Annotated in this window: 103 protein-coding genes and 3 pseudogenes (1 of these 106 only partly in view); 48 read left to right on the top strand and 58 right to left on the bottom strand. The window is 63.8% G+C overall.

What is annotated here, in order from left to right:
• Positions 1–964: the 5' portion of a hypothetical protein gene (locus tag VOM14_RS21810; RefSeq protein WP_327630820.1), read on the bottom strand. It extends 221 nt beyond the left edge of the window; the window shows 964 of its 1,185 coding nt (coding positions 1–964); its start codon is at positions 962–964; the stop codon falls past the left edge of the window.
• Between the two features lie 506 nt (positions 965–1,470).
• Here VOM14_RS21810 and VOM14_RS21805 point away from each other — a divergent pair.
• Positions 1,471–1,851, top strand: coding sequence for a DUF2917 domain-containing protein (locus VOM14_RS21805; protein ID WP_327630819.1), 381 nt, complete (start codon positions 1,471–1,473; stop codon positions 1,849–1,851).
• 88 nt (positions 1,852–1,939) lie between these two features.
• Here the strand turns inward: VOM14_RS21805 and VOM14_RS21800 are convergent, their stop codons facing one another.
• From VOM14_RS21800 to VOM14_RS21765, 8 genes are all read right to left on the bottom strand, one after another.
• A complete protein-coding gene (locus VOM14_RS21800) occupies positions 1,940–2,536 on the bottom strand; it encodes a hypothetical protein (protein WP_327630818.1) in 597 nt (198 codons plus the stop codon).
• Between the two features lie 281 nt (positions 2,537–2,817).
• Entirely contained in the window at positions 2,818–4,020 is a 1,203-nt protein-coding gene (gene pcaF / locus VOM14_RS21795; protein ID WP_327630817.1) for a 3-oxoadipyl-CoA thiolase, read from the bottom strand.
• Between the two features lie 394 nt (positions 4,021–4,414).
• Positions 4,415–5,395 (bottom strand): D-erythronate dehydrogenase, encoded by a 981-nt coding sequence (gene denD, locus VOM14_RS21790; protein ID WP_327630816.1) that lies wholly within the window; start codon positions 5,393–5,395, stop codon positions 4,415–4,417.
• A gap of 37 nt (positions 5,396–5,432) precedes the next feature.
• Positions 5,433–6,218 (bottom strand): 2-oxo-tetronate isomerase, encoded by a 786-nt coding sequence (gene otnI, locus VOM14_RS21785; protein ID WP_327630815.1) that lies wholly within the window; start codon positions 6,216–6,218, stop codon positions 5,433–5,435.
• A 102-nt stretch (positions 6,219–6,320) separates the two neighbouring features.
• Positions 6,321–6,983, bottom strand: coding sequence for a 3-oxo-tetronate 4-phosphate decarboxylase (gene otnC, locus VOM14_RS21780; protein WP_327630814.1), 663 nt, complete (start codon positions 6,981–6,983; stop codon positions 6,321–6,323).
• On the bottom strand, positions 6,980–8,290 hold the full coding sequence (gene otnK, locus VOM14_RS21775; RefSeq protein ID WP_327630813.1) for a 3-oxo-tetronate kinase: 1,311 nt from the start codon (positions 8,288–8,290) through the stop codon (positions 6,980–6,982). The genes otnC and otnK overlap by 4 nt, the downstream gene beginning before the upstream one ends.
• A gap of 14 nt (positions 8,291–8,304) precedes the next feature.
• The gene (gene ltnD / locus VOM14_RS21770; protein WP_327630812.1) at positions 8,305–9,195 is read right to left on the bottom strand and encodes an L-threonate dehydrogenase; all 891 of its coding nucleotides are present in this window, start codon (positions 9,193–9,195) and stop codon (positions 8,305–8,307) included.
• A gap of 53 nt (positions 9,196–9,248) precedes the next feature.
• The gene (locus VOM14_RS21765) at positions 9,249–9,953 is read right to left on the bottom strand and encodes a FadR/GntR family transcriptional regulator (protein WP_327630811.1); all 705 of its coding nucleotides are present in this window, start codon (positions 9,951–9,953) and stop codon (positions 9,249–9,251) included.
• A 206-nt stretch (positions 9,954–10,159) separates the two neighbouring features.
• Here VOM14_RS21765 and VOM14_RS21760 point away from each other — a divergent pair, with 206 nt between their 5' ends.
• Positions 10,160–10,984, top strand: coding sequence for an IclR family transcriptional regulator (locus VOM14_RS21760; RefSeq protein WP_327630810.1), 825 nt, complete (start codon positions 10,160–10,162; stop codon positions 10,982–10,984).
• A 63-nt stretch (positions 10,985–11,047) separates the two neighbouring features.
• Here the strand turns inward: VOM14_RS21760 and VOM14_RS21755 are convergent, their stop codons facing one another.
• From VOM14_RS21755 to VOM14_RS21740, 4 genes are all read right to left on the bottom strand, one after another.
• Positions 11,048–12,238, bottom strand: a complete 1,191-nt coding sequence (locus tag VOM14_RS21755; protein WP_327630809.1) for a M20 aminoacylase family protein — start codon at positions 12,236–12,238, stop codon at positions 11,048–11,050.
• A 67-nt stretch (positions 12,239–12,305) separates the two neighbouring features.
• The gene (gene phnN / locus VOM14_RS21750; RefSeq protein ID WP_327630808.1) at positions 12,306–12,857 is read right to left on the bottom strand and encodes a phosphonate metabolism protein/1,5-bisphosphokinase (PRPP-forming) PhnN; all 552 of its coding nucleotides are present in this window, start codon (positions 12,855–12,857) and stop codon (positions 12,306–12,308) included.
• Between the two features lie 124 nt (positions 12,858–12,981).
• Positions 12,982–14,805: a diguanylate cyclase domain-containing protein gene (locus VOM14_RS21745; protein ID WP_327630807.1), complete on the bottom strand. Its 1,824-nt coding sequence runs from the start codon at positions 14,803–14,805 to the stop codon at positions 12,982–12,984.
• Positions 14,805–15,953, bottom strand: coding sequence for an extracellular solute-binding protein (locus VOM14_RS21740; protein WP_327630806.1), 1,149 nt, complete (start codon positions 15,951–15,953; stop codon positions 14,805–14,807). Before VOM14_RS21740 ends, VOM14_RS21745 begins: the two co-directional genes overlap by 1 nt.
• Positions 15,954–16,574: 621 nt before the next feature.
• Between VOM14_RS21740 and VOM14_RS21735 the strand changes: the two genes are divergently transcribed.
• Complete coding sequence (locus VOM14_RS21735) at positions 16,575–17,357, top strand: ABC transporter substrate-binding protein (protein ID WP_327630805.1); 783 nt, start codon at positions 16,575–16,577, stop codon at positions 17,355–17,357.
• Positions 17,358–17,567: 210 nt separating this feature from the next.
• Positions 17,568–18,683: a succinylglutamate desuccinylase/aspartoacylase family protein gene (locus tag VOM14_RS21730; RefSeq protein WP_327630804.1), complete on the top strand. Its 1,116-nt coding sequence runs from the start codon at positions 17,568–17,570 to the stop codon at positions 18,681–18,683.
• A 38-nt stretch (positions 18,684–18,721) separates the two neighbouring features.
• On the opposite strand, the pseudogene VOM14_RS21725 reads toward VOM14_RS21730, so the two are convergent.
• Positions 18,722–18,910 (bottom strand): annotated as a pseudogene (locus tag VOM14_RS21725) (hypothetical protein); the annotation flags it as partial.
• A 366-nt stretch (positions 18,911–19,276) separates the two neighbouring features.
• On the opposite strand from VOM14_RS21725, the gene VOM14_RS21720 reads away from it, so the two are divergent.
• Positions 19,277–20,440, top strand: coding sequence for a porin (locus VOM14_RS21720; protein WP_327630803.1), 1,164 nt, complete (start codon positions 19,277–19,279; stop codon positions 20,438–20,440).
• A 112-nt stretch (positions 20,441–20,552) separates the two neighbouring features.
• Here VOM14_RS21720 and VOM14_RS21715 read toward each other — a convergent pair whose 3' ends face one another.
• Positions 20,553–21,341: a COG4705 family protein gene (locus tag VOM14_RS21715; RefSeq protein ID WP_327630802.1), complete on the bottom strand. Its 789-nt coding sequence runs from the start codon at positions 21,339–21,341 to the stop codon at positions 20,553–20,555.
• Between the two features lie 187 nt (positions 21,342–21,528).
• On the opposite strand from VOM14_RS21715, the gene VOM14_RS21710 reads away from it, so the two are divergent.
• The 4 genes from VOM14_RS21710 (at position 21,529) to VOM14_RS21695 (ending at position 25,173) form a co-directional block, all read left to right on the top strand.
• Positions 21,529–21,834, top strand: a complete 306-nt coding sequence (locus VOM14_RS21710; protein ID WP_327630801.1) for a DUF4148 domain-containing protein — start codon at positions 21,529–21,531, stop codon at positions 21,832–21,834.
• Positions 21,835–21,930: 96 nt separating this feature from the next.
• Positions 21,931–22,593, top strand: coding sequence for a response regulator (locus tag VOM14_RS21705; RefSeq protein ID WP_327630800.1), 663 nt, complete (start codon positions 21,931–21,933; stop codon positions 22,591–22,593).
• Entirely contained in the window at positions 22,590–23,927 is a 1,338-nt protein-coding gene (locus tag VOM14_RS21700) for an ATP-binding protein (RefSeq protein ID WP_327630799.1), read from the top strand. The genes VOM14_RS21705 and VOM14_RS21700 overlap by 4 nt, the downstream gene beginning before the upstream one ends.
• A gap of 163 nt (positions 23,928–24,090) precedes the next feature.
• Positions 24,091–25,173, top strand: a complete 1,083-nt coding sequence (locus VOM14_RS21695) for a methyltransferase (protein ID WP_327630798.1) — start codon at positions 24,091–24,093, stop codon at positions 25,171–25,173.
• Between the two features lie 39 nt (positions 25,174–25,212).
• On the opposite strand, the gene VOM14_RS21690 is transcribed toward VOM14_RS21695, so the two are convergent.
• Positions 25,213–25,827: a pyridoxamine 5'-phosphate oxidase family protein gene (locus VOM14_RS21690; RefSeq protein ID WP_327630797.1), complete on the bottom strand. Its 615-nt coding sequence runs from the start codon at positions 25,825–25,827 to the stop codon at positions 25,213–25,215.
• Positions 25,828–26,042: 215 nt separating this feature from the next.
• Here VOM14_RS21690 and VOM14_RS21685 point away from each other — a divergent pair, with 215 nt between their 5' ends.
• Complete coding sequence (locus VOM14_RS21685; protein ID WP_327630796.1) at positions 26,043–26,369, top strand: DUF4148 domain-containing protein; 327 nt, start codon at positions 26,043–26,045, stop codon at positions 26,367–26,369.
• Positions 26,370–26,421: 52 nt separating this feature from the next.
• Here the strand turns inward: VOM14_RS21685 and VOM14_RS21680 are convergent.
• A pseudogene (locus tag VOM14_RS21680) lies at positions 26,422–26,618 on the bottom strand (helix-turn-helix domain-containing protein); the annotation flags it as partial.
• Positions 26,619–26,724: 106 nt separating this feature from the next.
• Here VOM14_RS21680 and VOM14_RS21675 point away from each other — a divergent pair.
• The 6 genes from VOM14_RS21675 to VOM14_RS21650 all read left to right on the top strand — a co-directional run bounded on the left by VOM14_RS21675 (position 26,725) and on the right by VOM14_RS21650 (position 32,118).
• A complete protein-coding gene (locus VOM14_RS21675) occupies positions 26,725–27,819 on the top strand; it encodes a tartrate dehydrogenase (RefSeq protein ID WP_327630795.1) in 1,095 nt (364 codons plus the stop codon).
• Between the two features lie 112 nt (positions 27,820–27,931).
• Positions 27,932–29,242: an MFS transporter gene (locus tag VOM14_RS21670; RefSeq protein WP_327630794.1), complete on the top strand. Its 1,311-nt coding sequence runs from the start codon at positions 27,932–27,934 to the stop codon at positions 29,240–29,242.
• 90 nt (positions 29,243–29,332) lie between these two features.
• A complete protein-coding gene (locus tag VOM14_RS21665) occupies positions 29,333–29,866 on the top strand; it encodes a DUF4142 domain-containing protein (protein ID WP_327630793.1) in 534 nt (177 codons plus the stop codon).
• Positions 29,867–29,924: 58 nt separating this feature from the next.
• Complete coding sequence (locus tag VOM14_RS21660; protein WP_327630896.1) at positions 29,925–30,221, top strand: cupredoxin domain-containing protein; 297 nt, start codon at positions 29,925–29,927, stop codon at positions 30,219–30,221.
• A 13-nt stretch (positions 30,222–30,234) separates the two neighbouring features.
• The gene (locus VOM14_RS21655; RefSeq protein WP_327630792.1) at positions 30,235–30,942 is read left to right on the top strand and encodes an RNA polymerase sigma factor; all 708 of its coding nucleotides are present in this window, start codon (positions 30,235–30,237) and stop codon (positions 30,940–30,942) included.
• Between the two features lie 204 nt (positions 30,943–31,146).
• Entirely contained in the window at positions 31,147–32,118 is a 972-nt protein-coding gene (locus VOM14_RS21650; RefSeq protein ID WP_327630791.1) for a LysR substrate-binding domain-containing protein, read from the top strand.
• Positions 32,119–32,121: 3 nt separating this feature from the next.
• On the opposite strand, the gene VOM14_RS21645 is transcribed toward VOM14_RS21650, so the two are convergent.
• Positions 32,122–32,433, bottom strand: a complete 312-nt coding sequence (locus VOM14_RS21645; protein WP_327630790.1) for a hypothetical protein — start codon at positions 32,431–32,433, stop codon at positions 32,122–32,124.
• A 160-nt stretch (positions 32,434–32,593) separates the two neighbouring features.
• On the opposite strand from VOM14_RS21645, the gene VOM14_RS21640 reads away from it, so the two are divergent.
• On the top strand, positions 32,594–32,995 hold the full coding sequence (locus VOM14_RS21640) for a DUF6232 family protein (protein ID WP_327630789.1): 402 nt from the start codon (positions 32,594–32,596) through the stop codon (positions 32,993–32,995).
• A gap of 208 nt (positions 32,996–33,203) precedes the next feature.
• Positions 33,204–34,295, top strand: a complete 1,092-nt coding sequence (locus VOM14_RS21635) for a hypothetical protein (RefSeq protein WP_327630788.1) — start codon at positions 33,204–33,206, stop codon at positions 34,293–34,295.
• A gap of 96 nt (positions 34,296–34,391) precedes the next feature.
• On the opposite strand, the gene VOM14_RS21630 is transcribed toward VOM14_RS21635, so the two are convergent.
• The gene (locus tag VOM14_RS21630) at positions 34,392–36,845 is read right to left on the bottom strand and encodes a glycogen/starch/alpha-glucan phosphorylase (RefSeq protein WP_327630787.1); all 2,454 of its coding nucleotides are present in this window, start codon (positions 36,843–36,845) and stop codon (positions 34,392–34,394) included.
• A 500-nt stretch (positions 36,846–37,345) separates the two neighbouring features.
• Here VOM14_RS21630 and VOM14_RS21625 point away from each other — a divergent pair, with 500 nt between their 5' ends.
• Positions 37,346–38,713 (top strand): MFS transporter, encoded by a 1,368-nt coding sequence (locus tag VOM14_RS21625; RefSeq protein ID WP_327630786.1) that lies wholly within the window; start codon positions 37,346–37,348, stop codon positions 38,711–38,713.
• Between the two features lie 69 nt (positions 38,714–38,782).
• On the opposite strand, the gene ltaE is transcribed toward VOM14_RS21625, so the two are convergent.
• The 3 genes from ltaE to VOM14_RS21610 all read right to left on the bottom strand — a co-directional run bounded on the left by ltaE (position 38,783) and on the right by VOM14_RS21610 (position 41,228).
• Complete coding sequence (ltaE, locus tag VOM14_RS21620; protein ID WP_327630785.1) at positions 38,783–39,790, bottom strand: low-specificity L-threonine aldolase; 1,008 nt, start codon at positions 39,788–39,790, stop codon at positions 38,783–38,785.
• A gap of 182 nt (positions 39,791–39,972) precedes the next feature.
• Complete coding sequence (locus tag VOM14_RS21615) at positions 39,973–40,788, bottom strand: peptidoglycan DD-metalloendopeptidase family protein (protein ID WP_327630784.1); 816 nt, start codon at positions 40,786–40,788, stop codon at positions 39,973–39,975.
• Between the two features lie 128 nt (positions 40,789–40,916).
• Positions 40,917–41,228, bottom strand: coding sequence for a cupin domain-containing protein (locus VOM14_RS21610; RefSeq protein WP_327630783.1), 312 nt, complete (start codon positions 41,226–41,228; stop codon positions 40,917–40,919).
• A gap of 303 nt (positions 41,229–41,531) precedes the next feature.
• Here VOM14_RS21610 and VOM14_RS21605 point away from each other — a divergent pair, with 303 nt between their 5' ends.
• The gene (locus VOM14_RS21605; RefSeq protein WP_327630782.1) at positions 41,532–41,849 is read left to right on the top strand and encodes a hypothetical protein; all 318 of its coding nucleotides are present in this window, start codon (positions 41,532–41,534) and stop codon (positions 41,847–41,849) included.
• Between the two features lie 180 nt (positions 41,850–42,029).
• On the opposite strand, the gene VOM14_RS21600 is transcribed toward VOM14_RS21605, so the two are convergent.
• The 6 genes from VOM14_RS21600 to VOM14_RS21575 all read right to left on the bottom strand — a co-directional run bounded on the left by VOM14_RS21600 (position 42,030) and on the right by VOM14_RS21575 (position 46,884).
• Positions 42,030–42,359: a DUF4148 domain-containing protein gene (locus VOM14_RS21600; protein ID WP_327630781.1), complete on the bottom strand. Its 330-nt coding sequence runs from the start codon at positions 42,357–42,359 to the stop codon at positions 42,030–42,032.
• Between the two features lie 270 nt (positions 42,360–42,629).
• Positions 42,630–44,039: an NADP-dependent phosphogluconate dehydrogenase gene (gene gndA, locus VOM14_RS21595; RefSeq protein ID WP_327630780.1), complete on the bottom strand. Its 1,410-nt coding sequence runs from the start codon at positions 44,037–44,039 to the stop codon at positions 42,630–42,632.
• 144 nt (positions 44,040–44,183) lie between these two features.
• Complete coding sequence (locus VOM14_RS21590; RefSeq protein WP_327630779.1) at positions 44,184–44,813, bottom strand: DUF938 domain-containing protein; 630 nt, start codon at positions 44,811–44,813, stop codon at positions 44,184–44,186.
• Positions 44,814–44,857: 44 nt separating this feature from the next.
• Positions 44,858–45,727, bottom strand: coding sequence for an NAD-dependent protein deacetylase (locus VOM14_RS21585; RefSeq protein WP_327630778.1), 870 nt, complete (start codon positions 45,725–45,727; stop codon positions 44,858–44,860).
• A gap of 55 nt (positions 45,728–45,782) precedes the next feature.
• Positions 45,783–46,040, bottom strand: coding sequence for an oxidoreductase-like domain-containing protein (locus tag VOM14_RS21580; protein WP_327630777.1), 258 nt, complete (start codon positions 46,038–46,040; stop codon positions 45,783–45,785).
• Between the two features lie 79 nt (positions 46,041–46,119).
• A complete protein-coding gene (locus VOM14_RS21575) occupies positions 46,120–46,884 on the bottom strand; it encodes an SDR family oxidoreductase (RefSeq protein ID WP_327630776.1) in 765 nt (254 codons plus the stop codon).
• Between the two features lie 213 nt (positions 46,885–47,097).
• On the opposite strand from VOM14_RS21575, the gene VOM14_RS21570 reads away from it, so the two are divergent.
• Positions 47,098–47,961, top strand: a complete 864-nt coding sequence (locus VOM14_RS21570; protein ID WP_327630775.1) for a polysaccharide deacetylase family protein — start codon at positions 47,098–47,100, stop codon at positions 47,959–47,961.
• 63 nt (positions 47,962–48,024) lie between these two features.
• On the opposite strand, the gene VOM14_RS21565 is transcribed toward VOM14_RS21570, so the two are convergent.
• Positions 48,025–49,437, bottom strand: a complete 1,413-nt coding sequence (locus VOM14_RS21565) for a DUF2252 domain-containing protein (protein WP_327630774.1) — start codon at positions 49,435–49,437, stop codon at positions 48,025–48,027.
• A 304-nt stretch (positions 49,438–49,741) separates the two neighbouring features.
• Between VOM14_RS21565 and motA the strand changes: the two genes are divergently transcribed.
• Together motA and motB are read left to right on the top strand one after the other, a co-directional pair.
• Positions 49,742–50,623 carry a flagellar motor stator protein MotA gene (gene motA, locus VOM14_RS21560; RefSeq protein ID WP_327630773.1) on the top strand — a complete coding sequence of 294 codons (882 nt, stop codon included), beginning with the start codon at positions 49,742–49,744 and terminating at the stop codon, positions 50,621–50,623.
• A complete protein-coding gene (motB, locus tag VOM14_RS21555; protein WP_327630772.1) occupies positions 50,623–51,609 on the top strand; it encodes a flagellar motor protein MotB in 987 nt (328 codons plus the stop codon). Before motA ends, motB begins: the two co-directional genes overlap by 1 nt.
• A 35-nt stretch (positions 51,610–51,644) precedes the next feature.
• On the opposite strand, the gene VOM14_RS21550 is transcribed toward motB, so the two are convergent.
• The 3 genes from VOM14_RS21550 to VOM14_RS21540 all read right to left on the bottom strand — a co-directional run bounded on the left by VOM14_RS21550 (position 51,645) and on the right by VOM14_RS21540 (position 55,075).
• Positions 51,645–52,457, bottom strand: a complete 813-nt coding sequence (locus VOM14_RS21550) for an exodeoxyribonuclease III (RefSeq protein WP_327630771.1) — start codon at positions 52,455–52,457, stop codon at positions 51,645–51,647.
• Between the two features lie 24 nt (positions 52,458–52,481).
• The gene (locus VOM14_RS31460; protein ID WP_442955572.1) at positions 52,482–52,844 is read right to left on the bottom strand and encodes a hypothetical protein; all 363 of its coding nucleotides are present in this window, start codon (positions 52,842–52,844) and stop codon (positions 52,482–52,484) included.
• Positions 52,845–52,978: 134 nt separating this feature from the next.
• Complete coding sequence (locus tag VOM14_RS21540) at positions 52,979–55,075, bottom strand: D-(-)-3-hydroxybutyrate oligomer hydrolase (RefSeq protein WP_327630769.1); 2,097 nt, start codon at positions 55,073–55,075, stop codon at positions 52,979–52,981.
• A gap of 155 nt (positions 55,076–55,230) precedes the next feature.
• On the opposite strand from VOM14_RS21540, the gene VOM14_RS21535 reads away from it, so the two are divergent.
• The 9 genes from VOM14_RS21535 (at position 55,231) to VOM14_RS21495 (ending at position 66,643) form a co-directional block, all read left to right on the top strand.
• Positions 55,231–55,977 (top strand): 2Fe-2S iron-sulfur cluster-binding protein, encoded by a 747-nt coding sequence (locus VOM14_RS21535; protein ID WP_327630768.1) that lies wholly within the window; start codon positions 55,231–55,233, stop codon positions 55,975–55,977.
• 13 nt (positions 55,978–55,990) lie between these two features.
• Entirely contained in the window at positions 55,991–56,992 is a 1,002-nt protein-coding gene (locus tag VOM14_RS21530) for an FAD binding domain-containing protein (protein WP_327630767.1), read from the top strand.
• Complete coding sequence (locus tag VOM14_RS21525) at positions 56,989–59,211, top strand: xanthine dehydrogenase family protein molybdopterin-binding subunit (RefSeq protein WP_327630766.1); 2,223 nt, start codon at positions 56,989–56,991, stop codon at positions 59,209–59,211. The genes VOM14_RS21530 and VOM14_RS21525 overlap by 4 nt, the downstream gene beginning before the upstream one ends.
• A gap of 75 nt (positions 59,212–59,286) precedes the next feature.
• Complete coding sequence (locus VOM14_RS21520; protein WP_327630765.1) at positions 59,287–59,874, top strand: nucleotidyltransferase family protein; 588 nt, start codon at positions 59,287–59,289, stop codon at positions 59,872–59,874.
• 128 nt (positions 59,875–60,002) lie between these two features.
• The gene (locus VOM14_RS21515; protein WP_327630764.1) at positions 60,003–61,484 is read left to right on the top strand and encodes a UdgX family uracil-DNA binding protein; all 1,482 of its coding nucleotides are present in this window, start codon (positions 60,003–60,005) and stop codon (positions 61,482–61,484) included.
• 249 nt (positions 61,485–61,733) lie between these two features.
• On the top strand, positions 61,734–62,438 hold the full coding sequence (locus VOM14_RS21510; protein ID WP_327630763.1) for a PIG-L deacetylase family protein: 705 nt from the start codon (positions 61,734–61,736) through the stop codon (positions 62,436–62,438).
• 102 nt (positions 62,439–62,540) lie between these two features.
• Positions 62,541–62,693, top strand: coding sequence for a hypothetical protein (locus VOM14_RS21505; RefSeq protein ID WP_013591672.1), 153 nt, complete (start codon positions 62,541–62,543; stop codon positions 62,691–62,693).
• 459 nt (positions 62,694–63,152) lie between these two features.
• A complete protein-coding gene (locus VOM14_RS21500; RefSeq protein ID WP_327630762.1) occupies positions 63,153–64,700 on the top strand; it encodes a methyl-accepting chemotaxis protein in 1,548 nt (515 codons plus the stop codon).
• Positions 64,701–64,918: 218 nt separating this feature from the next.
• Entirely contained in the window at positions 64,919–66,643 is a 1,725-nt protein-coding gene (locus VOM14_RS21495; RefSeq protein ID WP_327630761.1) for a peptidoglycan D,D-transpeptidase FtsI family protein, read from the top strand.
• A gap of 146 nt (positions 66,644–66,789) precedes the next feature.
• Here VOM14_RS21495 and VOM14_RS21490 read toward each other — a convergent pair whose 3' ends face one another.
• Complete coding sequence (locus tag VOM14_RS21490; protein ID WP_327630895.1) at positions 66,790–67,935, bottom strand: GGDEF domain-containing protein; 1,146 nt, start codon at positions 67,933–67,935, stop codon at positions 66,790–66,792.
• A gap of 272 nt (positions 67,936–68,207) precedes the next feature.
• Here VOM14_RS21490 and VOM14_RS21485 point away from each other — a divergent pair, with 272 nt between their 5' ends.
• Positions 68,208–68,465, top strand: a complete 258-nt coding sequence (locus tag VOM14_RS21485; protein ID WP_327630760.1) for a DUF2866 domain-containing protein — start codon at positions 68,208–68,210, stop codon at positions 68,463–68,465.
• Here the strand turns inward: VOM14_RS21485 and VOM14_RS21480 are convergent.
• Entirely contained in the window at positions 68,447–69,079 is a 633-nt protein-coding gene (locus VOM14_RS21480) for a 2-hydroxychromene-2-carboxylate isomerase (protein ID WP_327630759.1), read from the bottom strand. The two genes, VOM14_RS21485 and VOM14_RS21480, sit on opposite strands and share 19 nt — an antisense overlap.
• A 61-nt stretch (positions 69,080–69,140) precedes the next feature.
• Complete coding sequence (locus VOM14_RS21475) at positions 69,141–69,767, bottom strand: LysE family translocator (RefSeq protein WP_327630757.1); 627 nt, start codon at positions 69,765–69,767, stop codon at positions 69,141–69,143.
• A 161-nt stretch (positions 69,768–69,928) separates the two neighbouring features.
• On the opposite strand from VOM14_RS21475, the gene VOM14_RS21470 reads away from it, so the two are divergent.
• The 4 genes from VOM14_RS21470 (at position 69,929) to VOM14_RS21455 (ending at position 73,085) form a co-directional block, all read left to right on the top strand.
• Positions 69,929–70,510: an IMPACT family protein gene (locus VOM14_RS21470; RefSeq protein ID WP_327630756.1), complete on the top strand. Its 582-nt coding sequence runs from the start codon at positions 69,929–69,931 to the stop codon at positions 70,508–70,510.
• A 212-nt stretch (positions 70,511–70,722) separates the two neighbouring features.
• Positions 70,723–71,256, top strand: a complete 534-nt coding sequence (locus VOM14_RS21465) for a hypothetical protein (RefSeq protein WP_327630894.1) — start codon at positions 70,723–70,725, stop codon at positions 71,254–71,256.
• Between the two features lie 41 nt (positions 71,257–71,297).
• Complete coding sequence (locus tag VOM14_RS21460) at positions 71,298–71,918, top strand: LysE family translocator (protein WP_327630755.1); 621 nt, start codon at positions 71,298–71,300, stop codon at positions 71,916–71,918.
• 189 nt (positions 71,919–72,107) lie between these two features.
• Positions 72,108–73,085, top strand: a complete 978-nt coding sequence (locus tag VOM14_RS21455) for a 2-dehydropantoate 2-reductase (RefSeq protein ID WP_327630754.1) — start codon at positions 72,108–72,110, stop codon at positions 73,083–73,085.
• A gap of 106 nt (positions 73,086–73,191) precedes the next feature.
• Here VOM14_RS21455 and VOM14_RS21450 read toward each other — a convergent pair whose 3' ends face one another.
• The 3 genes from VOM14_RS21450 to oxlT all read right to left on the bottom strand — a co-directional run bounded on the left by VOM14_RS21450 (position 73,192) and on the right by oxlT (position 77,111).
• Positions 73,192–74,643: an aldehyde dehydrogenase family protein gene (locus tag VOM14_RS21450; RefSeq protein ID WP_327630893.1), complete on the bottom strand. Its 1,452-nt coding sequence runs from the start codon at positions 74,641–74,643 to the stop codon at positions 73,192–73,194.
• A gap of 90 nt (positions 74,644–74,733) precedes the next feature.
• Positions 74,734–75,714, bottom strand: a complete 981-nt coding sequence (locus tag VOM14_RS21445; protein WP_327630753.1) for a LysR family transcriptional regulator — start codon at positions 75,712–75,714, stop codon at positions 74,734–74,736.
• Positions 75,715–75,743: 29 nt separating this feature from the next.
• Entirely contained in the window at positions 75,744–77,111 is a 1,368-nt protein-coding gene (oxlT, locus tag VOM14_RS21440; protein ID WP_327630752.1) for an oxalate/formate MFS antiporter, read from the bottom strand.
• Positions 77,112–77,482: 371 nt separating this feature from the next.
• Here oxlT and VOM14_RS21435 point away from each other — a divergent pair, with 371 nt between their 5' ends.
• Positions 77,483–78,430, top strand: coding sequence for a LysR family transcriptional regulator (locus VOM14_RS21435; RefSeq protein WP_327630751.1), 948 nt, complete (start codon positions 77,483–77,485; stop codon positions 78,428–78,430).
• A 96-nt stretch (positions 78,431–78,526) separates the two neighbouring features.
• Complete coding sequence (locus VOM14_RS21430) at positions 78,527–78,832, top strand: hypothetical protein (RefSeq protein ID WP_327630750.1); 306 nt, start codon at positions 78,527–78,529, stop codon at positions 78,830–78,832.
• Positions 78,833–78,885: 53 nt separating this feature from the next.
• Here VOM14_RS21430 and VOM14_RS21425 read toward each other — a convergent pair whose 3' ends face one another.
• The 7 genes from VOM14_RS21425 to VOM14_RS21395 all read right to left on the bottom strand — a co-directional run bounded on the left by VOM14_RS21425 (position 78,886) and on the right by VOM14_RS21395 (position 87,439).
• The gene (locus tag VOM14_RS21425; protein WP_327630749.1) at positions 78,886–79,740 is read right to left on the bottom strand and encodes an NAD(P)(+) transhydrogenase (Re/Si-specific) subunit beta; all 855 of its coding nucleotides are present in this window, start codon (positions 79,738–79,740) and stop codon (positions 78,886–78,888) included.
• A 62-nt stretch (positions 79,741–79,802) separates the two neighbouring features.
• Positions 79,803–80,624 carry a fumarylacetoacetate hydrolase family protein gene (locus tag VOM14_RS21420; protein WP_327630892.1) on the bottom strand — a complete coding sequence of 274 codons (822 nt, stop codon included), beginning with the start codon at positions 80,622–80,624 and terminating at the stop codon, positions 79,803–79,805.
• 77 nt (positions 80,625–80,701) lie between these two features.
• Positions 80,702–82,897 (bottom strand): acetate--CoA ligase family protein, encoded by a 2,196-nt coding sequence (locus tag VOM14_RS21415; protein WP_327630748.1) that lies wholly within the window; start codon positions 82,895–82,897, stop codon positions 80,702–80,704.
• Between the two features lie 96 nt (positions 82,898–82,993).
• The gene (frc, locus tag VOM14_RS21410; RefSeq protein ID WP_327630747.1) at positions 82,994–84,241 is read right to left on the bottom strand and encodes a formyl-CoA transferase; all 1,248 of its coding nucleotides are present in this window, start codon (positions 84,239–84,241) and stop codon (positions 82,994–82,996) included.
• Positions 84,242–84,265: 24 nt separating this feature from the next.
• Complete coding sequence (locus VOM14_RS21405; RefSeq protein WP_327630746.1) at positions 84,266–86,029, bottom strand: thiamine pyrophosphate-binding protein; 1,764 nt, start codon at positions 86,027–86,029, stop codon at positions 84,266–84,268.
• A gap of 494 nt (positions 86,030–86,523) precedes the next feature.
• The gene (locus VOM14_RS21400) at positions 86,524–87,243 is read right to left on the bottom strand and encodes a GntR family transcriptional regulator (protein ID WP_327630745.1); all 720 of its coding nucleotides are present in this window, start codon (positions 87,241–87,243) and stop codon (positions 86,524–86,526) included.
• Positions 87,221–87,439, bottom strand: coding sequence for a hypothetical protein (locus VOM14_RS21395; protein WP_327630744.1), 219 nt, complete (start codon positions 87,437–87,439; stop codon positions 87,221–87,223). Before VOM14_RS21395 ends, VOM14_RS21400 begins: the two co-directional genes overlap by 23 nt.
• 365 nt (positions 87,440–87,804) lie before the next feature.
• Between VOM14_RS21395 and shiA the strand changes: the two genes are divergently transcribed.
• On the top strand, positions 87,805–89,121 hold the full coding sequence (gene shiA / locus VOM14_RS21390) for a shikimate transporter (protein WP_327630743.1): 1,317 nt from the start codon (positions 87,805–87,807) through the stop codon (positions 89,119–89,121).
• A 5-nt stretch (positions 89,122–89,126) separates the two neighbouring features.
• Here shiA and VOM14_RS21385 read toward each other — a convergent pair whose 3' ends face one another.
• On the bottom strand, positions 89,127–89,309 hold the full coding sequence (locus VOM14_RS21385; protein ID WP_327630742.1) for a hypothetical protein: 183 nt from the start codon (positions 89,307–89,309) through the stop codon (positions 89,127–89,129).
• A 196-nt stretch (positions 89,310–89,505) separates the two neighbouring features.
• Between VOM14_RS21385 and VOM14_RS21380 the strand changes: the two genes are divergently transcribed.
• Together VOM14_RS21380 and VOM14_RS21375 are read left to right on the top strand one after the other, a co-directional pair.
• Complete coding sequence (locus VOM14_RS21380) at positions 89,506–90,909, top strand: L-lactate MFS transporter (protein ID WP_327630741.1); 1,404 nt, start codon at positions 89,506–89,508, stop codon at positions 90,907–90,909.
• A 10-nt stretch (positions 90,910–90,919) separates the two neighbouring features.
• A complete protein-coding gene (locus VOM14_RS21375; RefSeq protein ID WP_327630740.1) occupies positions 90,920–91,048 on the top strand; it encodes an MFS transporter small subunit in 129 nt (42 codons plus the stop codon).
• Positions 91,049–91,091: 43 nt separating this feature from the next.
• Here the strand turns inward: VOM14_RS21375 and VOM14_RS21370 are convergent, their stop codons facing one another.
• The 3 genes and pseudogenes from VOM14_RS21370 to VOM14_RS21360 form a co-directional block, all read right to left on the bottom strand.
• Positions 91,092–93,923, bottom strand: coding sequence for a YadA-like family protein (locus VOM14_RS21370; RefSeq protein WP_327630891.1), 2,832 nt, complete (start codon positions 93,921–93,923; stop codon positions 91,092–91,094).
• Positions 93,924–94,308: 385 nt separating this feature from the next.
• On the bottom strand, positions 94,309–94,734 hold the full coding sequence (locus VOM14_RS21365; RefSeq protein WP_327630739.1) for a DUF3830 family protein: 426 nt from the start codon (positions 94,732–94,734) through the stop codon (positions 94,309–94,311).
• 460 nt (positions 94,735–95,194) lie between these two features.
• Positions 95,195–96,133, bottom strand: a pseudogene (locus tag VOM14_RS21360) (helix-turn-helix domain-containing protein).
• A 176-nt stretch (positions 96,134–96,309) separates the two neighbouring features.
• Here VOM14_RS21360 and VOM14_RS21355 point away from each other — a divergent pair.
• The gene (locus VOM14_RS21355) at positions 96,310–97,305 is read left to right on the top strand and encodes a helix-turn-helix transcriptional regulator (RefSeq protein ID WP_327630738.1); all 996 of its coding nucleotides are present in this window, start codon (positions 96,310–96,312) and stop codon (positions 97,303–97,305) included.
• A gap of 67 nt (positions 97,306–97,372) precedes the next feature.
• On the opposite strand, the gene VOM14_RS21350 is transcribed toward VOM14_RS21355, so the two are convergent.
• Entirely contained in the window at positions 97,373–98,134 is a 762-nt protein-coding gene (locus tag VOM14_RS21350) for an ABC transporter permease (RefSeq protein WP_327630737.1), read from the bottom strand.
• Complete coding sequence (locus VOM14_RS21345; protein WP_327630736.1) at positions 98,131–99,057, bottom strand: ABC transporter ATP-binding protein; 927 nt, start codon at positions 99,055–99,057, stop codon at positions 98,131–98,133. Before VOM14_RS21345 ends, VOM14_RS21350 begins: the two co-directional genes overlap by 4 nt.
• A 398-nt stretch (positions 99,058–99,455) precedes the next feature.
• Between VOM14_RS21345 and VOM14_RS21340 the strand changes: the two genes are divergently transcribed.
• Positions 99,456–99,821, top strand: coding sequence for a hypothetical protein (locus tag VOM14_RS21340; protein WP_327630735.1), 366 nt, complete (start codon positions 99,456–99,458; stop codon positions 99,819–99,821).
• A gap of 192 nt (positions 99,822–100,013) precedes the next feature.
• Here the strand turns inward: VOM14_RS21340 and VOM14_RS21335 are convergent, their stop codons facing one another.
• Entirely contained in the window at positions 100,014–101,711 is a 1,698-nt protein-coding gene (locus tag VOM14_RS21335; RefSeq protein ID WP_327630890.1) for a tannase/feruloyl esterase family alpha/beta hydrolase, read from the bottom strand.
• A 44-nt stretch (positions 101,712–101,755) separates the two neighbouring features.
• Positions 101,756–102,862 (bottom strand): OpgC domain-containing protein, encoded by a 1,107-nt coding sequence (locus tag VOM14_RS21330; protein ID WP_327630734.1) that lies wholly within the window; start codon positions 102,860–102,862, stop codon positions 101,756–101,758.
• 361 nt (positions 102,863–103,223) lie between these two features.
• Between VOM14_RS21330 and VOM14_RS21325 the strand changes: the two genes are divergently transcribed.
• Positions 103,224–103,475 carry a hypothetical protein gene (locus VOM14_RS21325; protein ID WP_442955571.1) on the top strand — a complete coding sequence of 84 codons (252 nt, stop codon included), beginning with the start codon at positions 103,224–103,226 and terminating at the stop codon, positions 103,473–103,475.
• A 63-nt stretch (positions 103,476–103,538) separates the two neighbouring features.
• Here VOM14_RS21325 and VOM14_RS21320 read toward each other — a convergent pair whose 3' ends face one another.
• Positions 103,539–105,443, bottom strand: a complete 1,905-nt coding sequence (locus tag VOM14_RS21320) for an AAA family ATPase (RefSeq protein ID WP_327630733.1) — start codon at positions 105,441–105,443, stop codon at positions 103,539–103,541.
• Positions 105,444–105,944: 501 nt separating this feature from the next.
• Between VOM14_RS21320 and VOM14_RS21315 the strand changes: the two genes are divergently transcribed.
• Positions 105,945–106,568 carry an ABC transporter ATP-binding protein gene (locus tag VOM14_RS21315; protein WP_327630732.1) on the top strand — a complete coding sequence of 208 codons (624 nt, stop codon included), beginning with the start codon at positions 105,945–105,947 and terminating at the stop codon, positions 106,566–106,568.
• 102 nt (positions 106,569–106,670) lie between these two features.
• Here VOM14_RS21315 and VOM14_RS21310 read toward each other — a convergent pair whose 3' ends face one another.
• Entirely contained in the window at positions 106,671–108,224 is a 1,554-nt protein-coding gene (locus tag VOM14_RS21310) for a tetratricopeptide repeat protein (RefSeq protein ID WP_327630731.1), read from the bottom strand.
• Between the two features lie 250 nt (positions 108,225–108,474).
• Here VOM14_RS21310 and VOM14_RS21305 point away from each other — a divergent pair, with 250 nt between their 5' ends.
• Together VOM14_RS21305 and copM are read left to right on the top strand one after the other, a co-directional pair.
• On the top strand, positions 108,475–108,672 hold the full coding sequence (locus tag VOM14_RS21305) for a heavy-metal-associated domain-containing protein (protein WP_327630730.1): 198 nt from the start codon (positions 108,475–108,477) through the stop codon (positions 108,670–108,672).
• Between the two features lie 46 nt (positions 108,673–108,718).
• The gene (copM, locus tag VOM14_RS21300; RefSeq protein ID WP_327630728.1) at positions 108,719–109,117 is read left to right on the top strand and encodes a CopM family metallochaperone; all 399 of its coding nucleotides are present in this window, start codon (positions 108,719–108,721) and stop codon (positions 109,115–109,117) included.
• A 60-nt stretch (positions 109,118–109,177) separates the two neighbouring features.
• Here the strand turns inward: copM and prpF are convergent, their stop codons facing one another.
• The 3 genes from prpF to VOM14_RS21285 form a co-directional block, all read right to left on the bottom strand.
• The gene (gene prpF / locus VOM14_RS21295) at positions 109,178–110,356 is read right to left on the bottom strand and encodes a 2-methylaconitate cis-trans isomerase PrpF (protein ID WP_327630727.1); all 1,179 of its coding nucleotides are present in this window, start codon (positions 110,354–110,356) and stop codon (positions 109,178–109,180) included.
• A 29-nt stretch (positions 110,357–110,385) separates the two neighbouring features.
• Positions 110,386–112,983, bottom strand: coding sequence for a Fe/S-dependent 2-methylisocitrate dehydratase AcnD (gene acnD, locus VOM14_RS21290; protein WP_327630726.1), 2,598 nt, complete (start codon positions 112,981–112,983; stop codon positions 110,386–110,388).
• 193 nt (positions 112,984–113,176) lie between these two features.
• Positions 113,177–113,577: citrate/2-methylcitrate synthase (locus tag VOM14_RS21285; RefSeq protein WP_327630725.1), on the bottom strand; the 401-nt coding region annotated here is incomplete at its 5' end.

Below are 113,577 nucleotides of genomic sequence, written 5' to 3'. Positions count from 1 at the left end.
GAGGTGTCACGGCTACGGTCGCGGTCGTCGTGGGTGTTGTGGGCGCAGGTGCCACGGCCACGGCGGGCGCAGGCGCAGGTGCAGGTGCAGGTGCAGGTGCAGGTGCTACGACCACGGCAGGCGCTGGCGCAGGTGCTACAACCACGGCCGTCGCAGGCGGCGGCACATACACCACCGGCTTCGGCGCCACCACGACGGCCGTGCCGCCAGTCGCCACCACGCCCGTGCTCACTACGGTCCCACTCGAATTCACGGTGTTGCCGTGCGTGCCGGTCACGCTCGTCGATGTCGTCACGACACCCGGCGCGACACGCGTCGCCGTGCCGGCGTGCGTGACGGTGCCGCCCTCCGAGCCGGTCGCCGTGCCCGAGCGCGAGCACGAAGCACCGGCACAGTTCGTCGATGCCGAGTGATTGACCGTGTTGCCGTTCGCGCCCGTCACCGATCCCGACGACGAATACTGTCCCGCGCCGTTCTTCGTGACATCGCCAGAAGTGGTGGCCGTTTTGCCATCCGGTCCGGTGAGCGAGCCGGTGTGCGAGCAGGTGCCGCCCGCGCAATTGGTATCGCCCGCATGCTGCACCGAATTTCCATAGCGGCCGGTCGCGGTGCCCGAGTTCGAAAACTGGCCCGGCGCATTGCGCGTGACCGTGCCGGTGTTGGTCGCGAGGCCGCCATGCGGTCCGACGACGCCGCCCGCATGCGAGCAGCTGCCGCCGCCGCACGAGCCGTAATGCCCTTCGTTGTAGACACCGCGCGAGGTGTACGCGGTGCCGTGCTGCGACCACGCGAATGCCGACGCGCTGCCGAGCGCGAGCATCGCCGCCGTGGCGGTCAGCGCGAATTTGTGTAGCGCGCCGCGAACACAGCCCGAGCCCGCGACAGGAGTCGAAACGGTTGAAGCGCCAGTTGACGCGCCAAGTGAGGCATCGGTGGCCAAGACTGCAAATGATCGGTTTTTCACGGTATGTCCTTCGTGGATTCAGGCCACTTCGTGCGTCTGCTGCTGCGCTGCGTGGCGATGAACGGACTATAAAAGGACGCGCCGTAACAATCAGCAGGGAAGATATGTCATCGGGTTTCACCGCGCGGGCATCCCGCGCAGCATGGCTTTGCGGGCGTTTTTTCGTCGCCGCGACATCGCCCGACATAGTTTGTTGCAGGCGAAAACGCGGGTTGAAGCGCTGTCTGCGCCGCACGTGCCGCCATCGCTTCGTCGCCGAAAAATTGGCCGATTTTCGTTGACAAGGCGTGCGGCACAACGGCACACTCATTCGCATGTTGATGCACACCACCATCGCCCAAGCGAATAAAAACCCAATGCGAGCCATCGTCGGCTGGCCGTTGGGAGTAGGTGCGCGTTAGCAGTCTGAATCTGCAAAACAAGACCCCCAAGGCCCCGCCGGTAACGGAAGGGGCCTTTTGTTTGGTGGGCGCCTCCGTGAGCCGGCTCGATAAGCGGAGAGCAAGATGGATCAGACAAGCCCGCACTGCATGGACGACGACGCATATCGTTATGCGTATCAGCAGGACGAACGTCTGCCCAAGGTGGTGGTGCATTTCTCAGTGATGCCAGGCGCCACGCTGACATGGCGTGTCGAGGCGGATAGCACGCTCGCGGTGAAAGGCGCGCGCGTGTGGCTCACGCGCATCGTGTCCCCGTACGATCACTGGATCGCGCCGGGCCACGCTTTTTGCCTGCAACGCGGCGAACGCATATGGCTGAGCACCGATGGCGAACGTGCAGCACACGTTTCGCTAACCTGCGCGTTGCCCGCGAAGGGCGGCATGTTCAAGCGCTGGCTGACGCGGCTCGCGGGTTTGAGCCTCGGACCGCCCACGCCGCCTTGAAATGTGGCGCGCTTATGTCGCGGGAAACCGCAACGCAAAACCGGCGCGATGATCCGCACAATCATCGCGCCGCGCCAACCTCTTCGTGTCACTGAGCCGCGCCTTGTGGCGTATTTTGCGGCGTGATCTGCACAGCCGCAGCCGACACGAATACCGCGTGCACCGTGTCGCCCACCTTGACGCCGGCGAGATCGACCTGCGGACCGACTTCGAGCGTTTGCGTCTGCGACGCACCGCGCAGCGTGACGAGGCGCCGCTTCTGGTCGATCTTCTGCACGGTGGCGAGCACTTCGATCTGCCGCGCCGATTCGAAACCGCCCGAAGCCGGCGTATAGACCTGCGTATCGACACGCGAGCGCACACCCTTGTCTTTGCCCGTGACCCGGTCGGCCTTCACGAGCAACGCGTTCTTGTAGAGCGCGTCCACGTGATCGCCCACTTTCAGATTCTCGAAACCGGCGACCTGCTGGCTCACGAGCACGATCACGACATGGCCGTTCGGCCCTTTGAGCGTGAGCGTGCGGGTGCCGGGGTCGATGCCGGCAATCGTGGCTTTCATATGCACGGGCTGCACCGCGCTGACGACAGCCTGCGCGTCGCTCGCCATGGTGTCTTGCGCCCACACGGGTTGAACTGCGGCGAGCACCGCTGCCAGGAATGCCGCTCTTATCGTCGATGTCTTCATCTACGCGCTCCTTCATAAATTGCCGGATGTGATTCGTGCCCATTTCGCATCGCGTTGCATGCGTACATAATCAGGACACTTGATTAAATGCACGGTGCAAGAATTGTACATCCGCTGCAGAAAGCGGATACCGCTTCGACATATGCCGACACACTTCGCCTCGGCGCGCATATCGTGCGGCATAAATGAAAACAGCCTCTTCGCGATGGCGAAGAGGCTGTTTCCAGAACGATGCGATGTAAAGCGCAGCGTGCCGCCGCATGCGCGCGACTTCTACCTCATCACACGCGCTCGATCGCGATGGCGATGCCCTGCCCCACGCCGATGCACATCGTGCACAACGCAAAGCGGCCTTGCGTGCGGTGCAGTTGATACATCGCCGTCGTCACGAGCCGCGCGCCGCTCATGCCGAGCGGATGACCCAGCGCGATTGCGCCGCCGTTCGGGTTCACGCGCGCGTCGTCGTCGGCCACGCCCAAGGCGCGCAGCACCGCAATGCCTTGCGAGGCAAACGCCTCGTTCAGCTCGATCACGTCGAACTGGTCGATCGTCATGTTCAGGCGCGCCAGCAGTTTTTGCGTGGCGGGCGCAGGGCCGATGCCCATCACGCGAGGCGCGACGCCGGCCGTGGCGATACCCAGCACGCGGGCGCGCGGCGTGAGGCCGAAGCGCTTCGCGGTTTCTTCATTCGCGAGCAGCAGCGCCGCCGCGCCGTCGTTCACGCCCGACGCGTTGCCCGCCGTCACCGTGCCGTCGGCACGCACCACGCCCTTCAGTTTCGCGAGCGTCTCAAGGCTGGTTTCGCGCGGATGCTCGTCTTGCGACACCGTGATCGGATCGCCCTTCTTCTGCGCGATCGTCACGCCGACGATTTCCTGCGCAAGCGTGCCGTCCTTCTGCGCGCGCGCCGCTTTCTGCTGGCTGCGCAATGCAAACGCGTCCTGATCGGCGCGGCTGATGTTGTAATCGGTCGCGACGTTCTCGCCGGTTTCGGGCATCGAGTCGACGCCGTACATCTGCTTCATCAACGGATTGACGAAGCGCCAGCCGATTGTCGTGTCGTGGATGTCGGCCTGACGCGAGAACGCGCTCGTCGCCTTGCCCATCACGAACGGCGCGCGGCTCATGCTTTCGACGCCGCCGGCCACCATCAGCGCGGCCTCGCCCGACTTGATCGCGCGCGCGGCAATGCCGACCGCGTCCATGCCCGAACCGCACAGACGGTTCACCGTCGAGCCCGGCACGCCTTGCGGCAGACCGGCGAGCAGCAGCGACATGCGTGCGACGTTGCGATTGTCTTCGCCGGCCTGGTTGGCGCAGCCGTAGATCACGTCGTCAATCGCGTTCCAGTCGACGTTCATGTTGCGCTCCATCAGCGCCTTGAGCGGCACCGCGCCCAGGTCGTCAGCGCGAACCGAGGACAGCGAACCCGCATAGCGGCCAATGGGTGTGCGAATCGCGTCGCACAGGAATGCTTCGGTCATGTGATGTCTCCAGTGATGTGCGGTGTGCGCCACGCCGTCAGCATGGTGCGCGTGGATGCCTCGAAGCATCGGCCGGGGCACGCGCGGCCGCGCGGCTGTCAGCGAGCCGCCAGCAAGCCGCCAGCAAGCCGCCGCGTCAGTTCAGCTTAGCGCAGGATGATGAAGAGTGCGTCCAGGAAGGCGAGCCATTTGTTCTTTATGCGAACTTACGGTCACATATCGAACAACCAGGCTCGATAATAGGCGTGCGGCCGAAACGCTGTCAAGCACGCGCCGGTCCGCACCAGGGAATATGTGCGGGTAGCGGCGGCGCGCGGAAAGCGTCTGACGATTGATGCGCCCGCGTCGCCGAACCGTTTTCCGGACAGACACGACGCGAGGCTGGCGAGAAGTTTCAGCGGACCTGAATGCCCTCGTCGGCGATGTAGCCGCGAATCACGTCGGCGAAACTCTGCTCGCCGGCGAGGCCCAGTTGCTCCGCGCGCGACGTGTCCCAACGCCCCGGCCAACTGCCGACAATCTTCTCCACGCGCGCATCCGGCTGCCACACGATCCGCTTCGCGACTTCATCGCCGGCCACCTCGCGCAGCGCCGCGACCATCTCGTCGACGCTCACGCAAATGCCCGGCAGATTCAGCACGCGCTGGTTGCCGAGCCGGGCCGCATCGAGTTCGAGCCCTGCAATCAGGCACTCGATCGCCTTACGCGGCGACAGCAGCCACAGGCGCGTCGAAGCGTCGACTGGACACACCGCCTGTTCGCCGTTCAGCGGTTCGCGAATGATGCCGCTCGCAAACGACGACGCCGCCGCATTGGGCCGCCCCGGCCGCACGCTGATGGTCGGCAGGCGCAGCACGCGTCCGTCGACGAAACCGCGCCGCGAGTAATCGTTGAGCAGCAACTCGGCAATCGCCTTCTGCGCGCCGTACGACGACTGCGGATTGAGCGCCGTATCGTTTTGCACGACGTCGGGCAGGTCGCCGCCGTAGACCGCGACCGAACTCGTGAACACCACGCGAGGTTGGTGCCCGCGTTGGCGGCACACGTCGAGCAACAGTCGCGAGGCGTCGAGATTGATGCGCATGCCCAGCTCGAAGTCCGCTTCGGCCTGACCGCTGACAACCGCCGCCAGATGAAAAATCGCGGCGGTGCCGCCGTCGATCGCGCGTTCGAGCACGCTGCGCTCCGCAATGTCGCCCACTATGGTGCGCACGCGGCTATCGTCGAAATGATTGGCTTGGACGACATCGAGCAGCACCAGTTCGGTGATGGCTTGCGGCACGCCACGCGCGTCCTTCAACGAACCGCGCGAGAGCAGTTCACGCGCGAGGCGCTGGCCGAGAAATCCCGCGCCGCCGGTGATCAGGACTTTCATGATTGGCTGTCTCCTTCCTCTGTGTTTTCGTTGTTGATCAGGCGGCGTTCAGATACGGCTTGAGCCAGCCGAGTCCCGCGGACGTCGCGGCGCGCGGCCGGTATTCGCAACCGATGTAGCCGTCGTAGCCGAGCGAGTCGATCACGTCGAACAGATACGGATAGTTGATCTCGCCCGTATCCGGTTCGTGTCGCTCGGGCACGCCCGCAATCTGAATGTGGCCGATGCCCGCGTAATCGCGCTTGAGCTTCATCGCGAGATCGCCTTCGACAATCTGGCAGTGGTAGCAGTCGAATTGCACCTTGAGATTCGGTGCGCCGACCTCCGCGCAAATGGCCTGCGCTTCGTCCTGCCGGTTCAGGAAAAAGCCCGGCATGTCGCGCGTGTTGATCGGCTCGATCACAATCGTGATGCCTTCGCCTTGCGCCTTTTTCGCGGCATACGCGAGGTTTTTCAAATACACCGCGCGATGCCGCTCGCGCGAATCCTCCGCGCCGATCAGTCCGGCCATCACATGCAGCTTGCGATTGCCGATCACGCGCGCGTAGTCGAGCGCGGTGTCGATGCTGCGGCGGAATTCGTCCTCGCGTCCGGGCAGCGTCGCGATGCCGCGCTCGCCGGCGGCCCAATCGCCGGGCGGCGCGTTGAAGAGCGCTTGCGTCAGATCGTTTGCATCGAGCCGCGCCTTGATCTCCTCGGCGCGGAAATCGTACGGAAACAGAAACTCGACCGCTTTGAAACCGTCTCTTGCCGCAGCGGCGAAACGGTCCAGAAAAGCGTGCTCGTTGTACATCATGGTCAGGTTCGCAGCGAAGCGAGGCATGGCGGCAACTCCTTTGAAGCGCTGTCAAGCAGCAACGAATGTCTCTTTGAATGGAAGCGTGAAGCGTCGCCTTCTGGCGATCTGACTGTTTTCGAGCGGGGACTACCAGCGCGCGCCGAACGCGCTGCGCAATTCTTCGAGCGAGGTTTCGTCGAGCGGCGCGGGCCGTGGCTGCGTCATGAGCCACAGGCGCGCGGTTTCCTCCAGCTCTTCGAGCGCATACGCGGCATGCGCGACCGAACGCTCCCACACCACGGGACCGAGCCGTTCGAGCAGCACTGCACGAACACTGCCGGCAAGCGCGGCGATTTGCGCGGCCACTTGCGGATCGCCGGGCCGCCTGTAACGGATCAGCGGTACGTGTCCCACTTTCATCACGTAGTACGGCGTGATCGGCGGCAGCACGTCGGTCTCGCTGAAGACGCACGCGAGCGTGAGCGCGACGAGATGCGTGGAATGCGTATGGACGATGCCGCGCGCTTCGCCGTTATGCGCATAGATGCCGCGATGCAGCGCGAGCGTTTTCGACGGCTTGCCGCCGGATACCGCGTTGCCGTCGAAATCGACTTTGGCGATGTCGGCGGGATCGAGCCGGCCGAGGCACGCATCGGTCGGCGTGATCAGCCAGCCGTCTTCGAGCCGCGCGCTGATGTTGCCCGCCGTGCCCACCGTGTAGCCGCGCTGATACAGACTCGCGCCGGTCACGCAAATTTCCTCGCGCACGCGCGCTTCGTTCGTCGAGTGGATTGCGCTCGCGTGGCTCATCGCGCGGCTCCGTCCAGATGCCGCAGCGCTTTTTCGAAGAAGTCGGTCGTGCCGAAGTTGCCGGACTTCAAGGCGAGAGCGAGCGGTTGCGCACCCGTGGTGGCAGTCGCCGGCACGCCGGGGTCGATCTGCGCGCCGATGCGAAGCGTGCGCACGTCGAGCGCCTGCACGACCGCCCCCGAGGTTTCGCCGCCGGCCACCACGAATTTGCGCACGCCGCGCTCATGCAAACCACGCGCAATCGCGGCCAGGGTGATTTCGACCAGATGCCCCGCTTTTTCGACGCCCAGTTCGCGTTGCACGGCTTTCACTTCGTCGGGCGTGGCGGTGGCGTAGATCAGCATCGGCTCGGCTTTGTCGAGGTGAGTCTGAGCGAAGGCCAGCGCCTTGTCGACGACCGCTTCGCCGCGCGCCGCCGCGAGCGGATCGATGCGGAACGCGGGCCGCGTTTCGCGCCAGGCCGCGACTTGCGCGTTGGTCGCCTTCGACGCGCTGCCGGCCAGCACCACCGACAATCCTTCGACGCGCGGCAATTGCGCGGCATCGGCGGATTCCGCGAGCAGGCCCGCACGGCGGAAGTTGGCCGGCAAGCCCAACGCAATGCCCGAACCGCCCGTGATCAGCGTGAGGCCTGCGCATGCTTCGCCGAGCACGTAGAGGTCCGCGTCAGACACCGCGTCGGCAATCGCCATGCGCACGCCCTGGTTGCGCAACGCGTCGAACGATTCGCGCACGGCCTGTGCGCCCTTCGCCACCGCGTCGTAACGCACGAGCCCGACTTTCGATGACGTCTGACGTTGCAACACGCGCACGAGGTTCGCGTCGCGCATCGGCGTGAGTGGATGGTTCTCCATGCCGGACTCGTTGAGCAACGTGTCGCCCACGAACAGATGGCCGCGAAAAATCGTGCGGCCGTTCTCGGGAAACGCGGGACATGCAATCGTGAAGGCGCTTGCGCCGCCCTCTGCCGACAGCGCGTCGAGCAACGCGTCCGTGACCGGGCCGAGGTTGCCCGCATCGGTCGAATCGAAGGTCGAACAGTATTTGAAAACGAACTGACGACACCCTTGCGCGCGCAACCATTCGAGCGCGGCCAGGGATTGCGCGACTGCGTCCGCAGCGGGAATCGTGCGCGACTTCAGGGCGACCACCAGCGCATCGGCTTCGATGGTTTCGCCTTGCTCGGGCACGCCGATGGTCTGCACCGTGCGCATGCCGCCGCGCACGAGCATGTTGGCGAGGTCCGTTGCGCCGGTGAAATCGTCGGCGATGCAGCCGAGCAGCGCGTGTTTTCTGGTCGTTGTCATGAGGGGCGCTCCTTTTATCTGGCCGCCGGCACGTCGATGCCGGGGAAAATCTTGATGACTGCGGAATCGTCCTCGCCGCCGTGGCCGGCCGTGGACGCCATCATGAACATCTGATGCGCCGCCGCCGAGAGCGGCAACGGAAACTTCGAGCGGCGCGCGGTATCGAGCACGAGGCCGAGATCCTTGACGAAAATATCGACGGCCGAGAGCGGCGTGTAATCGCCGTTGAGTATGTGCGGCACGCGGTTCTCGAACATCCACGAATTGCCCGCGCTGTGCGTGATCACGTCGTAGAGCGCGTCGGGTTCGACGCCTTCGCGCAGGCCGAGCGCCATTGCCTCGGCCGCCACCGCGATATGCACGCCGGCCAGCAACTGATTGATGATCTTCACTTTCGAGCCCGCGCCATGCGCCAAACCCAGCCGATAAACCTTGCCGGCCATCGCCGCGAGCACGTCCTCGCACGCCGCGTAGGCCGCTGCGGGGCCGGACGTCATCATTGTCATTTCGCCGGATGCGGCGCGCGCCGCGCCGCCCGAAACCGGCGCATCGAGCATCTGCAAGCCGGCCGCTTCAACGCGCTTGCCGAGTTCGGCGGCGACGTCCGGCGCGACCGTCGCGCTGGCGATCACCACACTGCCCGGCTTCATCGACGGGACTGCGCCCGCTTCGCCGAACAACACCGCCTCGGTTTGCGCGGCGTTCACAACCAGCGTGATGACGACTTCGCATTGCGCGCCGAGTTCAGCGGGCGATGCCGCGCCGACGCCGCCTTCCGCGACGAATGCATTGAGAACTTCCTTGCGCAGATCGCAGGCGTGCACGCGAAAGCCCGCGCGCAGCAACGAGCGCGCGACACCCAAACCCATTGCGCCAAGACCGATGACACCGACATTTCTGGACATGCTGACCTCTGTGTAAAGGGTGATGCGCTGGCGCGAATCGCGCGGACGCGGCATCAGCGGATGCCCGCTTCAGCGAGCCGCCGCGCCGCGTTGTACATATGAGTACTCGCGGCATTGCGCGCCGCCATCGGATCGCCGGCACGAATCGCGGCGGCGATCGCCGCGTGTTCTTCGCGCACCTGACGGGAAAAGTCCTCGCGCAATGCCTCGTTGCGGCGAGTGACGACCGTGCCGGCTTCGAGATACTGGTTCAGGAACGCGAGTGTCTTGAGGAAATACGGATTGCCAGTGGCCACCGCGATCGCGCGATGAAACGCCACGTCTTCGGTCACACCGTCTTCGCCTTCCGCCACGGCTTCGTCGATCTTCGCGAGGGCGGCGTCGATGCACATCATGTCCGCGTCGGTGCGGCGCATCGCGGCCTCGGAGGCGACTTCCGCCTCGATCGCCCGCCGCAGCGCGAGAATCTGCACGACCGAGCCCGGCTCGACCGCTTCCGCGTAGTCGATGCGCAGCGGCCGCACCGCGCCGTGCGCCGCGACGAACACGCCGCTGCCCTGACGCGGCTCGACCACGCCTTCGTTCTTCAGCCGCGAAATCGCCTCGCGGATCACCGTGCGGCTCACGCCGAACTGCTGCGCGAGCACCGCCTCGGTCGGCAGCTTGCCGCCGCGCTCGAACGTGCCCTTGTCGATCTGCTTGAGAAGTTGCTGCGCGACAGTGTCGCTCATGGCGCGGGCCGGGATTTTGTCGAACATCCTATGCCTCGCTTGTCATGTCATCGGGTCATCATACAAATTTTTGAGTCGCGGTCGCATCCACGCAAACCCTGGGTTTTCAAAGGACGCGCCCGTGAAGTTGGCGAAACGGAAGGCTTGAGCTATCGTCACGCCTTTGCGCACCCTCGCGGCGGCCAGCTCGCCGCGAGCCGTGTCCGAGCCTTTCGAACGCATTGTCCAGGTCCATGAGCAAAGCCTTGCCGCCGTCTTCCGCCGATTCCGCCAGCGCCGAACCGGCCCCGGACAAACCGGGCGACTCCTATGTGCAATCTTTCGCGCGCGGCCTCGCAGTGATTCGCGCGTTCGACGCGAAGCGCCCCGAACAGACGCTCACCGACGTCGCAGCCGCCACCGGCCTCACGCGCGCCGGCGCACGCCGCATTCTGCTGACCTTGCAGACGCTCGGGTATGTGGAAGCCGAAGGCCGCCTGTTCCGCCTCACACCGAAGATTCTCGACCTCGGCTTCGCGTATCTGACGTCGATGCCGTTCTGGAATCTGGCCGAGCCCGTCATGGAAGAGTTGTCCGCGCAGGTGCACGAAAGCTGCTCGGCGGCCGTGCTCGATCGCACGGAGATCGTGTATGTGTTGCGCGTGCCGACGCACAAGATCATGACGATCAATTTGTCGATCGGCAGCCGCTTGCCGGCGTATTGCACGTCGATGGGCCGCGTGCTGCTGTCCGCACTCGACGACGAAACGCTCGACACCACGCTGAATTCCTCGCCGCTTTACGCGCACACGCCGCGCACGGTGACGGACAAGGAAGAGCTGAAGAAGCTGATCGCGCAGGTGCGCCGCCAGGGCTGGGCGATCGTCGATCAGGAACTCGAAGGCGGTTTGATCTCGCTTTCTGCGCCGATTCGTAACCGCCAGGGGCGCGTGATCGCCGCGATGAACATTAGCGGCAACGCACAGCGCAATTCGGCCAGACAGATGGTGAAAGCGTTTCTGGAGCCGCTGCAACAGGCCGCGCAAACCGTATCGGAGATGGTGGCAAGGCGCGGCTGAAGCGGCCGCCGCCCGCCAATTTCACCGCGCCTTCGAAGCGCGCGGCGCGCGCGACTACTGCGTCTAGCGGCTCAGATACCGCTCCACCAGACGCGTCCAGAATGCCGCGCCGACCGGCAGATTGCGATCGTTGAAGTCGTAATGCGGGTTGTGCACCATGCAGCCATCTTCGCCCACGCCGTTGCCGAGCCGCAGAAACGTGCCCGGCCGCTGTTGCAGCATGAACGCGAAATCTTCGCTGCCCATCAGGATGTCGGTCTGTGCAACCACCTTGTCCTCGCCCACGAGTTCGCGCGCGACCTGCACCGCGAAATCTGTTTCGTCATCCGAATTAATGACGACCGGATAGCCTTCGATATATTCCACGATGGCCTTGCCGCCATAGCTCGCCGCCTGGCTTTCGGCGAGTTCGGTAATGCGTTTTTTCAGCAGCGCGCGCACTTCGGCGCTGAACGAACGCACGCTCAGTTCGAGCGTCGCCTTGCTGGAGATCACATTGTTCGCGGTGCCCGCGTGCATGGAACCCACGGTCACGACCGCCGGCTGCGATGGATCGACGTTGCGCGCGACAATGGTCTGCAACGCCATGACGATGCTCGCCGCCACCACGACAGGATCGACCGTCAGATGCGGACGCGCCGCGTGGCCGCCCACGCCTTCAATCGTGATGATCGCCTTGTCGCCCGCCGACATGAACGGGCCTTTGCGGAACAGCAGCACGCCCGGCTCCGCGCCCGGATGATTGTGCAAACCGAACACGGCGTCGCACGGAAAGCGCTCGAACAGGCCGTCGTCGATCATTTTCTTCGCGCCGCTATCCACGCCGCTTTCCTCGGCCGGCTGAAAGTACAGATGCACTGTGCCCGAAAAATTGCGCGTGGCCGCGAGGCGTTGAGCGGCGCCGAGCAGCATGGTCGTGTGGCCGTCGTGGCCGCATGCGTGCATCTTGCCGTGCGTGCCGCTCGCGTAAGGCAAGCCGGTTTGCTCGATGATCGGCAGCGCGTCCATGTCCGCGCGAATGCCGATGCTGCGCGCGCCGTCGCCCACTTTCAGCGTGCCGACCACGCCGGTCTGGCCGACGCCGCGCGTGACCTGCCAGCCCCATTGCTCGAGTTTCTCCGCGACGAGCGCGCTGGTTTGCAACTCCTCGTAGGCGAGTTCGGGATGGTGATGAATGTGATGGCGAATTTCGCGCAGGCTTTCGGCGGCGGGAATCAGATCGGATACTTCGGTGAAACGCGCGGTTTCGCTCATTTTTTATGGGGCTCCGTGATGTGAGGCGACATGAAGGCAGATATGAAGGCAGACGTCCAGGCTATCACTATAGCCCGGCTTCCGCCTTGAGAAAGGCGATCAGCGCGTGGCCCGCGTCTTCGAGTTCGCCGGAGTTGTCGATGGACTCCCAGCGAACGCCGTCGGGCAGAGAAAAAGGCGCGTGACGGGCGAGCCGCGCCGCCACCTGTTCCGCCGATTCACGCGCCCGCGCGCCGAGACGCGCTTCGAGAATATGCGGCGCGGCGTCGACATGCACGACTTCCGCGCGCGGATAACGCGCCAGAGCATGATGCAAATACTGCCGCGATCCATTGACGACCACCGTGCAGCCGCGCGCGAGCCACGCATCGAGTTCGATACCGATGCCATAACGCAGTGAATGACTCGACCATTCGAGCGCGAAGAGACCCATCAGCGAACGCGCCGCGAATTCTTCGACGGTGAGCGCGATATGCGCCTCGCCGTGACCGCTTGGCCGCGTAATGTAGCGATGCGCAAACAGAACCGGCTCGCCCATCAAACGCTTGCGCGCGAAATCCAGCAACGCGTCTTTACCTGCGCCGGACGGCCCCATCACATAGACCAGGCGACCTGTCATGGGCCCCTCACCTCGTGGCTCTGAAACGGCACACTTTGCCACAAGACGGCAGTCCGCGGGGCGGGCTTAACACGCCGTTACGCGGCGTAACGCGCTGTTCCCGCAAGCATATGCAGTGCCTGCATCAGGCGGTCGGCTCGGCCTCGTGCCCTTCTGTTGCGCCTTCGCCGCCATGCAGATGCGCCGCTTCGGCGGCTTGCGCCTGCTCGCGCCGGCGCGCTTCGAGGACGTCGTGATAACGCAAATACGCACAACGTCCCCCGGATTTCGCGGCGTACATCGCGGCGTCCGCGTTCAATAGCAGCTCTTCCGCCGTGCCGCTGTCGTCCGGAAACTGACTGATGCCGATGCTCGATCCCACCGTCATGCTTTGACTGTCTATCGCAATCTCTTCGTTCAGCGCGTCCATGATGCGCGACGCGATGCCGGGCGCCGCTTCCCCCGAACGCGGCCCTTCGATCAGTACGATGAATTCGTCGCCGCCAAGACGCGCCACGACATCGGCGGAATGCAGCACCTGCTTGAGCCGCCGCGCCACTGCAACGAGCACCTTGTCGCCGACGGAATGGCCGAACTGATCGTTGATCTGCTTGAAGCGGTCGAGGTCGACGAACAGCACCGCGAGCCCTTCGCGACGGCGCGCCGCGTCCTGGATCGCGCGTTCGAGTTTCTCCATGAACAGCATGCGGTTCGGCAATCCGGTGAGCACGTCGTGCGTGGCGAGATGCACGAGTTCGCGCTGCTTGACATGCAGCACATCCATTTGCGATCTGATTTCGCGGCGCAAACGATCGAAGCAATGCGCGAGAATGCCGATCTCGTCGGTGCGTTTGAGCGGCAGCGTTTCCATTGCGTGCTCGGCGAAGAGATGCGTGGCCGCATACGCGAGCATATGCAGCGGCTTGGTGAGCGCGCGGGCAAACAGAATCGCGAGGAACAGCGCCAGCACACTGAAAATCAGCACCATGCGGATGATGCTGCCGCCCAGCAGATGCGCGCCGGAAAGCACATCTTCGAGCGGCTTGCCGAGTCCGAGCACGATGAAGCGGTTGCCCTCCGATGCACCGAACGGCCTGCGCACGAATGCGAGCACCTGTCCCTCTGCCTGGTGCGGCTTCGCGAGTCCGTTCACGAGTATTTCGCTTTCCCTCTGCTCGAAGAGCGGCTTCGTGACCGTGAAGCTGTCCTGCATCAGCACGCGGCGGCCACGGTCGAAACCGAAAGTTTTCGACGCATCGGGATGAACGAGAAAGTCGCCCCATTCGTTCGCGAGGTACACCTCGTAGTCGCTCGGCAAATCGCTTTGCAGGCGCTTGAGCAAACCCGCGAGATCGATGTCGATCACCACGACGCCCACCACGACGCCCTGTGCATTCGCCACGGGCGTGGCGACGCGCAGCGTCGGCTTGCCTTCGGCCGCGTGCGTGCCGTATTCGTGATTGACCGACATCGGCGAGGTGTAGATGCGTCCCGGCGAAAACGCGAGCGGCTCGAACACATACGCAAACTGGCCTTTTTCCTGCAGATTGCTGCCTTCCACGCGCATGAGTCCGTCGGCATCGCGGTCGAAGCGAATGATTTCGAGGCCGTAATGCGAGCGGCTGATGAGGCGGATTTGCAGGTATTCGGGGTGATGCACCATGAAACTCGAGTACACGCGCGCGAGCCATTCGCGCGACGGATTCGCGCCGAATCCGTCATCGGTCGAGACGACTTCGGCCGACGAGGGCAAGCTCGCGAGCACGAGGGCGTCGGCGCCGACGTCGTCGATGGAGACGGAAAAGCGCTGGCCCAGCAACTCCGTCGAGGTCAGCAGACTGTGCCCGGCTTCCCTCACGAGCATCGTGCGGTTCGCGTGATAAGCGTAATAGCCGGTTGCGCCCGAAGCCAGCACGCCAATGCACGCGAATAGAAGCGACAGCTTGAAAGTGAGGCCTGGGCGGATCATCAGAAGCGCTCCGAGCGGTCGCCCGACACGATTCGGGCCCACAGGTCCTCGCGCCGTTGAATATTTTCCACGGGTCCGATCCAGACGATGCGAGCGTTTTGGCTATTGGCCGCCGGCGCGGTCAACGTGTTCGCGAGTCCTTGCCGTTCCGTCAGCAAGCGGCTCACGTCCGGTTCGAGCATGTAGTTGATCCACGCGAGCGCGAGCGCGCGGTCGGTGACCGCGCGCGTCATTGCCCAGCAATCGAGCCATGCGAGCGCGCCTTCGTCGGGAATCACGTAGCCCACGTCGGCGCCCGCGCGACGCAGCATTTCCACTTGCTGCGTGCCGTAATTGCCGAACATCAGCGCAACGTGATGCTGGATGAAAAACGCCGTCGCCTCTTCGGGCAACGTGTAATAGGTCAGCAAATTGCGACGTAAATCGACGAGCTTGTGCGCGATCGCGCGCATCTGCCCGGCGTTGAGATCGAACGGGTGCGGATAACCCAATGCGAGCGCCGTGAACGAGAAATTGTGCTGCGCGCTGTTGAAGTCGAGCACCTTGCCGCGGTAGCGCGGGTTCCAGAGTTCGCGCATCGAGCGCGGCGCAACGGTAATCTGCTTGCGATCGTAGATGAGCCCCATCGACGAATAGGTAAATGGAATCGCGTAGACCGCGCCATTGGCCGTGAGCCCGCCAATCGACGCGCGCGCCTGAAAGCGCGGCAATTGTCGTTGCGTGTTGGGCAGGCTTTGCAGATCGAGCGGAGCAAGCAGATGGGCGCGCGTATAGCGCTGGATTTCCGCGGTGTTGGCCGCGAGCACGTCGAAAGAGGCCGGGTTTTGAGCGTGCAGTTGCGCCCATAAGGCTTCGTCGGAATCGACGAGCGTGACTTCCACCTTCGCGTCGTAACGGGACTCGAAGTTCTTGACGACGTCAGCGTCGGCGTAACCGGGCCACGCCAGCACATGCAGGACTTTCTTCCCGGTTTCAGCGGATGCACTAGAAAGAAGCGCGAAGCAAACCAGCGCGCTCAGGACGAGCCGGAAGTATCTGCCGAAAGAGCTGCGCGCCGCCGACGAAGCTCGCGGCGAAGCCGCTGCAAGTCGCCGCTTGCCGCGCCGTATGCCACGACGCAATTGTTCTGCCATCGAAATCATGTGCATATGCAACACCGTTTAGCAGAAGGCAGTTTCACGAGCAGACGCTGACGTGATCCACTCGCGAATTCAATACTGGGGCATTTCCTCAGACTGAAAAGCGTTTTGCGTTGCAAGGCCAGCGCGAGGAGCAACGATGATAGCGCCAAGCAATATGTTTTTGGCTTCCTTGTCTCCTCAATGCCGATAAATAATCCGGCCTCGGAGGAAGGCACGGATATTCATCACGGGATAACGGCTGACGTCTCACTTCCTTTAATAAATGCAAGAATTAAAAAGGCGATGTCTTTGATAAATATCAAGCAACGATTCGCATTACGGCGTTCGCATGACGGGCTCATTACTGTGGCATTACTGCATTGCGCAAGTAGGGAAACGTCAGTGCGAACATCAAGGCGGCGGCCCTGATCCGCCAGTGCGGTCGCGCGCTTTTCGCCAGTAGGGAACGCTCGCGCGCCATCCGGTATTCCACTAACTACCCAATATTTTTGAACTGATAAGCTTGGCGCGCGCTGCTGGCCGCCCCGGCCGGCGGCTTCAACCCAGGCCCGGTCGTGAGTCGCGCCGGGTTCCCGCGGCGGCACAACCGCATGCGGGAGTATTTGAACTACACCGAGGAGTAAAACAGTGAAAAAACTGCTAGCGGCTTTGACGGTTGCTCTGCTTGCCACCGTCTCGATTGGCGCACACGCTAAAGATTGGTCCACCATCCGTTTCGGCGTCGACGCCAGCTATCCCCCGTTCGAGTCCAAAGGCTCCGACGGCAAGCTCGTTGGCTTCGACGTCGACCTCGGCAATGAAATCTGCGCGCGCCTGAAAGCCAAATGCGTGTGGGTCGAAAACGATTTCGACGGCATGATCCCGGCCCTGAAGGCCAAGAAGTTCGACGGCGTGCTGTCGTCGATGTCCATGACGCCGCAACGCGCCGAACAGATCGCCTTCTCGTCGAAGCTGTTCAACACGCCGACGCGCCTCGTCGCGAAGAAGGGCTCGGGCATCCTGCCGACGGCCGACTCGCTGAAGGGCAAGACGGTCGGCGTCGAACAGGGCACGATCCAGGAAACGTACGCGAAGACCTACTGGGAACCGAAGGGCACGAAGGTCGTGCCGTATCAGAACCAGGACCAGGTTTATGCCGACTTGCTGTCGGGCCGTCTGGATGCGGCGCTGCAAGACGCCGTGCAAGCCGACATCGGCTTCCTGAAGACGCCGCGCGGCGCGGGCTTCGCGTTCGTCGGCAAGGACCTCGACGATCCGAAGATCCTCGGCAACGGCGCGGGCATCGGCATGCGTAAGGAAGACACGGATCTGAAGGCGAAGGTCGACAAGGCGATCGCCGACATCATCAAGGACGGCACGTACAAGAAGCTGGAGAAGAAGTACTTCGACTTCGACGTGTACGGCAGCTAATCCGCCGGCCAGCACCGCCATGCGCCTCTAGCGGCGCCCGGCGGTTCGCTCAACGGGCTCCGCCGCGCGCGGAGCCCGTTTCGTTTTGCGGCGCTGCACAGCACGCGCTGCGACCCGCTCGGCGCGGGATCGGCTAAGATCGTGCAAGCCTTCCTTGTAATCCAGGGGAAACGCGCAGCGCGCCGCGCACTTCCCGCGAATTCGACAACCATGCAAACCCAATCCCATCCGCTGATTGCGCCGACGCTCGGCACCGCCCGCAACCTGACGAGTTTTCATTACGGTCCCGGCGGCGGACAGAAGATCTATATCCAGTCGTCGCTGCATGCCGACGAATTGCCGGGCATGCTCGTCTCGTGGGAACTGCGTCGCAAGCTCGCGGCGCTGGAACAGGCCGGCAAGCTGCGCGGCGAAGTCGTGATCGTGCCGGTGGCCAATCCCATCGGGCTGAACCAGCACTTCCTCGGTCATCTGACGGGGCGCTTCGAAACCAACACCGCGCAGAACTTCAACCGCAATTTCCATGATCTGTCGGCGCTCGTGTCGCCGGTGATCGAAGCGCGCCTGACCGATAACATCGACGCCAATCGCACAGCCATCCGCGCCGCGATGCGCGAGGCGCTCGACGCGCAACAGCCAGCCACGGAACTCGAATCGCAACGTCTCGCGCTGCAAAAGCTCTCCTACGACGCCGACATCGTGCTCGATCTGCATTGCGACTGGGAAGCCGCGATGCATCTGTACACGAACCCGGACCTGTGGCCCGACGTGGAGCCGCTCGCGCGTTATCTGGACGCGAAGGCGTCGTTGCTCGCACTGAATTCGGTGGGCAATCCGTTCGATGAGATCCACAGCTTCTGCTGGTCGGATCTGCGCGGCCGTTTTGGCGAGCGCTTCCCGATTCCGAACGGCTCCATTTCCGTCACGATCGAATTGCGCGGCCAGCGCGAAGTGTCCTACGAGTATGCGGAGCGCGACGCGCAGGCCATCGTCGAATATCTGACCTCGCGCGGCGTGATCGACGGCACGGCCGCGCCGCTGCCGCCGCTCGAATTCGGGGCCACGCCGCTCGCCGGCGCGGAGCCGATCGTCGCGCCGATCAGCGGCGTGCTCGTGTATCGCTGCGAAGTGGGCACGTGGGTCGACGTCGGCCGCGAGATCGCGGACATCGTCGACCCGTTAACCGATCGCGTCGTCACGCTGAAGAGCAGCGTGGCCGGCGTGCTGTACGCGCGGCACCTGACGCGTTTCGCCACGGCAGGCATCGAGTTCGCACGCATTGCCGGCGCCAGGGCGTTTCGAAGCGGCTCCCTGCTGAGCAACTGAGGGAAACTGAGGGCAACTGAGACGCTGCTCAAGCCCGCTCATAGAGGCCCGCCACGCCAACGCGAAGCCTCTTGGAAAGCGGGAATGACGGCGCCTTGAAGCCGCGTGTCGATGTACTTGCACACTTCGTCCGGCTCATCCGCCGCGACCGTTTTTTTCACCCAAGGCTGCTCGCGAACCTGCTCGCGCACGGCGATCAGGTTCGCGTACGGGCCTTTCAGCTCTTCGTGCTCACTCCGTTTTCCCCGACGCCCGGCTTCAATTCGATAAGCGCTTTGATTGACAGGCACGCATCGCCGGACACAATCGCGGCGGCCTTAAATCAATCCTTTTCACACGCTTATCGCCGCGCCCCGGACAAAGCTCATACACGCAATGCATTCGCTAAAGCGCTCAAATCACGGGTAATCCACGTCTGATATCTCGCGGCCCTTAGCGAACAAATGCGAAAACTGTCGCGCAGACGCGACAGTTCTTGAAAAGAATCAACCTGTCACATAGCTTACTCAGCGTTCCCTTAAATTTCAGACCATCGCACGACCTTACCAAAGAGCACGGCGCTGCGATCGCTTAATTTTTAATCGGAGAATGTTTTGAACAAGAAACTATTGACCGCCGCTACTCTCGCTGTTTTCGCAAGCGCCGCTCACGCACAAAGCAGCGTCTCGCTGTACGGCGTTATCGACGCAGGTGTCAGCTACGTCAACAACTCGAAGACGGCCACCGCTCACGACAAACTGTTCAAGTATGACGACGGCGTGGCTCAAGGCAGCCGTTGGGGCCTGCGCGGCACCGAAGATCTGGGTGGCGGCCTGAAGGCGCTGTTCGTGCTGGAAAACGGCTTTAACAGCGGCAACGGCACGGCCGGCCAGGGCGGCGCGATGTTCGGCCGCCAGGCTTATGTGGGTCTGTCGCAGAACAATGTCGGCTCGCTGACGTTCGGCCGCCAGTACTCGTTCTCGACCGACTACCTCGGCGGCAACTACACGACCGGCGGCCAAACCGTCGCGGGTAACTACGCTTACCACATCAACGACGTCGACCAGCTCACGTCGAGCCGCATCAACAACGCCGTCAAATTCAGCAGCGCGAACTTCTCGGGCCTGACGTTCGGCGCGATGTACGGCTTCTCGAACCAGGCTGGCGCATTCGCAGGCGCACCGGCAACGGGCACGACCGCAGCGCCGGTCGCGGGTTCGTCGCGTGCTTATAGCTTCGGCGTGAACTACGCGAACGGTCCGTTCGGCATCGGCGCGGCTTACACGGATATCCGTTATCCGGGCCAGGCAACGCCGGCCTTCACGACGGCCATCTCGAACGTGACGCCGGGCACCATCCGCGATCTGCGCACGTTTGGCGTGGGCGGCCGTTACACGATCGCCGCAGCGACGCTGTGGGCGTTGTACACGAACACGCGTCTCGACCCGATCACGGGCGGCGCGACGACGTTCGCCGCGTATGAAGCGGGCGCGAAGTACGCGTTCACGCCGGCACTGACGGCAGGCGCGGGCTACACGTACATGCACCTGAGCAACGCCAATAGCGGCCACTGGAATCAGGTTGATCTGAGCGTCGACTATGCGCTGAGCAAGCGTACCGATGTCTACGCGCTCGGTATCTACCAGATCGCCGCCGGCCACAACGGCACACAGGATCTGCAAGCGCAGATCGGTTCGGCCACGAGCTACTTCAGCACGTCGGGCACGGGTGCGGACAACCAGCTGGCATTCCGCGTCGGTATCCGTCACAAGTTCTAAAGCGGATTCGCGCCGCGCGAGTACTGACGCGCTCGCCGGTGTGAAATGCAAAACGCCCCTGTTTTCAGGGGCGTTTTGCGTTGAGCGACGAAGTGTGTCGTCTCGCGCGCCGTCACATGGCAGGCTCGCGTCTCGCGGAACGCTGCGGCAACAGCGCGATACACGCGACGATAAACACGAGCAGAATCCCCGACGCATAAAAGCGGCTAACGTGCAGGCCGCCCTGCGCAATCGGCTTGTCCAGCAGATCGCCGAGCGTCGCGCCGAGTGGCCGCGTCAGAATAAACGCTGCCCAGAAAAGCGCCGTGCGCGACACGCGCGACCAGAAATACAGAACCGCCACGACAAGCAGCCCGGCACCGAAAATCATCGCGCCATATTCGTAGCCGACACCGAGTCCGCCGCGATCGTCGCCTGCGACCCAATCGCCGAGCGCCGTGCCGAGCGTTTGCGAAAACAGGATCGTGATCCAGTAAAACCATTCCGCTCTGGCAGTGACGATGCTCTGCACGGAGACCGTGCCTTCCGAGCGATACCAGACCGCGAGACTCGTCGCGAGCAATACGACGATGATGGCGACACCGCCTGGATAGCCAATGCCGAGCGATCTATCCGCGAAGTCGGCCATCGTGGTGCCGAGCGTCGTGGTCGCGATGATGGTCGCCCAATAGAGGAACGGATGAAAATCCCGCGCCTTGATCTGCGCTGAAACAAGCGCGATGAAAAACGCGAGAAAGATCGCTGAACCGATCAGGTAGCCGAGGTTCAGCGACATCGTCACCCAGTCGCCGCCTGTTTCGCCCAGCGTGGTGGCCGCGACCTTGATGATCCAGAAGCCCAACGTCACTTGCGGCACTTTGCTGACAGCCTTCTCAGCGAAGGTCTTCAAGCTCTCGTTCATTACTTTGCTCCTTCCTGGTAGATTCAACGGCACACAATGTAAATGCGCGAGGTTAACAATTGCTTAAACGCAATGCGTTGAGCGCGCGAAATGCAGCTAAGCCTCCGTTAATGTTCGAGACGTAATCTGAACCTGTGCATCGCGAGCTTCGCGATGTCATCGTCCAAACCGAAACGGAGAGATCAACATGAAACGTCTATTCCTCACCAGCATCATCGCCATCGCCGCCATCCTGCCCGCTGCAAGTTTTGCGCAGACGGCAAACGGTCCCCTCACCCGCGCGGACGTGAGGGCGCAAAGCGCTCAAGCGGCTCAGGACCATCGCATGAGCTCCAAGGTGCACTATCCGGATTGGCAGCAAAGCACGCGCCCGGGCGAATCCGTCGACACCGGCGGCTACGGCACGCAAAGCGGCAGCTCATCGGAATCGCGCGTGATGCCGGGCCACACGATGTCGTCGAGCGCAAGGGCGGAGCTTTTCGCGCACCATTGAGGTGTCCGCGGACGCATCGCATGCTTCGCCCCAATTTAAGGAAGCGTTAACCTCGAATGCGCGACAATGCCGGATAACGACAACGCGGGGGATACGATGCGTCTGCTTCTCGTAGAAGACGATGAAATGATTGCGGAGCCGGTGCTCGATTCGATGCGTCGCGAAGGCTATGCAATCGATTGGGCACAGGACGGCCGCGCCGCCGAGCTCTCACTCGACAACGGCGTGTACGACCTCGTGCTGCTCGATCTCGGCTTGCCTCGCAAAGACGGCATCGATCTGCTCAACGCATACCGCAGCCGGGGCGGCGAGGCGCCCGTCATCATCCTCACTGCGCGCGACGCGGTGAACGATCGCATTCGCGGACTCGACGCCGGCGCGGACGATTATCTGGTCAAGCCATTCGATCTGGACGAACTGGCCGCGAGAGCGCGCGCGTTGCTGCGGCGTCGCACAGGGCAGAAGCAGCCCGTCTATACGCATGGCGAACTCACCCTCGATCCCGCCGCTCACGAAGTGACGAAAGAAGGTGCGCCCATCGCGCTCGTGCCGCGCGAATTTGCCTTGCTACATGCGCTAATCGAGTCGCCGACGCGTGTCTTCACGAAGGCGGAACTCGAAGACAAGCTCTATGGCTGGGGCGAGGAAGTCGGCAGCAACACGATTGAAGTGCATGTGCACAGTTTGCGCCGCAAGATCGGCGCGGAGCAAATCGTAACCGTGCGCGGCGTCGGCTATCGCCTGAAGAGGTGTGAATGACGTCGATTCGCCGCTGGCTGCTCGGCTGGCTGATTTGCGGCCTCGCGGCAGCCTCGGCGGTGGCCGCGTTCGGCATCTTTCATACGGCGCGCGAAGAGGCAAGCGAACTCTTCGATTATGAATTGCGCACCGTTGCATTGTCGTTGCCGACGAATCTCGAGACCGCCGAGACCGTCGAGCGGAAAGCCCCCCCATTCGAGGGCATTTCCGACGACCTCATCCTGATCGAGATCTGGGACAAATCGGGCACGCTCGTCTATCACTCGCGGCAGGCGCCGATTCTCACGCGCATGCCCGAAGGTATCCGCACGATTGAAAGAAGCGAAGTTCATTGGCGCGTGCTCGGGCTGCAACAACCCGATCGTTTCGTTCAGGTCGCGCAGCCGGTCTCGGTGCGCGAGGTTCTCGCGCTGCGCCTCGCGCTGCATACGTTATGGCCGCTCGCCGTGCTGATGCCGGTGACAATCGCGCTGGTCCTCTTCGTCGTGGCGCGCGGGCTCGCGCCCATTGGCGGATTGTCGCGCCTTCTGGGCACACGTTCGCTCGAATCGCTTGAACCGCTTCATCTGGACGACAACGTGCCGGTCGAAATCAAACCGCTTGTCGACGCGCTGAACGATCTGTTGCAGCGCCTGAATGTGGCCTCGCGAGCGCAGCGTACGTTCATCGCCGATGCGGCTCATGAGCTTCGTTCGCCACTCGCGGCATTGAAGCTGCAATTGCAGGCGGCGGAAAGAAACGGCACGTTAAGGGGCGACGGGCAAACGCTCGAACGCATCGACACGCGCCTTAACCGGCTCATTCGCCTCGTGCAGCAACTCTTGACGCTCGCTCACGAAGACGCGGAGTCCGCGAGCGCGGGCACCGTGGTCAGCTTGCGAAAAATCGGCGAGCAGGCCGTTGGCGATTTCTCGCTGCTCGCCGACGACAAGCAGATCGACCTCGGCCTGGAATTCAGAGCACCTGTCACAGACGACGACCCGTGCAACGTGCTGTCGGACTCGCACGGCGTGAGCGTGCTGCTCAATAACCTCGTCGATAACGCAATCCGCTATACGCCTGACGGCGGCAAGGTGGATGTCGTGCTGATCCGCACGGGCGATCGCTTCGGCTTCGAAGTCATCGATACAGGCTCCGGCATTCCCGAAGAAGATCTCGAACGCGTGCTCGACCGCTTTTATCGAGGTCAGCACACCAAGGGCACAGGCAGCGGACTGGGGCTCGCCATTGCCGCGCGCATTGCGCAGCGCCAGCAGTTGATCCTGTCGTTGCGCAATAACGCCGATGGCCACGGTTTGATTGCTTCCGTCAGCGGGTTTGTTAAAGCGGGCTAGCGGATCGAACTGCTACGCAAAACTCTGTGCGGTTGCGTACATAGATGCGCAGAAATCCGTATTGACCATGCGTGCCGGGCGCCCTACCTTTTTCAAAACGCCTTCAGTGCTTTACGTTTTGTCTGCGTGACGTTGCATCTTATGTGAACTGAACGGAGGACTTATGGAACGTGAGCCAGGCATTTCTTCCGCTGCTTCCTCAGATCAATCTCCGCGTGGCGGCGAGCGCAGTGCGCAGCTGTCAGCGCCCTCGCCCGAGAGGCTGCTTCAAATGGGCATGGCCTTCTGGGCATCGAAGACGCTGCTTTCCGCCGTCGAACTAGGTGTGTTCACGCAACTCGCCGACGGTCCGCGCAGCGCCGCGGCGCTTTGCGAATCGCTCGAACTGCACCCTCGCGCGGCGCTCGATTTTCTCGATGCGCTCGTCGCGTTGACGGTGCTCGATCGCCGCGACGGCGCGTACAGCAACACGCCCGATGCCGACCTGTTCCTCGACAAGGCGAAACCGTCGTATGTGGGCGGCCTGCTCGAAATGGCGAACACGAGGCTCTACCCGTTCTGGGGCTCGCTCACCGAAGCGTTGCGCACCGGCTTGCCGCAAAACGAAGCGAAGACCGGCGGCAATCTCTTCGACGCGATTTATCGCGACGAGGCGTCGCTACGCGGCTTCCTGCGCGCGATGAGCGGCGTGAGTCTGGGCGCTGCGCGCGCCATCGCGCAGCGCTTTCCGTGGAGCCAGTACAAGACGTTCATCGACATTGGAGCCGCGCAAGGCGCGGTGCCGGTGCAGGTCGCGTTGGCGAATCCTCATTTGAGCGGCGGAGGCTTCGACCTGCCGCCCGTGGGCCCGGTATTCAACGAGTATGTGGCAGCGCATGGACTCGCGGAACGCCTGCGATTTTACCCCGGCGACTTTTTTAACGACCCGTGTCCTTCCGCGGAAGTGCTCATCATGGGTCATATTCTTCACGACTGGCCGCTGCCGCAAAAGCTCGAACTATTGTCAAAGTGCCATGCGGCCTTGCCGCCGGGCGGCGCGCTGATCGTGTATGACGCGATCATCGACGATGAACGCCGCAGCAACGCGTTCGGCCTGTTGATGAGCCTGAACATGCTGATCGAAACGCCGGGCGGGTTCGATTACACCGGCGCGCAGTGTCGTGAATGGATGAAGCAAACGGGCTTTGCGCAAGTGCGGATCGAGCATCTGGTCGGGCCCGATTCGATGGTAGTCGGCATCAAATAGCGACAGCGGGCCGTGTGAAGACCCGCTCGCCCTACCGCTTCAATAAAGCCCCGCCCTCGTCCTCTCGGGCATGTCCCTATCGTATTGCGCACCATCGAAATTACCTCCGCTCAGACGCCGATGCATATCACCCGCGCTTGGCAAACTCGCGCGGTCAACATGCATTGCCGGGTCCCAAAGACTCGAACGCACCAACGCCTTCGAGCAATGAAAATACGCTGTTTCGACATGCACGATGACCACGGTGCGCGGCAGTTTTCCGCGCACCTCGAATTGCCCCAGCACAGCGGGGTCGATGGAAATCTCGGCGCGCCCATTGACGCGCAAAGTTTCGCCGACGCCCGGAACAAGAAACAGCAGCGACACCCGCGGGTCCAGAACGATATTGCGCAAACTGTCGATGCGGTTGTTGCCTGGCCTGTCGGGCAGCGCCAACGTGTGCTCGTCCAGAACCTGCACGAATCCTGCGGCGTCTCCCTTTGGCGAGCAATCCGTTCCATCCTCGCCCACCGAAGACAACACCGCGAAAGGCGAAGCGCGCACAAATGCCTGGTAATCGCTATTCAGGCAATCGATTTCTTTCCACAGCGCGCGCTCGTGCGGCTCGCCGTAGATCTGCTCCAGCTGTTCGATGCTTTTCACCGTGTATGTCATGGCAGACGCTCGTGCATTGAAGCGGTCGATGGAAATAACAACACGCAGTATAGGCACTCAATTCAGATTCAGTCACGCGCGGCGCCTTCGATAATCTTCCGCGAATCCTGCGCGCGGGAATAACAAACCCATCGCGCCGGTTTACCGTGCAGAGCGCGTCAATTCGAACGCAAGCCGCTTTCGAACGATACGCTCGTCCATCGAGGAGCCGTGCCATGAAACCCACCAACGCCACCCGCGCGATCCCGCGCTCGTTCATCACGACCATTGCGAGCATGGCGCTCGTCATTGCAGCGCCGTGGGCGCACGCGCAAGCGTCGCCCGACTCCGGTCATCCACTCACGCGTGCTGAAGTCATGCATGAACTGGAAGAACTCGAAGCCGCCGGATACAACCCGTCACTCGGCGACGACGGCCAGTACCCCTCTGATATTCAGGAAGCCGAACGAAAAGTCGCCGCGATGCACGCAGCCGAAAAAAGCGCGCTCATGCAAACGCAGCCCGACATGCAGGCCATGCCGATGCCGATGCCGATGCAGTGAAAAAAAGCCGAAACCTCACTCACACACGCTACGGAAACCTCGCGGCCCAACCGCCTTCCGGTGTGAGCATCATTTCGGCGTGTCGTGCGGTTGATGAGCGCCACGCCCGCGCGACTCACCATCTGCGCGAGCCGCTCGCTCTGACCGCCGCGGCCGTCAGCCCGAGTTCCCACGCCGCCGCGCTCAGGCTGCCGCACGCCGCGAGCGCCGAAAAAAGCTGAGATCCGCGGGATGGACGGTATCGCGCATGGCTTGCACTTATGAATCGAAGTTAAAGATGCTTTGACTTTAGCCGCGGTTTTTGCGTCCAGATGTCGATAGAGTCACTCCATTCACTACATTTCGGAGACACAGCATGAAAACCTATCGCATCGCGACCATTCCCGGCGACGGCATCGGCAAGGAAGTCGTGCCGGCCGGCGCGCAAGTTCTCGACGCACTCGCGAAGACCACGAAGTCGTTCGCGTTCGAATTCGAAAACTTCGACTGGGGCGGCGACTACTATCGCCAGCATGGCGTGATGATGCCGGCGGACGGACTCGACGCGATCCGCGACAAGGACGCGATTCTGTTCGGCTCGGCCGGCGACCCGGACATCCCCGATCACATCACGCTGTGGGGCCTGCGTCTGAAGATCTGCCAGGGCTTCGACCAGTACGCGAACGTCCGCCCGACGCGCATCCTGCCCGGCATCGACGCGCCGCTCAAGCGCTGCAAGCCCGAAGACCTGAACTGGGTGATCGTGCGCGAAAACTCGGAAGGCGAATATTCCGGCGTGGGCGGCCGCGCGCACCAGGGTCATCCCATTGAAGCCGCGACGGACGTGTCGATCATGACCCGCGCCGGCGTCGAGCGCATCATGCGCTTCGCGTTCCGCCTCGCGCAGTCGCGTCCGCGCAAGCTGCTGACCGTCATCACGAAGAGCAACGCGCAACGTCACGCCATGGTGATGTGGGACGAAATCGCGCTGCAAATCTCGAAGGAATTCCCGGATGTGAAGTGGGACAAGGAACTGGTGGATGCGTCGACCGCGCGCATGATCAACCGTCCCGCAAGCCTCGACACGATCGTCGCCACCAATCTGCACGCCGACATTCTCAGCGATCTCGCCGCCGCGCTCGCCGGCAGCCTCGGCATTGCGCCGACCGGCAACATCGATCCGGAACGCCGCTTTCCGTCGATGTTCGAGCCGATTCACGGCTCCGCATTCGACATCATGGGCAAGGGTCTCGCGAATCCGGTCGGCACGTTCTGGTCGGTCGTCATGCTGCTCGAACATCTGGGCGAAGCCGATGCCGCGAAGCGCGTGATGCAGGCAGTGGAAGCCGTGACCGCGAACCCGTCGCTGCATACCGGCGACCTGGGCGGCACGGCGACGACCGCCCAGGTGACGGCCGCCGTCTGCGCCTTCATCGAGCAAGCCGCCGCGCCCGCTGCGAACGCGGCTTAAGCGCGAGCCGCGTGACGCGCGCCGGCAACAGCCGCATTCGACGGCTGCGGCGCGCGGCAGTCACGCTGCATGTCCCAAGAGAGCACTGCTCACGCCTCGAAAGGAGGAGACAATGATTTCCGATCTCGAAAGCCGGGTTTCCCGCAAGCTGATGCTGCGGATCATCCCGTTTGTCATGCTGCTGTATTTCGTCAGTTTTCTGGACCGCGTCAACGTGGGCTTCGCCGCGCTGACGATGAACAAAGCCATTGGCCTGTCGCCCACCGCGTTCGGCTTTGGCGGCGGCCTGTTCTTTGTCGGCTACTTTCTGTTCGAAGTGCCGTCGAACCTGATTCTTCACAAAGTCGGCGCGCGCCGCTGGATTGCCCGCGTGATGGTGTCGTGGGGCATCGTCTCGCTGGCGTCGGCGTTCGTCGTCGGCCCGAACAGCTTCTACGCGCTGCGCTTTCTGCTGGGCGTCGCCGAAGCCGGCTTCTTTCCCGGCATCATCCTGTATCTGAGCTTGTGGTTTCCGACGCGTCAGCGCGCGGTCGCCGCCGCCTGGTTCATGGCCGCCGCACCGATTTCCACCGCCATCGGCTCGCCGATTTCCGGCGCGATCATGAAGCTTCCGCCGATCGCGGGTCTCGCCGACTGGCAGTTGCTCTATGTCCTCGAAGCGCTGCCGGCGGTCATCCTCGGCTTTTTCGTGCTGAAGTTCCTGACGGACGCGCCGTCGAAAGCGAAATGGCTCCAGCCGGAAGAGCGCGACTGGCTGATCGCGAAGCTGAAGACCGAAGCGGACGCGCGGCAGTCGCACGCGGGCCATACGGCCGGCGCGCTGAGCGCCCTGCGCGATCCGCGCGTGCTCGCGCTGGCGCTGATCTACTTCGGGACGTCGGCGGGTCTTTACACGCTCGGCTTGTGGGCGCCGCTGATCATTCGCCAATATGGCTTCGACGCGTTCCAGACGGGTCTGCTGGCGGGAATTCCGAGCATCGTCGCCGTGGTCGCGATGATTCTGTGGGCCAAGCACTCGGATCGCACTGAGGAACGCACGTGGCACGTCGTCATTCCGTGCGCGCTGGCCTGTCTCGGCTTCGTGTTCGCGGGCAATGCGGTCACGGCTGTGATGATCGTGCTCGCTCTCGTGATCGTGAACGTGGGCATCAGCGCGGCCAAGGCGCCGCTGTGGGCCATGCCGAGCATGTTCCTGTCGGGCGCCGGCGCAGCGGCGGGCATCGCGATGATCAATTCGATCGGCAATCTCGGCGGCTTCGTCGGTCCGTTCGCGATCGGCTGGCTCAAGCATGTGACGGGCAGCTATTCGGCGGGCCTGTACGTGGTCGGCGCAACGCTGGCCGTCTCCGCGGTCGTCACGCTCATGCTGAGCCGTCAATCGAAGCGCGCGCCGGTCGCCGTCGGCGAGCGCCACGGGCACTGAACACAACACGCCAGAAACTGGGAACGGGATTCTTCTTCGCGACATCCAACGCCGTATGCAAGGCAATGTTGGTTAAAAAGGAGAATCCCCATGAAATTGATCCACCCGCGATGGCTCGGCGCACTGGCCTTTGTCAGTCTCACTAGCTGGGCACAAGGCGCCGGGCCCACCGATCCGCAGATCGCGGCCATCGTCGTCACTGCCAATCAGGTCGATATCGACGCCGGCAAGCTCGCCGGATCGCGCTCGAAGTCGAGCGACGTGAAAGCGTTCGCCAAACAGATGGTCACCGACCACACCGCCGTCAACAAGTCGGCCAGCGACCTCGTCCACAAACTGAACGTGACGCCCGAGGACAACGCGACGAGCCAAAGCCTCAAGCAAGGCGGCGATTCGAATCTCGCGGCGCTGAAGAAACTCAAAGGCGCCGCATTCGATCGCGCGTATATCGATCATGAAGTGACCTACCATCAAACTGTGATCGATGCGCTCGACAAGACGCTGATTCCGAGTGCGAAAAACGAAGAACTGAAGGCACTGCTCGTGAAGGTGCGCCCGGCTTTCGTCGCGCATCTCGAACATGCGAAGCATGTGCAGGCATCGCTTGAGAAAAGCAGTGGCTGAGCGGCAGTTTGCGCGTGACGCCCGCCTCGCACTGAAATGGGCCGCGCTGGCGGGCGCGATGCTGGCTTCGGTGGCGTCATGGGGAAATGCGGCGCTCGCGGCGCAGAAGTCCTATACGATCACGATCGAGAACATGCAATTCAGTCCGCCAAACCTGACGGTAAAGCGCGGGGATCGAGTGATATGGATCAACAAGGATCTCTTTCCTCATACCGTGACCGCCGACGCGCATGCTTTCGATTCGCGCAGCATTGCCGCGAACGCTTCATGGTCTTATGCGCCAGCCAGGGCCGGCAACTATCCTTATGGATGCACGTTCCACCCGACCATGCACGGCGCACTGACCGTTCAATGAGAGCCCGCACGCAATGACCCATGCAGCACCGGCGCAAACCCTGCCCGCCGACGACGACCTCAGTATCGTGACGCGCGTCGTCGCGGGAGACCATTCGGCATTCGAGCTGCTGATGCGGCGCCACAACCGGCGGCTTTACCGGCTCGCGCGCGCGACCCTTCGCGACGACGCCGAAGCCGAAGACGCGCTCCAGGATGCGTATCTTCACGCGTATCGTTCGCTCAGCCAGTTTCGCGGCGATGCGGCATTGTCGACATGGCTCTCGCGGCTCGTGCTCAACGAATGCTATGCGCGGCTGCGGCGCCACGCGCGCCGCGAGAATGTGATCCCGATAGTGAGTTCGAATACCGCCGACATCGATATCGAAGCCATGCATCCGTCCGACTCCGAGCCGCCCGACAGTGCAGCAGCGCGTGCGGAAATGCGCGCGCTGATCGAGCGCAAGCTCGACGAACTGCCGGAATCCTTCCGCACGGTGTTCATACTGCGCTCGGTGGAAGAGATGAGCGTGGAGGAAACCGCGCAATGTCTCGACATTGCCGAAGCCACCGTGCGCAGCCGCCACTTCCGCGCGAAGAGCCTGCTGCGCGAGTCGCTGGCGCGCGACATCGATTCCGTCGAACGCGAGCTTTTCGAATTCGCGGGCGCACGTTGCGACCGGATCGTCGCGAACGTGATGGCGCGCATCGACAAGAACGGCGAAGGCCACCATGCGCCGTGAGGTGCGCTAACACGCGCTGATCCGCCGTGATTACGCACAGTCAGGCATAACACGCGCCGCCGCCGGATTGCGGCGAACGCGCTTCCACTCTCCGCACGACACTGCCTGCCCGCACGCGTGAAATACGTGCCCGCAAGCCTGAATACGCAGACGAATTTTTTGGCGACAATTCCCAAATAATTAGATCAGGCATAACATCAAGTCATGCCGAACCTTCGCCGAAAATTGCCGAGCGCGAACGCGCTCTTCGTCTTCGAAGCCGCCGCGCGTTGCGGCAACTTCACGCGCGCCGCCGAGGAACTCGACGTGAGCCAGCCTGCCGTGAGCCGCATGCTCGCGCGCATGGAAGACCACATCGGCGTGCGGCTTTTCGAGCGCGTGCGCGGCGGCATCGAGCTGACCGCGAACGGGCGCATTCTGTACCGCAAGATCGCCGAAGGGTTCGACGGCATCGAAAGCGCGATACGCGAAATCGAGGCACGCGCGACAGACATGGATTCCGTCACGCTGTCGGTGTCCACCGGCTTCACCACGCATTGGCTGATGCCGCGCATGGCTCGTCTGAACGCGGCGTTTCCGTCCATCGATCTGCGATTCCAGCTTATTTCAGCGCGCATTGGCGGCGAACTTGTCGACGTCGATCTCGGCATGCGTTTTCTGCACGCCGGCGAGATCGACGAAAACAGCGTGCCCGTGATGCCCGAAACGCTGATGCCGGTATGCAACCCACGCTATCAGGACACAGCGCGGACCGACGCGGGCCGCGAGCAAGGCGACACGATCATCGTGATGAACGACGAGGAACGCGGCTGGCACCACCGGTTTGGCGCGTTCGAGCGGCATGGGCGGCGCGTCGCGAGCACGCTGAGTTTCAACGACTACGCGATCGTCGTGCAGGCCGCGCTGCTGGGTCAGGGCATCGCGCTCGGCTGGCTCAATGTGGTGTCGCACTGGCTGTCGCAACGCGCGCTGATTCCCGCCGAACAGGAGATCATCGTGACGAACCGGCGCTGCTGTCTGGTTGCGCCGCCGGGCAGGCCGCTCCGGCCGATTGTCGCGAACCTCCGCGACTGGATTGTCGAAGAGATGCGCGCGGACATGCGCGCTGTGGAGCGCGCGTATCCGCAGTTGGGGTTACGCGACGCGTTTCGGGAATGCGGGCTGACGATCGGGTGACGGTCAGAGGCCGCCTTTCATCGTCTGCATCAGGTCGCCGGCGGATTGGTGTGTGTTGATCGCGTTGACGATGTCGGCGAGAAACCACGGAAGAATCAATTGTGTGTCGGGATCGCTGACGCCCACGCTGAGCACGGGCGGCTTGTGCGGCGGTTGTTGTTGCGGCGCTTGTTGCGGCGCTTGCTGATGCGGTCGTTGCGGTGCTTGTTGCGACAACGAGCCGCTCGCCGCTTCGTGAGCGGGCGGCCACGCCGACGAACAGCCGGCAGCCAGCACAGCGGCGCCCATGGCAATGAAAAGACAGAACGGCTTCATGATGTGAACTCCGGCCACATCACTTCGACACGAGCGTCTGCCGACAAGTTCTTCCCCACGCGTCGAGGTTGTTCACGCTCAGCTTCGGCGCGTCGCGCGCTGCTGCTGCGCCGCTTCTTCTGGTACGCTGCGCCCTTTGCAACAGCTTGCATTCGACTCGATGGAAACCCCTTTCAACGATCGCGGCGTGTCGGTCACCCGCAATGCGCTTTCATCCGCCGGCCAGGTCTTTCCGCTGCGCGACATTGCCGGCGTGCAGGTCGTCACCGTGCAGAAAAACAAAGTCTTGCCGATCACCCTCTCGCTGCTGGGCGTGGCCGCCGCGATTGCCGGCGGCGTGCTCCGCGCGCCCGTGGGCATGGTGTGCGGCGTCATGCTCATTGTGGTCGGCTGGCTGACGTGGGCGACGCAGGACGTCACGCATCGCCTGATGGTGCAAACGGCCAATGGCGAACGCGAGGCGCTGTCGAGCGTCGATCGCGACTTCGTCGAGCGCGTCGGCGCGGCCGTGAACGAGGCAAAAGCTGCCGCAACAGCAACCACTGCAGCGCAGAAAGTTTGAGTAAGACGCGGCTCGACGCGCACCGCCGCGCGTCGGGCCGCGTTGCAAACCGTCACACATCTTTGCAAGTGCCCGCCGATGCGCAGGTAGAGTCGCCGCTTCTGTCATCGCGCATTCCTTCGCGGGCCAGCGCCGGCGCCGCGTCTTTTCCGTCTCGCAGCCGCATGCATCGCCAACGCTTGGGAGCGCCTTTTTGCGAGCGTGCCCCATGTCTGTGTCTATCGTTTCCGCCGCGCGTCGGCATCTGCATCATCATGTTTGCCGTTTCACCGCCGCCGCGCTCGTTGCAACGGGCGCGCTCGCCGCGTTGAGCGGCTGTTCCGCCACGTTTCCCACACCCACGCCGCCGGCGCCGGCCGTGTCGCTGATCAACGGCGGCCAGGACGGCGTGCTCATTCCGCTGCACGTCGAACGCGCCGACGAAGACCACGCGCGTCTCGGGCTGCCGGTTCAACTCGACGGCAAGGCCGTGTACGTCGCGCTCGATACCGGCACGCAAGGCGTGCGCGTGTTGAAGTCGGTGCTGCCGGGTTCGGACTACGCGAGCGCCGCGCCGGCGAGCACGCTCCTGCTCGCGAACGGCGCGCAGGTTTCCGGCGCGGCCGTGAAAATGCCGATGAGTCTCGCCGGATCGAAACAGGTGCAGGTCGACGCGCAAGCGGTCGACACGGTGAGTTGCCAGGCCACGTCGAAACGCTGCGTCGCCATCGACGGCTACACCGGCGAATTCGGCTGGGCGTTCTCGGGACTCTTCGGCGTCGGCGCCGCGCAACCGGACGACGCCTGTTGCACGCAGCCGCTGCGCGCGTTGGCGGGCCACATCGGCGAGCGCTATCTGGTGCATTCGAACTTCGCCAAGCCGTATCTGCTGCTGAGTCCGTCGAGCGCAATCACGACAAGCTACACGATGGTGCCCATGACCGTTTCGAAAGAAGGCGCGATTCAATGGCCGCGCGGCTGCGTGAACGTCGGCGACAAGATGACGTTCTGCGCGCCGCTCGTGTTCGCCACGGCCACCACGGGCATGATCCGCATCGAAACGGATACCGCGCCGAACTGGACCGGCGACGACAGCGCCGGCAAGGTGCTCATCCAGGGCAACTACAACGCGGCGATCGGCTCGGGCGGCTGGGTGCACCGCTACGACGACGCGCAGGTGACCATCGTCAAGACGAAGCCGGGCGCGAACCGCATCGTGATCGGGCTCGCGGCCATGCAGAATATCGACGTGCTGTTCGATTTCCCGCACGGCCAGTTAGGCCTGCACGCGAGCGACGCGATCGAAAAGCTGATGCCGTGAACACGCCGCTCACACGATAAAAAGCCCGTGCGCCGTTGGAATGGCGCACGGGCTTCTTCACATTGCGGCACCTCGCGCTGCCGCGCGGCGAGCCGTTCAGCCGAGGCCCAGCGGATTCACACGCCAGATCTCGCGAGCATATTCGCCGATGGTCCGATCCGACGAAAACTGCCCCATGCCCGCCACGTTTTCAATCGCGCTCTCGGCCCACGCGCGCTTATCGACGAAACGCGCATCCACTTCGTTTTGCGCCTTGGCAAACGCGGCGAAATCGGCGAGCACCATGTAGTGATCGCCCCAATCCACCAGCGTGTGAAAAATATCCGAGAAGCGCACCGGATCGTCCGGCGAAAAATAGCCGCTGCGAATCTGGTCGAGCGCCATGCGCAACTCGGCGTTCTCCTCATAGACTTGCCGCGGCCGGTAGCCGCTCGCGCGCAGGTTGTCCACTTCGTCGGCGGTGTGGCCGAAGATGAAGATGTTCTCGCGGCCCACGGCGTCGCAGATCTCGATGTTCGCGCCATCCATTGTGCCGATGGTCAACGCGCCGTTCAGCGCCAGCTTCATGTTGCCGGTGCCGGATGCTTCCGTGCCGGCCATCGAAATCTGCTCGGACAGATCGGCTGCTGGAATGATCAGCTCGGCCACGCTCACGCCGTAGTTCGGCACGAACACCACTTTGAGACGGTCGCCGATCAGCGGATCGTGATTGACCTTCTGACTGACATCGCCGATCAGCTTGATGATCGTCTTCGCCATCCGGTAAGCAGACGCCGCCTTGCCCGCGAACATCACCACACGCGGCACCCAGTCGCGTTCGGGATTCGCGCGAATCTGGTTGTAGCGCACGATCACGTGCAGCACGTTCAGCAATTGCCGCTTGTATTCGTGGATGCGCTTCACCTGCAGATCGAACAGCGCGTCCGGATCGAAATGCAGCTTCGTGTGATGCGCGAGGCGCTGCACGAGCCGCAGCTTGTTCTGCCGCTTCGCTTCACGGAAGGCGTCGATAAAACCGCTGTCGTTGCGCAGTTCGCGCAACTGTTCAAGCTCGAACAGATTGGCGCGCCAATGCGTGCCGATTTTCTGATCGATCAATGACGACAGCGACGGGCTCGCCTGCGAAAGCCAGCGTCTCGGCGTGATGCCGTTGGTCACATTCGTGAAGCGGTCTGGGTAAATGCGCGCGAAATCCGCGAAGATGTCGCGCGTCATGAGTTGCGAATGCAGCTTCGACACGCCGTTCACCTTGTGGCTCGCGACAATCGCCAGATACGCCATGCGCACGCGCCGCTGACCGTATTCGTCGACGAGGGAAATGCGGCGGATCATTTCGGCGTCGTGACCCGATTGCTCGCTCACATGCTTGAGAAAACCGGCATTGATCTCGAAGATGATCTCGAGGTGCCGAGGCAGGAGCCGCGCCAGCATTTCGACGTCCCACGTTTCGAGCGCCTCGGGCATCAGCGTGTGATTCGTGTACGAGAAGATCTGCGTGACGTGTTTCCACGCCTTGTCCCACGGCAGATGGTGCACGTCGACCAGCAAACGCATCAACTCCGGAATCGCCAGCACGGGGTGCGTGTCGTTCAGATGCACCGCGACTTTTTCGGAGAAGCGCCCAAACGTGCTGTGCGTGCGCTGATAGCGGCGAATCAGATCCTGCATGGTCGCCGACACAAAGAAGTACTCCTGACGCAGCCGCAACTCGCGCCCGGCCGGCGTCGAGTCGTCCGGGTACAGAAGCCGCGACACGTTCTCCGACATGTTCTTCGTGTCCACCGCATTGCGATAGTCGCCGCGATTGAAAGCGCCGAGATCGAGTTCGTCGGTGGCGCGCGCGGACCACAGGCGCAGCGTGTTCGTCGCGTCGGTCGCGTAGCCGGGAATCACCGTGTCGTACGCGGTGGCGTTCACATGTTCGGTGTCGATCCATTCGACCTGATCGCCGCGCTGAACCGTGCGGCCGCCGAAATGCACCGTGTACTTGATCTCCGGCCGCGGAAATTCCCACGGATTGCCCGCGCGCAACCAGTAATCCGGCGCCTCGACCTGCTCGCCGTTGACGATCTCCTGACGGAACATGCCGTATTCGTAACGGATGCCGTAGCCGAAGCCGGGAATGCCGAGCGTCGCCATCGAATCGAGAAAACACGCGGCCAGCCGGCCGAGACCGCCATTGCCGAGCGCGGCGTCGGGTTCGATGTCGATCAGCGCGTCCATGTCGACGCCGAGACTCGCCAGCGCTTCCTTCATCTGGTCGTGAATGCCGAGCGCCAGCAAGGCATTCGTAAACGTCCGGCCGATCAGGAATTCCATCGACAGGTAATAGACGCGCTTCACGTCCTGCTCGTATTGCAGGCGCGTGGTTTTCATCCAGCGCGCGACGAGCCGGTCGCGCACGGCAAGCGCGGCGGCGTGCAGCCAGTCATGCGGATGCGCGGTGACGGCGTCCTTGCCGACGCCGTACATCATGCGATTGGAAATGGAGCGCCGTAGCGCGTCGACGGTACTGTTGAGCTGGTCGAATTCCAGATCGACGGCTGTCATCGAAGCCTCCGGGAAAAAACGCTGCGGCAGGCGCGAACCGCACAGATGACGGACGGGAGGCGCGTGCCGGTCAGGCGGGTTAAGGAAACAGAGTAGGTCATTTTACGACTCCCGGATGTCGGCGAGACGCGCGGGCTGCCCACGCACGTGCCATGCCCGCGGGCGCGCGCGGACCACGGGCGGGGATTCGAAGAGGCGTTGCGGGGCTGACAGTTAGTTGCATCTGCACGCGATTCGATGCGCGTCGGATCGCCCGTGTTCGCTGCACGATTGCCACGTCTCTGCAACAATCGCTACATTCGCGGCGCGGCGTGGCGCGAGGGCTTGCCAGACACGCCGCCGCGCCTTCCGATTTGCCGCAGGCTTGCCGCTCACACCGCATCTTCCCGACGATGCGACGCCTCAATCCGTCTTCAATACGCATGTCCAACCCGCCGAGCCACACCTTGCCCGACAAGCCCAGCGCCGTCCCCGCGCCGCCCTTTCCCGCGGATGTTCCGATGTCCGCCGCCAACCGCCGCGCAATGGCCGCGATCATGCTCGCGGTCACGCTGGCCACGCTCGACACCGCGATCGCCAACACCGCGCTGCCCGCCATCGCCGGCGATCTGCACGCGGCACCCGCTGCGTCTGTGTGGATCATCAACGCCTATCAGCTCGCGATGGTCGCCACGCTGCTGCCGCTTGCCGCGCTCGGCGACATCATCGGGCATCGGCGGATTTATATCGGCGGCATCGCGCTCTTCACGCTGGCCTCGCTCGCGTGCGCGATGGCGCCCACGCTGCCGCTGCTCGCCGGCGCGCGCGCGCTGCAAGGCCTCGGCGCGAGCGCGATCATGAGCGTCAACACCGCGCTGATCCGCTTTCTGTATCCGCCGCACCGGCTCGGGCGCGGACTCGGCACCAACGCGCTGATCGTGGGCGTGTCGTTCGCGGTGGGACCGACGGTGGCGTCGCTGATCCTCTCGGTTGCTTCGTGGCCGTGGCTGTTCGCGGTCAATGTGCCGCTCGGCGTGCTCGCGCTGGCTTTCGCGTGGCCCGCGCTGCCGCACACCGAGCGCGGCACGCACCACTTCGATCCGCTTGCCGCGCTGCTCAACCTGGTGACCTTCGCCGCGCTGATCTTTGCGCTCGGCGAAGCGGCGCAGCGCGCCTCGACGCAACTCGTGCTGAGCGCCGCGGCGCTCGCGCTGATATTCGGCTTTCTGCTGATTCGCCGCGAAGCCGGCCACCCGGCGCCCATGCTTCCCGTCGATCTCTTCAAGCGGCCCGTGTTCGCGCTCTCCGCGCTGACTGCCGTGTGTTCGTTCGCCGCGCAAGGTCTCGCGTTCGTCTCGCTGCCTTTCTATTTCGAGGGCGTGCTGCATCGAAGCCAGGTCGAAACGGGTTTTCTGATGACGCCGTGGCCGGTCGTGGTCGCGTTGGCCGCGCCGTTCGCGGGCAGCCTGTCCGACCGTTATCCGCCGGGCCTGCTCGGCGCGATCGGTCTGGCGGTGCTGTCGGCCGGCATGGCCTCGCTCGCCTTATTGCCGGCGCATCCGCAGGTGCTCGACATCGGCATCCGCATGGCGATCTGCGGCGCGGGCTTCGGCTTTTTCCAATCGCCGAATCTGAAAGCGCTGATGGCCAGCGCGCCGCCCGAGCGCAGCGGCGGCGCGAGCGGCATCGTCGCGACGGCGCGGCTGCTCGGCCAGACCACGGGCGCGGCGCTGGTCGCGTTGAGCTTCGGGATTGCAGGCCGTCATGGCCCGACGCTCGCGCTCGGCGCGGGCGCCTTTTTCGCGGGCGCGGCGAGTCTCGCGAGCGGGCTGCGGCTGTTCGCGCCGTCACATCGCTCGGGCGTGCAGGTGAAGGCGTCGATGAAATGAAAACGGGCGCGCAGTGGGACAGCGCGCCCGTTTTTCCGAAGGCTCGATCGCGCCTTCCATACAGCCGGATCAATGCGCGGCGAAATACGCCTTCAGCGCCGCGATAAACGTGTCGATGTCTTCGCGCGACACATCCTTGTGCGTGACGAAACGCGACGCGTACAGCATCTGCGTGAGGATGCCGCGCTCCTTGAGCCACGCTTCGAGCGGCGCGCAATGCTGCTGCGCGAACTGCGCGAACACCATGTTGGTCGCGACCGACTGCACCTTCACCTGATCGATTGCTTCCAGACCCGCCGCGAGATGCGCGGCGTTCGCGTGGTCGTCGGCGAGACGCTCCACGTTGTGATCCAGCGCGTACAGACACGCCGCCGCGAGCACGCCCGCCTGGCGCATGCCGCCGCCGAGCACCTTGCGCCAGCGGTGCGCCACCTCGATCAGCGCCCGGCTGCCGACCAGCACCGAGCCGACCGGCGCGCCGAGACCCTTCGAGAAGCAGATCGACACCGAATCGAACGGCTCGCACAGCGCCGCGACCGGCTTGCCCGACGCGACGGCCGCGTTGTAGACGCGCGCGCCGTCCAGATGCGCGGACAAGCCCCGTTCGCGCGCAAGCTGCACGGCTTCGGCGACATAACCCGCCGGCAGCACTTTTCCGCCGATGGTGTTCTCCAGCGCCAGCAGCCGCGTGCGCGCGAAGTGGTTGTCGATCGGCTTGATCGCGGCCGCGATTTTTTCGAGCGGGATGGAGCCGTCGGCGGCGTTTTCGAGCGGCTGCGGCTGGATGCTGCCGAGCACCGCGGCGCCGCCGCCTTCATATTTGTAGGTGTGCGCCAACTGGCCCACGATGTATTCGTCGCCGCGCGCGCAATGCGCCATGAGCGCCGCGAGGTTGCTTTGCGTGCCGCTCGGGAAGAACAGCCCGGCCTCCTTGCCGGCGCGTTCGGCGAGCGCCGACTGCAAACGCAGCACGGTGGGGTCGTCGCCCCAGACATCGTCGCCGACTTCGGCGGCCGACATGGCCGCGAGCATCGCCGGAGTCGGACGGGTGACGGTATCGCTGCGTAAATCGATCATGGTGTGTCCCTGTGCGTCTTTCGTGTGAGAGGCCAGGCCGGTCGTCCGGCGAGTGATCGCCGCGCATGCGCTTCACGCCGTGGGAACGGCATGAATGGCGCCGGCTCGTGAGCCACACAGTGTATTCAATTCACGCGGCTCTCGCAGTAGCCGCGCCAAAATTGCGCCTTCGGCAGCTTCGTTCAGCCGCCCGACCTCGGCAGCCATGCGAGCGGATCGACCGGCTGGCCGTTCTGGCGAACTTCGAACTGGATCGACGCGACGCCCCGGCTGTCCACGCCCACTTCGCCGATGGTCTGCCCTTGCGCGACGGCATCGCCTTCCTTGACGAGCAGCGTGCTGTTCTGCCCATACGCCGTGATCAGCGAGTCATCGTGCTTGATGATGATGAGCGGGCCATACGCCTCGATGCCCGAACCGGCATACACGACGCGTCCGGTCGCGGCAGCCTTGACCGGATCGCCGGCGCGCCCGCCGATCACGATGCCGTTCGACCTGCCCGCCGCGAACGTCTTCAGGATCGGCCCGCGCAGCGGCCATTGCAGCACGCCTTGTTGCGGCGCTCCGGACACCGTCGGTGCGTTAGGTGCGTTAGGTGCATTAGGTGGCGGATTCGGGCCGCCCTGCGTGACGGCGACGGGCGGCGACACGACACTGCCAGACGCCATCGGCGGGGAAACGCGCAGCACCTGGCCGGGCGCGACGGCCGCGTTGACCGGCAAGCCGTTCCAGTTCGCGACGTCCTGCGGCCTATGCCCATAGGCCGAGGCGATGCTCGCCAGCGAGTCGCCGGGATTGACACGGTAGAAACCGGCCGGCACCGACACGGTGCTGAGCGTGGTGGGCCGCGATTGCGTATTGCCGTAGAACGGCGTGTTCTCCCACGGCATGTTTGTGCAGCCGTTGAGCATCGCGCCGAGCGCGACAACCGCCAGCAGGCGCGGCGCCGAACGGCGCGCAGCACAGGGCGTCCCCGTGAATTGCCATGGTCTCGTCATGTGATTTTCCTCGACATTTTCTGATTCCATCTTTTGATGCGAACGTCTCCAATCGATGCCTGAGCATTTCATGTGCCGCGTCCCGAGCGAATCGCGGCCGCCGTGTGCGGGACCGCTTCCGGCGGCGCTCAGACGCTGCCCTCGGCCTCGACGACGAGAATCCGCGCGGCGCCGACCGGATGCGCGACATGCTCCGTGCCCACCGACGCGTAAAACACGTCGCCGGTTTCGAGCATGGCCGCGTGCTCGACGCCATCTTCCCGATAACGCATCTCGACGCGGCCATCCAGCACGGCGAACACTTCCTCGCCGTCGTTCACGTGCCACTTGTACGGCTGATCGGTCCAATGCAGACGCGTGGTGATGCCGCCCATATTGGCGATGTCGAGCGCGCCCCAGGCGCGCGTCGCGGTGAAGCTTTTGCTGCGAATGATCTTCATGGTTAGTTGCAAAGCCACTCGGTAAAGACGCCGCCGCGCGCAGCGCCGATCGCATTGTCAGCCGGAGATGGCGCGCCGCCGACAAGCGCCCGCGCCCACGTTTGGAACGCCCATTATAAGTCGCGTCCCGCGCCCTTCTCGCGTGGCGCGCCGTGTTCAGCCGCCGTGTTCAGCCGCCGTGTTCAGCCGCCATGTTCAGGCAATGGTGTGAGCATTGAAACCTCGCGGCCCTCGCCTATACTGCCCCTTGCTGCGCCGCGCCGGCGCGAACAACAACGAGCGGAATCCCGAAAGGAGTCGAGGATGAACAAAGCCACCTTTCTGGCGGTGCAACTCAACGTCGACGACGTCGCGGCGTCGCCAGGACTGACCGAGTTGCTGAACACGCACCTCATTTTCGCAGCCGATGTCGCCGAAGCCGCCGACGCGCTCGTGCAGCTCGCGAGCGTCGCGGGACTGACGGGCGGCGTCGAGGCGCGCGTCGAAATTCCGGCGCTCGCGATCGAGCGGCTGCGCGAGGCGCTCGACAATCTCAGCGTCTACGACGAAACGTGGCTGCTCGCGCTGGAACCGAGCCGCGCGCTTTTCGACGACATCGGCCGGCCTCGCATCCTGCATTGAGGCTGCGCGCGCGAGTAGCGGCCGCGCCCTCGTCGATTCGCCGAGCGGGCGACGGGCTGGATCGAACAGGTTCGTCGAGCGCGTAAACAGCAAAACGCCGCCAGGGTCAGAACCTTGGCGGCGTTTTTTTCAGCAGCCGTCCGGCTCAGCCGGGCGGCGCTTTCGTCGAATTCGGCTCGATTAGTTGCCGAAATAAACCGAGTTGCGGTCGTTGCTGCCAATCGGGCGGCCAGCTTGCGACGTGCCGGCGATCGGTGCGCCGTAGCCGCTGTTCGCCACTTGAGCCGCGGCTTGCGCGGTGCCGTTCTGCGAATCGACGCGAGTTTGAGCGGCTTGCAGGTTCGCCGGGTAGTCGACATGGTCGCCGACCGGGTTATAGCCTGCCTTTTCGAGCTGGACCAGCTCGGCACGAACCTGAGCGCGGGTGACGGGCTGGTTCGACTGGGCAAACGAAGCGACCGGAGCGGCCAGAGCAGCGGCGACGACGACAGCAGAGATAAGGGTCTTCATGATGTATAACCTCCAGAACTTGTTGTGATTCGCTTCGGGCTGTGTTGTCCCTAGCGCATGAACAGAAGTTTAGGAGCGCGCACATCTAGGGGAAACCCCTGATTCGACGAAACTCTATTCCGGAAATTGCAATAGTCCGGGTCTGATTTCCGCCCTTACCTATCCCTTTCATAGCTTCGGGCAATAATCGCCCGAAGCATGTCGATTCATCGCGCCGCCGCGCCGCGCACTCGCCGCCGCGCAGACAGCGGGGCATTCACACGAGACGCCTCAGCTCCAGTTCGCGTGGAAGCTGCCCGGCTTGTCGGTGCGCTCGAACGTATGCGCGCCGAAGAAGTCGCGCTGCGCCTGCACGAGATTCGCGGGCAGACGCTCCGAGCGATACGCGTCGAAATACGCGACCGCCGACGCAAAAGCCGGCACCGGCACGCCCGCGTTGATCGCGGCGATCACCACGTCGCGCAAGGCCGACTGATAGTTGCTCGCGATGTCGCGGAAATACGGGTCGAGCAGCAGATTCGCGATGGCCTTGTTGGTCGTGTAGGCGTCGGTGATTTTCTGCAGGAAGCGGGCGCGGATAATGCAGCCGGCGCGGAAAATCTTCGCGATCGTACCGAAATCCAGTTCCCACTTGTACTCTTCCGATGCCGCGCGCAATTGCGCGAAACCTTGTGCGTACGAGATGACCTTGCTGAAGTACAACGCGCGGCGCACCGACTCGATGAACTCGTCGCGCCCGGCGCCGAGCGGCTTCGCCTTCGGGCCGTCCAGCACCTTGCTCGCCGCCACGCGCTGATCCTTCAGCGACGACAGCACGCGCGCGAACACGGCTTCGGTAATGAGCGGCAGCGGCGCGCCGAGGTCGAGCGCGTTCTGGCTGGTCCACTTGCCGGTGCCCTTCTGCGCCGCGCGATCCAGGATCACGTCGACGAGATCCTTGCCGGTTTCGTCGTCTTTCTTGCTGAAAATCTTCGAGGTGATTTCGATCAGATAGCTGTCGAGTTCGCCCTGATTCCACTCGGTGTAGACCTTGCCGAGTTCTTCGTTCGACAGACCGGCCACCTGCTTGAGCACCGCGTAGCTTTCCGCGATCAGCTGCATGTCGCCGTATTCGATGCCGTTATGCACCATCTTCACGAAGTGGCCCGCGCCGTCCGGACCCATGTAGGCGACGCACGGCTCGCCGTCCGGCGCTTTCGCGGCGATCTCGGTGAGGATCGGCGCGACCAGATCGTAGGCGTCGCGCTGTCCGCCCGGCATGATCGACGGACCTTTCAGCGCGCCTTCCTCGCCGCCCGACACGCCCGTGCCGATGAAATGCAGGCCGGCCTTCGCCAGTTCCTGATTGCGGCGGATCGTGTCGGTGAAATGCGTATTGCCGCCGTCGATCAGAATGTCGCCCTTGTCCAGCAGCGGCTTGAGCGACGCGATGGTCGCGTCGGTCGGTTCGCCGGCCTTGACCATGAGCAGAATGCGGCGCGGCTTTTCCAGCGAGTCCACGAATTCTTCCAGCGTGAACGCCGGCACCAGCTTCTTGTCCGGATATTCGGCGATGAGTTCGTCGGTTTTTGCGCGGCTACGGTTGTAGACCGACACCGCGTGGCCGCGGCTTTCGATGTTGAGCGCCAGATTACGGCCCATGACCGCCAGCCCCACCACGCCGATTGCCTGTTTGCCCATGTGAATTCTCCAGTGTCCAAAAGTGTCGTGACGCCGCGCCGGAAAGAAGCTCGGCCGGACGTCGAGGGTGAAAGCATAAAAGAAATGCCGGTTTGCCGCTCGTTATCCGGCAAGCAAAGCGGCGTCGCGCCTCGTTGCGCGCGCTCAGTGCGCCTGCGCCGCCCGCTTGCGGAAGACCAGGCTGAAATTGTTGGCCGGCATCGCGAGCGGCTCGTCGCACGCGAATCCCGCCGATGCGCCGAGCGCCGCGACCGCCTCCATGTCCCGCACGCCCCATGCCGGATCGCGGCTTTGCAATTGCCGGTCGAAGGCTTCGTTGCTCGGCGCCGTGTGCGCGCCGCCGCGTTTGTACGGGCCGTACAGATACAGTACACCGCCGTCCCGCAGATAACGGCTTGCGCCTGCGAACAACGCCTGCGCAGCGCTCCACCGCGCAATGTGAATCATGTTGATGCAGACCACGGCATCGAGCGCGCCCACGCCCCAATCCGCTTGATGGACGTCGAGCGCGAGCGGCGCGCGCAGGTTCGGCGGCGCGTCGTGCGCGCGCCAGGCGGCGATCGACTCGCGCGCCTCGGCGTCGGCATCGCTCGGTTGCCAGTCGAGTCCTGGCATCGCGCTCGCGAACCAGATTGCGTGTTGACCCGTGCCGCTCGCGATTTCCAGCACGCGGCCCGTGGCCGGCAATACCGCGCGCAACACCGCGAGTATCGGTTCGCGATTGCGCTCGGCGGAGGGCGAGTGTTGCCGCATCGACGGAACAGAGTTGGTCATGGTCAGGTTGTGTCCGGATTGATTGAGTTCGTGCGAATCGCGGTTTAATCCACCGCTAGCCAGGCGGCCAGTGCCGTCAGCGTATCGGCGCACGGCGCCGCGACTTTCAGCGACAACAGCGGATCGGCGCGCGTGCGCCCGAGATTGATCGCGGCGATCGGCTTGCGCTGCTTTTGCGCCCACACGCAGAAGCGATAGCCCGAATAGACCATCAGCGAAGAACCGACCACGAGCACCGCGTCGGCGGCGTCGAGCGCCTGCGAGGCCGCTTCGACGCGTTCGCGCGGCACGCTTTCGCCGAAGAACACCACCGCCGGCTTCAGCAAGCCGCCGCAGTTCGTGCACGCGGGCACGCGAAACGCGGCGAGATCGTGCCATTCGAGATGCGCGTCGCCATCGGCGGCGGTTTCGGCGCTCACGTCCAGCAGCGCGGGATTGTCCGCTTCGAGCGTCTGCTGGATCGACGCGCGCGAATGCTGCGTGCCGCAGTCAAGACAGATCACGCCGTCGATGCCGCCATGCAGTTCGATCACGTCGCGCATGCCGGCTCGCTGATGCAAACCGTCCACATTCTGCGTGATGAGCGATGGCACATGTCCCGCGGCCTGAAGGCGCGCGAGCGCCGTATGCGCGGCGTTCGGCTGCGCGCGCGCGACGACCGGCCAGCCGACCATGCTGCGCGCCCAGTAGCGGCGGCGCATGGCGTCGGCGCCGAGAAATTCCTGCAGCGTGATCGGCGGCGAGCGTTTCCACTCGCCGTTGTCGTCGCGATAGCCGGGAATGCCGGAATCCGTGCTGATGCCCGCGCCCGTCAGCACGAAGAGACGCGGATAGCGTTGCACGAAGTCGTGGAGATCGTCGAGCGTGTGCGATTCGCTGAACGGTTCGACGGGCGCGGAGTGAAGGTCGGTCATGACGGAATGATTGAGGGCCGCGGCGCGCGGCATGGAGCACAAAGCACGCGGCGTTCTAGCGGCGCTTGCCGGGCTTGCGTGGCTTGCGTGACTTGTCTGGCTTGCTTGCATTCGCTGAAGCAACAGCATGTTGCGCTTGCCGCTCTTGCCATTGCGCCAGCGCGGTTTCGTAGCGGGTGAGCGCCTCGTCGTACAGATCGAACACGCAGGGAAAACAGCCGCTATGACAACACTCTTCCAGATCGGGCTGGACGGGCGGCACGGGCTTCGGGTCGTCCTTGGAGATGGCGCGCGGCACGGCGGATGACTTCACGTGAACAAGCTGCAAAACGCGGGCTGCAAAGCGCTCAGTATAAGTTGATCTCCCGCGCCGCGCTCCCGGCGGAGCGCGGTCAACCGCGGCCCACGAACGGCATCTTGCTGGCCATGATGGTCATGAACTGCACGTTCGCGGACAACGGCAATTGCGCCATGTGCAGCACGGCATCGGCGACATGCTGGACGTCCATCAGCGGTTCGGCGGCGATCTCGCCGTTCGCCTGCGGCACGCCGCGCGCCATGCGCCCGGCCATCTCCGTGGCCGCGTTGCCGATGTCGATCTGCCCGCACACGATGTCGTATTTACGGCCGTCGAGCGACACGGCTTTCGTGAGGCCGGTGATCGCGTGCTTGGTCGCCGTGTAGGCGGCGCTGTTGGGCCGCGGCGCGTGCGCCGAAATCGAGCCGTTGTTGATGATGCGGCCGCCGCGCGGACTTTGCGTTTTCATCAGACCGAACGCGGCGCGCGTGCACAGAAACACGCCGGTCAAATTGGTATCGACCACGGAGCGCCATTCGTCGATATCGAGTTCGTCGATGTCGACCGGCGAGCCGTTGCGCCCCGCATTGTTGAACAGCACGTCCAGCCGTCCATAGCGCTCGCGGATCGTGTCGAACAGCGCGGCGACGCTGCTCGCGTCCGTCACGTCGCACGAGACCGCCAGCGCTTCGCCGCCATGCGATTGCGCTTCTTCGGCGACTGCATCGAGCGCCGCCTGTCGCCGGCCCGCGAGCACGACGCGATAACCCTGCTGCGCGAGACGCAGCGCGCAGGCGCGGCCAATGCCGCTGCCCGCGCCCGTCACCAATGCCACCTTGCTGATTTCCGTTACGGTCACGACATGTCTCCTCGTTTGCTGGTCCGCTTCGCACCATACCGCAGTGTCCCGCCGACGACAAACGCGGCGAGCGTGACGTTTACGCGGTCAAGCGAACGCGCTTTCGTTGCGGTTGCTCCCGGCGCGCGCGCCGGCTCGTTCATCAATGGTATCGTTCGGCGTTGCGCGCGGCGACTTGCCTGGCGCGCGCAACGATTACCGGAAGCACGCCTGATGACCCAACTCTTTACGCCCCACGACGCCCGCGCGACACCGCTGCGCCGCTGGCCGAAAACCAGCTACCCCGCCATGCTCACCGCCACCGCCGCCTGGCACGTTTTCGTGCTGGCCGCTTGGCTCCTCGCGCCTCGCGCGTGGGCATGGTGGCTCGCGGCCCTCATTGCGAACCACGCTATCTTCACGGTGGCCGGCCTGCTGCCGCGCACGTCGCTGCTCGGACCCAACTGGACGCGCCTGCCCGCCGGCGCGCGCAACGCGGACGCCATCGCCTTGACCATCGACGACGGTCCCGACCCGGTCGTCACGCCTCGAGTTCTCGATCTGCTCGACGCGTCCGGCGTGCGCGCCACGTTCTTCTGCATTGGCGAAAAGGCGCGGCGCTATCCGCAACTCGCACGTGAGATCGTCGCGCGCGGTCATGCGCTCGAAAATCATTCGCAGGTTCACGTGCACACATTTTCCGTGACGTTTCCGCGTGCCCTCACGCGTGAGATCAGCGCTGCACAACGCACGCTCGAAGACGTGAGCGGCGAGCGGCCGCTGTTCTTTCGTGCGCCCGCCGGACTGCGCAACATCTTTCTCGAACCGGTGCTGCGCAAGCTGGACCTGAGGCTCGCGGCGTGGACGCGGCGCGGCTACGACACGCGCGAGCGCGATCCGCAACGCGTGGCGCGACGGCTGCTCGACGGCCTCGCGGCGCGCGACATTCTGCTTCTGCACGACGGCAATGCCGCATTGACCGCCGACGGAACACCGCTGATTCTCGCCGTGCTGCCGCAGGTGTTCGCTGCGGCGCGCCGGCAGCAACTGCGCTTCGTCACGCTGCGCGAAGCGCGAGCCGAGGATTCATCGCGCTGAGTTCATGGGGCTCGCCCCTGAAGTTCGCCCATGAAGTTCGCCCCTGAAGCTCTCCCATCAAGCTCACATGCGGAAATCGGCCGCCATGTCTTCGTCCGAGCGCGCCTCCAGCGCACCGCTACGGCATGCCTTGAGGAACACGTCGTAGTCGCGTTCCACCTGATCCGCGTAGCTCGTGGCGTAGGAGGTCAACGCTTCCGCGAACTGGTCGCCGCGGCCGATATACGCGCTCACCTCGACCGCCTGGCCACTCGCCTTTGCATGAGCACGCGCCATCACCCAGCCGCATAGCTGCGCGTAACCGGTCAGCAGGTCAGTGTCGAACAGTTCGACGTTGGCCGACAGCTTCATGTCGCGCAACTGGCGGAAGTAGTAATGCCGCCCGAGCGGACTCGTCGCCCAGCCGAGAAAGATGTCGCTCGCGGCCTGCAACATGCGCTGTCCCTGCACCACGCGTTCGCCTTCATGCTTGACGGCCGCCGACTTGTAATAGCGGGCGATCACCGAAGGCCGCGCTTCCTTCATCTGCACGAAAAGCGGCTTGTCCTGATGATCGACGAGCAGCATCGCCGTGCAACGCGTGCCGACGCTGCCCACGCCCACCACTTTGAACACCGTGTCCTGCAAGGTGAAATGCGCGAGCAATTCGCGACGGTCGTGCGACAGCGTCTTCATATAGTCGCTCCACACGGCTTCGAGAATTTTGCGCGCGTGCCCGCCTTTGAGTTCGTTGGCCTCTTCGGCGGTGAAGAGCGTGTTCGCGCCGAGCACGTGAAAGAGCGCGGGCGGCGCATCGCGAATCACCCAATGATCGCCGTCGCGCTCGGCCATCTTTTCGAACAGGCTCTCGTGCGTGCGGCTCGCGGCCTTTTCCATGCCGCGACGCACGGCGCGGCGGCGCTCCGGCGTCAACGCGGTCTCGGCCATGCGGTCGAACGTGATGCGCTCGTACCAGAGTTCGAGCGCGCCGGCTTGCGCGTATTGCGCCATGCGGTTGCGATATTCGCCGACCGCGGTCATTACCAGATTTTCCGCGGTGCCGCGACTCAAACGCATATGACGCGCGGCGATCACGAGGCTCGCGGTGAGGCGCTTCAGATCCCACTCGAAGGGACCCACCGACACTTCGTCGAAATCGTTCAGATCGAATACGAGCTGACGCTCCGGCGTGGCGAAGCCGCCGAAATTCATCAGATGCCCGTCTCCGCAGATGGGCATGGTCAAGCCGGTGTCGTGAACCTTGCTCAGGTCGTGAGCCTGCAGAATGGCCGTGCCGCGAAAGAACGTGAACGGCGAGACGGCCATGCGCCCATAGCGCAGCGGCACGAGGTTTTGCACGCGGCCTTCGCTGCTCTGCCTCAGAAGCTCGATCGGATCACGCTCGAACGTGCCCACCGTTTTATGGCTCGATCGCTTCGACTTTTCGCGGGCAGCACGGCCGCGGGCCTCGCGTTCGGCAATGGTGCTGGCTTTCATGCTCATCTCCATTCTTATTGGTGAGGTTAGCCACCGAGGCTCGACTACCGTTGCGCAACGCACGACGTTCTCGCATTGCATGCTAGCAGAGCAATCGGTAAAAAGGTGCGGGCGCTTTTACCGATGCCGTCCCGCCGCATTAACCATCTCGTGAATTTTTTCCGTTTCGTTCGTGCCGCCACCTTCAGCATCTGCTGCCCGCGCCGTTTACCAGTACATGCGGAAATACAGCGACGCACGCAAAAGCCCTTGAATCAGGGCCTGTTCTATTCGCACGTGCGGCGCGCAAGATAACGGAGAGAAAATGTTTGTCGCAATCGGCTGGGTGTTGGTGATCGGCTCCGTGATTGGGAGCTTTGTTGGCGTGGGCGGCCATTTGCCGGCTCTCATTCAACCGTTCGAGTTGCTGTGCATTTTCGGAGCGGCAATCGGCGCATTCGTCGTGAGCAATCCGACGGCCACGCTGAAGAAAACCCTCAAGGCGATTCCGTCGTGTTTCAAGGGCGGCGGCTACACGAAAGACAAGTATCTGGAACTGATCGCGCTGCTTTACGAGCTGCTTCAGAAGGCACGCAAGGAAGGCATGATGTCGCTCGAAGCCGATGTCTTCGCGCCACAGGAAAGCGTGATTTTCCAGAAGTATCCGCACGTGTTGAGCGATCATCATCTGCTCGACTTCATCGTCGATTATTTGCGCATGATGTCCGGCGGAAATGTGAATGTGCTCGAAGTGCAGGACCTGATGGACGAAGAGCTGGCCACGCATCACGCGGAAGCGTCGGTACCCGCCAATGCGATTCAGAAGATGGCCGACGGCCTGCCCGCATTTGGCATCGTCGCCGCCGTGATGGGCGTGGTTCACACGATGGGCTCCATCGGCGCGCCGCCGGCCGTGCTCGGCGAGATGATTGCCGGCGCGCTGGTCGGCACGTTCCTCGGCATTCTTCTCGCGTATGGTTTCGTCGGCCCGCTCGCCGATCTGCTGACCGCGAAGGGCCGCGCCGAAGCAAAGCCGTATCAGTGCGTGAAGGCCGTGCTGCTCGCTTCGTTGTCCGGCTATGCGCCGCCCATCGCCGTGGAGTTCGGCCGCAAGGTGCTGTTCACCGCCGATCGCCCGAGCTTCCAGGAACTCGACGACGCGGTGCGCGCCACCAAGACGCCGAAGGCCGCAAGCGGAGTGGCGTGATGACGCAAAGACGATCACGCTCGCAAGAGCCGGAGCCGCCAGCGCCGATCATCGTGCGCCGCTCGAAGAAGGGCGAAGCGCACGCCGCGCATCATGGCGGCGCATGGAAAATCGCGTACGCCGATTTCGTCACCGCGATGATGGCGTTCTTCCTGCTGATGTGGCTGCTCGGCTCCACGTCGAAGTTCGACAAGCAGGGCATCGAAGATTACTTCAACACGCCGCTGTCGAGCCTGCTCGGCGGCAATGAAGGCACAGCCGCCGCGCGGCCGAGCGTCATTCAAGGCGGTGGCCGCGACATGACCGACACGCGTCCCGGCGACGGCAAGCGCAGCCAGATCGAACCCGCGCCGCCGGTCAATGCCGCGCCGACCGTCGCGCCCGCGGACACCGCGCGTTTGCAGCAGTTCAAGGACAAGCTGATCTCGTTGATCGACCAGACGCCTGCGTTGAAGGCCTTCAAGGATCAGATCCGCATTTCGATCACGAACGAAGGGCTGCGCATCGAGATTGTCGATTCGCAGAACCGCCCGATGTTCGCGTCCGGCAGCTCGAAGCTGCAAACGTATGCGGTCGCGATCCTCACGCAGATCGGCGCGGCGCTGAACGACGTCGACAATCGCATCTCAATTGCAGGTCATACGGACGCCGTTTCGTACACCGGCGGACCGGTCGGCTATTCGAACTGGGAGTTGTCGTCGGAGCGCGCGAACGCCGCGCGCCGCGCGCTGGTTTCGGGCGGCATGCATGGCGAAAAACTGTTGCAGGTGCGCGGCCTCGCGGACGTGTTGCCGCTCAACAGCAATGTCGTCGACGAACCGACGAACCGGCGCATCAGCATCCTCGTGATGAACAAAGCGGCGGAACTGGCGTTCTTCCACGACGGCGGCCGCGCGTCGATAGACGACAGCTCGCCCGCGAGTTCGGCGATTCCCGCGGTCGCGGCGCGTTTGCATCCGGCACCGGGTTCGACGACGATCCGCTAACGATCCGCTAAAGATTGGCCAGCGATTCGCCAGCGTCACTCGCTACGTTTTTTGCGGCGCGCAGCGCCCATGTCGAGTTCGATCCATGTCGGCGCGTGGTCGCTCGCGTGCGGCTCGCCGCGCACCCAGCGGTCCACGCCCGCGTCGCGCAAACGCGGCGCGAGGTCCGGACTCAGCAGCAGATGGTCGATGCGCAAGCCCGAATTGGTGTCCCAATGACGGCGGAAATAATCCCAGAAGGTGTACACGCGCTCATCGCCGAAATGCGTTCGCAGCGCATCGGTCCAGCCTTGCGCGAGCAGGCGTCGATAGCGTTCGCGGCTTTCCGGCTGCAACAGCGCGTCTTTCAGCCATGAGCGCGGATTGTAGATGTCTTCATCGGTGGGCACGACGTTGAAGTCGCCGGCCAGCACGACCGGATGGCCGCTCTTCACCAGCTTCGCCGCATGCTCCAGCAGATGGTCGAACCACTTGAGCTTGTAGTCGAACTTGGGACCGGGCTGCGGATTGCCGTTCGGCAGATAAAGACAGCACACGAGCAGGCCGCCGACAGCCGCTTCCAGATAGCGGCTATGCGTGTCGTCCTCGAAACCGGGCAAGCCGCGGCGGCTTTCCAGCGGCGCGTCGCCCTTCGACAGAATCGCCACGCCGTTCCATGCGCTCTGGCCATGCCAGATCGCGTGGTAGCCCGCCTCGCGCACGGCGTCGGTGGGAAATGCACTATCGGCGGCCTTCAATTCCTGCAAGCAGACAATGTCCGGCGCCTCGCGTTCGAGCCAGTGCAGCAACGCGGCCTGACGCGAACGGATTCCGTTGATGTTGAATGTCGCAATGCGCAGCTTCGCCACGGCACATCCTCCCTGCAACGCGAGCTATTTCGACGCCGCTTTAGACTCCGCTTTAGACGCCGCTTTAGACTCCGCTTTAGACGCCGCTTTAGACGCCGCTTTAGACGCCGCTTTAGACGCCGCTTTAGACGCCGCTTTAGACGCCGCTTTAGACGCCGCTTTAGACGCCGCATCCGACACCTCATCGCACCATTCCATCGCCCACGCCCGCGCGCACGAAATCGCGTCGGCCTCGTTCGTGAAAGCGTCGATGTCGCCGGAATCGTGCGAGGGGACATGTTCGTCGTTCTGCGGCACGCGCGTGATGCGGGCACGCGCGTAGTACATGCCTTCGTCCGCATGGCGTGCCCGGCAATCGATGTGGAAATGCCTGTAGTCGAACTGCATCGGCTGTCCTCTGAACGCGCTTGATTCGTGCTGGGCGCAGCATCGTTCATTCCTGCCCGTCGCATTGGAAAACGCGATCACGCGCGCCATGCCGTCGCGGCGCGCGCGATTCGCGCTGAGCATCATGCGTGCAATCAGTTCGGCACGTTCACCGCGCCGTTCGCCACTGTGATCGCATTGGCGCCGGGGTTCGCCGCGATCGCCGGCAGATTGGCTGTCGTCAAGGCGGGTGCGGCGCCGGCCGTGCCTCCGCGCGGCACCGTATGAACCACTTGTGACGGCGGCAGCGGCGCGCCGTTCTTCAGATGGCTCCACATCAGATTGAGCGCCTGAAGATTGTAGTAATGCAGCGGGATGAAGCGCGAATCGAAGCCCGCCACGCCGAGGAACGCGTCGAAGTGCTGACCGTTCGTGATTTCGTAGAACGACAGCTTGCTCGCGGCGCCTTCCACGAGCTGGTTCGTCGCAAAGTAGGGACGCGAGGCATGATTGATCGGCACCAGCGCATCGGCGCGGCCTTGCACGATGATGGTCGGCTTGCCGTGCAGATTCGCATTCACCTTGATCGCCTCGACGCTCGTCGTCAGCGCGCCGCTGGTCCACCGCGTGCGCAAACAGGCCGCGCCCGTATAGCTCGCATCGACGGTGGCGAGGCGGTGATCGAATGCGCCCGCCGTGCCCGCGTTATAGACCAGGTTGATGCCGTTCGTCGGCGGCACGCCGTTGCCATTGCCGAACACCGTGAGCATCGGCGAGACGGCCGGCGTCACGCCCGCTGCGCCGGTCGAGCTGGTCGTGCCGAAACTGAAGTCGCAGAGATTGTCGGTCACGCTCGCCTTCGCGTACGCATTCGCATACGTGACGGCGACCGCCGGCACCGCTTGCGAGTCCCACATTGGCGCATGCAGCACATCGGAGTCGGTCTCGTAGCCGTTCTGATGCAACAGCGCGAGCGCGTTGATTGCCTGCGTGGTCGTATCGGTTCCGGCGATGACACCGTTGGCCGCGAGCGTCGCGCATCGCGCGGTGCGAATGGCCGTGGTGGTCGCAAGCGGCAACGCGCTCAGATACGGCGCATTGGCGGCTGCGGGCGCGAGCGCCGCGCACGGCTCAAGCAGGTTCGCGAGCGTCATGTAATCGGCGAGCGGCTTGCCGAATGCGCCGACCGGCACGCCGCCCTGCGACACCGACACTTGCGCCGGCACGCGCACGTTGATTTGCGGTTCGCCGACCACCACCGCGGTAATGAGCCCCGAGGTGTCCTGTTCCGCCGCCGCGAGCGACGCGCCGCCGCCATTGCTCACCGATGCGGCGATCGTCGTAATGCTGCCGCTGGTATAGCGCACGGTGCGTGTCGAGCCGTTCAGCGCGCCATAGGAATCGTTGAGCGCCCAATACGCGAACTGGATTGCCTGCAAGGTGTTCTTGCCCCAGTCCGCCTCCGGGTTCTGCTGCGAATGCGCGTGCTTGAACGCATAGCGGTTGGGGAATTTGCTGTTGTAGGTCGCGAGATCGGTGTTGCCCGGATTCGCCGTGAAGACGCTCGCCTTGCCCGCCACGCTCGCATCCTGCAAGGTGCCGTCGATCAGCGTCACGCGATTCGTCGATAGTTCATGCGCGCCGTTGCCCGAACCCTTGTCGGTATACGCCACCGCGCAGCCGCGCTTGAGGCCCCACTCGCCCGCTGCGGAAATCGCGCCATACACACCGCGCGAACCCGATGACGTCGCCGTGACAATGCACGGTTGATTCGCATTGAAGCTCGCCGGAATCTGCACGAGCAGGCTCACGTTCTGCTTGCCGCTGCCGTCGTCGGCGAAGGCGAGATATTCCTTCCCGGCAATTTTGCCTTCGCCCAACGTGTCATTGCCGTTCAGATCGACATTCGGTCCCCAGAAGCGCCCATAGCCGCCGTTCGCCGTCATGTCGACGAGCGCGCGATAGTTCGACCAGATGGCGAGGCGCCGCAACTCGGCGGCGGTCGGTTGCGCGGCGTTCGCAATGGCGGGTGCGGTCGCTGAAGCCAGGCCAGTTTTACCGAGTCCCGCCGTGAGCAGGTCGTCAGTATTGCCGTCATAAGTCTGCGTCTTCACGCTGCCGGCGATGAAAGCCGGCAGCACGTTTGCTTGTGGTGCGGGCGGATTGTCGTGGCCGCCGTGGCAGGCGCTCACGCCGAACGCGATGATAGTTGCAAGAGGAAGCGCGGACCTGGCCCGATTGGTTAATGGCATCTTGCTGTCTCCGTGATTTTCGCAATACCGTTTTGCGATACCGTTGTACACGCAACTGCGCTGAGTTTGTTACCCTCGACTGTTGGAGCGCGACGCTTCGGATACCGACGCATCGTCAGCCTGCATTGACCTTTCAGCGGAGTCAATAGAACGTCATGACCACACGTAACGAATGTCAGGACTCAGGCGACGAACCAGCCGCCTTGCTTCAACCTTCGCGTCGTCGCTTTCTACAATCGGCTGCTGCCGCGGCAACTGTCGGTGCGGCACCGCACCTTCGCGCCGATGCGCAAACACCGGCCGCGCCGGCCGCGCGAGTGCCCGATTCCGTACCGCCGCGCCCCGTCACATTGACCGTCAATGGCCGCGCCTACACGCTGCAACTCGAACCGCGCGTGACGCTGCTCGATGCGCTGCGCGAGTACGCCGGCCTCATGGGCACGAAGAAAGGCTGCGACCGCGGACAATGCGGCGCATGCACGGTGATCGTCAACGGACGCCGCATCAACTCGTGCCTCACGCTCGCAGTCATGCACGAAGGCGAGACCATCACCACGGTCGAAGGACTCGCGAGCAACGGCGTATTGAGTCCGGTACAACGCGCGTTCATCGAACACGATGCCTTTCAGTGCGGCTACTGCACGCCGGGACAATTGTGTTCGGCGACGGCCTTGCTCGACGAATTTCGCAACGGCACGGCGAGCGTCGTCACAGCCGATGTCCGCACACGTCCAGCCAGACTTTCCGACGACGAAATCCGCGAACGCATGAGCGGCAATATTTGCCGCTGCGGCGCCTACGCGAACATCGTGGCCGCGATACGCGCGGCGCATGAAGGCGGCGGCCAGGCGGCGAATGTGCGCAGCATCGTCCACCGCATGACTGACCACGGCAACGCGTGACGGAGCGACCAGCATGGATGCGATTTCATACGAGCGCGTCGCCGATGTCGCCGGCGCAGTGCGCGCCGCGCAGCAACCGGGCGCGGTATTTATCGGCGGCGGAACGAATCTGCTCGATCTGATGAAGGGCGGCGTGGAGCGGCCCGTGCGGCTCATCGACATCACGCATATCTGCGGACTCGACACGATCGCGACGCTGCCCGACGGCGGCCTGCGCATGGGCGCGCTCGTGCGCAACAGCGACGCCGCCAATCATGCGCTGGTGCGCGAGCAGTATCCGCTGCTGTCGCAGGCGTTTCTGGCGGGCGCGTCGTCGCAATTGCGCAATATGGCGACGGTCGGCGGCAATCTGCTGCAACGTACCCGCTGCGGATACTTTTACGACACCGCGTTCTCCCAGTGCAACAAGCGCGTGTTGGGCAGCGGTTGCGCGGCGCTCGAAGGACACAACCGCGTGCACGCGATTCTCGGCGCGAGCACGCAGTGCGTGGCGGTGAATCCATCGGACATGAGCGTCGCGCTGGCCGCGCTCGATGCCGTGGTGCGCGTGAGCGGCCCCGCCGGCGAGCGCGGCATTCCGTTCGCGGAGTTTCATCGGCTGCCGGGCGACAGGCCGGACGTCGATACCACGTTGCGGCCCGGCGAACTCATCACCTCGGTCGACCTGCCGCCGCCGCTTTTCAGCGCGCATTCGCACTATCTGAAAGTGCGTGACCGCGCCAGTTACGCTTTTGCGCTGGTCTCCGTGGCGGCGGCCTTGCAAATGGATGGCGACCGCGTGCGGACCGCGCGCATCGCATTGGGCGGCGTCGCGCACAAACCGTGGCGCGCGAGCGCCGCGGAACAGATGCTCGACGGACAGCCGCTCACGCCTGACACGCTGAACAGCGCCGCTGCCGCCGCGTTACGCGATGCGCGGCCGCTCCACGACAACCGCTTCAAGGTCGCGCTCGCGCAGCGCGCGATCGTGCGCGCGGTGAATCAGGCCGCGGGCCGCGTGGGAGGTGTCGCATGAATATGATCGGTCAGCCTCTGGACCGCACCGACGGTCTGCTCAAAGTGACCGGCGAAGCACGCTATGCCGCCGAATTTCCGGAGGCGCGGCTCGCGCATGCGGTGCTCGTCACGAGCACGATTGCACGCGGCACGATCGCCTCGATCGATACGAGCCGCGCGCAAGCCGTGCCCGGCGTGCTGCTCGTCATGACGCACGAGAACGCGTTGCGGCTGCCGAACGGCGGCAAGTCGCCGCTGGCGCCGCCGGCGGGGCGTCGCCTCACACTGTTGCAGGACAACGAGGTGCACTACAACAACGAGCCGGTGGCGGTAGTCGTCGCGGATACGCTCGAACATGCAACCGACGCCGCACGTCAGTTGCGCATCACGTATCAGCGGAGCGCCGCCACGCTCGACTTCGACAAGGCCAAGCCGAACGCGCATGCGCCCGACAAGCCGCAGGGACGTGAAACGGATACGCGGCGCGGCAGCTTCGAAGACGGCATGAAGAGCGGCGCGGTGCATATCGATGTCACCTATACCACGCCCTTCGAACATCACAATCCGATGGAGCCGCACGCCACCATGGCGCGTTGGGACGGCCCGCAACTCACGCTCTACGATTCGACGCAAGGCGTGAGCGGCGACGCGCTGGCCGTCGCGAAGACCTTCGGCATTCCACCCGGCGACGTGCGCGTGATCTCGCCGTTCATCGGCGGCGGCTTTGGTTGCAAGGGCTCGTCGTGGTCGCATGTGTCGCTGTGCGCGATGGCCGCGAAACAAACGGGACGTCCTGTGCGGCTCGTGCTCGAACGCCCGCAGATGTTCGGGCCGGTCGGCTCGCGTCCGCACACGGAACAGCACCTGGTGCTGGCCGCGCGACGCGACGGCACGCTGACCGCAATGCGTCACGACAGCATCTCGAACACCTCGACAATCGAAGACTGGACCGAGACCTGCTGCATGGTCACGCGCATGTTGTACGCGGTGCCGAATCAGGTCACCACGCACCGGCTCGTGCCGCTCAACGTCGGCACGCCGACCTTCATGCGCGCGCCGGGCGAGACGACTGGCTCGTTCGCGCTCGAATCGGCGATGGACGAACTCGCGGCCGCGCTGCACATGGACCCGCTCGCGTTGCGCCTGAAGAATTACGCGCAGGCCGATCCGCAGGAACACAAACCGTGGTCGGGCAAGTCGTTGCGCGAGTGCTATCAGATCGGCGCGGAAAAATTCGGCTGGTCGCGGCGCAGTCCCGCGCCACGTTCCATGCGCGACGGCCACACGCTGATCGGCATGGGCATGGCCACCGCCACCTATCCGGCCAATCGCAGCGAAGCCGGGGCGATGGCGCGGATTCTGCCGGACGGCACCGCGATGATCGCGTCGGGCACGCAGGACATCGGCACCGGCACTTACACGGTAATGACACAAGTCGCCGCCGACGCGCTCGGCTTCGCGCCGGAAAACATCCATTTCGCGCTCGGCGATTCGACGCTGCCGAAGGCGCCGGTGTCGGGCGGCTCGCAATCCGCGGCAAGCGTTTCGCCGGCCGTGCGCGAGGCCGCGAATCAGGCGCGCGCTCAACTGATCGCGCTGGCGTTGGCGGACCCGGCGTCGCCCGTGCACGGCCTTGCGCCCGACGACATCACTGTGGAAAACGGCTGGGTGACGAGCCGCTCGCAGCCCGCGAGGCGCGATCCGGCGGCGGCGATCATCGCGCGCGCCGGCGGCAAGCCGATCGAGGCGAACGCCACCGTCAAACCGGGCGACGAGAAGCAGAAATACTCGTTCCACTCGTTCGGCGCGGTGTTCGTCGAGGTGCAGGTGGACGCGGACCTCGGCACCATTCGCGTGCCCCGCGTCGTGGCCGTGTACGACGTGGGCCGGGTGCTCAACGAAAAAACGGCGCGCAGCCAGATGCTCGGCGGCATTGTGTGGGGCGTGGGCGCCGCGTTGCAGGAGGCGTCTTCGCTCGATACGCGCTATGGGCGCTTCACGAACGCGAACCTCGCCGAGTATCACGTGCCGGTGAACGCGGACATTGGCACGCTCGACATTACCTTTCTCGACCGGCCCGATCCGTATATCAATTCGCTCGGCGTGCGCGGCATCGGCGAAATCGGTATTACGGGCGTGTGCGCCGCGATTGCGAACGCGGTATATCACGCCACGGGCGTGCGCGTGCGCGACCTGCCCGTGACGCTCGACAAGGTGATGGAGACCACGCCGGCGTAAGCACATGTGGGGCCGCTTGCCTCGCGATGCGTTGCAACGCACAATCGGTGTCATTCCATTCACCGGTGTCCGTCCATGGCCTACGCCTCGCTCGCCACTGGCATATTGCTCGCTGCCGGCGTCGGTTCGCGTTTCGATCCGCACGGTCTGCAAAACAAGCTGCTCGCGCGCCTGCCCGACGGTACGCCGGTCGTGCAGGAGGCGGCGCATCGCCTGCTGCTCGTCGTGCCGCAGGTGCTGGCCGTGGTGCGGCCGGGAGCCGAAGCGCTCGCGCGTGTTCTGAACGATGCCGGCTGCAAGGTGGCGTTCGCGACCGCCGCCGAACGCGGCATGGGCGCGAGCCTCGCCGCGGGCATCCAGGCCAGCGCGGATGCCGGCGGCTGGATCGTCGCGCTCGCCGACATGCCGCGCATCCATCTCTCGACGATTGAAGCGGTGGCCCGCGCGCTCGACGGCGGCGCTTCGATCGTCGCACCGTTTCATGACGGACAGCGCGGGCATCCTGTGGGCTTTTGCGCGGACCACCGCGACGCCCTGCTCGCACTCGACGGCGACAGCGGCGCGCGCTCGTTGCTGATGTCGCAACACGTGACGCAACTCGCTGTCGACGACGCCGGGATCTTGCGCGACATCGACACGCCGGACGATCTGCGGGACATTTAGGCACCGCGCAGTCCCGTCTGCGTCATAAAAAACGCGCGGCTTGATTCGGACCGGCTGCTGGGAGCATACTGTATATCCATACAGTACTGGATGAGCCGTGAATCAGCGCGCGGCCATCGTGTTTTCGCATGAACCGCATTTCAATCGAGCCCACTTTCGCCGCCTGGCGCCGCGCGTCGCGCTCACTGCTGCGCCACGGCGTGGAACCGGCGCATATCGCGTGGGTCGAGGTCGAGGTCGAGGTCGAGGTCGAGGGCTCGGCTCAGACGCAGAGGCCTGCGGGCCATGCGAGCGGCAGCGCGGCCGCTTCCGCCGCCATACCGCGTGAGCTATTCGCGTGGCTGAAAGCGGCAGCGTGCTTCCGTGCGCCCGACCGCTGGGCGCTGCTCTACCGCATCCTGTGGCGCTGGACCCACGGCGAACGCGAAGTATTGGATCTGAACGACAGCGACGGCGCGCTGCTCGATCAGCGCGTGCGCTCCGTCCAGCACGAAGCGGAAAACCTGGTGAGCCTCACCTTGTTCAGAAGACGCGATCCGTCGATGGGGGCGCCGGAGTTCGTCGGCTGGTACGAACCGCACCACGACCTGCTGGCGCATGCGGCCGCGCGATTCGCCACCCGCATGGGCTACTCCACGTGGATGCTGGCCACGCCGCACGGCGCCGCGTTCTGGAACGGCATGCTGTTACGCACATCGTCTACGTCACGCAACGCGTCCAATGAATGCGCAGCACGGGCTTCGCAGGTTCTGGCCGGGAACGTCATGGCCGGCGAAGCCGTCACGAGCGAACCCACCGAGGCGCTTTGGCTTGCCTATTACGCGAGTATCGTCAGCGGCGGGAAGCCGCCGGTGCCCTTGCGATACTGGAGAACGCCGCCCGAAGGTCCGCCGTTGCCTGCGCACCTCGCGCGCGAGCGCATCGGGCCACGCGAGGAAGGCGCCACGGTGACAGTGCCGGATAGGCCGCCAGTCGAATATTCGGCCATGACGCCGCCGCTTCGCGAGCCCTCCGGCCCGCTCGACACCTGCCGGCGTTGCGCGTTATGGCGCAACGCGAAGCAGGCTGTCCCTGGTGCTGGTGCTGGGGCTGGGGCTGGGGCTGGGGCTGGGGCTGCGATCATGCTGGTCGGCGAGCAGCCAGGCGAGTACGAAAACCAGCACGGCCAGCCCTTCACCGGACCCGCCGGGCAGTTGCTGGACAGCGTGCTCGCGCGGGCCGGTCTCGAACGCGCGGCGCTGTACCTCACTTATGCCGTCAAGCATTACAAGTGGGAAACGGTCGGCCATGAGCGGATTCATCGGACGCCCGCGCGCCGCGAGGTGGAAGCCTGCCAGTATTGGCTAGAAAAAGAACTCGCGCAGATCGCGCCGCGCGTCGTCGTGACCTTAGGCGCGACGGCATTGAAAGCGCTGACGGGGCCGCACGTCAATCTGTCGGAATATGTTGGTCAAACCATTGCTCACAACGGGCGTTTGATTCTGCCTACGTGGCATCCGGCGTATGTGTTGAGAACCGCCGACGCCTGTCTGCGTGACGACATCGTTGCAAGCATGGCCACGGCATTCAGACGGGCGGCCGAATTGAGCGGCGTTCGCAAGCCATGCTGATGGCCGAATGCGTATTCGCCAGCGCACAGGCATAGCGCTTGCGCACTCCCTAAACGACCATGCAAGGGGCATGCAGGCCGCAAGCGGCTCCCGCAATCCTCGGCCCGAGCCGCGACTCAAGTTGCGAATCAGATTGCGAATCAAGCGCGCAACTCGCTCCAATTCCGCCTAAGCTGATGTGACGCCGCGTTTGTCATGCAACGCTACACCGCTTAAGCGGCCGATGCGTTCGAATCCACTCGACTTCCCATGAGCGAAACCAGTCCGCGCCTCTTCATCGTCTCACCGCATTTCGACGACGCCGTCTTCAGTTGCGGCGCCTTGCTCGCCGCGCATCCCGACGCCGCCGTCTGCACGGTGTTCGCCGCGCCGCCCGAGCATGCGATGCACACCGCCTGGGACGAAAAGGCGGGCTTCGGCAGCGCGCACGAATCGATCCACGAGCGCACGGTCGAAGACGAGCGCGCGCTCGAACTACTCGACGCGATTCCGCTGCGTATGCCGTTTCGCGAAAGTCAGTATGCCGACTCGCCGTCCATCAGCAGAATGGCCGCGGAGCTGGAGGAAACCATTTATCGAACCACGGCAAACACGTTGCTGATGCCGCTCGGGCTGCATCACGACGATCATGTGCGCGTGTTCGAAGCCTGCTGCGAGCTTTTGCCGCGCCTCTCCCATCTCGCGTGGTTCGGCTATGAGGAAGCGATTCACCGGCGCACGCCGGGTGTCGTGCAGGCGCGGCTCGCCGATCTCGCGCAGCGCGGCATCGTCGCGACGCCGGCCAATCCGAGCGCCGGCCATACGATCGACCTGCAACGCCGCGCGCTGATCAAGCGCCAGGCCGTCGGCGCGTATCAGAGCCAGTTGCGGGTGTTCGGTCCGGGCAATTACGAGGACATCTTCGCCGCCGAGCGCTACTGGCAACTCACGGTGGGCCGTCGCGCGAAAAAGTAGGAGGCAAACCCTGGCGAAAAACCTCGGCAAAAAGCGCGTACGCTTGAGGAGAACGACAGAAGCCGTTCTCCTGCCGCGCAGTTCTTAACCACAGGTGATGCAATGAGCTACGACATGCATACGAGCCCGATTCCCGATCCGAACGCCGACCCGACCCGCGATCCGGAAGGCGATCCGCTGACGCCGCCGTCGCCCGGTCATCACAACGAGGAGCCGCAGCGTCCCGAAGGACCGCCCGACAAGGACCCGGTGTGAGCTTGGGCGAAGCCGTCGCGGGTCAGGCGTGATGCGGACCAGTTCCGCTGACAGACCGCGTTGCCCCGCGTAAACGACAAAGCCGCAAGCCTTCAACGCGTCGCGCAGTGGCGCCCACGCATTGCCGATTCCGCGTATTAAAACTAAATCGCTGCGTGATGGCTTGCGGTTAATTTCCATCTGCCGATTCGCGATTAATTTGAAAAATCGTCGGTTGATATATTCGCGGATTTTTGTAGCGCACGCGCCTCATCCGCGAGTTGAAAAACAAAACTGGCGCCTCGCCGATTCGGAAGCCGCGCCAGAAGCCGCGCCTTCCGTTTAATCAGACAAAAGATGCCTTCAAACAGCGGGTTTCCCCTCTCTGCGGACACATCCCGCCTCGCCGTAAACACGGTCAGCGACAGGCAAAACGCCCACTCCATCGACCGACCATTTGCGAAAGCACGACCTATTGCTATGACTTTGAACAAAAAACTGGGCTCCATGATCGCCGTCCTCTGGGTCGGCCTGATTTTGATCGGCGGCTTCGGCGCATGGCAGAACCGCGCGTCGATGATCGCCGATCGCCGCGATCAACTCGCGTCGCTGATCGACCAGGCCAACCACGTGGTCGGGCGCTACTACACGCTGGCGCAGCAGCACACCATCACCGAAGACGAAGCGAAAAAGCAGGCACTCGACGCGCTCGAATCCATGCGCTACGGCAAGGACGGCTACATTTCGGTGAACGACTCGCAGCCCGTCATGCTGATGCATCCGTTCAAGAAGGAACTGGTCGGCAAGAACCTCGCGCAATTCGCCGACCCGGCGGGCAACCATCTGTTCGTGGACATCGTGAATGCGGGCAATCACGAAAACGGCGGCTTTGTCGATTATCTGTGGTCGAAGCCCGGCAGCGAGAAACCCGTGGCCAAGACCAGCTATTCGATGCACTTTGCGCCGTGGGACTGGTATCTCGTCACCGGCTTGTACATGGACGACGTGCAGCACGCGTTCTACGCGAATCTGCTGCGCTGGCTCGCGATCACCGTCGCGCTCGGCGCGATCGCCACGGGCATCATGCTGATCGTCCTGCGCAGCATTCGCCGCTCGCTCGGCGGCGATCTCGAAGTGGCCGTCGAACACGCGCAACTGATGGCGCAAGGCAATCTCGCGGCGCGCGTGCCGGTCAAGGCGAACGATGCCGGCAGTCTGCTGCACGCGTTGCGGACCATGCAGGCCGGTCTCGTCGATACGGTTTCGCGCGTGCGGAGCGGCACGGAAAACATCAACGTCGGCGCGAGCGAAATCGCCGCGGGCAACACCGATCTGTCGCAACGCACCGAGGAACAGGCCGCCGCGCTGGTACAAACGGCGTCGAGCATGGATCAGATGACGGTCAACGTGAAGCAGAACGCGGACAGCGCGTTGCAGGCCGCGCACCTCGCGGGTCAGGCCGCCGACGTCGCCACGCGCGGCAGCCGCGTGGTGGACGACGTGGTCCGCACGATGGGCGAAATCACCACCAGCTCGCGGCAGATCGGCGACATCATCGGCGTGATCGACGGCATTGCGTTTCAGACCAACATTCTCGCGTTGAATGCGGCCGTCGAAGCGGCCCGCGCGGGCGAACAGGGACGCGGCTTCGCAGTGGTCGCCGCCGAAGTGCGCAGCCTCGCGCAGCGCTCGGCCACGGCCGCCAAGGAGATCAAGGCGTTGATCGAGACCTCGACGACCACGGTGGAAACCGGCGCGACGCTGGTCTCCAACGCGGGTTCGACGATGGGCGAGATCGTGCAGTCGGTGCGTCGCGTGAACGAGATTCTCGAAGAGATCAGCAATGCGTCGCGCGAGCAGAGCGCGGGCATCGAGCAGGTCAATCGCGCCGTCGGCGAAATGGATCAGGTCACGCAGCAGAACGCCGCGCTGGTCGAGGAAGCCGCCGCCGCGGCGCATTCGCTGAAGGATCAGGTCGGCGCGTTGCGCGAAGCGATTTCGAGCTTCTCGCTGCCGGCGCACACATAAAAAAGAAGGCGCTCGACAGGCAGGAAGCGCCTCCTTAACACGCACGCCGCGTCGACTTCGACGCATCAGATGAACGAGCAAGCCGCACGGATTCTTGAAATCCGCGCGGCTTTTTTTACGCCGTATTTTCCCTGCCGCGCGGATCGGCTTGCGGAAAGCTCGCACTCATATTACGTTCTTATTACAATTCATTTTCATTTCGCCCTGCATCCGCACTCATGATCCCGAAGAAAAAGTCGCTGCCGCGCGATCCTTATGCGCCCGTCGCGAGAAACCGGTTGCTGGTGGCACGTCTGCCGATGTGGCGCTCGAAGTTCGTCGTCGTGCTGGCGTTCGCCGCGTTCGCCGCGCTGGCCGGCCGCGCGTTCTGGGTGCAGGTGGTGAACCGCGACTTTTACGTCGATCAGGGGCAAAAGCGCTATCAGCGCACCATCGAACTCGATGCCATGCGCGGGCGGATTCTCGACCGCAACGGCTCCATGCTCGCCGTCAGCCTCGCGACTTATGAAATCTGGGCCTCGCCGAAGCTGCTCGACGAAGCCGCGCTGCCGCCGCTCTCGAAGCTGCTCGACCTGCCGCTCGCGGAACTGCGCCGCCGCCTGAACGGCGACAAGACCTTTGTGCTGCTCAAGCGCCAGGTGGAGGCGAACACCGCGGAGCATCTGTCGAAGCTCGGGCTCGCGGGCATCACGCAGATCGCGGATTCGAAGCGTTTTTATCCGGAAGGCGAATCGGCGGCCCACGTGGTCGGCTTCACGGATATCGAGGACAACGGCCAGGAAGGCGTCGAGCTTTCCGCCAACGAGCAGTTGCTCGGCGTGCCCGGCCATCGCGAAGTGATCCGCGACCGGCTTGGCCGCGTGGTGTCCGAAACGCGGCCGCTCGTGCCCGCGCAAAACGGCGAGACCCTGCACCTGACGATCGACCGGCGCATTCAGCAGCTCGCCTATGCGCAGTTGAAGGACGCGATCGCGAAGCATCGCGCGGAAGCCGGCAGCGTGGTCGTGCTCGACGCGCGCAACGGCGAGATTCTCGCGCTCGCCAATTATCCGAGCTTCGATCCGAACGACCGCGCGCGTCTGACCGGCCGGCAATTGCGCAACCGCGCGGTGGTCGACACGTTCGAGCCGGGATCGACGATCAAGCCGGTGGTCGTCGCGCTGTCCATCGACGCGGGAAAGGTGCGGCCGCACAGCATCATCGACACGGCGCCGGGCTGGTACAAGATCGGCCCCGCGTTGATTCACGACACCTCGAATCATGGCGCGATGACGGTCGCCGAGGCGGTGCAGAAGTCGAGCAATATCGCGCTTGCCAAGCTCGCGCTCGATCTGCCGGCTGAGACGATCTGGACGAAGTATCAGGAATACGGACTCGGCTCGCGGCCCGAGTTGACGTTTCCGGGCGTGGCGTCGGGCAAGGTGCGTCCGTTCAGGCGCTGGCGCCCGATCGAGCAGGCGACCATGGCGTATGGCTATGGGCTCTCGGCATCGCTGCTGCAGATCGCGCAGATCTACACGGCTTATGCCGGCGACGGCACGATGCAGCGCGTGCGATTGCTGCGCGAGGACGCTAAGGCCGATGCCAGTGCCTATGCCCCGCGCCGCGCCGTCACCACGCCGGCCACCGCTCGCGCGATCCGTTCAATGCTCGAAATGGCCACCGGCGACGGCGGCACGGGGCGCGCCGCGACGGTGCAAGGCTATCGCGTCGGCGGCAAGACCGGCACGGCGCGCAAACAGGTCGGTGCGACGTACGCAAAAAACCGCTACCGGGCGCTTTTTGTCGGCATGGCGCCGATGAGCGCCCCGCGGCTGATCGTCGCCGTGATGATCGACGATCCGGCCGGCAAGGCGTTTTATGGCGGCACCGTCGCGGGACCGGTGTTTAGCGGCGTGACGGGCGGCGCACTGCAATTGCTCGGCGTGCCGCCGGATGCGTGATGTTTGATGCGGCCGCAGGCCGCGTGACGTGTCCGCGTGACGTGCGCCGTGCACCGTGTGCCGTGCGTGCCGTGCGCCGTTCGCGGTGTGACGCGAGCCGCCAACTGCGTGCCGCCTCACGCGGGCCAGCGGCTTCACAGACCCCGCTAATTCGCGGATGCGGACTGCGAAGGCACGTCGCGCAGCGTGCTCTCCGGCGACGCCTTCAGCAGCATTTCCACGCGGTTGCGTCCGTTATGCTTGGCCCGATACATCGCACGGTCGGCCTCCTCCATCATCGCGCGGCCGAGCGCCACGGCTTCGGCCGGCGAGCCGCTCACCGTGCGCGCCGCCACGCCGATCGACACGGACAACGCAATGCGCGCGCCGTCGTCGTCGAGCAGATCCAGTTTTTCGACGGCCGCGCGCACGCGCTCGGCGACGGTCCGCGCATCGGCGCGATCGCCTTGCAGCACGGCGGCAAACTCTTCGCCGCCGTAGCGCGCGACCGTATCGCCGAGCCGCACCTGCTGTCGCACGCAGGCCGCAACCGCCGCGATTGCGCGGTCGCCGGTTTGATGGCCGTAGGTATCGTTGATCCGCTTGAAACTGTCGATGTCGATGAAGAGACACGCGACCGGCACGCTGTAACGCGCGGCGCACATCAGCTCCTCGCGCAGGCGCTCGTCGAAATAGCGGCGATTCGAGAGGCCCGTCAGCGGGTCGGTCATGCCCAGTTGCTTGAGCCGCTCGCGATGTGCGACGTTATCGAGACTCGCCGTCACGATGCTCGCAAAGCGCTCGAGAATGTCGGTGGCCATGTCGTGCCCGAAGCGATCGACATCGCTGCTGCCCAGACACAAGTAACCGCTCACGGTATCGCCCGCGGCAAGCGGCAGGAGAATGGCGCTAGCGGGCGCGGGCGCCTTGCCGAAGAAAGCGCGGCGCGTTGCCTGATCCAGTTCGCGCGGCGTGCCGAGCCAGGGCTGGCCGCCTTTGCAAAGACGCTCGGCCACCACGCGGCCTTCGCGCGATGTGTTCAGATTCGGGCGTTCCAGCACGCGCAATGCAGCGGGATCGAGCAGTTCGAGCAACATCGGCGCGCGCTCGTCCAGCCATAGCGTGACGCTCGATAGCGCGAATTCGCGCGGCAAGCTGCTGAACAACGTGTCGAGAAACGACGCGAAATCCCGCGCGCCGATCAGACGCAACTCCACGTCCTGAAAACGGCGTAACGTGCGTTCGTTGTGCTGCACCGTATCGACAAGCGAGCGAAGACGATCGGTGAGCGGCGTTTGAGCAGGACAGGTCACGTTATCAGCGGTCATCAGCGGTGCAAGGCCAGAGGCTTAGCGAAGTCGATGGCTTTATATCGGCCCTTTTTGCCGCCTCTTGAGGGCCCAGGCGCGTGCGCGGCCACAGTGCGCGTTTTTGCGCGATTTAAGGCTGGCTTAATTCTTTGCTGCAACCATGGGCCTCAACATCCCCTGTTGAGCCGCCAGATCATCGGCGGCGTTTTTTTCAGCGCTGTTCGCCGACGCCCCCAAAGACGGGCCGCATGCCCGCAAAAGAAAGAGGTCAAACCATGGTTGAGGACACGGTATTCGAGCATCTGCGCGCCATGCCTGGCAACGAATGGGTCCGGCAGATTCACTCATGCACAGTCTCCGATCCGCTGCAGCCGCCTTGGGGACGTTCGTACCGGCTCGTCGAATGGACCATGAAACACACGCCCGAATCGAGCCGCCGCGTCGTGCCGGCCGAGAGCACGCCGCTCGAAATCGCACTGGCCGTCATATCGCATGTACCGGGTCGGCGCTTCTGTCAGCGCGGCGACGAATAGCAGAAGTCGAGCGCGTCTTCGAGCCGGTCGTTTCCCCAGAACATCTCCTTTCCGGCGAAAAAAGTCGGCGCGCCGAAAATGCCTTTCGCCGCGGCGGTTTCCGTCTGTTGACGCAAGCGCAGTTTGTTCGCGTCAGCTTGTGCTTCGGCCACGATCTGTTGCGCGGGCAAACCGAGTTTCGCGAGCGCTTCGCTCACGACTTCGACCGAACCGATATCGCGGTCATGCACGAAGTTCTGCTGCATGATCTCGCGGCAATACGCGGCGATCCACTCACGCTCCTCACCCAGCAGCGCCACGCGCATGGCCAGTAAGGCGGCACGCGGAAATACGCTCGGACGTGTCAACGCAATGCCGAATTTGCGGCACTGGCGCTCCATATCCTTCCATACGTAAGCGCCCTTCTCTTTTTGCAGCACGAAAGGAGAGTTGTCAAAACCAAGCGCGCGAAAAATCGGCCCGAGCAGAAACGGCCGCCATCGAATGCTCACGCCTCGCGCCGCGGCCAGGGCCTCGATGCGCATCACGCTCAGATAGCTGTAGTTGCTGCCGAAGTCGAACCAGAATTCGAGTTCGCGCGAGGGCTCGATCGGTGAAGATGCGCCGGGGCTCATTTTTTCTCTCCTGCCATGAATGCCGCGCCGCCCTTTCCATCAGGAAAAGCGGCGTGCGTCGTCAGCGCGTTTGCGCGGCCACGCGCAGGCCGAGCGAAATGAACAGCACACCGATCAGCTTGTTCTGCCAGCGACGAAGCCATGTCAGGCGCTTGACCAGTTTGCCGAGCGGACGAATCGTCAAGGCGAGCAGTGTCGTGTAAAGCGCGCTCATGCCCACGAAAATCAGCCCCAGGGTTGTGAATTGCAGGAACGTCGAGCCGTGTTCCGGATGCACGAATTGCGGCAGAAATGCGAGAAAGAAGAGCGCGGTTTTCGGGTTCAGCACTTCGGCGGGAATGGCCTGAAAGAATGCTTTCGATGCGGACACCGGCGCGCTCGCCGGAAGGCCCGCGCTCGTTTCTTTTTCGCGCAACGCGCGAATGCCCAGATAGACGAGATACGCCGCGCCGATCCACTTCACCGCATTGAACGCGAGCGCCGACGTCATCAGCAGCGCGGAAAGGCCGACTGCCGCACCGAGCGTATGTATGAAATCGCCGACGGCAATGCCGAGCCCGGTGAAGATGCCCGCCTTGCGTCCGCCGTGAACGGTGCGCGTCAATACCAGCAGCACGGCCGGTCCGGGAATCAGAAAGAGCCCGAATACAACCGCGATAAAAGTGCCTAACGTGGATAAGTCCAGCATGTCGTCTCCGAGCTGTTTTATGCGCAAAGTGCAGGGCGCGCCCGCGCCGCCGCTTAGGGAAGAGATAATGTGCCACGTCTCGCTCTTTTACGCACACAACCGGAGTCGCCGCCGCAAAAAGCTATGATTCGAGACTCATCGTCATTGAGCGGAATTACCAGGTGACTTACACGCTGTCCACGCGGCACGTCCACGAACTCGAGATTCGCAAGAGCCGGTTCATTGCGCATGCCGTCCCTGTCGAGGATCGCGACGCCGCAATGGAAGAACTGCGCCGCCTGCGCGAAGAACATCCCGCGGCCACGCACGTCTGCTGGGCGCTGCTGGCGGGCGGCCAGTCCGGCATGTCCGATGACGGCGAGCCGTCCGGCACCGCAGGCCGCCCGATTCTCGAAGTGCTGCGGCATCACGATCTCGACGGCGTGCTCGCCGCCGTCGTCCGCTATTACGGCGGCGTGAAGCTCGGCGCGGGCGGACTCGTGCGCGCGTACACGGATGCAATCGCGTCGGCGCTGCTGGATGCGCCGCGAGTCGAAAGGATCGCGCAGGCCACGCTGACCGTCGAAGTCGGCTACGCGGACGAAGCCAAAGTGCGCCGATGGATCGAAGCGCAAAGCTACGCGCTCGCGGACACCTCGCACGGCATGCTGGTGAAAATGACGATCCGCTTGCCGGCCAATACGGTCGACGACGCGAAGCGCACCCTGGTCGACATGACGCAAGGCAAAGCCGGCTTCTTCTGACGGCTGGAAGCCCGCGTCCAATTTTGAAGATGGTTTGTCCGTGGCCGCTGTTACCATGCTGTTCTCCGACGGCACGTATCACCACTGAAAGGGCCACGCTTCTGATTTCGACCGCCGCTTGTTCCCGCCCCGCGCCAGAATCGGCGCGCCAAGATTCGTTTCCGCCGCGCGCGAGCGCCTGCTCGCCGACGCCTTTGCGATACACCGTCTTCATGCGCTGCGGCCTGATCGCGTTGCCTTTGATGCTCTCCGCCTGCTCGTGGTCGTGGTTCGGCCTGAACAGCCCGCCGCGCGCCGCGGCGCATGCAACCGGCTGGCTCCGTGTCGCGCCCGCCCGTGACTTCGCCTACATGCCGGCGCAAAGCGGACGCGTGTCGCCGAACCGCATCGAAAACACGGCAATGACGGGCATCGTGCTGAAGGACAATATCAATTTGGCGGTGCGCGAGAGCATTGCGGAGCATTTGAAGGTCGCGGGCTTTCATCTCGACGACGGCAGGAAAGTGCTGAGCGGCAGCATCGAGAAATTCTCCGTGGACGACGTGCGCTCGCCGGCCATCTGGACACTGAAAATCCGCTACGTGGTGATCGACGCCGCCACGCAGAAAGTCGTGTTTTCCACCACCAGGACCGTCAAGCGCAAATCGCCGAAATTCACCAGCAACACGGTTGCCATCGAAGACACGGTCAAGCTGAGCGTGGACGCGCTGGTCAGCGACTCCGGCTTTATCAATGCGGTAAATTAGCGGCGTGCCGCGCCGACCGGCGCTTACCGTGTGAGGCTCCCATGTCCGCCACCGCCTGGCTGTTCTTTCTTCCCGCCTGCTTCGCGATCAATCTCGCGCCGGGGCCGAACAATCTGCTCTCGATCAACGTGGCCGCGCGGCATGGTTTCATGACCGCGTTCGTCGGCGGCGCCGGGCGGCTTGTCGCGTTCGCGGCCATGATCGTGCTCGCGGCCACCGGACTCGCGGTCGTGCTGCACGCGTCGGAGTGGTTCTTTCTCGCGATCAAACTCGTCGGCGCGGCGTACCTGATCTGGCTCGCCATCCAGCTCTGGCGCAGCAACGCACCGGCTATCGACACGACCCGCGACCAGCCCGCGTCGCTCGCCAGAATCGCGCGGCAAGAGTTTCTCGTCGCCGCCGGCAACCCGAAAGCCATTCTCGTTTTCACCGCGTTTCTGCCGCAATTCGTCGACATCGCCAAGCCGATGCTGCCGCAATTCGCGGTGCTCGGCGCGAGCTTTCTGGTGCTCGAATGCGTGGCGATCGCGCTGTATTCGTGGGCCGGCATGCACCTGGGCAAATGGCTCGTGCGCGCCCGCGTGCGGCGATGGTTCAACCGCTGCTGCGGCGCTTTTCTGGCGACCATCGGGCTGAGCTTTCTGCTGCTCAGGCGCGCGTGAATCGAGCCACACGCGAGGCGGCAACGCGGCCACGATCCCTGCGTCCATAAGCGATTGCTAATGCTTCGGCCCAAAAACTTTAACTATCTGTATTGGCTCCTCGCCCCTATGCTCAGTTGATGACCCGCCGCCGTGCACGGCGAGAGGCGGCATGGGCAAGCGACTTCTCATAGTCACAGGAGCGGCATCATGAAGATCTGTATCTTCGGAGCGGGAGCGATCGGCGGTTTGATGGGCGTGCAACTGGCGCGCGCCGGAGCCGATGTGAGTTTCATCGCGCGCGGCGCGCATCTCGCGGCGATGCGCGAGCACGGCGCGCGCCTGGTTATCGACGGCGAGACGGTCAGCGCGCCGGTTCGCTGCACGTCGGACCCGCGTGAACTCGGCGTGCAGGACCTCGTGATCATTACGCTGAAAGCGCATTCGCTGCCCGGCGTGGTCGACTCGATGCAGCCGCTGCTCGGCAAGCACACTGCGATCGTGACGGGCGTCAACGGCATTCCGTATTGGTACTTTTATCAGCACGGCGGCAAGTTCGCGGGCACGCGTCTGTCGAGCGTCGATCCGGACGGCAGTCAGTGGACGAAGCTCGGGCCCGAGCGCGCAATCGGCTGCGTGCTCTATCCGGCTGCGGAGATCGTCGAGCCGGGCGTGATCAAGCATGTGTACGGCAAGAAATTCCCGATCGGCGAGCCGAGCGGCGAGCGCACGCCGCGCATCCAGCAATTCCACGACATCATGCAGGCAGCGGGTTTCGAGGCGCCGATCCGCGACAACATCCGCGACGAGATCTGGCTCAAGCTGTGGGGCAATCTGTGCTTCAACCCGATCAGCGCGCTCACTCACGCGACGCTCGACGTGCTGACGAGCGACCCCGGCACGCGCGCCGTCTCGCGCACGATGATGCTCGAAGCGAAGCGCATTGCCGATCAGTTCGGCGTGCACTTCCGTGTCGATGTGGAAAAACGCATTGACGGCGCGGGCGCGGTCGGCGCGCACAAGACTTCCACACTCGTCGATCTGGAGAACCGGCGGCCGATGGAAATCGATCCGCTGCTGACCGTCGTGCAGGAAATGGGACAACTCGTCAACGAGCCCACGCCGACCATCGACGTCGTGCTCGCGCTCGTCAAGCTGCGCGAGCGCATGGCCTTGCAGGGCGATTGAACCACTCGTCCTGCGTTTTTCCGCCGCATTTGAAGTGAAAAGGATCGAACGCCGCGCGGCGTTCGATCCTTTTTGTTGCGCGGCGGGGTGCGCCCGCCGCGATGCGCTATTGGTCGATGGCGAGCCACACCGCCTTCGGCTCGGTGAAGTTTTCGATCGCGACGTCGCCATGTTCGCGGCCGAAGCCGGAATCGCCGGAGCCGCCCCACGGCAGGCGCACGTCGGTATAGCCGTAGGTGTTGATCCAGACGGTTCCCGCTTTCAGGTCGCGCGCCACGCGATGCACGCGGCCGATGTCCGCGCTCCACACGCCCGCCGCGAGGCTGTACAACGTGCCGTTGGCGATACGTAGCGCGTCGGCTTCGTCGTCGAAACGGATCACGCTCGCCACCGGCCCGAAGATTTCCTCCTGCGAGATGCGCATTTCATGTTCGACGTTGGCGAACACCGTCGGCTCGACAAAAAAGCCGCGCTCGCCGACGCGCGCGCCGCCCGTCACCAGCGACGCGCCCTCGGAGCGCCCCGCATCGACATAGCCGAGCACGGTCTTCATTTGCGCGGCGGAGATGAGCGGTCCCATCGACGTTTCGCGCAGCGACGGATCGCCCACCTTGATCGACTTTGCACGCGCGGCGAGGCGCTCGACCACTTCGTCATAGACGTCGCGATGCGCGAGGATGCGCGAGCCCGCCGAGCACACTTGCCCAGTGTTGAAGAAGATCCCCGACGCGGCCGCTCGCACCGCGTTGTCGAGATTCGCGTCGGGGAAAATCAGATTGGCCGACTTGCCGCCCAGCTCCAGCGTGACGCGCTTGAAGTTGCCGGCCGCGCCTTGCAGAATGCCGCGCCCCACCGAAGGCGAGCCGGTGAATGTCACCTTGTCCACGCCCGGATGCGCGACGAGCGCGTCGCCGACCACGCGCCCCTTCCCGGTGACGATATTCAGCACGCCCGGCGGCACGCCCGCTTCGAGCGCGAGTTCGCCGATGCGCAACGCGGTGAGCGGCGTGATCTCCGCGGGCTTGACGATCAGCGTGCAACCGCACGCGAGCGCGGGCGCGATCTTCCACATGCCGATCATCAGTGGGAAATTCCACGGCACGATGGCCGCGACCACGCCGACCGGTTCGCGCAACGTGTACGTCAACGCGTCAGGACGAACCGGCACCACCTGGCCGTTGATCTTGTCGCACCAGCCGGCGTAATACTCGAGCGTATCGATGGCGGCCGGCACATCCTGGCGCATCACGGCGGCGATCGGCTTGCCGGCGTCGAGGCTCTCGAGCGCGGCGAGTTCGTCGAGATTCGCGCGCATCAGGCCGGCGAGGCGCGCGAGAATGCGGCCACGCTCGGCCGCCTTGATGCCGTTCCACACTTTCAGCGCGGTGCGCGCCGCTTGCACGGCCGTGTCGACGTCGGCGGCGCTGCCTTGCGCAACATGCGCGATCGGCTCTTCGGTGGCCGGATTGATATCGACGGAATATTCGCCCGTGGCCGGCGGCAACCGCTTGCCGTCGATCAGCAGATCATGGCGCCTGAGGTCGGTGTCAGTGTCCATCATGAAGCTCCTTGCTTGAGATGTTGCGTGGGCCGATTGGCGAGCCGGCCTTGGGGCGAAGGCCGACGCCGCGGCAAGCTCGACGCGGCGCTAGGGCTCGTGAAGCGCCGCGCCGCTCGGTGCGGCGGCGGCCCGCGAAGGATCGTGCGGGATCGCGTCCGGCGTTGCGTGCCGCGACGCGGCATCCGTAGCTCCCGCGAATTGCGCCCATGCGGCCGCGGCATTCGGCCTGAGCGAGCGGTTGCGGCGATGCACGAGCAGCGTCGTCAATGTCAGGCCGGGCGCGAGCGGCCGGCTCACCAGCGATTCGCCGATAGTGGGCCAATGCGCGTCGACGGGCAGAACGCCGACGCCGAGACCCAGTTCCACCATGCGCAGCACAGCGGCCACATGGCCGAACTCCTGCACGGGTCGCCGCTTCACGCCGTTCGCATTGAATGCCAGCTCGAGCGCCGCGCGCACGCCCGCGTCGGCGTTCAGCGTGACGAGCGCCCAGTCGTGCAACGCGTCCCATGCGACGCTCGCGTGACGGGCCAGCGGGTGCGTCGGCGGCATCACCGCGCAAAGCGGCGTCGTGAAAACCACTTGCGCATGCAACTGATCGTTGACGAGCGGCTCGGCCAGCGAGACCACGCCGAAATCCACTTCGCCGTGCTCGACGCTCGCAAGCACGCTGTTTTGCGGCTGGTCTTCGACGGTGACGAGCAATTCCGGAAAAGCCGCCGCGCAACGCGCGAGTCCCTGCGCGACCCAACTCGACGACAACACCGGATTGCTCGCGAGAACCACGACGCCTCGGTGTCCTTCGTAGGCGGCTCGTTCTTCACGCAACGTCAGCTCGATTTCATCGAGCAGGCGGCCGATTCTTCGTTCGAGGCTCGCGCCCGCATGCGTCAGTTGGACCTGGCGCGTGGTGCGGTCGAACAGTTTCAACTCGACTGCATCTTCGAGTTCGCGCACGCAACGACTCACCGCCGACTGCGTCAGATCGAACTCGCGCGCCGCGCGCGTGAAACTCCGCTCACGCGCGACGGCGACAAACACCTTGAGTTGCTGCAACGAAACATTCATGACATCACGATCGGGGCGGACGGCTGCGCCTACTCTCCGGTCTGCTCGGGCCAGTGGCTCAACCGCGAGGCCTGGCCGTTGCCCGCGCCGGCGACGGCCAGCGTGCTTTGTTGCGACTCCTGCAAATGAGCGTCTTGCGAGTTGATCCAGCGCGCGCGCATCGGCGCAAGGAAGAACTTCGCGGAGACGCCGGCGGCAATCGTGATCACAGCCGACACGATGAACACGAGACTCCATCCGCCGGTCGCCGACAGCACCGACGCAATCGGCACGAGCAGCGACGCCGTGCCCTTCGCCGTGTACAGCGTGCCCGCGTTGGCCGCCGCATATTTGCTGCCGAAGGTATCGGCGCAGATTGCCGGGAAGATCGAAAAGATTTCGCCCCAGAAGAGGAAGATCAACGCGGCGAACGTCATGAACGCATACGGATTCGTGCCGTACTGCATCATGCCGAGCAACGAGAGACCCTCGCCGATGAAGATCGCGAACATCGTGTTTTCACGGCCGATCTTGTCCGAGATGAAACCGCACAAAGGACGCGTGAAGCCGTTGCACACGTTGTCGATGGAAAGCGTGGCGGTGAGCAGCGGCAATGTCACGCCGAAGATCGTCATCGGAAGGCGCGCGAGTCCCCAGTCTTTCGCGATCGGGCCGATCTGCGCGGTCGCCATCAGGCCACCGGCCGCCACGGCCACGAACGACACATAGATCAGCCAGAACACCGGCGTCTTGATCATCTGGCCAGGCGTGTAATCGACTTTCGACACCGCGAACTTCTTCTTCGCCGGCGTGTGCTGGCGCAGCACCGGTTTTTTCAACAGCATTGCAAGCAGGAAAATCGACACGCCCTGGATGATGCCGAAAACGAGGAACGTGTGCTCGTAGCCCGAGCGCGTGATCATGTTCGCGATCGGAATGACGGTCACCGCCGCGCCCGCGCCGAAGCCCGCGGCCGTGAGGCCCGCCGCGAGTCCGCGACGATCGGGAAACCATTTCAACGCGTTGCCCACACAGGTGCCGTACACGCCGCCCGCGCCGATCCCCGCGATCACCGCGGACGCGTACAGCACCGGCAAGGTCGTCGCGTACGAATTCATGACCCACGCGAGCCCGGCGCAAATCGCGCCGCCCGCGACGACAGGCCGAGGTCCGAACTTGTCGACGAGCCAGCCTTCGAGCGGCACCAGCCACGTTTCAGTGAGGATGAAAATCGCGAACGCGAGTTGAATCGCGGCTTGGCCCCAGTGATGCCGCGCATTCATCGGCGCGACGAACAACGTCCACGCGTACTGAAGATTTGCCACCAACGCCATGCACACCATGCCGATGACGAGCTGCCACCAACGGTTTCCCAACAATGATGCTGGGGCCGTGGTCTGTCGGGTGATATCGTCCATGTGCCTTTGTCTCCGCCAATTATTTAGTGCAGCCGGCCGAAAAGCCGTGCTGTATGCGTCCCACCTTATCGTTATGCCCCGAAAAGCCTCGCGATTCGGGAGTGTTTAATATCTGCGTCTTTAAAGCGTTTCCCTTTAAAAAGCGCCATTTATTAAGCGCCTTTATGGGAATTTCTTTATTCCGACCAATCGGCTTTCGCGTTTTTCCGCCAATCCCCGCCTTGGTCCGCCGCGCCTCGTATCCACGCGTTAACCCGAGTGTCGCGCCGGCACCTCCGCCTTCTTATACAAACCCATGCTAGGGTCATTGCTGAATTACTAATAATTAAAGTTTGTTATTATGTCGATTCACATTTGCTTATACATCGGCCATGACGATGCGCAATGCCACGCTGCGTCAATTGAAGGTGTTCGAAACCGTGGCGCGCCACCTGAGCTTTTCGCGCGCAGCCGAGGAACTGCATCTCACCCAGCCGGCCGTCTCGACTCAGGTTCGTCAACTCGAAGAACACGCCGGACTTCCGCTCTTCGAGCAACTCGGTAAAAAGATCTACCTCACGCCGGCCGGCACCGAAATGCTGCACTACAGCCGCGCGATCATTCAGCAGTTTCACGAAGTCGACGAAGCGATGAGCCAGCTCAAGGGCGTCTCCGGCGGCAAGCTGAATGTCGCGGTGATCAGCGCCGGCGACTATTTCTTTCCGCGCCTGCTGGCCGAATTCACGCGACGTTACGCGGGCGTCGTGCTCAACCTCGCAGTGCACAATCGCGAGCAACTCCTGCATCAGCTCGCGACCAACCAGACGGATCTCGCGGTCATGGTGCGGCCGCCGCATGAAATGGACGCCACGAACGAGCCGTTCGCGCCTCACCCGTATGTGATCGTGGCCGCGCCCACGCATCCGCTCGCGCACAAGCGCAACATCAGAATGAGCCAGTTGGCGAACGAGGCGTTCATCGTGCGCGAGCGCGGCTCCGATACGTGGAATTCGATGGAAGAAGGCTTCGCGGGCCGTCTGTCGAACCTGAAGATCGCCATGGAGATCAAGAGCACCGAGACGATCAAGCAGGCAGTCATTGCCGGCATGGGCATCGCCTTTCTGTCCGCGCATACGATCAGCCTGGAGTTGCAACTGGGTCATCTCGTCGTGCTCGATGTCGAGAGCTTTCCGGTCATGCTCAACTGGTACGTGGTTCATCGGAAGAACAAGCGACTTCCGCCGGTTGCCGTGGCCTTCAAACGCTTCCTCATGGAAGAAGGCGCGAACCTCATCGAGAAGATCACTCGTGTGAAGGAATTGAGCGTCTATAAGCAGTAGGCTATGGAAATCCAATAAAACTTTAACTATTGCAAATCGGTCAGTACTTCTATGCTGCAAGCGAGTTCCATCACTTGACAGCCCAGGAGGCCGATCATGAACCACGCTTCGGTTGCGACTCATGCCAGCGCGCGCGCAGTTCGCGCGAGCGCCGACCATCCCGACGATCCGCATCTGAGCGCCTACAACGCGGCGTTCAGCGATCTCGGCCTGCGCTTTCGCTGGGACCACGCCACGCTCGACGTGCTCAGGGAATTCAATAGCGAGGCGGCTCGCATTACGGCTTACATCGAGCGCTTCCATGCGCATCTTCATCGCGCGTACGACGCTGACTTTCTCGCGCAACTGATCCTGCAAAAGAAAGCGCAATACTTCAGCGCATTCGCCGCGGCCAGCGAGTGAGCGAATCGGCGGGACACTGTTCCCGCCTTGTGCGATTTCGGCTCCGGATGGGTTCATCTCTGTCGGCCAATCGTGGAGCGGTGGGATGAGCGCCGCGCTGCGCGGACACGTGTGGCGAGGCGTTGCGCACTGCCGCTGTTATGCCAGAGTCGACGGTGGCCGTATGCTGTCGCGCGCACCATGGCGGCGTCCCGTTCATGCACAGGTTCGGCGTGATCCTTTGACGACTCGCGGCTCAGCATCACATGCACGCCGATGGAAGACGCGAGCAGACTCATCGCGAGCAACGCAGCGAGTCCGAATGGCTGCGCCTGTTCGGTGGCGAAGCCGTAGCCGAGCCACGCGCACAGCAACAGCGCGGCCGCGTTGACCATGTCGTGCCCAGGACGCGCCGGCACGCGACGCGGCAGCACACCGCGCAATTTGCAAAACGCCATCGCCGATGTCGCGAAGATCAGCGCGCCGGTGAACACCGCCACATAGAGTTCGATGCGCTGGAGATTCGCTTGAGCAATAGACGCGAGCGACGATGGCGAGAACCAGTAACGCGCCACGCCCGCGAAGACGACGGAGAAACCCATGCCGCTCGCAAGCAATGCAACGAGAAGCGGACGTCGCGTGAGATTGCGGCGGCGCACGAGCCATGCGCCGGCCAGCGCGCCCGCGAGCGCCGCGCACACCACGCCATCGCTCGCGCCGAGGCCCGCCGCCAGCACGGCCGCGAGCATCGCAGCCAACGCGCCGGCGTGCCAGTAAGGCCGTCGTCTGAACGTAGCGTGCGCGGCGTGGAAGCGCCGCGGTTGCAACGGCAGTTGCCCGGCCGCCGCGAGCACGGAGCCGAGCGCCAACGCGGCCGTCAGCGAGACGAACATTCCGAGCCACACGGCACTGTCAGAAGCTTGCGGCACGCGTGCTCCTTCGTGTTGTGATGCAATGCCGCGAGCTTGTGGCCCGCAGATCGATCCATCGTTCAGATAAGTCCCGCCATCACGCCGGGGTCCGGCGTTTCCTGCACCGCCGCTTGCGCGGCGTTCAGCGTATTGCGCAGCGTGCCGATTCCGTCGATGCGAACCGACACCGTCGCGCCGTCCCTGATCGACCCCACGCCCACCGACGTACCGCATGCGATCACGTCGCCGGGTTCGAGCGTGAGATCCTGCGAGATGAGACTCACCTGCTCGGCCGGCGTGAACACCATGTCGGAGAGCGGATAATTTTGCCGCTCGACGTCGTCGAGCATCGTCACGAGATGCGCGCTTCGCCAGGCGAAACCGGAGACGATCGCGGGTCCAATGCAGCAGAACGTATCGAAGCCCTTCGCGCGGCACCATTGCGGAAAATGCGGATTCTCGTTCAGCAGGTCTGCGGCGGTCACATCGTTGACGAGCGTGTAACCGAAGATCGCGCGCGCCGCTTCTTCCACGCTCGCATTGCGACACCGGCGGCCGATCACGATGCCAAGCTCGCCTTCATAGACAATTTTTCCCGCGTAGCCAGGCGGCCGCCGGATCGGCTCGCCGGAGCCGATCACCGAGGCCGCCGGCTTCAGCAGGAAAAGCGGATGCGACGGCACCGGCTTGTCGAGCTTCGCGGCAAGCGCGTGATAGTTGTTCCAGAGCGCGACGATCTTGCCGGGCGCGCACGGCGCGAGCGGCGTGAGCGCGCGCGTCGAGAGCACGGCGCCGGTCGGCACCGGCTGCTCCAGACTTTCGTACTCGTGCAGATAGGCACCTTCGATGCGGCCGAATACCACGCCGCCATCGTTCGACATGAAACGCATCCACGTATCCATATGCCGCTCCTTGAGCGCTTCGGCACGGCTTTCCTTGTTCATCGCGAAGAAAACCGTGCCGCCCTTCGTTTGACGCGTCAGATCAATCCAGCGCCCCGTGCCCACTGATACTTCGCGCCGAGCACCGCAACGGGAATCTCCGTGGAATACGCATACGCGGGCACACCATGCGCGTACAGATATTCGGCGGCCTCTTCCACCTGGACATCGCCCGCGAGCGATGCGACGATCGGCTTCTCGATGCCGCGCGCCTTCATCTCCTCCTTCACTTCGACAACGAGTCGCGCGAACACCATGGGCGGCGTGATGATCGTGTGCCAGTAGCCGAGAATGATGGCGTGGATGCGCGGATCTTCGAGCCCGAGGCGAATGGTGTTCTGGTACGTCGAAGGCGGCTCGCCGCCCGTGATATCGACGGGATTGCCCGCCGCGCCGAACGGAGGAATGAACTTGCGGAATGCGGCGTCGAGATCGGCGGGCATGGTCATCAGCGACAGACGGTTGTCCACGCACGCATCGGACAGCAGCACGCCTGAGCCGCCCGCGCCCGTGATGATCACCACGTTCTCGCCCTTCGGCGTCGGCAGCTTCGGAATGCCGCGCGCGAATTCGAGCAGATCGCGCAGCGAGCGCGCGCGGATCACGCCGCATTGCTTGAACACATCTTCATAGATGCGGTCGTTGCCCGCGAGCGCGCCGGTATGCGAACTCGCGGCGCGCGCACCGAGACTTGTGCGGCCCGCTTTCAACACCACCACCGGTTTTTTCTTCGACACGCGCGCCGCCGTTTCCGCGAAGGCGCGGCCATCTTTCAGGTCCTCGCAATGCTGCGCGATGATGTCGGTGTTCTCGTCCTGCTCGAAGAATGTGAGCAGATCGTCTTCGTCGATATCGGACTTGTTGCCGAGCCCCACGATTGCCGACACGCCCATCTTCGCCGAGCGCGAGAAGCCGATGATCGCCATGCCGATGCCGCCGGACTGCGACGACAGCGCCGCCTTGCCTTGCACATCGTACGGTGTGCAAAACGTTGCACACAGGTTCTTCGGCGTGTAGTAGAAGCCGTAGATATTCGGGCCCATCAGGCGAATGTCGTATTCGCGCGCAATCGCCACGATTTCCTGCTGGCCCTCCACATTGCCGGTTTCCGCAAAGCCGGACGGAATCAGCACCGCGCCGGGAATGTGCTTCTTGCCCACTTCGGTCAGCGCGCCGGCCACGAATTTGGCGGGAATCGCAAACACGGCTACGTCGATATCGCCCGGCACGTCCAGCACGCTTTTATAGGCCTTGTGTCCCATGATCTCGTCGGCCTTCGGGTGGATCGGATAGATCTCGCCCTGATAGCCGCCGTTGATCAGATTCTTCATGACCGAATTGCCGATCTTGCCTTCTTCCGCCGACGCGCCGATCACCGCGACGCGGTCCGGCTTCATGATGCGGTTCATCTGCCGCACGATGTCTTCCTGGCTCGGCCGATAGCGTTCGACAGGCGGCGCGAAGTCGAGCACGATCCGCACGTCGGCGGCAATCGCGCCGCGCTTGCTGGCGAACACCGGGTTCAGATCCAGTTCCGAGATTTCGGGGAAATCGGACACGAGACGCGACACGCTTTCGATCAGCCCGGCGAGCGCCTCGCGGTCCACCGGCTCGCCGCCGCGCACGCCCTTGAGCATGTCGGCCGCCGCGATGCCGTCGAGCATCGAGCGCGCGTCATCACGCGTGGCCGGCGCAAGTCGAAACGTGATGTCCTTCAGTACTTCGACGAGCACGCCGCCAAGACCGAACGCCACCAGCTTGCCGAACGACGGATCGGTCACCGCGCCGACGATCACTTCCTGGCCGCCGCCGATCATCTGCTGCACCTGCACGCCGAGCAGGTTGGCCTGCGCGTTATAGCGCTTCGCGTTCTCCATGATCGTGCTGAAGCCTTGCGCCACATCGGCGGCATTCTTTACGCCGACGAGCACGCCGCCTGCTTCCGTCTTGTGCAGAATCTCCGGCGACACGATCTTCAACACGACCGGAAAGCCGATTTCCGCCGCGGCTTGCGCGGCTTCCTCCGCGGTCGTGGCGAGCGCCTCTTTCGGCACCGCAATGCCGTAGACGTCGCACACGAGCTTGCCTTCCGGCGCGGTGAGCGAGGTGCGGCCCTCCGCCTTGGCGTGATCGAGAATGTGCCGCACGACTTCTTTATTAGCGACCGACGCACGCTCGTTCTGCGTATGAGCGGTGCCGCGTTCCTTCAGTGAAAGCGAGTCTTCGTATGCCATGTGCTGCCGTCTCCAATGCGGGTTCGAAAGGCGCCGCCCGGCACCGCGCTCGCCCGACTGGCGAGCGGCGGGCGGCCTGCTCTACGGTGTGTGCGCCTAGATGGCGCCGGCGGTACGCAATGCGCTGATCTGTTCGGGCGAATAACCCAGTTCAGCCATGACCTCGTCGGTATGTTCGCCAAGCAGCGGCGAGCGCTTCACCTCGGTTGGGCTATCCGACAATTTAATAGGATTCCCAACTGTCAAATACTTTCCGCGCTTCGGATGATCCACTTCGACGATCGTGCCGGTTTTGCGCAGCGAGGGCTCCTCGGCGATTTCCTTCATCGAGAGAATCGGCCCGCACGGAATGTCGTACTTGTTGAGAATCTGCATGGCCTCGAACTTGGACTTGGTCATGGTCCAGCGCTCGATCTCCGCGAAGATCTCCTTCAAACGCGGCAGTCGCGCGGCGGGCGTCGCGTAGTCGGGGTCGGTGGCCCACTCTTCCTTGCCGATCACGTTGCAGATCTTGGTCCACACCGGCGCCTGCGTGATGAAGTAGATATACGCGTTCGGGTCGGTCTCCCAGCCTTTGCATTTCAGAATCCAGCCCGGCTGGCCGCCGCCCGATGCATTGCCCGCGCGCGGCACCGCTTCGCCGAACTGGCCGTTCGGATATTGCGGATACTCTTTCATCTCGCCCGTGCGTTCGAGCCGTTGTTGATCGCGCAGCTTCACACGGCACAGATTGAGCACGCCGTCCTGCATCGCGGCGAGCACGCGCTGCCCCCGGCCGGTTTGCGTGCGCTGATAGAGCGCGGTGACGATGCCGAGCGCGAGATGCAAACCCGTGCCGCTATCGCCGATCTGCGCGCCCGTCACGACCGGCGGGCCGTCGTCAAAACCCGTGGTGGACGCGGCGCCGCCCGCGCATTGCGCGACGTTCTCATAGACCTTGCAGTCCTCGTACGGACCGGGGCCGAAGCCCTTCACCGACGCGACGATCATGCGCGGATTCAATTCCTGAATGCGCTCCCACGTGAAGCCCATGCGGTCGAGCGCGCCCGGCGCGAAGTTCTCCACCAGCACGTCGCATTGGTGGATCAGCGCCTCCAGCACCTGCTTGCCTTCCGGATTCTTCGTATCGATCGTCACCGAGCGCTTGTTGTGATTGAGCATCGTGAAGTACAGGCTGTCCACGTCCGGAATATCGCGCAGCTGTTCGCGCGTGATGTCGCCGGCTCCGGCTCGCTCCACCTTGATCACGTCCGCGCCGAACCACGCCAGCAATTGCGTGCAGGTCGGCCCCGATTGCACATGTGTGAAATCGAGAATGCGCACGCCGTCGAGTGCTTTGCCCATGTCATGTCTCCTTAGGTATCCGTATCACTTGTACATGGTCTGGTTCTTGGTTCCCGGCGCGTACTCGCGCGGATCGACCCAGATATTGACGACTGCCGAGCGGCCGGTGCGATGAATCGCTTCGCGCGCGCGCTGCAACGCGCCTGCGATCTGCGCGGGATCGCGCACTTCCTCGCCGTGGCCGCCGAGCATTTCGGCGAACTTGCTGAACGGCACGTCGCTCAGCAGATTGCCGACGTTGCCGCGCTCATCGCCGTATTTGGCAAGCTGGCCGTAGCGGATCTGATTCATCGCCGAGTTGTTGCCGATCACCGCGAGGTACGGCGCACCAAAGCGGTTGGCCGTTTCCATGTCGAAGGCGGTCATGCCGAAGGAGCCGTCGCCGTAGTAGCACAGCACTTCCTTGTGCGGATGCGCGATCTTGGCCGCGAGCGCGAAGCCGGTGCCCACGCCGAGCGAGCCGAGCGCGCCGGGGTCCATCCATTGCCCCGGACGGCGCGGCCGCACTGCTTGCGCGGAAATCGTCACGACGTCGCCGCCGTCGCCGATGTAGATGGTGTCGTCGGCCAGGAATTCGTTCAGCTCGTACGCGACGCGATACGGATGAATCGGCGTGCTGTTCGACTTGAAGAGCGGCATCAGCTTTTCAGTCGCGGTGACTTCGGCGTCCTGCAACTGTGCCATCCATTTGCGGCGCGCCTGGCGCTTGTCGTCTTTCAGACGGCCGCTCGCGGCTTGCAGCACGGCGGCGAGAATCGCGCCCGGATCGCCGACGAGACCGAGATCGATGTCGCGATTCTTGCCGACCGTCCGGTAATCCATATCGATCTGCACGAGCGTCAGTTCCTTGCTGATGCGCTTGCCGTAACCCATGCGGAAATCGAACGGCGTGCCGACGACGATCAGCACATCCGCATTGGCAAACGCCTGCGAACGCGTGCGGTCGAAGTGATGCGGATCGCCCGGCGGCAACAGGCCGCGGCTCGCGCCGTTGAAATAGCCCGGGATGTCGAGGCCGCGCAGCAGGGCGACCGCTTCTTCGTGGCCGCGCGCGGTCCACGCCTGCTGACCGTAGAGAATCGCGGGGCGCTCGGAATTCACGAGAATGTCCGCAAGCTTTTCGATGTCGCGCGGATCGCCAACCGATTTCGTCGACGCGCGATAGTGCCCCGGTTGCGGCACGACGGCGCGCGTCAGATCGACTTCACGGTCGAGCACGTCACGCGGAATTTCCAGGTAAGCCGGACCGGGCGCGCCGTTGAAGCACTCGCGCGCGGCCATCGAAATCATGTCGGCAACGCGCTCGGTGCTCGACACGCTGGCCGCGAACTTCGTGATCGGCGACATGATGTCGACGTGCGGCAGGTCTTGCAGCGAGCCCATCTTGTGCTGCGTCAGCGCGCCTTGTCCGCCGATATGAAGAACCGGGCTTTCCGAACGGAACGCCGTGGCAATGCCGGTCACGGCGTTTGTGCAGCCGGGACCGGCTGTCGTCACCACGCAGCCGAGCTTGCCAGTCTGACGCGCGTAGCCGTCTGCCGCGTGCGCCGCGACCTGCTCGTGGCGCACGTCGATAATGCGAATCCCTTCGTCCACACAGCCGTCGTAAATGTCGATGATGTGGCCGCCGCACAGCGTGAAGATCGTGTCGACCCCCTCGTTTTTCAGCGCCTTCGCGACCAGATGGCCGCCCGAGACGACGCCGGCGTTGCGCGTCTTCTGCTTGAGCGTGTCTTCGGCGGTGGTGCTGCTCGTGGCTGGATTCAGGGATGAAACAACTGCAGACATGGTCGTCTCCTATGTCGATCTGGTTCGCGCTTGAGCGCTGACTCCGGTTCCATGAAAAGTGCTGCTTGGTTGTGCAACGGTTATCGATGGACGGCTCCCCGCTTCGAGAATCGCCCTTTTCTGTACGTGTTGCCGTCCCTGCGACATACGGTATGTGATATATCAAATGCAAGCAAGGACGATTTCATTGCGCCGCTGATGCTGGTGCTTCTCCTGCAAGCCTTGCGGGGCGGGCTTAAGCGAGCCGTTCAGCGCCGCTTGAGCCTTTGTTCCGAGGGAAAACACCGAGCGTCTCCGTCGATTCCCGCGCTGTTGATATATCACATACCACATTTCACGCGGCGTCAAGCGCGGTATATCCCTACGAAGTCGGATGAAACAAAAAAAAGCCCGCGGTGCGTGAACACCGCGGGCTTTGCGCCTGCTTTTGCCTTGCTTTTTGTCTTCTTTTGTCTTGCCTGCTGCCGCCGAGAGCGGCCTGCCCTACTCAGCCATCAATCCAGAAAATCGCAATTTGCTTCGACGAACGCCGCGAGGTCGAGCGAATGTTGGCGCGTGAGCCGCTCGGCCAGCTCTGTGTCGCGCTGCTCCAGCGCCTCGATGATGCGCAGATGGTCGACGATCGACCGCGAAGCGCGATCGCTCTGCGAAATCGTCATGCGTCGTATTGCGCGCACGTGGATAAAAATATTCTTGATGGTGTCGAGAATGATCTGCGACTTCGACAACTCGACAATTGACTGGTGAAACGCGATGTTCGCATCCGAATACTCGGCGATGTGCTCCGCCGGCGTCGCGTCGCGGAAATGGTCGAACATGTGCCGCAGGCGGGCGATCTCCTCGTCGGTCGCGCGCTGCGTGGCCAGTCGCGCGGCCATGCTTTCGAGCGCGGCCCACATGTGAATCATCTCGACAATCTCGCGCTTGCTCTTGCGCACGATATAAATGCCGCGGCGCGGCACCATCCGCAGAAAGCCTTCCTGCTCAAGCAGCGTCATGGCCTCGCGCACCGGCGTTCGGCTGACGCCGAGCGTTTCGCTGAGCACGCGTTCGTCTAGACGGATTTCTTCACGTGTCTGGTAAATATCCGCGTCGGCGATAGCCTGGCGCAGCATCGCATAAGCCTGATCGCGCAAGCTCACGCTCGCGCCGATGGGCTGCAATGACAACGTTAAAGGTGTTGCCACCGCTTCAGTTTGAAGTTCCGACGACATTCATCGCCTCTTGTTGAACGCGCACACGATAAGGTGCCGCCGCTACCCCGCGCTGCTCGCCCAGACCGATGAACCGGCCATGTTGCGCTGCGAGTTGCGCGACAGGCTGTGAAACCCAGCGAGTCAGAAGAACGGTGGCGGCAGAGCCCAGGCCAATAACTGCGGCAGCGAGCAGCGAAAGAGAAACAAAGTCCATTTGTAGCTCCAAACGATTGAGTGAACGAATGACTCAATCATATGCTGCGCCGCCGCAAAAATCAATATCCTGTATGTAGTATATCAGTGACTGTTGTTTTCACACCAAGTACTTACGGTAGCACGCGCGCCGACGTCCCGCCTGCGCAGGCCGCCAAACTTCCCGCCCTCCGTGTATACGCGGAAAACGCGCGCTATGCGCGCAGTCGCGTTCGACAATCGCGCAGTGCGCGCCTGTTGCCGATTGTGCGCGAGCGGCTGCGTCTTTTAATCTTCCGCACATCCACAACCGACCAGACCCGCCAGCCGGCGCGCAAGCAACCGGCGGGTCACGCAGTAGTCCGAGAATCTCAAGGAGACACCGGTATGAGCACCATCCTCCCGACGGCCGCAGCGGCCGATAATCGCACGGCGCGCAGCCGGGCCCGCAAAGCGGCGCTGGGCAGCTTTGTCGGCGCTGTCGTCGACTGGTACGACTTTCTGCTGTACGGGATTGTCGCGGCACTGGTTTTCAATGCCGAATTCTTTCCGAAAGTGAGCCCGGCGATGGGCACGCTCGCCGCGTTCGCCACCTTCGGCGTCGGCTTCCTCTTCCGCCCGCTCGGCGGCTTCGTGTTCGGCCATTTCGGCGACCGGCTCGGCCGCAAACGCATGCTGGTTCTGACGGTGATGATGATGGGCCTCTCCACCGCCGCGATCGGTCTGCTGCCCGCGTTTTCGACCATCGGCTGGCTGGCGCCCGTGCTGCTCGTCACGCTGCGCGCGATCCAGGGCTTCGCGGTCGGCGGCGAATGGGGCGGCGCGGCCCTGATGGCCGTGGAAAGCGCGCCGGAAAAGAAAAAGGCGTTCTACAGCAGCGGCGTGCAGGTCGGCTACGGCGTAGGCCTCGTGCTTTCGACGGGGCTCGTCGCGCTGATCAGCCGTTCGATGGACAACGCGTCGTTCATGAGCTGGGGCTGGCGCTTGCCGTTCCTCTTCAGCGTCGTGCTGGTGCTGATCGCGATGTGGATTCGGACGAACATGGAAGAGTCGCAGGAGTTCGTCGAGAAAGTCGGCCAGCACGCCGAGCGCCGCGTGCGCCTGCCGATCGTGGAAGCGCTGCTGCAGCATCCGAAGGCGTTTCTGCTGATCATCGCGCTGCGCCTCGCCGAACTGTTCACAATGTATATCGTGACGGCGTTCGCACTCAATTACTCGACCGCGAATCTGCACATGCCGCGCGAATTCTTCCTCACGATCGGGCTTATTGTCGGCGCGGTGAGTTGCGTGACGATTCCGCTGTTTGCCCTGCTCGCCGACCGTTTTGGCCGCCGCCGCGTGTATATCGTCGGCGCGCTCGTCGGGATGTTCAGCGCGGTGCCGTTCTTTCTCGCCCTCGAAGCGCGCTCGACCGTGTGGATCGTGGTCTTCGCCGTGATGCTCGCGAACATCGCGCACGACATGGTGGTGAGCGTGCAGCAGCCGATGTTCACGGAGCTGTTCGGCACCGAATATCGATACAGCGGCGCGGGTGTCGGCTATCAGGTGGCGAGCGTGGTGGGCGGCGGCTTCACGCCGTTTATCGCGGTGGCGCTCGTCAGTTTTGCGGGCGGTTCGTGGCATCCGGTGGCGGGCTATCTGGCGATCGGCTGCCTGATCTCGGTTCTGGTGGCGGCAAAAATGAAGACGGGACGCGACGTCTAAGAAGCTCATCGCGCTTGAGAAAGGCCGGCGTGGCGATGCTGCCACCGCCGGCCTTTTTTCTTTGTGGACAGGCATGCCGTATGCGGCACCTTCCTGACCAGCATTCGCTGCCCATTACCCGGAATTTGGGTTTTCCCGCCGCCGCTGGCTGATTTCGGTCGCATTTCATCGGGCAATGCCTTATGCATTTGCATCTCATATTGCCAAGCTAGTTGCGCCGCCCTATCGTTCGACCAGGCAAATTCTCAGGAGAATTTGCGCACGTTCATATGAAAGTCAAGCGCATATATGAACGCCGCATCGATAGCAACTACACGCCGCAACCACTCAAGCATTCGGTCTGATGCGCCGATAACAACGACTTCGCTTCCCGGGAGACCGACCATGAGCAGCATGATCGAGCCGCAGCACACACCAGGCTCCGCACCGTTCTTTTCGAAAGAAGCCACCGTCGCGAAACCGGGGTTTTCGCGCTGGATGGTTCCGCCCGCGGCGCTCGCCGTCCATCTCTGTATCGGCCAGGCGTACGCGTTCTCCGTGTTCAATGGTCCGCTGACGAAAGTCATCGGCATCACGCAATCCGCGCCCGATGACTGGTCGCTCACGTCGCTCGGCTGGATTTTCTCGCTGGCGATCGTGTTCCTCGGTTTGTCGGCGGCCTTCGCCGGCAAGTGGCTCGAACACGTCGGCCCGCGCCGCACGATGTTCACCGCGGCCTGCTGCTTTGGCGGCGGCTTTCTGATTTCCGCCGTCGGCGTGTATCTGCATCAGATTTGGCTGCTCTATCTCGGCTATGGCGTGATTGGCGGGATCGGGCTCGGTCTGGGTTACGTGTCGCCGGTGTCGACGCTGATCCGCTGGTTCCCGGACCGGCGCGGCATGGCGACCGGCATGGCGATCATGGGCTTCGGCGGCGGCGCGATGATTGCCGCGCCGCTCTCCGTCGCGCTGATGAACCACTTCCGCAGCGCCACGAGCATCGGCGTGGCGGAGACCTTCATCGTGCTCGGCATCGTGTACTTCATTTCGATGTCGATCGGCGCGCTGGCCATCCGCGTACCGCCGGCCGACTGGAAGCCGGCTGGCTGGACGCCGCCGCAGACCGCCCAGCAGAAGATGATCACGCGCAATCACGTGCACATCGACCAGGCGCTGAAGACGCCGCAGTTCTATCTGATCTGGCTCGTGTTGTTCCTGAACGTGACGGCCGGCATCGGCATTCTCGGCCAGGCTTCCGTGATGATTCAGGAGAGCTTCAAGGGCACCGTGACGCCGGCGGCCGCTGCCGGTTTCGTCGGGCTCCTGTCGCTGTTCAACATGGGCGGCCGTTTCGTGTGGGCATCGGCTTCGGACTGGATTGGCCGCAAGAACACCTACTTCATCTTCTTCGCACTCGGCGCGGTGCTGTACTACTTCGTGCCGACTTTCGCGACCTCCGGTCAGATGGCGCTCTTCGTGCTCTCGTACTGCATCATCCTCACGATGTACGGCGGCGGTTTTTCGACGGTGCCGGCCTATCTCGCGGACATGTTCGGCACGGCGTTCGTCGGCGGCATTCACGGCCGTCTGCTGACCGCGTGGGCGGCGGCTGGCGTGGCCGGTCCGGTGCTGGTCAACTACATCCGCGCTTATGAAGTCGCGCACGGCGTGGCCAAGGCCGATGCCTACACGATGACCGTTCATATCATGGCCGTGCTGCTGGTGATCGGCTTCATCTGCAACTTGTTGGTCAAGCGTGTGGACGACAAGCATCACATGACCGACGCACAAGTCGCCAAAGGCGCATAAGGAGACTCACATGTCGACCGTTCAACCCGTGCATCCGACCAACAAGGTCAAACTCGTCGTCTTCTGGCTGTACGTGATGATTCCGCTGGCGTGGGGCGTGTTCAACACGCTCACGCAGGCAATGAAACTGTTCAGGTAAGCGCATCACCGCCCCGCCTTTCAGACGGCGGGGCGTCCCTTTCCTACCATTGATACGCGGCGCCCGCGCCCACCGATGTCGCCGCCGAACTGATGCCCGCGCTCAGCTTCACCTTGAAGTTCTGCGCGATGCGCGCCGACAGGCCCACCGCCACCGCCTGATAGCCCAGATAGCCCGCTGTGCCCACGCCGATGGCGAGGTTTTTCGTCGCGTCGACTTCAGGGACCATATTCATTGCCATCGCCGACGCCGCGCCCGAATACGCGCGCCGCGCGAGGTCGCCCATGCCGCCCTGGAACTGCTGCAGGTTGACGGCGTCGGTTGGCGCCTGTCCCGCGCCGAGGTTCGTGATGCGCCGCTCGTTTCCGGATGAGCCCACCGACACCGTGTTGGGCTGATCGGCCACCGACCCTTCGCCCAGCGCGACCGTGTTCGCCGCCGACGCCTTCGCTCCGCCGCCCATGGCCACCGAGCCATTGCCGACGGCTTGCGACGCGCTCGCGGAACTATTGACGGCCATGAAGCTGTTGCCGGTATTCGCATAGTTCCTGACGCTCTGGTCGAGGCTGCTGATCTGCTGGTTGGTTTGCCAGAGTTGCGCGCCGGTCACGGCATCGCTGCTGGTCGCCGATACCTCGCCGGCCTTCAGGTTGGTCAACTGCACGGCCGGCGCCTTCGCCGCCGTCCCGCCGAGTGTCAATCTGTCATGCGCCGAGCTGTCGTACTGAACCGCGTTCGCCACCGTGCCGCCGATCTGGCCGACCGTGCTTTGCAGCCCGGCAATGTCGCTGCTGTTCTGCGCGATGCGCCCGTCCAGGTTGCCGAGCGCACTGCCGACGTTGTTCACCACCTGACCGCCTACCTTGTACGAAGGCGCGCTGATCGAGCCGTCCGCATTCACGGCGGAGCCCCCGCCGAGCGCGATGGCCGTGCCCGCCGCCGCCGCAAACAGTTGCGCGCCGTTGACAGCCTCGGTGCTGCTTGCGTCCAGCGAGCCACGCGCGACGCCGTTGAGCACGCGGTTGCCCGCCGTGCCGGCCACGCTGATCGACCGGCCGTCCGTGTTCGCGCCAATCTTGACGACGCGCGACGCAGCGTCTTGCGTCACGAGCCCCATGCCGCCGTTCACCACGCTCTGTTGCAACGCGGTGAGCCCGTTGTCGAGCGAGCCGAGCGCATCGCCGACGTTGTGCTGCGTGCCGCCTTGCACGTGATAGGACGGACCGCTCACCGAGCCGTCCATATTGACTTGCGCGCCGCCGCCAAGCCCGGTCACGACCGGCTGAAACTGCGAGAAATTGACCGCGGACGTGTCCGCGAGGCCCGCCGCGACGCCCGTCAATTGGCGCGGGCCGCCCGTTCCCGCGAAATCGACGCGGGCGCCGTCCGTGTTCTGGCCCACGCTGATCACGCGCGAAAACGAATCCTGCTGCGCAAGCCCGATTGCGCCGTTCGTGATCTGGTTCGCCACGTTGGAGACGCTGCCTTCGAGCGTCGAGGTGCGCGTGTCGAGGTTGGCGATTTTCGTGGTGTTCGCGCTCACGCGCTGGTCCATGCTCGCGACGTTGCTCGTGTTGCTGCTGACGCGCTGGTCGAGATTCGCGAGGGTGTCGGCATTCTGCTCCACCGCCTGGTTGGTCGCGAACAGCTGCGCGCCGTTGACGGCGTCCACGCTGCCGCTAGTGAGACTGCCCGCGTGCACGTTGGTCAGGCGAACCGGCGCGCCGTCGTTGCCGAAAATCACGGTGTCATGCGCGGAAGTGTCGTACCTGATCGAATCGGCGGTGGCCAACGCGAGGGCTGACCCGCTCGCCGCCGCGCTCGCCGCGGTGCTGGTCGCCACGCTCGACGTGACGGCTGCGGCGAGGGCCGAACCTACATCGGCATAGGTTTTTCCGCCGATGCTGTAAGCCGGCGCCTTGACCGTGCCGTCCGGATTCGTCGCCGAACCGCCGCCCAGCGCCGCCGCCACGCTCGCCGCGTGATCGGAAAGCTGCGCGCCGGTCACCGCGTCGGTACTGGTCGCGCCGATCACGCCGCGCGCGAGCCCGGTAATCGTTCGGTTTCCGTTCAGGCCGGACACGTTGACACGAATACCCGGCGACAACGGCGCGAGCTGAATGTCTCGCGTCCCGAGGTCTTGCCTGACGAGGCCGATGCTGCCCGAGCCGAGCTGCGTCTGAAGCGTCGTGATGCCCGTATCGAGCGAAGTCAGCGCCCCGCCCACGGTGGTTTGCGTACCGCCCTGCACGGTGTACCTCGGGCCGACGGTCGAACCGCTCGCGCTGACCGAAGCGCCGCCGCCGAGCGTGGACACGACCTGTTTGAGCTGCCCGAGATTGACCGCCGACTGGGCCGTCGTGCCGGCCGCGACGCCGAGCAGTTCGCGCGGCCCGCCTGTTCCGGTGAAGTCGACGGACGCGCCGTCGGCGGCGGCGCCGATGCTCAGCCTGCCCGTGTCCGGGTCTTGCCGGACCATGCCTGCCTGGCCTTTTTCGAGGTTGCCGGCGAGATTCGACAGATCCGCCGCATTCTGCGAGACCGCCTCATTGGTCGCGTTGAGTTGCGCGCCTGTTACCGCGTCCGAGCTGTAGGCGGTCAGCGCGCCGTCCGCGACATTCGTCAGCCTGACAGGCGTGCCGGGATTGCCGAGCGTCGCCACGTCGTGCGCGCTGCTGTCGTAGCGCAGCGCGTCGGCCTCCTGCGCGCCGGCTGGTTGCGCGAACGCCAGCGCGCCGATCAGGCCCGCGCCCGCGGCCGTGAGCGCGCGGCATATTGAAGCGCATGGTGCGCCGCAGCTTTTTGCCATTTCCGACACCGCAACATACGTGCGCCTCGCTTTGTTCCACACTGCCTTATAGGTCTTGTTCAAGATTCCTCCCTCTCATTGCCGAATGTTCGAATTTCAACGCCAAGATTTTCTTACGTCATCCTAATTATTTGCGCCGAAGCAAAGATCAGGACACGCCGCGCTTCACCTGGCAAACCAGGCTCAAGCGCCCAGTGTGCAGATGCGCCCACGCTTCGCGAATACGACTAATCCTAAAAGCGAATTTTTAGCGCGAATTAGCTAAACGGCCTATTGCTTTTCAGACGGAATGGGCCAAACGTCTTAATCAGCGCGACAGAGGATTGAGTAGTTTTAAGCCGAATGCTTAAACTGGCCGAGAACCGGCGCGAGAAATTGCGAGCCAGTCGACGCTGGCTCGTCAGCACTTACTTAAGGTTCGCGAGACGCCGCCCATGACGGGCGGCCGCGCTCAGATCTGTTCGAACAGCACGTCTTGCGCGCCTTCCCACAGCACCTTGACGCCGAGTTCGCGCAGCTTTTCCTTGCCTTCGACGATAGTCAGAAAGTGGTTGCCCGCGAGCTGCCCCATCTTGCTCGCGAAGCAGCACGAGCCGTAGGCGATCAGGATTTCGGTTTCGCTATAGCCGCCCGGATAAAAGAGAATGTCGCCGACCGACGGATGGCTCGTGTGATTCTCGAAGCCGACCGCCGCGCCGCCGTTCTCCAGCTTGAAGTCGCCGAGCGGCACCCAGCAGCCTTCGCCGCTCCATCGCACATGGATGATTTTCTGGCGGTACGGCAGCAGTTTCAGGAAGGCGGCCACGGTTTGCGGCGCGTCGGGATTCGTTTCGGCGATAAAGACGTGGCCGCAGGAGGTGATTCGAAGTCGGGTCATCGCTGGATATCCGGTATGTCGGTTGAATGAGGCGATCGGTCAGACGCGGCTCGGGCCAAGCCGTGGGCTGGTCATTCTGTCGTTCTGTGCAAGCCTTCGACAGATACACTTGGCGCGCCCGCGGTCAGGCCAGTTGGACCGCGCGTCGCAGCGGGCCGTCGCAGCGCACGCGAGCCCGCGCAGCACGGCCATGCCAGGTCCGGCGACTCTCGCGCCACGAAAGTTCGTAGTTTGCAAGCCGCGCAATGCACAGCACACTTCGAGAGGTGCGTGATTCCATCAGACGGCTCGCCGGATCGCCTTTTCTTGCGGCGGCAATCCGGCCGGTCATCAAACCAAAGCGCGATCGAGAGGCGCAGCGCCGCCAGGCTGTCCAGGAGTCCGGCTAGCAACGGCGAGCGCAGCGGGCGCCGTCCATCGCCGGTTGTTGCCGAACCTCGTCTGCGGCAGGGTCCGCACGTCAGCCGCGCAGCCGGTAGGCCAGCGGCGTCATGCTCATGCCGTAATCGCGCTTGAACTGCACGGAGAAATGACTGGCGTTCTCGAAACCAACCGCAATGACAATGTGCAGCACGCGCCGATCGGTGGACAAGCGCAGTCGCGCCGCTTCTGCGAGCCGCAAGCGCGTCATATACTGATGCGGCGTTTCACCGGTTTCGCGGCAGAACCGCGGGCGCAAAGCGGACAAAGCGGAATCCGCTTAGACCGGCCTGCGCGGCGAGTTCGCTGATCGCCAGATCCGCACCGAGGTTGGCGCGAATGTAGTCGGTCACACGCCGGATGCGCCGCCGCACCAGCCGTTCGGGCTGCGTCGGCCATCCCGTTGCCGCGCGCCGGCCGTACGAATAATGCTGAAGAAGATGCGCGGCGAGCACGTGAACCAGCGCGTCGACATAAAGACGCGAATCGGCCGGGTCGGTGGCGGCGCGATGCAATGCAGCAAGCATCGCGGCAACCCGTGGATCGTGGAACTGCATCGCATCGCCGAGCGGCAGTTCGCGGCGCGGCCCGTCAAGCTCCATCTGATCAGCCATGCTGTCGATCAGGCTGCGCTCAATATGCACATGGACGGTCGACAGCGGCTCATCGCTGATCGAACGCCAGCGCCAGGAAACCGGCGCGGGCGGCACGTACCAGACGTCGCCCACTCGCAGTTCGGCGCTTTCCCAGCGCCCGTTCAGATTGCGTCCAGGCGTTCGGCGCCGCTCGCGAGCGTCATCAGCGTGAGGTCCCGCGGGCCGGGCGCCTCCAGCAGTTCCTGCTCCTCCGGTTCGAGATAGGAGCGCAATACCAGGTGCTGCCACGGGCGATCCGCGCTCGACACCAGTTTCTGGCCCGCCAAGTAGCGGTCGTAGGCAAGCGTCGTTGTCAGCTTTGGAATTCGTGTCAACACGTCCATTCCCCAGGAGGTGCCGTATGCAAATGAGAAAAACCTGTGACACACACGTTATCGGTTCGCTGTCAGCGCAAGATCCCAAAAATGATAGCAAGGAACCGGCTACCGCAATTTCTGGAAATAGCTAATCATTCAGGGTGTCGTCCTTCACGCATTTCGAACGCCGGAGCTACCGTTTCATGGAACATGAATGCGATACGCTGCCGCATTGGCTGACCGGTTCGCCGCAAGGCGAAACCGGCCGGGTGTCGGCAGCATACAACCCAGCGGTCACCGCACAACCGGCCTACCCGGCCGGCACGCGGCAGGCCGCGAAGTCAGCCCACGCGGCTGAAGCATCGATGGCATCGAGCCGCGCGGCAGCAGGCGCGGCGTCCGCGGGTTTCCTCACGCTTTTCACCGAGGAAGAAATCGGCACGCCCACGCCCGCCGCGCGGCGCGCGCCGGTCATCAGTCCGCTGGTGCGGTTCGGCAGTGCGCAGGACCGCATCGAATTCGTGCGGCAACGCATCAGGCAGTTGGGTTTCGACTCGTTCAGCTATACGGCCACGCGCACGTCCGCGCATCGCAAGACGATGTTCGTGCTCACGAGCTACGAGTCGCAGAGCTGGCTCACGCGATATTTCCGCGAGCGTTATTTCGAGCTTGATCCGCGTGTCGCGCTGGCGTCGCCGACCGGCATGCCGTTCCTCTGGAACACAGCCGGCATGCGCGCCGACCTGCCACGCGCGCAGATGCGCAGCGAGCGGCTCAGCGGTCTCATCGACATGCTGGAGGCAACCGGTCGCAAGAGCGGCATTCTCACGCAAATGCCGTTGCCCGAGCCGGAGCTGAGCGCGAGCTTGTGCTTCAACTCGGAGATCGGCAACCCGCACTGGATGACCGAATCGATCGTGGCCGAAACGCTGATGTTCGCGCACACGATTCACGAGTTCATCTGGACGCACGCGAAAAGCGTGATCGGCATGAGGCCCGCGCAGCAGCGCGTGACGTTGAGCGAGTTGCAGCATGCGGTGCTGAAGGCGGTGGTTCAGGGTCAGCGCGACAAGGAAATCGCGTATTTCCTCGGTCTGTCGCCGCATAACGTCGACTACCATCTGCGCCGCTTGCGGCAGTTGTTCAACGTGCGCAACCGCGTGCAGTTGATCAACGTCGCCAAGGCTTACGTGCCGTAGCCGGAAGAGAAGCAGACGACATGGCGGCGCGCGCCGTCATGTCGTCCTTTTGAATAACGCAACGCGCTCAGCTCTTCAGCCGGTAGCCGGTCTTGAAGATCCACGCGACGATCGCGAGAAACACGGCCAGAAAGAGCGCCGTCATACCCAGGCTCACCTCCACGTTCACATCCGCGAGTCCGTAGAAACTCCAGCGGAATCCGCTGACCAGATACACGATCGGATTGAACAGCGTCACGATCTTCCAGAACGGCGGCAGCATGTTGACCGCATAGAAGCTTCCGCCGAGAAACGTGAGCGGCGTGATGATCAGCAACGGCACGAGTTGCAGCTTCTCGAAACTATCCGCCCAGATGCCGATAATGAACCCGAGCAGACTGAACGTGACCGCCGTCAGCACGAGGAACAGGATCATCCAGAACGGATGCTGCACTTGCAGCGGCACGAAGAGGCCCGCCGTCGCGAGAATGATGAGGCCGAGCAGAATCGACTTGGTGGCCGCCGCGCCCACATAACTCACGACGATCTCCAGATACGACACCGGCGCGGACAACAGCTCGTAAATCGTGCCCGTGAAGCGCGGAAAGTAGATGCCGAACGACGCGTTCGAAATGCTTTGCGACAGCAGCGACAACATGATCAGACCCGGCACGATGAACGCGCCGTAGCTGATGCCGTCCACTTCCTTGATCCGCGAGCCGATCGCCGCGCCGAACACGACAAAGTAAAGTGACGTGGAAATCACCGGCGCGATGATGCTTTGCATCAGCGTGCGCCAGGTGCGCGCCATCTCGAACTTGTAGATCGCGCGAATCGCGTAGATGTTCATGGGTTACCTCGAAGCAGACTCACGAAGATGTCTTCAAGCGAACTCTGTGTGGTGTGCAGGTCCTTGAAGCGGATGCTGGCGTCGTCGAGCGCCTTGAGCAGCGCGATGATGTCGGTGCGGCCGCCGTCGCCTTCGTACGTGTAGATGAGTTCGTTGCCGCCCTTCGCGACGTCGAGCCCATAGCCCGCGAGCGAGGACGGCAATGACGTGAGCGGACTTTCCAGTTGCAGCGTCAACTGCTTCTTGCCGAGCTTGCGCATCAGTTCGGTCTTCTCTTCCACCAGCATGATTTCTCCGCCGTTGATCACGCCGATGCGGTCCGCCATTTCCTCCGCTTCGTCGATGTAGTGCGTGGTGAGAATAATCGTCACGCCGCTTGCCGCGAGCGAGCGCACGAGCCGCCACATGTCGCGGCGCAATTCGACGTCCACGCCCGCCGTGGGTTCGTCGAGGAACAGCACGCGCGGCTCGTGCGACAGCGCCTTGGCGATCAGCACGCGGCGCTTCATGCCGCCCGACAGCGTGATGATCTTGCTATTGCGCTTCTCCCACAGCGACAGGTCGCGCAACACTTTTTCGACGTAAGCCGGATTCTTCGGCTTGCCGAACAGGCCGCGGCTGAACGACACGGTCGCCCAGACGGTCTCGAACGAGTCGGTGGTGAGTTCCTGCGGCACGAGACCGATCAGCGAGCGCGCGCCGCGATAGTCGGTCGCGATGTCGCGGCCGTCCACCGTCACGCTGCCTGCGCTCGCGTTGACAATGCCGCAGATGATGCTGATCAGCGTGGTCTTACCCGCGCCGTTCGGTCCCAGAAGGGCGAAGATTTCCCCACGGTCGATCGCCAGATTGATGTTTTTTAGCGCATGAAAACCCCCGGCATAGGTTTTCGACAGATTCGTGACTGAGACGATTGGCTGCATGGATTCGACGATGGCAGACACCGTTATGAAAGTGAAGGAAAGGCCGCGCAATCGCGACCGCATCCGCAATGTAATGGAAACTGCGAAAGCGTGCAGCGTGGCGCGATCGAACCATGCAAAGTCGCTGCGCCCGTTCGCCGACGCGCCAGGCCACGGCCCGTTTCGCTGCGCCGCAAAATAGTTCGTGATCCGTATTGATTCGATACATTAAATGAGGCTCCGGTTGCTTGATCCAAGGCGCCGGCCAACGCCTCGGGAACGCCTCATGCTCGGCTTTCGCCGTGCTGCTGCGCCTTGTGCGCGAAGCGCCCACAAGCGAGGCACAGTGCTTGCGGCAGTCTTGTCATGTGAGTGCGAAGCGCTCGCGTGACATCAATCGAACTCTATGGAGGTGAACCATGAAACGCTATACCAGGACGATTTTTGCTTCAGCGCTCGTCATGGCACTCTCGGGCGGCGTCTATGCGCAAGCGGGCGGCGGCGCGGCAGCCGGTGCGGGCGGCTCGGCCGGCAGTAACGGCGTGGGCGCGGGCGGCGGCACCACGGGCGGCGCAGGCGGAACGGCATCGCCCGGCGTGGGCTCGCCCACGATGAAGCATCCGGGCGATTCCGGCTATGGCTCGCCGGGCGTGACCGGCACGGGCGGCGGCATGGGCACGGGAACCGGTGCATCGCCGAACAGCGCGACGCCGACCCACAAGAAGAGCGGCAGCATGAACAACGGCACGAATGGCACGAACGGCACGATGCAGAACAGCCAGTAATCACCGTTGATGGTGATGGCCGGCCGGAACATTGACCGGTCAAGGCAGTTTCACAAGGACGGCGGCGCCGCTTCGCGGCATCGCCGTCTTATTGTGTTTTGGCCGCACTACCCGGCGGTCGCCACCGTTGTGGCTTTTGCAACGATTGCACGGTAAAGGCGTGGCGCTTTATCCGGCTGATCGCCGAGCGATTCACAGCGCAACCCCAGCGCCATCACTGCGCCACAATTCCGGCTCGGCGCACGCGAAGCTGCTCGCGAGATTCACGTTTCCCTTGCCCGTATAACGCGGAAACAGCGGATAGCGGCACAACGGACGCGAGCGCCCATTGGTGGCCGCGGCGATGTCGGTGGCAATCAGCGTTTCCGGCGACGCCCCGCGCGTCACCCATCTGTCGAGCGCACCGAGCAGATCCACCGACGGAATGAATGCGCCGCTGCCGTGCTGAAAACCCGGCACCATGTACAAGCGCATGAAACGATCGACCTCGTCGACGCCGAAGCGATCGATCAGCGCCTGACGGTACGCAATGGTCTGATTGGGGCTGATGACTTCATCGGCGAGACCTTGCAGCGTGATGAGCTTGCCGCCGCGCGCCATGTAACGCGCGAGGTCCGTATTCATCGCGCCGATGGTGTGCGAAAGCGCGATCAGTTGCGCGCGATATTTGCCGGGATGCTGCGGATCGAACCTGAGCGAATCGAAGCCGGCGTCGCGCGTCACGAAATAGCGCACGTAGCCGTTGCCTTGCGAGAACAGATAACCGTTGGTGAAAAACGTCGGCACGGCGAGACGTTCGGCCTGATGCCCGAGCCCCAGCGCGCCCGTCAGATGCGTGCCCTGAAAGACGTTGTATCCGCGATAACCCGTGACGTCCCACGCGAGCTTGTACGGCAGCGCCAGACCGTCGCGCAGCACGGCCAGCGTCGCGAGTTGCGGCTCGCTGAGGCAGGCGTCGTGCGAGGGCGCGTGACCCGCGCAGCGCAACGACTCGATGATTTCGGCTTCGTGCTCGCGGCATGCGGCGACATCGCTGACAATGCCGTCGGCCACGCCGTCCAGCCGGTCACACACGGCGAGCGTCCGTTGATAAACCTGTTCGAGCAGCGCCGGCGGAATGAAGCCGCCGGGCGTCGCGTATTCCGCCTGACCGATCTTCACGCCCATCAAACGCACGCCCGAAAAATTGAGCGCGGGCGAGTTGGCGATCACGCCGTCGTAGTCGTCGGGATAGCGCTGCATGACGGTGTAGCCCTCGCGGCCACCCGTCGAGCCGCCCGCAAAATACATGCGTTGCGGCGGCCGGCCATACGCGCGCGCGATCAGCGCGAGCGCGGCGTCGTGCGTTTTCTTCAGATGCGCGTAGCCAAAATTCGTCACGGCATCGTCGACGAGACCGAACACCGCGAGCGACGAATCGCCCACGTGCCCCGAGTCGTCGCCGAAAGTCGCATAGCCTTGCGCGAGCGGCGCGCGATCCGGCGAGAACGGCATCACGCCGAGGCCGGTCACCACGACGCCGTTATAGCCGCCGCCGCCCACTTGCAGCGCGCGGCCGTTCCAGTGGCGCGGCAGATTCAGGTCGAAACGGATATCGGGCGTGCTTGCATTGACGGCCTTGATGCGGCCTGTGATCCGGCAGTATTCGCCGCCTTGCTGATTGCCCGGCGCGGTCGCGCCGATCATCGACGCGCCTTCGATCAGCGCGCCGGCGCTCGGCAATGCAATGAGATCGGGCGGCAGGACCGCGCCGGCGAATTCCGCGCAACGCATGGCCAGCGGCGGCTCTTTTTGCGTGGCGAGCGCCGTGTGGGCGCCGAGCCCGGCTAACGCACCCAGCGATCCACCGACGAGCGCGCGCGCCACCGTGGCCGCAAGCCATGCCTGCATGACAGGCACCGCGCGCAGCCCGCCGCTGAAACGCGACCGCGCCCTCATCCGCAACGCGCGCCGCTCGCGGCCGCGCGCGGCTGCTGCGTTTTCCATCCGTGCCAGCCGCGTGCGAGCATCAGCAGCAAGCCGATAGCGACGAGATCGCCCGCGAGCCCCATCAGGACGCCGCGAAAGCCATGAAACGTGTGCGGCGTGGCCGTATCGACGATCAGCGACACCAGCGTGCCGCCGACAAAACACGCGAGCCCCGTGCGCCCGACCGTCACGACAGCGGGCAAGCGCTGCGCGAGCCGCGCGATGCTGCCCATGCGCACGAGCCGCGCGGCGAGCCAGGCAATGACGATGAAGTTGATCACGCGATCCACGGAAAGATTCTGTTTAAGGGTGCCCGGCAAAGGCTGCGTCAGCACGAAAAGCTTGACGACGGCAAACGCGAGCACGGCGGCCAGCGCGACGCGCGTGAACCAGCGAGCCGCATCGCCCGCATGAAAGCGCTCGCTGATCGGCGCAAGCCGGCACACGATGCCAAGCACGAACATCAGTTGCCAGGCAAACGGATTAAAAGCCCAGTTGCTCATATCGTCAATGCTGAATAGCACGGCTAGCGGACGCGCGAGCCACCACACCGCGACGCTGAGCGCGAGCGCCGTCACGCGCGAGCGGCGCGCCAGCGGCACCATGAACGGCACGAGAAGCGCGTAGAACACGTACATGGGCAACACACTCGACAGATACGGCTGTCGCCGCAACACGGCGATTTCGAACGCCTGATGCAGCGGCTCGGCGGCGAAAGGCGACCAGCCAGTCAGCTCGACCATCGGGCGATTCAGATGCAGGAACGCGAGAACCGCGCCCGAGAGCAGCGTGAGCACGGCCGTCAGAAGATACGCGCGGTAGATTTCCCAGCAGCGCCGCACAAAGCGCAGGTTGGCGGCCCGCTCGCCACGACTCGCGAGCACCGCCGTGTACGCCGCCGCTGACGCATAGCCGCCGAGAAACACGAACACTTCGGCGGAATCGCAAAGCGCGTACGCGTGCAGCATCAGATGCGACAGCGCGCTGCCCGGCATATGATCCAGCACGATCACGATCAGCACCACTCCGCGAAAAAAGTCCACTTCGAGGGAGCGTCCGCGGCGAATGTCCATTCGTGTTCTCGCAGGAGAGTTGTGCAGCAACACGTCAAGATACAACTTCCGCGCGAGTGGCATACGCGAGCGCGGCAGACGCTGACAGGCAGCCTGTCACGTCGCGCGATTTGCGGGCCATCTGAAATGGAGTTGTTGGCGGGCGGTAATGGTGGGGCGGCGTTGTGCGGTTGCCGCTGTGGTGCAGTTGCCGCTGTCATGGCGCTCGCGCTTGCGGCAAGTTGTGCCTCAAGTGGGCGTGGCGCGAATGTGCGCCGCCAGCATGCCGGAAAAAATCAATGCGCCTTCGAATGACGCTTCAAGCTCGTGGCACATGCATTGCTGACGACGTAATGTTTCTGTCAACCACAGGAGATACCCCGTGGCCATTCCGTCGAAGCCCCAAAACGAGCATGACAAGGACTCCGCAGACAACCCCGGTGGTCCGCCCACCGAGGTCTCGAAGCCCATCGGCGATGCGCTTCCGACGCCCGTCGAGCCGGGTCTGGACCAGCCGCTGCCGGAAAAAAGCGAAACCCCGCCTTCCGATGAAGACGAGGCCAAACGCAAGCCGCTGGGCGAAACCGAAACGCCCCCGGGCGTGCCGCCGCCCGGCCCTTCGGATTTCGCGTAACCGCGCCGCGTCGTGCTGCGGTTGTTTTCTGCTATTAACGAACGATCAGAGCGACCAGAACGCTCAGGCCGCCTCGGGCTCGTGCACGATCTTCAGCGTGCTCTTGTGCTCCTTGATCAGGCGGTAGACCGTTTCGCCCGGCACCGTCTCCTGTTCGAGAAGTTCGTCGGCGATGGCGCGCAGCACCGGCTCGTAGGCGTGCAGCAAGCCATAACATTGCTCGTTCAGTTCCTTGAGCAGCACGTTGGCCTGCTCGATCGCGCCCTTCATTTGCAGACCGGCGTATTGCGCGGGCAACGCGGCGAGGCTGAACAGATTGCCGTCGCTGTTGAAGCCGAACTTCGACACCATGTCGAGGCCGATGCGCGACGCTTCCTGCAGATCGGAAGCCGCGCCGCTCGATGCTTCGGAGAACGTCAGAATTTCCGCGTTGCGGCCGCCGAGCAGCACCTTGATCTCGTTGCGAATCTCGGTCTCGCGATACAGATGCTTGTCTTGCGCCTTCGTGATCAGCGCGACGCCCAGCGCGCCGCCGCGCGGCAGAATCGTGACTTCCTCGAGCACGCCGGTGCCGAGCAACGCGGCCACGAGACCATGCCCCGCTTCATGCACGGCGATGCGCGTGCGCTCGTCCTCGGTCAGCGCGCGCTCCGCGCCGCTCACGTCGCCGATGCGCGCGATCTTGATCGCCTCGATGAAATGCTTCGCCGCGATTTCGGTGTCGCCGGCCTTGCGCGCGACGAGTCCTGCCTGATTCACGACCATCGCGACGGTTGCGGGCGACAGGCCCGTGGTCAGACGCGCGAGCTGATCGTAGTCGATGTCGGCGGCTTTCGATTTCAGCTTCTCGGCATAGAAACGGAAAATCTCCGCGCGCTCCTCGCGATCGGGCAAGCGCACCTGCACCGTGCGATCGAAGCGGCCGGGGCGGCGCAACGCCTCGTCGAGATTGTCGGGGTGATTGGTCGCCGCGACGATGATCACGCCTTCGTTCGAAGCGAAGCCGTCCATCTCCGCGAGCAACTGGTTGATGATGCGATTGCTCTCGGCTTCGACAGGACCGCCGCCGGTATCGGTGCGTTTCGCGAGACCGTCGGCTTCGTCGATGAAAATCACGGTCGGCGCGTTCTTACGCGCCAGTTCGAACAGATGCTTGACCTTCTGAATGCCGACGCCATAGTACTTCGCGCTGAAATAGCTGCCCGTGATGGAGATAAAGCTCGCGCCGCACTCGCCGGCCAGCGCCTGCGCGAGCCGCGTCTTGCCGACGCCGGGGCCGCCCGCCATCAGAACGCCGCACGGCGGCCGAACGCCCAGCGCAGTGAATTGTTTCGGGTCCGACAGATAACCGCGAATGTCCGCGAGCGCGGCCTTCGCTTCGCCGGCGCCGATCACGTCGTCGAAACGCAGCGTGGGCGCCTCGCCGAGCAACGTCGCGCCGCCGCGCATTTCACGGCGCATGAACCACGCCATGCCGCCGATCAGCAACAGCGGCAGCAGCAAACTGATGATGTCGCGAGTCTGGTCGAACACATGAGCCCAGCGCGAGCCGCTCGTCGCGATGTCCGCGTCGGGCAGCCACACGAGTTGATACGAAGCCGCCTCGCCGGATTTCGGTTCGCCGAGCAAAAGCGCATGCGAGAAGGTTGCGTTGTGGTCGGTCACGAAGTACCTGGAGCCGTCGCGCCTCGACACGAGAATCGCGTTCGGGCTCACGCCGATCGCGACGACCTGCGCGTCATGAATGTCGCGCAGCATTTGCGACGCGTCTTTTTCGTCGCGCGTCCACGCCGACGTGTCGTGGCGCATCTGACTGGCGACGCCGGTTAGCGCGGGCGGCACCTGCGCGTTGCGCTGCAGGTAATGCCAGAAGCTGAATGCGAGCACCAGCGCGATAAGCGCCGCGCCCGCCGCCACGGCGATTTTGCGCGCCCGTATTTTTCCAAGCGATTTCTTTCCCGGCTTCATGAGTCACTTCCAAAAACGGGCTCAAGCGAGCCCCAATACGTATCGAATCAGAGGGTGAGCGGTTGGGAGAGAAATCGGCTATTGCGACGCGCGGCCTGCCGGAAGAAAGGACACCCAACCCTACGTCCCTTTTTTGTCAGTCGCTTGCGGCTAGTATGCCGCGCGGCTGCTTCTTCCAAATCGCAGAAAAGACCGGCTTCTACCGCCTATCCCGCGATTTAAGGCGGCGGGATTCAGGGCGCGAGCGGCGCGTGAAAAGCGGTAGAAAACTGCTCCGCCGCACAGTTTATCAGTGTAAAAACGGCAGCGTATTCTGTAGACCTATCATTTAAACCGCGCCCTATTTTTGATGGATGCGCGCATCGGCTGGCACAAGCCCGCGCGACGTGTGGTCCGGCTGCATGGCGGCCCGCGCCGGAACCTCGCGCGGATTTTTGTTAGGCTTCACCATTCGTCTCCTTTCCGGCAATTTGTTCCGGTATACATCTCACATCACGACTCATGCTTCGATTCGAGAACCTCAGCAAGCGCTATGGCGAACGCGTCATCTTTCAGGATCTGCATTTCGACTCCGCCGCCGGATGCGTCGCGCTCAACGACGAGTCGGGCAGCGGCAAATCCACGCTGACCAGCATTCTTGCCGGCGCGATCGAGGCCGATTCCGGCGATGTGTGGATAGGCGGCCAAGCTTTGCGCGCGGCACCGCGCGCAGCCCAAGCCCTGCTGACCTACGTGCCCGAAGACTGCATGCCGTCGCCGGACCCGACCGGCCGCGACTATTTGCAACGCGTGGCCGCCGCGCGAAACACCGTGCTCAGCGACGCGGCGCTCGCGCTCGCGGACCGCTTCGGCCTCACGCCGCATAGGGAAAAGCGCTTCGAACAGATGTCGTTCGGCACGCGCAAGAAATTTTTTCTGACCTCGGCGGTGCTCGGCGAAACCAGCGCGCTGATCGCGGACGAACCCGTGGGCGGCCTTGATGCCGCCGCGCGCGCCGTGCTGGTGGACCTGTTCCGGACACTCGCGCAAACGCGCACAGTGTTTTTCTCCAGCTACGACGAAGCATTCAGCGATGCATGCGGGGCAAAGCGCCTGACGTTCGCGGACCTCGCACGGCGCGGCTGAGGTTCCGCGCATCGCGCGCGCGTTCAGGCGCGAGCCTTGGGTTATGCGCATTCAGACCAACGCGCAGTGGCGCGCAGTGCCTCGGCGTGACCTTCGCCCGAGCTAGCGCATAAAGGAACGATACATTTTTTCCGGCCCGTAACGTTGGCTCAATTCGGCCGCGACGCGTTCGATCACTTCGGCCCAATTGCCTCGTTGCGATTGCGTGAAGAGGCGTACGCCCGGATACCACGGACTGTCGTCGCGATCGCGCAGCCAGCGCCAGCAACCGGCGAATCGATTGAGCAGCCAGACCGGCTTGCCCATGGCGGCCGCGAGATGCGCGACCGACGTATCGACCGAAATCACGAGATCGAGGTTCTCGACAATCGCGGCGGTGTCCGCGAAGTCGGCCACTTCGTCCATCCAGTCGATCAGATATGGCTTTGTCGCGGTGCTCGGGCGCTTCGAGAGGTCGTCCGCTTTCTGCAAGCTGACCCAGCGCACAGGCGACGACGAAAACAACGGCACGAGTTGCGCCGCCGTCAAACTGCGCGCGCGGTCTTCGGCCATTCCTGAATGACCGCCGGCCCACACGACGCCGACGCGCGCCAGGGCCTGTTGCGGCAACGCGCCGAGTCTCGCTCCCCAGGCGGCGGCCCGCTGCGGGTCCGCGTGCAGATAAGTGGCGGCGGGAATGTTGTCGAGCCGGGTGCCGAATGCCATCGGCAAGGACATCAGCGAACATTGCCAGTCCCACTCTTTAAGGTCGGGCATGGCGTCGTCGAGCATGACGAGGCGTGGCCAGCGCGAGCACAACGACTCTTCATAAAGACGCCGCAGCGACGGCGGACAGATATAGCCGACCTTGGCGAAGCGTTCGAGCGCCATCGGCAGATAACGCACGAATTGCAGACTATCGCCGTGGCCTTGCTCCGGCAGAACCAGCAGGCGCGCGCCGCCCGCCACGTCTGTGCTCTCGCCCTTCCAGTGCGGCAACGGCAGTTGCGGCGGCTGCGATGCGGGCTGCCCGTCGGCATTGACGAAATTGGCCCAGCGGTCTTCGAAGTACGGCCACGCCTCTTCATAGCGGCCCGCCGCCAGCAGGATCTGACTCAAACTCGCGTGCGCGCCGCGATTCGACGAGTCGAGCGCCATGGCTTGCCTGAGATGCCGCTCGGCTTCGCCCAGCGAGCCCAGATCTTTCGCGACGACGCCCAGATTCGCGTGCGCCTGCGCATAGTCCGGCTTCAGTTCGATCAACTTGCGATACACAACCGCGGCCTCGTCCGCTTGCCCTTGCAATTGCAGCGCCACGCCGAGGAAATAGTGAAGCGCGACCGAATCGGGCTCATGCGCGAGCCCGGCCCGCGCGGTTTGCACCAGGCTCGCGAACGCGCGCAGCTTGACCTGGATGAGACACAACATGTCGAAGAACGGCGGCTGCGGTTGAACTTCGATGGCCCGTTCCATCCAGCGCTGCGCCAACGGCAGTTGCCTCGACGCGAGCGCCACGAGCCCGCGCGAGTAGAGGGCGGCCGCGTGGGCCGAGTCGTGCACGATGATCCGATCGAGCAGTGCTTGCGCCGTGTCGAGGCGCCCCGCGTGGCGCGCTTCTTCCGCCTCGTCGAACCAGAGCGAAATGACTTGAGGTGACACGGTGGATTGGCTTTGCATGATCGCGGGATTCAGTCTGCATGGATGAAACGTGGGCACTTTCACGGGCGCGGGCTGAAAAAACCGGCCCTTGTTTGCTGTATTGCGCGTCGATTATCGATGTCGCGCGTCCACGCTTGTGTAGGACCGTTCCCAATGGGGCGCGCATATTGACGCAAGCGATATACGTAAAAGCGTTAGCAGACTGACTTGACCTTACCCTTATGGGAAGGCTCAAGATTCGCTTGAGAATTGTCTCAGGAGATTAGAAATGGAACTAGACGTTCCGGATATGACGTGCGGCGGATGCGCCAACGCGATCACTCGCGCGGTGGGCGGTCTCGATCCGGCCGCGAAGGTGGACATCGAGGTGTCCACGAAGATTGTTAAAGTCGCGTCGGCGCTGCCGCCCGCGCAGTTGATCGAAGCAATCGAGGCTGCGGGGTTTCATCCCTCGATGAGACACTGACTACCGTTCCACCTCGGCCTCCCACACCTTTTCACGGAAATCGACTATGAAGAACCTCCGCGCCTTTCGCGCTCTGTGCATATTCGGCGGCGTGGCATGCGCCGTCGCGGCGCTGCCCGCTCACGCGCAGCACATGGCGTCCATGCCGGGCATGGACATGTCCGCTTCCGCCAACGCCGGTTCGGGCGACTCGACGCCGGCCTTCAAAGCCGCCGACGACAAGATGATGAAAGACATGAGCGCGCCGGCGTACACCGGCGACGCCGACAAGGACTTCGTCGCGCACATGATTCCGCATCACCAGGGCGCAATCGAAATGGCGCAGGTCGAACTGAAGTATGGAAAGGACCCGGAGGTGAAGCGCCTCGCGAGGAACATCATCAAGGCGCAGCACGACGAAATTGCCTTCATGAAGCGGTGGCAGGCGAAACACGGCGCGAAGTAAAGTGAAGTGAAGGATGTGACGTGACGCTGACGGCGGGCCCTCGCCCGCCTCCTCATCCTCTCAGGGCACCCTGACCCATCCTTCCATCAACACGCGGGCACTGCGGCTCATCACCGCCTTCTTCACGACCCACTCGCCGTCCGCCAGCGCCGCCTCCGCGCCCACGCGCAGCGTCCCCGACGGATGCCCGAACCTCACCGCCTCGCGTTCGCCGCCGCCCGCCGCCAGATTCACCAGCGTCCCCGGAATGGCAGCCGCCGTGCCGATCGCGACCGCGGCCGTGCCCATCATCGCGTGATGCAGCTTGCCCATCGACATCGCGCGCACCAGCAAATCGACGTCGCCCGCGCCAACCGGCTTGCCGCTCGACGCCACGTAATCAGCGGGCTTCGCCACGAACGCGATTTTCGGCGTGTGCTGCCGCGTCGCGATCTCGTCGAGATGCCGGATCAGCCCCATGCGAAGCGCGCCGTGTGCGCGAATCGTCTCGAACCTCGCGAGCGCTTTTTCATCGCCATTGATGGCGTCCTGCAACTCCGTGCCGTTGTAGCCAATCGCCTCGGCATTCACGAAGATCGTCGGGATGCCCGCGTTGATCATCGTGGCCTTCAGCGTGCCGACGCCCGGCACGTCCAGGTCATCGACGAGATTGCCCGTGGGGAACATCGCGCCGCCCGCGCCCTCTTCCTCGGCGGCCGGGTCCATGAACTCGAGCTGCACTTCCGCTGCCGGAAAGGTCACGCCGTCCAGTTCGAAGTCGCCTGTTTCCTGGACCGCGCCGTCGCGCATCGGCACGTGTGCAACGATCGTCTTGCCGATGTTCGCCTGCCAGACGCGCACCGTCGCCACGCCGTCGCGCGGAATGCGGCTCGCGTCGACCAAACCGGCGCTGATCGCGAACGGCCCGACCGCCGCCGACAGATTGCCGCAGTTGCCGCTCCAGTCCACGAACGGCTTGTCGATCGACACCTGCCCGAACAGATAGTCCACGTCGTGACCGGGCCTGCTGCTTTTATCGACGATCACGGTCTTGCTCGTGCTCGACGTCGCGCCGCCCATGCCGTCGATCTGCTTGCCATAAGGATCCGGGCTGCCGATCACGCGCAACAGCAGCGCGTCACGCGCGGCGCCCGGCGTTTGCGCCGCCTCGGGCAAATCCTGCAAGCGGAAAAACACGCCCTTGCTCGTGCCGCCACGCATATAAGTGGCCGGAATTCTGATTTGCGGTGTATGCGCCATGAAAGCTGTGTCCTGAAACGATATCGTGATCAAGCCGCCGCCTTCGACGACTCCAGAAAATCCTGCGCAAAGCGCTGCAACACGCCGCCGGCTTCGTAGATGGAAACCTCTTCGGCCGTATCGAGCCGGCACGTCACCGGCACCTCGACACGCTCCCCGCTCCTGCGATGAATCACGAGCGTCAGATCCGCGCGCGGCGTGCGCTCGCCGATCACGTCGAAGGTTTCCGTGCCGTCGACGGCCAGCGTCATGCGGTTCACGCCCGGCTTGAATTCCAGCGGCAACACGCCCATGCCGACCAGGTTCGTGCGGTGAATGCGCTCGAAGCCCTCCGCCACGATCGCTTCCGCGCCGGCGAGTCGCACGCCCTTCGCGGCCCAGTCGCGCGACGAACCCTGGCCGTAATCCGCGCCCGCAATCACGATCAGCGGCTGTTTGCGCTCCATATACGTTTCGATCGCTTCCCACATGCGCGTGACCCTGCCCTCGGGCTCGATGCGCGCCAGCGAACCGGCCTTCGCCTTGCCGTCCTCGATCACCATCTCGTTCAACAGCGTCGGGTTCGCGAACGTGGCGCGCTGCGCGGTCAGGTGATCGCCGCGATGCGTCGCGTAGGAATTGAAATCCTCTTCGGGCAAGCCCATTTTCGTGAGGTATTCGCCCGCCGCGCTGTCTGGCAAGATCGCGTTCGATGGCGACAGGTGATCGGTCGTGATGTTGTCGCCCAGCACTGCCAGCGCGCGCATGCCCTTTAACGTGCGCTCGCCCGCGAGCGCGCCTTCCCAATACGGCGGGCGGCGAATGTACGTGCTCATCGGCCGCCAGTCGTAGAGCGGGTCCGCTTTCTCTTCCGTTTCGACGGAAGCCGCGAACATCGGCTCATACACTTTGCGGAACTGCTCGGGCTTCACGCTCGCGGCGACGATCGCGTCGATCTCTTCGTCCGAAGGCCAGATGTCCTTCAGCGTCACGGCGTGGCCTTCGGCATCCACACCCAGCACATCCTTCTCGATGTCGAAGCGGATCGTGCCCGCAATCGCATACGCCACCACGAGCGGCGGCGAGGCAAGAAACGCCTGCTTCGCAAACGGATGAATGCGGCCGTCGAAGTTGCGGTTGCCCGACAGCACGGCCGTCGCATACAGATCGCGCTCGACAATCTCCTTCTGAATCACCGGATCGAGCGCGCCGGACATGCCGTTGCACGACGTGCACGCATACGCGACCACGCCGAAGCCGAGCTGTTCGAGTTCGGGCAGCAGACCGGCTTCTTCCAGATACAGCGTGACGGCTTTCGAACCCGGCGCGAGCGATGTCTTCGCCCACGGCTTGCGCGTCAATCCACGCCGGTTCGCGTTGCGCGCGACCAGGCCGGCGGCGATCATGTTGCGCGGATTGTTGGTGTTCGTGCAGCTCGTGATCGCGGCGATGATCACCGCGCCGTCCGGCATCAGGCCCGGCTCGTTCTCGACCTTGCCGCTGATGCCGCGCGCCGCGAGTTCGGAAACCGGCAGGCGGCGATGCGGATTCGACGGCCCCGCGAGCGTGCGCACCACCGTCGACAGATCGAACTTCAGCACGCGTTCGTATTCGGCATGCGCGAGGCTCGCGGCCCACAAGCCGGTTTGCTTCGCATAGGTTTCGACGAGCTTCACGAGTTCGTCGTCGCGGCCGGTGAGCTTCAGATATTTGATGGTCTGCTCGTCGATATGGAACATCGCGGCCGTCGCGCCGAATTCGGGCGCCATGTTCGCGATCGTCGCGCGGTCGCCGAGCGTGAGCTTCGCCGTGCCTTCGCCGAAAAACTCCAGGTACGCGCCGACCACTTTTTCCTTGCGCAGGAATTCGGTCAGCGAAAGCACGACGTCGGTGGCGGTGATGCCTTCGGCGGGCTTACCCCTCAGTTCCACGCCGACAATGTCCGGCAGCCGCATATACGACGCGCGGCCGAGCATCACGCTTTCCGCTTCGAGTCCGCCCACGCCAATCGCGATCACGCCGAGCGCATCCACCATCGGCGTATGCGAGTCGGTGCCCACGAGCGTATCGGGAAACGCGACGCCGTCCTTCACCTGCACGACCGGGCTCATGCGTTCGAGGTTGATCTGATGCAGGATGCCGTTGCCCGGCGGAATCACGTCGACGTTCCTGAACGCCCGCTTCGTCCAGTCGATGAAATGGAAGCGGTCTTCATTGCGGCGATCTTCGATCGCGCGGTTCTTCGCGAACGCGTCAGGGTCGAAGCCGCCGCACTCCACGGCCAGCGAGTGATCCACGACGAGCTGCGTCGGCACCACCGGATTGACGAGCGCCGGGTCGCCGCCTTGCGCGGCAATCGCGTCGCGCAATCCGGCGAGATCGACGAGCGCGGTCTGGCCGAGGATGTCATGACACACCACGCGCGCCGGAAACCATGGGAAATCCAGCTCCCGCTTGCGCTCGATGATCTGTTTCAGCGACGCGACGAGCGTCACCGGATCGCAGCGTCGCACGAGATTTTCGGCGAGTACGCGCGACGTGTACGGCAGCTTGTCGTAAGCGCCCGGCTGGATGGAATCGACGGCGGCGCGTGCGTCGAAGAAATCGAGCTGAGTGCCGGGAAGGCGTTTGCGGTTGGCAGTATTCATGGCTTGGGGACCGGCAATATCGATGCGGGAACAAAGGCGGCGACGACGCGCCTGGCGCGCGCCATCGCGGATAGCGCGCGCTTTGGGTGTCGTGTTGATCCGTGTAGTTTAGCTCGCGGCGGCGAGAAGCGGCCCTGGCTCGCGGTGTCGGCGAGCGAGCCAGGGCGACGCGTCAGCGCCTCGGCGATTCACGTCAAACGCGTTTTGCGAGCGGCACGAACGGCAGGTCGTCGGGTCCGGTGTAATTCGCGCTCGGCCGGATGATCTTGTTGTCGATCCGCTGCTCGATAATGTGCGCGCTCCAGCCCGCCGTGCGCGCGATCACGAACAGCGGCGTGAACATGGCGGTCGGCACGCCCATCATGTGATACGAGACCGCGCTGAACCAGTCGAGATTTGGAAACATCTTTTTCACATCTGCCATGACTGTTTCAAGTCGCTCGGCAATATTGAACAGTTTCATGTTGCCCACTTCTTTCGAGAGCGTCTTCGCGATGTCCTTGATGACCTTGTTGCGCGGGTCCGAAATCGTGTACACAGGGTGCCCGAAGCCGATCACCACTTCCTTGTTCTCGACGCGCCGGCGGATGTCCG

It is taken from the genome of Paraburkholderia sp. MPAMCS5 (assembly GCF_036016995.1).
GTDB lineage: Bacteria > Pseudomonadota > Gammaproteobacteria > Burkholderiales > Burkholderiaceae > Paraburkholderia.
The sequence above is the reverse complement of the archived record's forward strand: the minus strand, read 5'-3'. Positions and strand labels throughout refer to the sequence as shown.

Excerpts from the sequence above, each read along its gene's own strand:
- VOM14_RS21805 (WP_327630819.1), top strand. The coding sequence starts at position 1,471 with ATGGATCAGACAAGCCCGCACTGCATGGACGACGACGCATATCGTTAT.
- VOM14_RS21800 (WP_327630818.1), bottom strand. The coding sequence starts at position 2,536 with ATGAAGACATCGACGATAAGAGCGGCATTCCTGGCAGCGGTGCTCGCC.
- pcaF (WP_327630817.1), bottom strand. The coding sequence starts at position 4,020 with ATGACCGAAGCATTCCTGTGCGACGCGATTCGCACACCCATTGGCCGC.
- denD (WP_327630816.1), bottom strand. The coding sequence starts at position 5,395 with ATGAAAGTCCTGATCACCGGCGGCGCGGGATTTCTCGGCCAGCGCCTC.
- otnI (WP_327630815.1), bottom strand. The coding sequence starts at position 6,218 with ATGCCTCGCTTCGCTGCGAACCTGACCATGATGTACAACGAGCACGCT.
- otnC (WP_327630814.1), bottom strand. The coding sequence starts at position 6,983 with ATGAGCCACGCGAGCGCAATCCACTCGACGAACGAAGCGCGCGTGCGC.
- otnK (WP_327630813.1), bottom strand. The coding sequence starts at position 8,290 with ATGACAACGACCAGAAAACACGCGCTGCTCGGCTGCATCGCCGACGAT.
- ltnD (WP_327630812.1), bottom strand. The coding sequence starts at position 9,195 with ATGTCCAGAAATGTCGGTGTCATCGGTCTTGGCGCAATGGGTTTGGGT.
- VOM14_RS21765 (WP_327630811.1), bottom strand. The coding sequence starts at position 9,953 with ATGTTCGACAAAATCCCGGCCCGCGCCATGAGCGACACTGTCGCGCAG.
- VOM14_RS21760 (WP_327630810.1), top strand. The coding sequence starts at position 10,160 with ATGAGCAAAGCCTTGCCGCCGTCTTCCGCCGATTCCGCCAGCGCCGAA.
- VOM14_RS21755 (WP_327630809.1), bottom strand. The coding sequence starts at position 12,238 with ATGAGCGAAACCGCGCGTTTCACCGAAGTATCCGATCTGATTCCCGCC.
- phnN (WP_327630808.1), bottom strand. The coding sequence starts at position 12,857 with ATGACAGGTCGCCTGGTCTATGTGATGGGGCCGTCCGGCGCAGGTAAA.
- VOM14_RS21745 (WP_327630807.1), bottom strand. The coding sequence starts at position 14,805 with ATGATCCGCCCAGGCCTCACTTTCAAGCTGTCGCTTCTATTCGCGTGC.
- VOM14_RS21740 (WP_327630806.1), bottom strand. The coding sequence starts at position 15,953 with ATGCACATGATTTCGATGGCAGAACAATTGCGTCGTGGCATACGGCGC.
- VOM14_RS21730 (WP_327630804.1), top strand. The coding sequence starts at position 17,568 with ATGCAAACCCAATCCCATCCGCTGATTGCGCCGACGCTCGGCACCGCC.
- VOM14_RS21715 (WP_327630802.1), bottom strand. The coding sequence starts at position 21,341 with ATGAACGAGAGCTTGAAGACCTTCGCTGAGAAGGCTGTCAGCAAAGTG.
- VOM14_RS21710 (WP_327630801.1), top strand. The coding sequence starts at position 21,529 with ATGAAACGTCTATTCCTCACCAGCATCATCGCCATCGCCGCCATCCTG.
- VOM14_RS21705 (WP_327630800.1), top strand. The coding sequence starts at position 21,931 with ATGCGTCTGCTTCTCGTAGAAGACGATGAAATGATTGCGGAGCCGGTG.
- VOM14_RS21700 (WP_327630799.1), top strand. The coding sequence starts at position 22,590 with ATGACGTCGATTCGCCGCTGGCTGCTCGGCTGGCTGATTTGCGGCCTC.
- VOM14_RS21695 (WP_327630798.1), top strand. The coding sequence starts at position 24,091 with ATGGAACGTGAGCCAGGCATTTCTTCCGCTGCTTCCTCAGATCAATCT.
- VOM14_RS21690 (WP_327630797.1), bottom strand. The coding sequence starts at position 25,827 with ATGACATACACGGTGAAAAGCATCGAACAGCTGGAGCAGATCTACGGC.
- VOM14_RS21685 (WP_327630796.1), top strand. The coding sequence starts at position 26,043 with ATGAAACCCACCAACGCCACCCGCGCGATCCCGCGCTCGTTCATCACG.
- VOM14_RS21675 (WP_327630795.1), top strand. The coding sequence starts at position 26,725 with ATGAAAACCTATCGCATCGCGACCATTCCCGGCGACGGCATCGGCAAG.
- VOM14_RS21670 (WP_327630794.1), top strand. The coding sequence starts at position 27,932 with ATGATTTCCGATCTCGAAAGCCGGGTTTCCCGCAAGCTGATGCTGCGG.
- VOM14_RS21665 (WP_327630793.1), top strand. The coding sequence starts at position 29,333 with ATGAAATTGATCCACCCGCGATGGCTCGGCGCACTGGCCTTTGTCAGT.
- VOM14_RS21660 (WP_327630896.1), top strand. The coding sequence starts at position 29,925 with ATGCTGGCTTCGGTGGCGTCATGGGGAAATGCGGCGCTCGCGGCGCAG.
- VOM14_RS21655 (WP_327630792.1), top strand. The coding sequence starts at position 30,235 with ATGACCCATGCAGCACCGGCGCAAACCCTGCCCGCCGACGACGACCTC.
- VOM14_RS21650 (WP_327630791.1), top strand. The coding sequence starts at position 31,147 with ATGCCGAACCTTCGCCGAAAATTGCCGAGCGCGAACGCGCTCTTCGTC.
- VOM14_RS21645 (WP_327630790.1), bottom strand. The coding sequence starts at position 32,433 with ATGAAGCCGTTCTGTCTTTTCATTGCCATGGGCGCCGCTGTGCTGGCT.
- VOM14_RS21640 (WP_327630789.1), top strand. The coding sequence starts at position 32,594 with ATGGAAACCCCTTTCAACGATCGCGGCGTGTCGGTCACCCGCAATGCG.
- VOM14_RS21635 (WP_327630788.1), top strand. The coding sequence starts at position 33,204 with ATGTCTGTGTCTATCGTTTCCGCCGCGCGTCGGCATCTGCATCATCAT.
- VOM14_RS21630 (WP_327630787.1), bottom strand. The coding sequence starts at position 36,845 with ATGACAGCCGTCGATCTGGAATTCGACCAGCTCAACAGTACCGTCGAC.
- VOM14_RS21625 (WP_327630786.1), top strand. The coding sequence starts at position 37,346 with ATGTCCGCCGCCAACCGCCGCGCAATGGCCGCGATCATGCTCGCGGTC.
- ltaE (WP_327630785.1), bottom strand. The coding sequence starts at position 39,790 with ATGATCGATTTACGCAGCGATACCGTCACCCGTCCGACTCCGGCGATG.
- VOM14_RS21615 (WP_327630784.1), bottom strand. The coding sequence starts at position 40,788 with ATGACGAGACCATGGCAATTCACGGGGACGCCCTGTGCTGCGCGCCGT.
- VOM14_RS21610 (WP_327630783.1), bottom strand. The coding sequence starts at position 41,228 with ATGAAGATCATTCGCAGCAAAAGCTTCACCGCGACGCGCGCCTGGGGC.
- VOM14_RS21605 (WP_327630782.1), top strand. The coding sequence starts at position 41,532 with ATGAACAAAGCCACCTTTCTGGCGGTGCAACTCAACGTCGACGACGTC.
- VOM14_RS21600 (WP_327630781.1), bottom strand. The coding sequence starts at position 42,359 with ATGAAGACCCTTATCTCTGCTGTCGTCGTCGCCGCTGCTCTGGCCGCT.
- gndA (WP_327630780.1), bottom strand. The coding sequence starts at position 44,039 with ATGGGCAAACAGGCAATCGGCGTGGTGGGGCTGGCGGTCATGGGCCGT.
- VOM14_RS21590 (WP_327630779.1), bottom strand. The coding sequence starts at position 44,813 with ATGACCAACTCTGTTCCGTCGATGCGGCAACACTCGCCCTCCGCCGAG.
- VOM14_RS21585 (WP_327630778.1), bottom strand. The coding sequence starts at position 45,727 with ATGACCGACCTTCACTCCGCGCCCGTCGAACCGTTCAGCGAATCGCAC.
- VOM14_RS21570 (WP_327630775.1), top strand. The coding sequence starts at position 47,098 with ATGACCCAACTCTTTACGCCCCACGACGCCCGCGCGACACCGCTGCGC.
- VOM14_RS21565 (WP_327630774.1), bottom strand. The coding sequence starts at position 49,437 with ATGAAAGCCAGCACCATTGCCGAACGCGAGGCCCGCGGCCGTGCTGCC.
- motA (WP_327630773.1), top strand. The coding sequence starts at position 49,742 with ATGTTTGTCGCAATCGGCTGGGTGTTGGTGATCGGCTCCGTGATTGGG.
- motB (WP_327630772.1), top strand. The coding sequence starts at position 50,623 with ATGACGCAAAGACGATCACGCTCGCAAGAGCCGGAGCCGCCAGCGCCG.
- VOM14_RS31460 (WP_442955572.1), bottom strand. The coding sequence starts at position 52,844 with ATGCAGTTCGACTACAGGCATTTCCACATCGATTGCCGGGCACGCCAT.
- VOM14_RS21540 (WP_327630769.1), bottom strand. The coding sequence starts at position 55,075 with ATGCCATTAACCAATCGGGCCAGGTCCGCGCTTCCTCTTGCAACTATC.
- VOM14_RS21535 (WP_327630768.1), top strand. The coding sequence starts at position 55,231 with ATGACCACACGTAACGAATGTCAGGACTCAGGCGACGAACCAGCCGCC.
- VOM14_RS21530 (WP_327630767.1), top strand. The coding sequence starts at position 55,991 with ATGGATGCGATTTCATACGAGCGCGTCGCCGATGTCGCCGGCGCAGTG.
- VOM14_RS21525 (WP_327630766.1), top strand. The coding sequence starts at position 56,989 with ATGAATATGATCGGTCAGCCTCTGGACCGCACCGACGGTCTGCTCAAA.
- VOM14_RS21520 (WP_327630765.1), top strand. The coding sequence starts at position 59,287 with ATGGCCTACGCCTCGCTCGCCACTGGCATATTGCTCGCTGCCGGCGTC.
- VOM14_RS21515 (WP_327630764.1), top strand. The coding sequence starts at position 60,003 with ATGAACCGCATTTCAATCGAGCCCACTTTCGCCGCCTGGCGCCGCGCG.
- VOM14_RS21510 (WP_327630763.1), top strand. The coding sequence starts at position 61,734 with ATGAGCGAAACCAGTCCGCGCCTCTTCATCGTCTCACCGCATTTCGAC.
- VOM14_RS21505 (WP_013591672.1), top strand. The coding sequence starts at position 62,541 with ATGAGCTACGACATGCATACGAGCCCGATTCCCGATCCGAACGCCGAC.
- VOM14_RS21500 (WP_327630762.1), top strand. The coding sequence starts at position 63,153 with ATGACTTTGAACAAAAAACTGGGCTCCATGATCGCCGTCCTCTGGGTC.
- VOM14_RS21495 (WP_327630761.1), top strand. The coding sequence starts at position 64,919 with ATGATCCCGAAGAAAAAGTCGCTGCCGCGCGATCCTTATGCGCCCGTC.
- VOM14_RS21485 (WP_327630760.1), top strand. The coding sequence starts at position 68,208 with ATGGTTGAGGACACGGTATTCGAGCATCTGCGCGCCATGCCTGGCAAC.
- VOM14_RS21480 (WP_327630759.1), bottom strand. The coding sequence starts at position 69,079 with ATGAGCCCCGGCGCATCTTCACCGATCGAGCCCTCGCGCGAACTCGAA.
- VOM14_RS21475 (WP_327630757.1), bottom strand. The coding sequence starts at position 69,767 with ATGCTGGACTTATCCACGTTAGGCACTTTTATCGCGGTTGTATTCGGG.
- VOM14_RS21465 (WP_327630894.1), top strand. The coding sequence starts at position 70,723 with ATGCGCTGCGGCCTGATCGCGTTGCCTTTGATGCTCTCCGCCTGCTCG.
- VOM14_RS21460 (WP_327630755.1), top strand. The coding sequence starts at position 71,298 with ATGTCCGCCACCGCCTGGCTGTTCTTTCTTCCCGCCTGCTTCGCGATC.
- VOM14_RS21455 (WP_327630754.1), top strand. The coding sequence starts at position 72,108 with ATGAAGATCTGTATCTTCGGAGCGGGAGCGATCGGCGGTTTGATGGGC.
- VOM14_RS21450 (WP_327630893.1), bottom strand. The coding sequence starts at position 74,643 with ATGGACACTGACACCGACCTCAGGCGCCATGATCTGCTGATCGACGGC.
- VOM14_RS21445 (WP_327630753.1), bottom strand. The coding sequence starts at position 75,714 with ATGAATGTTTCGTTGCAGCAACTCAAGGTGTTTGTCGCCGTCGCGCGT.
- oxlT (WP_327630752.1), bottom strand. The coding sequence starts at position 77,111 with ATGGACGATATCACCCGACAGACCACGGCCCCAGCATCATTGTTGGGA.
- VOM14_RS21435 (WP_327630751.1), top strand. The coding sequence starts at position 77,483 with ATGACGATGCGCAATGCCACGCTGCGTCAATTGAAGGTGTTCGAAACC.
- VOM14_RS21430 (WP_327630750.1), top strand. The coding sequence starts at position 78,527 with ATGAACCACGCTTCGGTTGCGACTCATGCCAGCGCGCGCGCAGTTCGC.
- VOM14_RS21420 (WP_327630892.1), bottom strand. The coding sequence starts at position 80,624 with ATGGATACGTGGATGCGTTTCATGTCGAACGATGGCGGCGTGGTATTC.
- VOM14_RS21415 (WP_327630748.1), bottom strand. The coding sequence starts at position 82,897 with ATGGCATACGAAGACTCGCTTTCACTGAAGGAACGCGGCACCGCTCAT.
- frc (WP_327630747.1), bottom strand. The coding sequence starts at position 84,241 with ATGGGCAAAGCACTCGACGGCGTGCGCATTCTCGATTTCACACATGTG.
- VOM14_RS21405 (WP_327630746.1), bottom strand. The coding sequence starts at position 86,029 with ATGTCTGCAGTTGTTTCATCCCTGAATCCAGCCACGAGCAGCACCACC.
- VOM14_RS21400 (WP_327630745.1), bottom strand. The coding sequence starts at position 87,243 with ATGTCGTCGGAACTTCAAACTGAAGCGGTGGCAACACCTTTAACGTTG.
- VOM14_RS21395 (WP_327630744.1), bottom strand. The coding sequence starts at position 87,439 with ATGGACTTTGTTTCTCTTTCGCTGCTCGCTGCCGCAGTTATTGGCCTG.
- shiA (WP_327630743.1), top strand. The coding sequence starts at position 87,805 with ATGAGCACCATCCTCCCGACGGCCGCAGCGGCCGATAATCGCACGGCG.
- VOM14_RS21385 (WP_327630742.1), bottom strand. The coding sequence starts at position 89,309 with ATGCATAAGGCATTGCCCGATGAAATGCGACCGAAATCAGCCAGCGGC.
- VOM14_RS21380 (WP_327630741.1), top strand. The coding sequence starts at position 89,506 with ATGAGCAGCATGATCGAGCCGCAGCACACACCAGGCTCCGCACCGTTC.
- VOM14_RS21375 (WP_327630740.1), top strand. The coding sequence starts at position 90,920 with ATGTCGACCGTTCAACCCGTGCATCCGACCAACAAGGTCAAACTCGTC.
- VOM14_RS21365 (WP_327630739.1), bottom strand. The coding sequence starts at position 94,734 with ATGACCCGACTTCGAATCACCTCCTGCGGCCACGTCTTTATCGCCGAA.
- VOM14_RS21355 (WP_327630738.1), top strand. The coding sequence starts at position 96,310 with ATGGAACATGAATGCGATACGCTGCCGCATTGGCTGACCGGTTCGCCG.
- VOM14_RS21350 (WP_327630737.1), bottom strand. The coding sequence starts at position 98,134 with ATGAACATCTACGCGATTCGCGCGATCTACAAGTTCGAGATGGCGCGC.
- VOM14_RS21345 (WP_327630736.1), bottom strand. The coding sequence starts at position 99,057 with ATGCAGCCAATCGTCTCAGTCACGAATCTGTCGAAAACCTATGCCGGG.
- VOM14_RS21340 (WP_327630735.1), top strand. The coding sequence starts at position 99,456 with ATGAAACGCTATACCAGGACGATTTTTGCTTCAGCGCTCGTCATGGCA.
- VOM14_RS21335 (WP_327630890.1), bottom strand. The coding sequence starts at position 101,711 with ATGCAGGCATGGCTTGCGGCCACGGTGGCGCGCGCGCTCGTCGGTGGA.
- VOM14_RS21330 (WP_327630734.1), bottom strand. The coding sequence starts at position 102,862 with ATGGACATTCGCCGCGGACGCTCCCTCGAAGTGGACTTTTTTCGCGGA.
- VOM14_RS21320 (WP_327630733.1), bottom strand. The coding sequence starts at position 105,443 with ATGAAGCCGGGAAAGAAATCGCTTGGAAAAATACGGGCGCGCAAAATC.
- VOM14_RS21315 (WP_327630732.1), top strand. The coding sequence starts at position 105,945 with ATGCTTCGATTCGAGAACCTCAGCAAGCGCTATGGCGAACGCGTCATC.
- VOM14_RS21310 (WP_327630731.1), bottom strand. The coding sequence starts at position 108,224 with ATGCAAAGCCAATCCACCGTGTCACCTCAAGTCATTTCGCTCTGGTTC.
- VOM14_RS21305 (WP_327630730.1), top strand. The coding sequence starts at position 108,475 with ATGGAACTAGACGTTCCGGATATGACGTGCGGCGGATGCGCCAACGCG.
- copM (WP_327630728.1), top strand. The coding sequence starts at position 108,719 with ATGAAGAACCTCCGCGCCTTTCGCGCTCTGTGCATATTCGGCGGCGTG.
- prpF (WP_327630727.1), bottom strand. The coding sequence starts at position 110,356 with ATGGCGCATACACCGCAAATCAGAATTCCGGCCACTTATATGCGTGGC.
- acnD (WP_327630726.1), bottom strand. The coding sequence starts at position 112,983 with ATGAATACTGCCAACCGCAAACGCCTTCCCGGCACTCAGCTCGATTTC.